We start from the raw sequence: 115,343 nt of genomic DNA on the forward strand, positions 1-115,343 counted from the left end.
AGCGGATCGTCACCCGACGGCATGGCAAGCCGCGCGGCAAGCGCATCGACAGTCTGTGCGAAGGCAACCTGATCCTTGCGCATGCCTTCGATGCGATGATCGAGATCGGCCTGACGCTGAATCAGTTTGTCGAGGTCCTGCAGGACAGCCAGAACCGGGACGATTTCCTGCGGCGACACCGCCGCTCCATCGCGCCCTGCCAGCCAGGTGTCGCCGACGGCCTCCTCCCAGCGCCGGGTCCAATCGGCGATATCGGCCGCGGCGGCGCTCCAAGCGGCTGTTCGGGCCCGCAATGCCTTTTCCGCCCGTTCCACCGCTTCGATCGCCGCGGCACGGGCGCGGTGGCTCGATTGCAAGTCCTCAACGATGCGGCCGGCAAAAGCGATTGCATCCTCCAGCCGCGCCGGAATGGCATCGGTCACGCCCCGCTCCATCAGCGCGCGGGTCAGGCGCTGCAGCGCCTTCTCCTCGTCCGCCACGGCAAGCCGCATCTCCTGTTGCACAGCCCGAAGCTGGGTGCGCGTTTCCAAGGCTGCGACACGCTTGGCAAGCCAGGCGACCAGTTGGTTGAGCTTTGTCTCCTGCGAAAGACCGCACCGCTCGGCCGCTGCCGAAATCTCGCTGCGCAGTTCAGCAATCTCGGCCATCGCCGCCTGATGCTGCCCGCGTAACGCGGAGAGCCGGCCGTTGCGCTCGGCGATGGAAAGCGACAGCCCCCGCGCCTGCGCGAGATCCTGTGACCGCGCCAGTCGCAAGGCCGTCGCCTCGTCGTCCATCTTCAGCGTCGTCTCGAAAGCCTGCGCGGTCTCGCCATCCAGTTTGCCGATATGGCTCTTCCAGGCGCGGTCGCGCTGCTGGCGAAGTGTCAGGGCGGCATCATCGGCGGCGAAACCGCCGGTGCGTGTCAGCTCTTCCAGCTTGGCCTCTTCCGCCGCGACCAGCGCGGCCTCGTCGGCAATTCGCTCGTCGAGCCGCTTGACCTGTTCCGTCAGGCTCGATCGCCGTGTCGTCCATTCTGAAATCTCGGATTCATCGGGAATGGCGAGCACGACCAGTCGATCCGCGTCCGCTGCAAACGGCGCCAGCGCCGCCAGCTTGTCGGCCAGCTGGTCGTTCAGCACGACAAGCTGCCGGTTCGCGGCCTGTTGGCGCAGCAGGCAATCATCCTGGCGCAGTTGCTGCAGCACATTGGCCAGCAGTGCCGGATCACCGACACCGCCAGCGGTTACCAAGGCGCCCTGCACCCGCGAAGCCTCAGCGCCCTCCTCCTCGGCGCGCGCCTTTTCCTGCGCGGCGGCCTGCAGCCGTTCCTTCAAGGCGGAATGGTGCTGCGCCATATCCTGCAGCCGGCCGGCCACGGCGGTCGGCAGAAGAAGCGTTGCGGCATCGGAAACATCGGCGCGATCGAGACGCCCCAGTCGGGCGGCGATATCGGCGGCGATCTTGGCGCGTTCATCCAGACGCGTCGGCATGTCGCGCGCCGCCGTCCTGTGGCGCGCCTCGAGTTCGGACCGTTCAAGATCGCGGACATCGCCAAGGATGCCGATCGCCGCGCTGTCGCGCTCGATGCCGGCGAGTTCGGTCGCTCGGCGCTCGATATCGGCCTCTAGCTGTCCTAGCCGGGCCGCAAGATCCGTTTCGTCGCGCATCAATTGCGGCAGGAGGGCATACCAGGCGGCCGGCGGCTCCGGCAGGTCGGCGAAGGCCGCAAGTTCGGCGCGCAGGCCCCGCAATCGTGCCAGCAGCGGCAGGCCCTCAATGCGGCTGCGTGCCTGATCGAAGGACACACGCAGCTCAGCGCGTGCCTTCCCGGCCGCGTCATGCCGCTCGGCGGCCGCATCCCGCGTCTTGCGCAAGCTGGCGAATTCGCGGGCGTTGACATCGATCGCCGCCTTTTCATCCTTCAACAGATCAAGCTCGGCCTTCAGCTCGGCCAGCCGATGTTTTCTGCCCTGCGGCTTGTAGAAGGCATCCGCCTTGGCCTTGAGACCCGACAGGATGGCGCTGCTGTCCGGCAGTCCCGAACTGGCGGAAAACAACAGGGAGCCGAGTTCGCCCTCGCTCTTCAGGATGCTTTCGCCACCCTTCTCGATGCTGTCGTCGTCGAGCGAGAACATCATCTGGTAAGTGGCGCGGTCGATCGATCCGAGGGCTGCGGAAAACAGATTGTCCGGCAACGGCTGGTCGTCGGCATCCAGCAGCGAATTCTGGTTGCGCTTCACGCGGGACACCGCATGCACCCTGCCGCCGGTCTCGATCACACCGCCGATACGCATCGTCGCGTAGGGATGGAGAAAACCGTAGCTGCTGAGTCGTTCGATGCCGAAGAGAAGATCGAGGAAGGCCGAAAACAGCGTCGACTTGCCCGCCTCGTTGGGCCCATAGACGAGATGAAAATCGGGGCTGCCGAGGCGTGCCTCGCCAAAATCCAGGCTGCGTTCGGTGAACTTGCCGTAACGAACGAGATCAAGGCGGTTGAGGCGCATCAGCGATCCGCCTCCGCGTCACCGCCATGCAGATAGGCCAGAACGTCGTCGCTTCCGGTGAGCGCCATCGATTCCGCCAGCGCGGCAGCGGCCTGTTCGTCGCGGGCGAGGCTATCGCGCAATTCGCGCGGCAACTGGAGCAGCAATTCGTCGAGGATGCCGGACACCTCCTGGCGAAAGGCATGGGACGACAGGACGTCGGAGCGGATGAGGCTCGCCAGTTCCTCGACGGGATCAGGTCCGGACAGGGAAGCGCTTGCCGCGATGCCACGGCAGTCGATCTCGATCTTCTCGATCCAGCACCCTTTCAAGCCGGCAGCGAGATTGCCGAGTTCGGCGAAAAGGAAATCCGGATCGCGCCGCAGCTTCCAGGCAAGTGATGTCGCGCCGCTCAGCGTCAGCCGTACGATGAGATGGTCCGCGGCCGTCCTGTCTCGCAGCGTGGACAAGCTGTGCCCGACAATATCGATCATCTGGCGCCAGTCCTCGACGCCGGCGAGATCGACGCTCATGCGCTCGAACACCGCTTGGCCGATCGCATGCTCGGCGTGGGTAAGCACGCCGTCATCACCAACCGTTACGAGCGTCACCGTCTTCGGGCCAGCCTCGTTGATGTCGCGCCCCTGCGGCATGCCCGGCATGACGATCAGCGGCGTCTGCGAATGCACCTGCCTCAAATGAACATGGCCGAGCGCCCAATAGTCGAAACCGTGCCCGACCAGATCGGTAACGCCGGTCGGCGCATAGGGATCGTGGCCGGGCGTGCCGGCGAGGCTCGTATGCAGCATGCCGATATTGATCGCATCAGTGACCGGCGCCTGGAACGACGGCAGCAGACTGTCTGGCGCGTGCGGATTGGCAAAGCTGATGCCATGGATATGCACCGCCCGACCGTCTGCCAGCGTCTTTGCCAGCACGGATTTTGCCCGGCCGGAAAAGACATGGACATTGTCCGGAAAGGTCAGCTCACGCGTCATCGTCGACTGGGAATCGTGGTTGCCGCGAATGAGAAAGACCCGGATGCCGGCTGCTTCCAGCCGGCGCATCTCGCCGGCGAGGTAAAGCGCGGTGTTCATCGAGGTCTGCGAACCGTCATAGAGATCGCCGGCGACCAGCAGCGCATCGACATTCTCCGTTATGCACAGGTCGACAATCCGTGTCAGCGCCGTCCGGGTCGCGCCGCGCACCAGTTCGGCAAGCTCGGGATTTTTCAACGCGAGACTGCGCAAGGGGGAATCGAGATGAAGATCGGCGGTGTGGACGAAGCGGAACGGCATGCCCGACCATGGCCCGCGCTCACCGTCCGCGTCAATGCCGGAGGGCTCCTACCCCCATGTCAATTCCGACATGTTTAGCCCAGCCTTTGCCGTGCAGAATTTCGGCATCTGGAATATTACATCAGAACAGATGCCGCCGGCACTTGACAATGGCAGCGCTAACAACGCCATTTGACAGCGAAGCCCGGAATATCCATATAAAACCCATGAAATCCACATTCGAAGTCTCGGACAAGCTTTTTGAGCTCTATCATCGCGTTCACCGCCTCATCAACGAGTCGATGACCGAGGAAGGCGTGTCCCTGGCGCGCAGCAAGTTTCTGTTTTTCCTGAGCAAACTCGGGCCCTGTCGGTCTACCGACATTGCCGGTGCGCTGAATTTCGCGCCGCGCACGGTGACCGAAGCCATCGACGGGCTGGAACGGGACAAACTCGTCGTGCGCAAACCCGATCCGGAAGACCGCCGCGCCAAGATCGTCTCCATCACCGATGTCGGCCGGGTCGTCCTCGAAGCCGCGGAACATCCCCGCAAACAGCTGATCGAGGAAATCTTCTCGGCGCTGGATGACCAGCAACTGGACCAGATGCACGAGATCGTCAGCCGGCTGGTGGCGAAGGCCGATGAAATCCGCAGGCGCAAGGAAGACGGTGCGGAAGACGCAGTCGCCGAATAGGCTCCAAAGTTTAAGAGTGCTCCAGAATAGAAAAGGCCGAGCGCATCATGCCCGGCCTTTTCCGTAACCGTTGTTGTCCCGCTTACATCGCGTTCATCGTACCGATCGAGAAGAACAGCGTTTCGCCGGAGGAATCATCGACGCCGTCATTGTCGATGACGACATAGCCGTTGCCGGCGGCATCGACCGTGAAGCCTTCGACCTTGTCGACGACATAGCCGCCGAGCGACTTGAGTTCCGGCAGCAGGTCGCGGACTTCTTCCTTCCTGACGACGGGCAGTTCGCCGCCGAGCTTGGCCGGCTTCAGGTCGGCGAGAGCGACGCGGTAGATCTTCTTCAGCTTGGCAGCCTGGCCGATCAGGTTGTCACGCTCGATGATATAGGCGTGGTCACCGTAAGCCGTGATTTCCGATAGACCGACCCAGCCGCTTTCCGTCTTTTCAAGCGGGTAACGCACCGCGCCCCATTCTTCGGAAGACGGCTTGTAGGAGACGAGCTTGACGAAGCCCTTCTCGTCGTCACCCCATTCGCGCTGAACGGCCATCCAGAGCACCTTGTCGTCACCTTCGCCGACGCTGGTGATGCCTTCGAAGCCGAAACGCTTGTCATAGGCGCGCAGTTCGGCGGGAATGGCGATCTCCTTTTCGATCTCACCCTTCTCGTTGACATGGACGATACCGTGACCGACGAGCTTGTCGGCATCGCCTTCATTGGCGAGCCAGTAACCGCCTTCGCCATCCGGCGTCACGCCTTCGCTGTCCAGCTTCTGGGCGGCAGCGCCGTTGCGGGTGATGCGCAGCGCATCGACGATTTTCGCCGGCTTCTGCGTGGCGTCGATCGTGAAGATCGTCGGCTGCGAAGCGTAGAAGCTGTCGTTGACGGCAAAGAGCATGCCCGGCTTGTCCTTGATCGGGGCAAGGCCGGAAAGAGCGCCAAAGCCAATCAGTTCGCCATCCTTCTCGGTGGAAACGATCTGCGGATAGGCCGGCGTACCTTCGGCACGCTCGTAAATCATGACATGCGAGCGGGCGCCGCCATCTTCGCCGAGATCAGCCTCGTTGGCCGTCGCGAGCAGATTGCGTCCAGGAATGGCAACTGCGCCTTCCGGCGAAATGCCCGACGGCAAAAGCTGGAGAAGCTGTGGCTCGGCGCCCGTGTCCTTGTAGACGCCGACGACAGAAGCGCGCTCTGCCAATACGAAGAACAGGTTGTCGTCGCCGAACTTGGCCGCTTCCAGACCTTCCGGCTCGATGCCCTTCTTGTTGCGCTTGTCGGGATAGTGACCGATCTTGGCGATCTCGCGCTCGAGGCTGGCACCGTTTTCATAAACGACCTTGCCGGTCTTGTCGAAGATGGTGAAGCCGCGGGCGCCGCCCTTCCAGTCGCCTTCGTTGGCGACGACGAGGCGGTTGTCGTCCAGCCACTTCACGGCGTCTGGCTCGCGCGGGACATCCTTCAGCTCGCCGGTGAACGTCAATGCGCCGTCCTTCCTGGTATCGATCCCTTCGAGATTGACGGTACCGGCGGAGAGATGGGACTTCACCGTGCCGGTCTTGCCGTCGATGATGACGATGGTGTTGTTTTCCTGCAGCGTCAGCGCAACTTCGTCGAGGCTGTTGAAGGATACGAATTCCGGTTCCGGATCGTCGCCGGCAACATCGGCAAGGCCCGTCAGCGTCACATGCTTGATCGAGCCGCAATCGACGACGCCATCCTTCAGCGACAGGAGCACGAGATCGCCGGCCGGCATCTGCGGGATATCGCCGTCATTGACCTCTTCGTCCCGCTCGTTCTCGATGGCGATCGCGGCGATTGTCTTGTCCTTGTTGAGCGCGATCGAATCCGGCTGGCCGCCGAGATCGCAGGTCGTATCGACGGTTTTCGAAACAAGATTAACCTGGGCGAGGATGCCCGACGGCTTGACGAAGCTTTCACGCGTGTTGACAGCGACCAGGGCCTTGCCTGCGGCAATCGCGACCGAGGTCGGCTCGCCGTCGAAGGAAACCGCGCCGCCGGCCTTTGGCGCCCTGGGATCGGTGATATCGATCAGGCCGATCGCCTTGTTCGGGCTGTCGGAATAGACGAGCATGTTGCCGTCTTCGGTGGCTGCGATGATTTCGGCCGATGTCGTGGTCTTCTTGTCCGCGCCAGCCGGCAGGTTGTCGGCAACGGCGAAGGATGCAACGCGGTTGAAGACCGGCTCGGCCAAGACGCTGGTGGCAGTGGACGCGGCGAGCACGGCTGCGAGAGCCGTGGTCAATGACAATGTTTTCATGGGAAACCCCTCCTGATGAACAGAATACGAGGGGGTTTTGACCACGCACTGTAACACCCGCATGACAGGCCCGGCATATTAGAAAAGGGCTGCAGCTTGGACATTTATCCGTGCCGTCGGAATGGCCAAACGAAAAGAGGCCCGGGACGGACCCGGGCCTCCAATTCAACCTGCTATCGAACCGACGGCATTTCGGCCACGGTGCTGCAGATGAAACATGAAACTTAGTTCACGGCGTCCTTCAGACCCTTGCCGGCCGAGAACTTCGGCACGTTGCGGGCCGGAATGTCGACTTCCGCACCGGTGGACGGGTTGCGGCCCTTGGATGCTTCGCGGCGGCTAACCGAGAAATTGCCGAAGCCGACGAGACGAATGTCGCCGCCGTTCTTCAGTTCTGCCTGGATGACGTCGAAGAGTGCATCAACTGCAGAAGATGCATCAGTCTTCGAGAGTCCGGCCTTTTCGGCAACTGCGGACACGAGCTCATTCTTGTTCATGTTTCCACCCCTTTCAATACTGGTTCGAAACGACTCAATTTTCAAGCCGGGGGCAGCATACGCAAGACCCTCGCCTTGGCAAACCCAATCGCTCCGAATCCCCGAGAATGCAAGGCTTTGAGGGGCGTTTTACATAAAAAAGACCGGCAAAAATGCCGGTCTTCCACTGTTTCCGTTGCAAATCAGGGCGCCGCTTGTGGGACGCACTCATTGGCAGTCGAGTCAAGCGCTTAATGCGCGATCGTCGCTCCAGCGTCGTCGGCGTCGACCGAAGTGACCGGAGCCGGCTGCTTGGACGGATCCCATTCGATCGCCACCGGCGCCCGCGTCAAGGCATGCTTGAGCACTTCACCGATATGCGAGACCGGAATGATCTCCATATTGTTCTTCACGTTGTCCGGAATATCCGCCAGATCCTTGGCGTTCTCTTCCGGGATCAGCACCTTCTTGATGCCGCCGCGAAGCGCTGCAAGCAGCTTTTCCTTCAGGCCGCCGATCGGCAAAACGCGGCCACGCAGCGTGATCTCGCCGGTCATCGCGACATTCCTGTCGACTTCGATGCCCGTCATGATCGACACGATTGCCGTCGCCATGGCAACGCCGGCCGACGGACCATCCTTTGGCGTTGCGCCTTCCGGCACGTGCACGTGGATGTCGCTCTTGTCGAACTGCGGCGGCTCGATGCCGAAGTCGATCGCCCGCGAGCGGACATAGGATGCCGCCGCCGAAATCGATTCCTTCATCACGTCGCGCAGGTTGCCGGTGACCGTCATGCGGCCCTTGCCCGGCATCATCACGCCTTCGATCGTCAGAAGCTCGCCGCCGACTTCCGTCCAGGCGAGACCGGTGACGACGCCAACCTGATCGGTGCGCTCGGCTTCGCCGTGGCGATAGCGCGGAACGCCCAGATAGTCGTTGACGTTTTCCGGCGTGACTTCGACCTTGTCGGTCTTGCCCTTGAGGATTTCGGTCACGGCCTTGCGGGCGAGTTTCATCAACTCGCGTTCGAGGCTACGCACGCCCGCCTCACGGGTGTAAGTCTGGATCACCGTGCGAAGCGCTTCGTCGGTTACCGAGAATTCCTTGGCCTGAAGCGCGTGATCGGCAACCGCCTTCGGCAGCAGGTGTCGCTTGGCGATCTCCAGCTTTTCCTCTTCGGTATAGCCGGCGATGCGGATCACCTCCATGCGGTCCATCAGCGGCGCCGGGATGTTCAGCGTGTTTGCCGTGGTGATGAACATCACGTTCGACAGGTCATATTCCACTTCGAGATAGTGGTCCATGAAGGTCGAGTTCTGTTCCGGATCCAGCACCTCGAGCAGAGCCGACGACGGGTCGCCACGGAAGTCCTGGCCCATCTTGTCGATCTCGTCGAGCAGGAAGAGCGGATTGGACTTCTTTGCCTTCTTCATCGACTGGATGACCTTGCCGGGCATCGAACCGATATAGGTGCGGCGGTGACCGCGGATTTCGGCTTCGTCACGAACGCCGCCGAGCGCCATGCGGATATACTCACGGCCGGTCGCCTTGGCGATCGACTTGGCAAGCGACGTCTTGCCGACACCTGGAGGACCGACGAGGCACAGGATTGGCCCCTTGATCTTCTGCGAACGCGCCTGCACGGCCAGATATTCGATGATCCGTTCCTTGACCTTGTCCAGGCCGAAGTGATCGAGCTCGAGCACCTTTTCAGCATGGTTGAGGTCGGTCTTGACCTTCGACTTCTTCGACCACGGGATGCCCAGCAGCCAATCCAGGTAGTTGCGCACGACGGTGGCTTCCGCCGACATCGGGCTCATCTGGCGCAGTTTCTTGACTTCAGCGTCCGCCTTTTCCCGGGCTTCCTTGGACAGCTTGGTCTTGGCGATGCGGTCTTCCAGTTCGGCCATCTCGTCGCGGCCTTCCTCGCCGTCGCCGAGCTCCTTCTGGATCGCCTTCATCTGCTCGTTCAGGTAATATTCGCGCTGGGTCTTTTCCATCTGGCGCTTGACGCGTGAGCGGATACGCTTTTCGACCTGCAGAACCGAGATCTCGCCTTCCATGAAGCCGAGCGCCTTTTCAAGACGCAGCTTGACGCTGGTCGTCTCCAGCATTTCCTGCTTTTCGACGATCTTGATGGAGAGATGCGAGGCAACCGTATCGGCGAGCTTCGAGTAATCCTCGATCTGGCTGGCGGCGCCGACGACCTCGGGAGAGATCTTCTTGTTGAGCTTCACATAGCTTTCGAACTCGGAGACGACCGAGCGGCTGAGCGCTTCGATCTCGACCGGATCTTCCGCGGGCTCGGCCAGCGGGTGAGCCATGGCTTCGTAGAATTCCTCACGGCGGGTGTAGCCGTCGATTTCAGCGCGCGAACGGCCTTCGACCAGAACCTTGACGGTGCCGTCGGGCAGCTTCAGCAGCTGGAGAACATTGGCGATCGTGCCGATCTGATAGATCGCGGAGGGTTCCGGATCGTCGTCGCTGGCATTGATCTGGGTCGCAAGCATAATCTGCTTGTCGGTGCCCATGACTTCTTCCAGCGCGCGGATCGATTTTTCACGGCCGACAAACAGCGGCACGATCATGTGCGGGAACACCACGATGTCGCGCAATGGCAGCACCGGATAGGTCGCACTTTCGATTGCCGGAGACGTTTTGCTCGTCATGTCATTTCCTTTCCGTCCCGTTTCCGGGCGCGTTACCCGAAGCGTTCAAGAGCGCTTCCGGTCTTCATTCTTTCCACTGTCAGGTGGAGTGTGTGGCGTCTGTTTTCAACCCTTTGCCGACTACCGAAAAAGGAGGAAGTCATAGTCGGATATTAAACGGCATCTGGCTGTCGCGGACCTTGCCGCCGAACTCAACAGGCACACTTCGTATCGGCATCAACCCATATAGAATCATAGCATAATCGCGTTGTTATCCTGCCTTGGCAATCGCGGAATCTAGGCATTTGCGATCCACCGGCAATCACGCGGCCCAGTCTGTAACGCATACCAGACATATCGAGGACGCATGGGCAGCCGGAACCCGTCGATGAGACCGGAAATCTGATTCATGCTTAAAGCCTGCGCCACAAAGTCATGACCTCCACCAAAGGTGGAGGTTTGAAACGCTGCGCTTGAACCACTAGAAGTGGTTTTGTTAGCGCTTAGTAGCTACGATTGAAGAGGTCGGCAAAGTCGGAAGCTTTGTCGGCCTTTTCCTGATTGCGGATATATTGTCTGACGACCTGCTCGTTGTAGCCCGTCGTCGAAACGAAATACCCGCGTGCCCAAAAGTGATATCCCTTATAGCGGCGCTTGCGCGCGTATTTGTTCGCAACATAAAGAGCCGTCTTGCCCTTCAGAAAGCCAACAATATACGCCACTGAGTATTTCGGCGGGATCGAGATCAGCACGTGGTCGGGCATCAAATGACCCTCCTCGATTTGGCAACCCTTTTGCTGCGCCAGACGACGCAAGAGTTCCCCCAATTCACGCCGTACGTCCCCGTAGAGTCTTTTCGTCCGGTATTTGCTGCCAAAAACAACGTGATACTTGCAGTCCCACGTCGCATGCGAGAGCGTCTTTTCATCCATATAACCTCCTTGTTCGAAATCTGGGCCATCCCAGTGGTTCAAGCAGGAGGTCTCTCAACTACAGTGTAGAACTCGTCCAGTCCTCCACCGTAGGTGGAGGTTTATTTATCGACATAAAAAGGCCCGCGCATGGCGGGCCTGTGTTTTGTAACCGTCGCGGCGATCAGGCCGAAACATTGGCCTTCTCTTCCGAGCGCTCGGAGTAGATGTAGAGCGGACGGGCCGACCCCTTGACCACCTCGTCGGAGATGACCACTTCGCGCACGCCTTCCAGCGTCGGCAGTTCGAACATGGTGTCGAGCAGGATTTTTTCCATGATCGAGCGCAGGCCGCGGGCGCCGGTCTTGCGGATGATCGCCTTCTTGGCGATTTCGCGTAGAGCGTCTTCGTGGAAGGTCAGCTCGACGTCTTCCATCTCGAACAGGCGCTGATACTGCTTGATCAGGGCGTTCTTCGGCTCCGACAGGATCTGGATCAGTGCAGGTTCATCGAGATCCTCGAGCGTCGCCAGGACCGGCAGACGGCCGATGAATTCCGGGATCAGGCCGAACTTGACCAGATCTTCCGGCTCAAGTTCGCGCAGGACTTCGCCGACGCGGCGATCTTCCGGCGACTTGACCGAAGCACCGAAGCCGATCGAGGTCTTCTCGCCACGGGCCGAGATGATCTTGTCGAGGCCGGCGAACGCGCCGCCGCAGATGAAGAGAATGTTGGTCGTGTCCACCTGCAGGAACTCCTGCTGCGGATGCTTGCGGCCGCCCTGCGGCGGGACCGATGCTACGGTGCCCTCCATGATCTTCAGAAGCGCCTGCTGCACGCCCTCGCCCGAAACGTCCCTGGTGATCGAAGGATTGTCCGACTTGCGCGAAATCTTGTCGACTTCATCGATATAGACGATGCCGCGTTGCGCGCGCTCGACATTGTAGTCGGCAGCCTGCAGGAGCTTCAGGATGATATTCTCGACGTCTTCACCGACATAACCGGCTTCGGTCAGCGTCGTGGCGTCGGCCATGGTGAACGGCACGTCGATAATCCGCGCCAGCGTCTGGGCCAGATAGGTCTTGCCGCAACCGGTCGGGCCAACGAGCATGATGTTGGACTTGGCCAACTCGACGTCGGTGCCCTTGGCGGCATGGGCCAGGCGCTTGTAATGGTTATGGACCGCGACCGACAGGATACGCTTGGCCTGCTGCTGGCCGATGACGTATTCGTCGAGAACCTTGATGATCTCCTGGGGCGTGGGAACGCCATCGCGGGACTTGACCATCGAGGTCTTGTTCTCTTCGCGGATGATGTCCATGCAGAGTTCGACGCATTCATCGCAGATGAACACCGTCGGTCCGGCTATCAGCTTGCGGACCTCGTGCTGGCTCTTTCCGCAGAAGGAGCAGTATAGGGTATTCTTGCTGTCACCGCCGTTGCTACCGCTGACCTTGCTCATATCACTTTCCTTCCAGCACGCCGAACACCCTCGACAAGGTGAAACGGACTACTCAACCCGCCCCGCGATCCTTTCCAGCGTCATGCGAAAAGATGCGGCGCTTTTGGGAGTACGAACCGGCCTCAAACACCCATGTTTGATGTCCGGCAGCAACGAATCCCCCACCGAATACCGAATGCTAGGACTTCAAACTTCAACATAGCATTAACGGTCGATATTAACGTCTTTAGTCTGCGGATAAAGCCCCATGACGATTACATTTGTGTCACAAATGCATCTATCCGCACACAAAAGCTTGAACCTTACGCGTCGGACGCGCTCTCCATCGCTTCGCGCGAGGTGATCACCTTGTCGACAACACCCCAGCTCAGGGCTTCGTCCGCAGTCATGAAGTGGTCACGATCGAGCGTCTGTTCAACCTCTTCATAGGTCCGGCCCGTATGCTTGACATAGACCTCGTTCAAGCGGCGCTTCATCTTCAGGATGTCGCGGGCGTGGCGCTCGATGTCCGATGCCTGGCCCTGGAAGCCGCCGGAAGGCTGGTGAACCATGATGCGGGCGTTGGGCGTGGCAAAGCGCATGTCTTTGTGGCCGGCAGCGAGCAGCAGCGAGCCCATGGAAGCAGCTTGGCCGATGCACAGCGTCGACACGGCCGGCTTGATGAACTGCATCGTATCGTAGATCGCCATGCCGGCGGTGACGACGCCGCCGGGCGAATTGATGTAGAGGGCGATTTCCTTCTTGGGGTTTTCCGCTTCGAGGAACAGCAACTGGGCGCAGATCAGCGTCGCCATGTGGTCTTCCACGGGACCCGTCAAGAAGATGATGCGCTCCTTCAGAAGACGCGAAAAGATATCGTAGGAGCGCTCGCCGCGATTGGTCTGTTCAACGACCATCGGCACCAGAGCCATAGCGGTATCAACGGGATTTCTCATGTCAAACCTTTGTCTTGCTGGTATGCAAACCCTGTTGCACACCGGGAATCATCGGGAATATCTCTTGTCCATACATAGAGTGTCCAAGTACCCCACTTCAAGTCGCGAACTCTGCATAACGTTAATACGACGCCCGGCGCGATTCGGTTGTCTTCTGGGCCGGATTTAGCGGTGACCTCTTAACGGGTTATAACGACGTTCGCTTGCCCGGAGCGCTCTTGCATGGCCGCCCACAGGCATTCGGGCGCGGAGGGTGAAGAATTGGTAAAGCCGTTCAGAGCTGGGATTCGATCGGCAGGATGCCGATGATGCCGGCGAGCAGCCGCCGCAGGAACCCCGCCTCCGGTTCATGCTGAAGAACGCGCGGCTTGTCGTCATCACGGTCGTGCCAGCGCAGCCTGTTCTTGTCGAGCGACAGGCGGAAGCTGTTGACCGGGCTGGTCTCCACTTCGAAGATCGCGTCGACCTCGGCGACCAGCGCCGGGTGTGTGAACAGCACGCCCATTTCCGTGTTAAGTGAAGCCGAGCGCGGATCGAAGTTCATCGAGCCGACGAAACCGGACGTGCCATCCACCGTAAAGGCCTTGGTATGCAGGCTGGCACCTCGCGAGCCGAAGAGCGACAAACGCTGCTGATCACCGGCGTCATGCATGGCCTTCAGTTCGAACAGCGCGGTGCCGTTTCTCAACAGCGCCTTGCGGTAATTGGCATAGGCACCGTGAACCGCCGCCACATCCGTCGCGGCGAGCGAATTGGTCAGCACGGCGACCTTGACCTCACGCTCCACCAACTTGCCGATTTCAGCCGTGCCGATGCTACCGGGAATAAAATAGGGCGAGATCACACGGACATCGCGGCGGGCGGAGGTCAAGACAGGCATGAGTTCGCGCATGATCGAATGGCTGCGCTTCTGCAGGAAGGCCTTTTCCGGCGGATCGGAAACCAGCCGTGCATCGCCCGTCCAGTGCGGAGTGACATCGGCCGGCAGCAGCCCGCCCGCGCTCATGACGCTATCGACATGGGCAAGATAAAACCGCCCGCCTTTCGTCGCAGCAATTTTCTCCAGCTTGGCACGGAAATTCGGCAGGTAATGCTTTCGCGGCGTGCGCAGCGATCCGATCGGGACGACGACCGGGCTGTTCCAGTAGCGGTCGAACACTGCCGCGGCATCGTCGGCGACGGGGCCGAGCATCCAGACATCGAGATCGCGGAAATTCGACTGCTCGTCGGCGTCGAAATAGGCGTCGCCGATATTGCGCCCGCCGGCGATTACCAGGCGGCCATCGGCGATCCATTGCTTGTTGTGCATACGGCGCGTGGCGCGAAACGGCCGCAGCATCATTTCCAGGCCGCGCTTGAAGCGGTCGGTACGCGCCCGGCTGGGATTGAACAGGCGCACCTCGATATGCTCGTGCGCATCGAGAGACAAGCACATGCGATCATGCAAGCCGGCATTGATGTCGTCGAGCAACAGGCGGACCCGCACGCCGCGATCGGCAGCAGCCAGAACTTCCCGCGCCAGCATGCGCCCTGTCAGGTCATTCTTCCAATAGTAATATTGCAGATCAAGGCTACGCCCTGCCTTGCGGGCTGCGGCAACGCGCAAGCCAAAGGCGTCCATATTGTCGGCGAGCAACGCAATTGCGTTCTGGCCCGGATGATCGCAAAGCAGCGGGCCTGCAAGCCGGTCGATCTCTGTCTGATCCGGCACCGGCTGAACGGCGCTGGAGGGAGGACCATGAAGCCGGCGACCGAAACGGCCGTAAACATACACGACAGCAAGCGCGAGCAGGCCGGACGCAAAAACATACAGGGCAACGAGGGAAGCGCGCATGTCGACCCGTCTGTCAGGTTTGGGCTGCGGAAACCGCTCCGGCCGCCTTGTCTTCACGTTCCGCCAGCGCCGCCCTCAGATCGACGAACGCCTTGATAGGCAGATGATCAGAAGCAACACGCGACAGGGGCGTGTTGTGAACCTCGACGGCGGTGACGAGATTGTGCGGGCTGCCCATCACCCGATCGAGTGCGAGGAGCGGAAAGCGCGAGGGAAAGCTCGGCACAGCCGTTGCGGCATGATCGAAGACCGGGCTGAGGAAGCTGAGGGCCGAGCGGCGCCCCATCCGCCATTCGTTGAGATCGCCGATCAACAGCGTCGGCCGCTTCTCCGCGCCCTGGATGGCAGCCAGGATTGCCGCCGCCTGCTGCGCCCGGGAATGGCGCAAAAGCCCGAAATGGGCGGCAACAATGCGCAGCGGACCCGCTTTCAGGTCCAGATCGACCACCAGCGCGCCGCGTGGCTCGACCCCGGGCAGCTTCAATTGATGAACCTTGGCGACGGCGCCCTCGCGCAACAGCAGCATATTGCCGTGCCAACCATGCCCCTTGGGCGAGAATGCCGAGACCGGCACCGCGATGAGATGACAGTCGCGGTGCAGCCGTTCGAGATCCAGCAGCCCCGCCCGCTCGCCAAACCGCTGGTCCGCCTCCTGCAGAGCAATGATATCGGCGCCAATTTCAGTGATCACCTCAGTGATACGACCCGGATCGAAGCGCTTGTCGGTGCCGACGCATTTGTGGATGTTGTAGGAAGCGATGACAGTATCGCCGCGTTCGCCGGCTGGATCCCTGCCTGCGAGCGAAACACGCTTTCCACGGAGGGCAGCAAGAATGCCGGATGACAGGCTGGTATGCGACGAAGCCATAGTCTCTCTCTGGTGAGTGCCTTTCGTTTATGAAATAGACTTGTCGCATCGCAAGGCAAGGCGGCATGTGAGATTGCAGCGGGGAAAACGCCGTTTTCACGTGGCGATATTTGGCCGGTATCAGACAAGCTTCTTGTCGGACCTGCCGTTACCATTCTAGATCAGGAAAGCACCCGAATTTTCTTCAGTGAGAATGCCCTTGATGTCCACCAACTCTGCCCTCTCCCTCGATCCGGCGACGCGCCGTGCCTCCATCGACATCCGCAACCCGGCCTTCTACCGCGATCCGCTTGCGGTCTATGCGACGCTGCATGCGGAGAGCCCGGCCTTCTTCTGGGAAGAGCAGCAGAAATGGTTCTTCGCGGGCTACGACCAGGTGAACGGCCTCTTGCGCGACCGCCGTTTCGGCCGGCAGATCCTGCATGTCGCCACCCGTGAGGAACTCGGCCTACCGGAGCCGAAGCCGCATCTTCAGGACTTCGACCGGCTCGAGGCCTATTCGCTGCTGGAACTGGAACCGCCGGCCCATACACGGCTGCGCACGCTGGTCAACCGCGCCTTCGTGTCGCGTCAGATCGAGCAGCTGAAACCGGAAATCGCCGTCCTTGCCCATTCCCTCATCGACGGTTTCGAGAAGGATGGCGAAGTCGAGCTGCTGAAGGCCTATGCCGAGATCATCCCGGTCACGGTCATCGCCCGCATGCTGGGCGTGCCGGTCGACATGGGGCCGAAACTGCTGGACTGGTCGCATCGCATGGTGCGGATGTACATGTTCAACCCCTCGCTCGAAACCGAACTCGACGCCAACCAGGCCTCCGCCGAGTTTTCCGATTATCTGAAAAGCATTATCGACTGGAAGCGGGACAATCCGTCCGATGACCTCCTCACCCACATGATCACCACGGAGAAGGATGGCGAGCGGCTGTCGGACGACGAACTGATCTCGACGGCGGTGCTGCTGCTCAATGCCGGCCATGAGGCGACGGTGCACCAACTCGGCAATGCCGTGCATGCTCTGCTGAAAAACGGAACGTCCATCGAGACAGCCTTCGCCAACGACATCGCGACCGAACGGACGATCGAGGAATGCATGCGCTATGCGGCGCCCCTGCACGTCTTCCAGCGCTATGCGCTCTCCGATCTCGAACTGGAGGATGGCATCACGCTGAAGAAGGGCGACAAGATCGGCCTGCTGCTTGGTGCCGCCAATGTCGATCCGCAGAAATTCTCCGATCCCCTCACCTTTCGGCCGGACCGCAACGAAGGCGCCCATGTGTCCTTCGGCGCCGGCCTGCATTTCTGCATCGGCGCGCCGCTGGCACGACTGGAGTTGAAACTCTCCCTGCCGATCCTCTTCGAACGCCTGCCCGGCCTGCGCTTCAAGAACGAACCGCAGATCAAGGACAGCTATCACTTTCATGGCCTGGACGAGCTTGAACTCACGTGGTGAGGCAATCTCGCGGTTAAAGCGGCATGGAAGGCGACGAATTCCGCCGGTCGCCTTCGCGTACATCACAGCCGGATCACATAATCCTTGCGAGTCGTTTCAATCACTTCCCAGGTTCCCTTGAAGCCGGGTCTCAGGATCATGCTGTCACCGGCCTTCAGATGGGTTTCAGCGCCGCCGTCTTCGGTGACGATGGAAACGCCGGAGAGGATGTGGAAATATTCCCATTCCTCATAGGCAATGCGCCATTTGCCCGGCGTCGACTCCCAGATGCCGGCATAAATGCCGCCGGCGGCTTCCTCGAAATTCCAGCTTCGAAAATGCGGATTGCCGGAGATCAGCCGCTCCTCCGGCGGCGCGGCGAGTTCCGGCTCGACGGAGGAGGGATCGAAGGTCAGGGAGTATTTCATGGGGATCTCCGAGAGGATGGGATGGCCGGCTAACCGGCCACCGGATGCATGTCAGGCCTTGGCCAGCGACTGCTCGATATCGGCGATGATGTCGCTCACATCCTCGATGCCGACAGACAAACGCACGACTTCCGGACCGGCGCCAGCCGCAGTCTGTTGCTCCGCCGTCAACTGGCGGTGGGTGGTGGACGCGGGATGGATAACCAGCGAGCGCGTGTCGCCGATATTGGCGAGATGCGAGAACATTTCCAGGCCCTCGACGAAGCGCTTTCCGGCCTCGTATCCATCCTTGAGGCCAAAGGTGAAGACGGCCCCGGCACCTTTCGGCGAATACGTCTGCTGCAGTTCATGATTGGCGTCGCTCGCAAGGCCGGCATAATTGACCCAAGCGACCTTGTCATGGGTGCTGAGCCAGGTCGCGACGGCAAGCGCGTTGTCGCAATGACGCTGCATCCGGAGCGGCAGCGTCTCGATGCCGGTCAGCAGCAGAAATGCATTGAAAGGCGAAATCGCCGGACCGAAATCGCGTAGGCCCAGCACGCGGCAGGCGATGGCGAAGGCGAAATTCCCGAAGGTCGCATGCAGGATCATGCCGGCATATTCCGGCCGTGGCTCCGACAGGACCGGATATTTGCCGGACTTTGACCAGTCGAACGTGCCGCCATCGACGATCACACCGCCCATGGAATTGCCGTGGCCGCCCATGAACTTGGTCAGCGAATGGACGACGATATCGGCACCGTGCTCGATCGGCCGGAGCAGGTAAGGCGTCGCCATGGTGTTATCGACGATCAGCGGCAGGCCGTGTTTCTTCGCCACGTCCGAGATTGCTGCAAGATCGACGAACGTTCCGCCGGGATTGGCGAGGCTTTCGACGAAAATCGCCTTGGTGCGGCTGTCGATCTGGCTTTCGAACGAGGCGATGTCGGCCGTATCGACCCAACGTACCTGCCAGTCGAAGGACTTGAAAGCATTGCCGAACTGGTTGACGGAACCGCCATAAAGCTGGCGTGCCGCGAGGAAGTTATCGCCGGGGCTCATGAGCGCGTGGAACACCAGCAGTTGCGCCGCATGGCCGGACGCGACGGCGAGCGCCGCTGTCCCGCCCTCCAAGGCCGCGACCCGCTCTTCAAGCACGGCCTGGGTCGGGTTCATGATCCGAGTGTAGATATTGCCGAAAGCCTGCAGGCCAAACAGCGAGGCGGCGTGATCGGCATCGTTGAAGACGAAGCTCGTCGTCTGATAGATCGGCGTCGCGCGTGCACCCGTCGTGGGATCGGGCTGGGCGCCCGCGTGGATCGCAAGCGTGTTGAAACCTGGATTGTTCTTCATCGGCATATCCTCCCGTGGCCAAGGTTGGCGCACTATTTCAGAGGGGACGCCCCGCGGTCAAAGACTGTTTTGCCAATTTGCCCGGCAGGCGAGCATGATATTTCAATTCCGCCGACCGACCGATCACTCAGCCGACCAGGCGCGGATATTCGATGGCCGGGCAGCGGTCCATGACCACTTGGATGCCGCTCGCCTCGGCCTTTTCGGCGGCCTTGTCGTCGCGAACCGACAATTGACCCCAGATCACCTTGGGGCGTGTTTTCAAGGCCAGGATTTCATCGACAAGGGCCGGCAGCGCGTTAGCAGCGCGGAAAACATCGACCATATCGATCGGTTCGGGAATATCGGCCAGCGTCGCATAGACCGTCTGGCCCTGGATCTCCTTGCTGGCCTGGCCGGGATTGACCGGAAACACCGTGTAGCCTCTGCGCAGCAGGAACGCCATGACCCGGTGGCTCGGCCGCTCCGCGTTCGGCGACGCCCCGACAAGCGCGATGGTCTTGGTCGATCGCAGAATGTCAGCGATGTAATAATCGGGGTACACGTCATGGTTCATTTTCAAGATCCGCGTTCTGCACTGGTCGCGGGTGATAATTGGGACAGCCATCGTTGCTGTCAACCGATCTCCGGCCGGCTTCAGAATCCTTAGGCAATACCACTTTTGGTAAATCGCTGTCGAAGGTCGCCAAATCTGGCCTTTTCGGCGATAGCGGATTGCTTTTCGCCCTGTCGAGGCTCAGAAAACAAAATCTACCAGCCTTGCCACGCCCGTCCGTTCCAGAAGGTTCACCGTGCCCCTAGACGTCATCGCTCTCGTCCTGTTCGGAGCGTTTTTGCACGCGACCTGGAACGCGCTGGTCAAAGCCGGTTCCGAGAAGTCGCTCGATGCGGCGATGATCGCGCTTGGTGCCGCCGTCGTCGCCCTGCCCTTGCTGCCCTTCATGCCGTTGCCGCATCCGGATGCCTGGCCGTTCATCCTTGTGTCGGCGCTGTTTCAATTCGCCTATTTCCAACTGGTGGCGGCGGCCTATCGCGCTGGCGATATCGGGCTCGTCTATCCGTTGATGCGCGGCGTTGCACCGCTCCTGGTCGCGGCGACGAGCGGCGCGATCATCGGCGAGAACTTGACGGGCGGCGCGATCGCCGGCGTGCTGACGATTTCGACCGGCGTGCTGACGTTGGCCTTCGAGGCGCGCAAGGGCGGCAAGCGTGCTATCCTGCTCGCGCTCGCCAATGCCGTGGTCATCGCCAGCTATACCTATGTCGATGGCATCGGCGCCAGAGTTGCACTCAATCCGATTTCCTACACGCTTTGGATGGCACTTCTGCCGCCGGTCCTGCTGTTTTCCTGGGCTTTTGCCAAACGCGGTTTCGCGCCAGTCCTGTTTCACGTCCGGCATCAATGGTGGCGCGGCCTGATCGGTGGCGGCGGTTCCATCGGCGCCTATGGGCTGGCGCTCTGGGCAATGACCAAGGCGCCGGTGGCAACCGTCGCGGCTTTGCGCGAAACATCGATCCTGTTTGCCATCGTGATTTCGGTGACGGTGCTGAAGGAACGCGTCAGTGTGTTCCGCATCGCTGCCGCCTGCCTCATCGCGCTTGGCGCGTTGATGTTAAAGCTGGCTTGAGAAATACGGCAAGATGGCGTATGTACAAAATTACGTACAAAGGATTTTGCTATGAACGTCATCAGCTTCTCCGAACTCCGCGCCAACATGGCCAAGCATTTCGACCGGGCCGAACAGGATCACGACGAACTGATCGTGACGCGGCAAAACCGCGAACCGATGGTGGTCATGTCTCTTAGCGATTTCGAGGGATGGAAGGAAACTATGTATCTTCTGGCCAATCCGGCTAACGCCAACATGCTCCGTGAGTCCATTGCGGAACTGGATGCGGGAAAAGCTGCCGAGCGCCAGTTGATCGACCTATGAAAATCCTGTTCACCAGCAAAGGCTGGGAACATTACCGGCATTGGGCGGAAACTGACAAAACAGTCTTGGCTCGTCTGAACACACTGATCGAAGAGTGCCGGCGCACACCCTTTTCAGGCCTTGGTAAACCAGAACCGTTGCGCGGTGAATTTCGCGGTTTCTGGTCCCGGCGTATAACGGAGGAGGATCGGCTGGTTTATCGTGTCTCCGGCGCAGCGGAGGCACAAGTGCTGGAAATAGTTGCCTGCCGTTATCACTACAGGTAGTCGTCCCCTATTCTTTCCACTCCGGCGTCCGCTTGCCCAACACCGCGCCAATCCCCTCCTTCGCATCCGCCTTCAGCAGGTTCTCCACCATCACGCCGGTCGCGAACGCATAGGCGTCCTCGATGCCCATCTGCGCCTGCCGGTAGAAGGCCTGCTTACCGATCTTCAGTGCCTGCGGTGATTTCGAGGCGATGACGGCGGCGTATTTGTTGACGACCTGCTGGAGGTATTGCTTCGGCACGATTCGGTTGACGAGGCCGAAATCCTTGGCGGTGGAGGCATCGATCGTCTCGCCGGTCAGGAGCATTTCCATCGCCTGCTTGGGGTGGGCGGCGCGCGACACAGCGACCATCGGCGTCGAGCAGAACAGGCCGATATTGACGCCCGGCGTGCAGAAGGTCGAGCTGTCGGTGCAGATCGCCAGATCGCAGCTTGCGACGAGCTGGCACCCGGCCGCCGTCGCAAGGCCGTCGATCTCAGCGAGAACCGGTTGCGGCAGGTGATTGATCTTCAGCATCAGGTCGGCGCAGAGCCGGATGGTCCTTTCGAAAAAGGCCCTGCCCTCGTCGACGTCAATGCGGTGCTGCGTCAGTTCCTTTAGGTCATGCCCGGCGGAAAAGAGTGCGCCCGAAGCGGCAAGGACGACGACGCGAATTTCGTCGGACTGGGCAACCGCATCCAACTCGGCCATCAGGACTTCCATCAGCGCGACGGACAGCGTGTTGGCTGGAGGATTGTTGAGCGTCAGGCGCAGCACGCCTCCGGAAATCTCGCGCAGCACGAGGCCACGGGGCTCTTCCTTGTGGAGGGGAACGATGTCCGCCATGTTTGTCTCCTCTTTCGCCTGTCTTCGGATCAGCGCTTCGTACGCCGCCACAACCGCTGTTTCAAGCGCGGGCGGTTGACTAGACTTTCTTCCAGCTTGCCTCGACGGTCTGATGGCATTCTAAACAGACAGCCATGCGGGAGAAAACAATGACTCTGGAACCGATCCTGACCGTCGCCGACCTCAACCGGTTCCTGGATACCGATTTTTCCGAGGTTCACACGGACGGCAAGGTTTTCGAGGTCATCGCCACCGGTCCCGGCTTTGCCACCATGCGGTTCGATCCGAACGAAAAGCATCTGCGCCCCGGTGGCACTGTCTCCGGACCGGCGCTGTTCGCGCTCGCCGATGTCACCGCGTATATCGCCCTGCTTGCCCATATCGGTCCGGTGGCGCTTGCCGTCACCACCAATCTCAACATTAATTTCCTCAGAAAGCCACGGCTCGGCGCGCTGGAATGCACCTGCAGTATCCTGAAGCTCGGCAAGCGGCTGGCGGTTCTCGATGCCGCCATCGTGGAGCAAGGCGGAAAGGAAATCGTGGCTCACGCCACCGCGACCTACTCGATTCCGCCGAGATAATTTGTGGTATCATTACACCACAATACCATCTAATTGTTTTTGCTTGGTAATTTTTCCAAGCCAACAAAACGGTGATCTTGACCGCATTTCATCGCTTGCGTATAAGCCGCACCAGATCGCGGTCCCTTGGGGCCGCTTTCATTTTTGGCCGGTGATACCGGTCAAATTCAAGCAACAAGAAACGCCCGGCGGCAACGCATCGGGTTCAAACGAAAGAGTTTTAACATGTCAACCTTCGTTCAGAAGCCTGCAGAGGTGGAGAAGAAGTGGATCCTCATCGACGCCGAAGGCCTCGTTGTCGGTCGCGTCGCTTCCATCATCGCCAACATCCTGCGCGGCAAGCACAAGGCAACCTTCACCCCTCACGTTGATGATGGCGACAACGTCATCGTTATCAACGCCGAGAAGGCTGTCCTGACCGGCAAGAAGTACACCGACAAGAAGTATTACTGGCACACCGGTTATCCGGGTGGCATCAAGGAGCGCACCGCGCGTCAGATCATCGAAGGCCGCTTCCCGGAGCGCGTTCTCGAGAAGGCTGTCGAGCGTATGGTTCCGCGTGGTCCGCTTGGCCGTCGCCAGATGAAGAACCTGCGCGTATACGCCGGCACCAACCATCCGCATGAAGCACAGCAGCCGACCGTCCTCGACGTCGCCAAGCTGAACAGCAAGAACGTAAGGAGCGCCTAATCGTGGCTGATCTCTCTTCTCTGAAAGACCTTGGCACGGCCACGGAAGCTCAGGCTCCGGCACGCGTCAAGAAGGTCGACGCCCAAGGCCGCTCCTACGCGACCGGCAAGCGCAAGAACGCCGTCGCCCGCGTCTGGGTCAAGCCGGGTTCCGGCAAGATCACCGTCAATGGCAAGGAGTTCGCTCACTACTTCGCCCGTCCGGTCCTGCAGATGATCCTGCGCCAGCCGATCGTCGCTGCTGCCCGTGATGGCCAGTTCGACATCGACGCCACGGTCGCCGGCGGCGGTCTTTCCGGCCAGGCCGGTGCCGTTCGTCACGGTATCTCCAAGGCCCTCACCTACTTCGAACCGGGCCTGCGCTCGGTCCTGAAGAAGGGTGGCTTCCTGACCCGCGACTCGCGCGTCGTCGAGCGTAAGAAGTACGGCAAGGCCAAGGCCCGCCGTTCGTTCCAGTTCTCGAAGCGTTAATCGTTTCAGGCTCTATGCATTCGGAAAAGGCGGGCTTTGGCTCGCCTTTTTCTTTTGTTGCCTCAAAGAGGCAGCTCCGTCGAAAATTTCAGCTCGCGCAACACGAAGCTCGACACCACCGTGCGCACATGCGGATTGCGCATCAAATAGCGGGTCATGAACGCCTCGTAGCTTTCGACATCGCTTGCCCTGATCTTCAGCATGTAATCGAAGGCGCCTGATAGCGCGTAGCACTCCATGATCTCCGGCCGTTCCAGCACCACCGACGCGAAGGACGCGACCGCCTCCTCGTGGTGATCCTCCAGCGTTACATGGGCGATGACACACAGCTTCAGATCGAGCTTGCCGGGGTCGAGCAGCGTCACGCGTTTGCGGATCACACCATCGGTTTCCAACTCCTGGATCTTCCGCCAGGCCGAGCTTTGCGACATGCCGGCTTTTTCCGCCAGTTCAGCCAGCGACAGGCTTCCATCGGCCTGAATCAGCTGCAAAAGTTTGCGCTGAAAATTCCCCGTTTCTTTCATTTTTTGTGCCTTCTCCGGAAAATTCTCCCAAGTCTATGACGATCGGCAGGATAAAAGGAAGAAAAATCCGGCGTTCCGGGAGTATAATTGCCGAATACGTGCAGCCTTGCGGAGGACAGGCATGACCAAGGAAAGCAGCTACGTCGCGAAACCGCCGGGCCCGGACGGGATTTATTCCTACACCTGCGAAGAGGATGCGATCTGGGGCGAACTCTACCGGCGTCAGATGGCCCTGCTCGCCGCCATGGCATGCCGCGAATATCTGGATGGCGTGAAGACCCTCGGCCTCACCGCCGACAAGGTGCCGCAGCTTCTCGATATCGATAGCCGCCTGCACGAAACAACCGGCTTCGGCGTCGAGGGCGTGCCGGCCCTCATTCCGCCCTCCCGCTTCTACGAACTGCTGAGCCAAGGCAAGTTTCCGCTCGCGACCTTCCTGCGGCGGCGTGAGCATATCGACTATATCGAGGAGCCGGACCTCTTCCATGAAGTGTTCGGCCATTGCCCGCTGCTCACCAACCAGTCTTACGCCAATTTCGTCCGCCATTTCGGCGAGACCGCCGCCCGTCTCGGCAAGGGCCATTCCTGGCACCTCTTTCGCATTTTCTGGTTCACGGTGGAATTCGGCCTGATCAACACGCCGCAAGGCCGGCGCTGCTTCGGCGCCGGGATCGTATCGTCGCCGAGCGAGGCGAAGGCCGCCATGGCCGGCACGGAATGCGAATTCCGCCCCTTCGACCTGCTTAGCGTGCTTCGAACGCCCTATCGCATCGATATCGTCCAGCCGATCTATTATGTCATCGACAGCTTTTCCGATCTCGAGGCGATCGTCGAACAGGACATCGAAGGCATGATCATGAAAGCGAAGACGCTCGGAGACTTTGCCCCGACATTCGAGGCCAAGGCGTCCTGACACGGATTATCGCGAACGCTTCGACAGGGCTCTTGCCTTCCGGCAAGCGATTGTCCAACGTCTGGTCATCCAACAGACGGGACAGGTCATGGCCAACAAGACGATAGACCACGCGATTACTGCAACGTCACTCAGGAGCGCGGCGACAGACCCGACCCATGCGGGTGTTCTCTCCTTCATGCGGCGGAAATATACCAAGAATCTTAAGGACGTCGATGCCGTCGTCTGGGGCATTCCCTTCGATGCCGCGACGTCGAACAGGCCGGGTGCACGCTTCGGGCCGCAGGCGATCCGCCGCGCATCCGCGATCTTCGACAACGATCCGCAATATCCTTTCGACCGGGACCTGTTCGCCCATATGGCGACGATCGATTACGGCGATTGCCTGCTCGACTACGGCAATCACGGCAAGACGCCAGCGACGATCGAGCGGGAAGCCGCTAAAATCCTGAAAAGCGGGGCCTTCCTCTTCACCCTCGGTGGCGATCATTTCGTCACCCTGCCCCTGCTGCGTGCCCATGCGGCAATCCACGGACCGCTTGCGCTTGTCCATTTCGATGCCCATCAGGACACCTGGGCGGATGAAAAAGGCCGGATCGACCATGGCTCCTTCGTCGGACGCGCTGCCCGAGAAGGCTTGATCGATACCGCCGGTTCGATCCAGATCGGTATCCGCACCCATGCGCCGGAGGATTGCGGCATCCGTATCCTATACGGCTATGACGTCGAAGAGATGAGCGCCGCCGAAATCGCCGATGTCATTCTTCATCACGTAGGCGATCGACCTGCCTATGTCACCTTCGACATCGACTGCCTCGATCCGGCCTATGCTCCCGGCACGGGCACTCCGGTCGCTGGAGGTCCGTCAAGCGCCAAGATCCTCTCCGTCCTGCGCAAGTTGGGCGCCCTTCGGATCAAGGGAGCGGATGTCGTCGAGGTCGCACCCGCCTACGATCATGCCGACATCACCGCCATCGCCGGGGCGACGGTGGCGATGTACATGCTGGGGCTACACGCTGAGGAACTGGCCGAACGGGAACCGGCGGGTGGTCAATAGAGCCTGAGCAGGCCGGCATCGGAACGCTGCTTCAGATGCGCATCGACCTTATCGCGGTCACGGCATTCATGGTAGCGGCCCCCGCAGGCATCGCGAAGCTCCGCCAGCGAGCGGAACATCGGCGAGGTCGGCAGTCCAGCCGCCTCGATCAAGCTGGCGGACAGGAAGCCCACATCCATCGGCAGGGAAAGTGGCTTCATGTCGATCGTCCTGCCGTAGCCGTGGACCGAGAAATAGGTGCGGTAGGCCAGGGAATGCAGGTCCGCGAAGATATTCAAGCCGTTCTCGCCCTGCGGCAGATAGGACTTCGTTGCCGTCGCCTGGTGGTCACCATATTCGAGGACAACGGAGCCCGATCCTCCCGGCACTGCCTCGCGTTCTTTCAGGAAGGCCTGAAAGTCCCGCTTCGAGACGGCGATACGGCGCAGATATTCGTTCGCCTCCGCATCGGCTGCGTATCGCGGCTCCGGCGGCAATTCCGCTTCATCCACAAGAGAACGGTCATATGGACCATGCGGAAACATCGTCTGAAGCGCCAGGAACAGCGGACGGCTGTCGGTTCGGCGGTGCTCCCGGATCAGCTTTTCCGCCACATCGAAATAGAACCGGTCTCGGACGAAGTGATCCTTCGGAGCCATGGCCTGGTAGTCAATAACGTCCAGGAAGCCGAGCGACTTCAGGAAAGCTCCTTCGTTCACGAAGGAAAAGTCCATAGGCATGATGGCAACCGTTCGATAGCCGCAACGCGCCAGAAGTTCCGGGAAGCTTGCGCGCACGCGGCTTTCCATCATCTGCGTCACATACGGGCTCTGCCAGCCGAAATCGGACCCCGAAAGACCGGTCATCACGGAAAAATTCGTCACCCAGGTTCCGCCGCCGAAAGTCTCGACATACATTGGATGAACCTTGCCGTCGTCGGATTGAAACACCTTGGACGTGGCATCGGGAATTGCGACCTGCGGAAAGTTCGCTGGGTCGGTATGGCTTTCGGAAAGCACGAAGAACACGTCCGGGCGCGCCGTCATGTCGCCACAGGCGACATCATTCGTCATCCTGCCCTTGGCAGGGGCGGCTTCGACCACGTCCACGAGGGTTATCTGACCGAAGGGCAGATGCAGGTCGCCGAGCGACACGAAGAACGAAGATGCGTTGTAGCCAGAAATGTAGTGCGTATAACTCGGCTCGCCGGGCCTATGGGGGTATGCGATGATCGCGGCGCCGACGGCAGCGCCCGTCACGCCGGTCTTCAGCCACCATGGCGACCGGATCACACGATCGCCTTTGAACAGGATGACGAAGAACACACTGACGGCCGCGAGTGCTGCCAGACCCGCGGCCAGCAGATGAAAATAGGATCCTGCCAGAAACTGCAGCGCCGACGCATCAAGCCCGGTAAAGGCGAGGTCGAACACATGCAGCGAAAAGCCCTTCAACTGAAACTTGGCTTCAGACATGGCGCCGATCAAGACGACGATCGTGACAGCCACATAGGCCGAAAAGACCAGCCGGCGTGACAGAAGAAACAGCACTGAGGTTAAAGCCGCCATGATCGTGACGAGGAACGGCACGAAGGCCCAGCGCGTATCGAAATGATGCAGGGCAAGGAGCGCGCCGACGAAAATCGGAGCCGCGATGACTGGATGTGCCAGCCAGGCCACCCCACGCCCCAAAATGCTTTTCATCCCACCACTCCTGATCATGAAACTTTCATGACAAAATCCCACCTGCTCCCCTCGAAAACAAGGCAGCGAGCCGGAAACCTTAAAGTGCCGTTAACGCGCATGGTTAAGAAGCGGTGACGGGCGCGGTAGCCGACGCACGGTCATTGCGATGACGGCAGCCAAAGTATATATGCTCTGGGCATTCGCCCTCGCCTCCGCGTGGGCCGGCGAAATGCAGTTGAGACATTGAATCAGGGCGATCCGAAACTGAGTCGGGAAATTTGCCCAAGCCTTTGAAAAAGCGGGATTACCCATGAAAGCGAAGATCTTCATCGATGGCGAGCACGGCACGACGGGACTGCAAATCCGGACCCGCATGGCTGGACGCTCGGATGTGGAACTTCTGTCCATTCCGGAAGCGGAACGCCGCAACGCCGCCATCCGCGAGGACCTGCTCAACAGCGCCGACATCGCCATCCTCTGCCTGCCGGACGACGCCTCGAAACAGGCGGTCGGAATGCTCGAAGGCAACAACAAGGTGCGCATCATCGACACCTCGACGGCCTATCGCATCGCGCCCGACTGGGCCTACGGTTTTGCGGAAATGGACACGGCGCAAGCCGCCAAGATTCGCGACGCACGGCTCGTGGCCAACCCCGGTTGTTATCCGACGGGCGCCATCGGCCTCATCCGTCCGCTCCGTCAGGCGGGCATCCTGCCTGAAAACTATCCGGTGACGGTCAATGCTGTCTCCGGCTATACAGGTGGCGGCAAGCAGATGATCGCGCAGATGGAAAACCCGCAGAATCCGGATGCGATCACCTCCCCGCATTTCCTCTACGGCTTGACGCTGAAGCACAAGCATGTGCCGGAAATGCATATCCACGGCCTCATCGACCGCGCGCCGATCTTCTCGCCGTCGGTCGGCCGCTTCCCGCAGGGCATGATCGTCCAGGTGCCGCTGTTCCTCGACCAGTTGAACGACGGCGCGACGCTGGAGAGTATCCATGCGGCCCTGACCAGCCACTATGCTGGCCAGTCGATCGTCACCGTCATGCATCTCGAAGAAAGTGCCAAAGCGCCCCGCATCGATGCCGTCGAACTCGCCGGCAAGGACACGATGAAACTGTTCGTGTTCGGGTCGCAGGGTGGCGAGCAGGTCAATCTGGTTGCCTTGCTCGACAATCTCGGAAAGGGCGCGTCCGGTGCCGCCGTGCAGAACATGGATCTCATGCTCTCGGCGTAACGCCGGCTCGCATCAGGACCGCTATTCGAACATGAAGTCCGAGGTGGTCAGCTTGGCGACCTTCAGGTCTTCGATGATCAGCTTGCCGTGACCGAAATCGATCAGCACGTCGTCTCCCGACTGGGTGATCTTCAGGTCGGCTTTCGAGTCGATATCGCCGTAATTCCGGAAGAAGATCTTGTCCTCGCCGTCGGTGAACGTCCTGACAGTATCGGTGCCGATATTCTTGCCGCCGCGATCGCGGAAAATGAAGAGATCGTCCGTACCTTTGGTGCCGTAGAGCGTGTCGTTTCCGAGCTGCCCCTCCAGCCGGTCGCTGGCGCCACCATTGCCCTTGATGACGTCATTGCCGGCGCCACCGCGAAGATAGTTGTTCTTGGAATTGCCGATGATCGTATCGTTGAATTGCCCACCGGAGACTTCCTCGATATTCTTGATCGTATCGCGGTCGCCGAATCCGTCTATGGCATAGCCTTTCGACAGATCGACCGTGACCTTGCCTTTCCCTCCCCTGCCGGCGTCGCCCCAATAGCTGACGGTATCGAAATTGCCGGCGCCACCGTCGATGATATCGGCACCGGCAAGCCCCTGAAAATCATCGTCGCGGCTGGAGCCGAGGAATGTATCGACGTAATTGGTGCCACGAACGCTCTCGATGCTGATCAGCGTGTCCTTGCCGCCCCAGGCGTCGGTGACGATGCCCGTTTGCATGTTGACCTTGATGCCCTTGTTCGGAAACCAGCCGCTGTAGAACCCTTGGGAGAAATCGACCTCATCCCAGCCGGCACCGCCGTCGTAGGTATCCGAGCCCATGAAGTCCTTGATGTAATCGTCGCCAGCACCGGCCTTGACCTTGTCGTTGCCAGCACCGGTGTCAATGTCGTTCGCCTTGGCGCTGCCGGTGATCGTATCGTTTCCCGACAGGACGAGCCCCTTGGCTTCGTACAGGTTGTCTGCCCGGAAAAGATAACCTCGAATGCTCAATCCATCGACTTGATAGATTGCTTTTCCGGAACTGTTGAATGCATCGATCCCGGTGATCGTTCCTCCGGTGATGGCACCGTTATCGATTTTCAACGACGTGCCGGAAAGAACGAGTTTTTTCGTTCCGCCTGCTTCGATGCCCGCGAAGGTAAATGTGATCGATTTTCCATCCTTGCTCGCCGCAAGCGTGAAATCGTGCCATTCAGAAAACAGGTCCCAAAAATATTCGGTGGAATATTTCGTGTAGGTCACGGTCGCCATAGTTACCCCCGGTTAATCACTGAATTAGAATTCCATCATAAAGCGGGTGGTGAAAAAATGATAGGGCGATGCTGCCCTATTGGGTGAAGATGACGGTATTGCGCGGATATTCGCCGATGAAGCCGCGCCAGTGGGCGATGGAAAAACCGAGCACGACCAGCGCCCCGCCCTGATGCGCCACGCCCCAACCGACCGGGACCTGCAAAATCAGGGTGGTAATCCCGATCAGGGCCTGAAGCGTCACCAGCACGAACAGGAGAACGGAGCGGCGCGCATGGGTCGTCTCCGGTGCGCTGCGCAGCGAGGCGATCATATGCATCAGGGCGAAGGCCCAGAGCACATAGGCGCCGATCCGGTGGACGAACTGCACGGTCTTCGGATTTTCGAACAGGTTGACCCAGAAAGGTTGCTGGATGAACAGGTCACCCGGCACCAGCGATCCGTCCATCAGCGGCCAGGTATTGTAGCTCAAGCCAGCATCAAGGCCGGCGACCAGCGCGCCGAGATAGATCTGGAACAGCGCCATGCAGGCGATGATCGCAGCCATTTTCCTTGAGCGGTCGGTTGGCGCGGCATCATCCGCGTGTGGTGCAAGGCCGCGTCCGATCCAGATGCAAGACATGAAGATGAGACAGGCGATAACAAGATGGGTCGCCAGCCGATACTGGCTGACCTCGGTGCGTTCCGACAGGCCCGAAGAGACCATCCACCAGCCGATGAAACCCTGGAAACCGCCCAGCGCCAGAATACCGATCAGCGGCAGTTTCAGGCGCGGCTCGATCTGGCCCCTGATCCAGAACCAGGCAAGCGGCAGCGCGAAGATGATCCCGATCGAACGGGCCAGCAGCCGATGCGCCCATTCCCACCAGAAAATCGCCTTGAAGCCTTCGACGGTCATGCCCTGGTTGATTTGCTCATATTGCGGAATCTGCTTGTAAAGCTCGAACTCTTCCTGCCATTCGGCGGCGTTGAGCGGCGGAATGACGCCATGGATAGGCTTCCATTGTGTGATCGACAGCCCGGATTCTGTGAGCCGCGTCGCGCCGCCCACCAGCACGAGCGCAAACAGGGCCAGCACGACGATGCCGAGCCAGATCCGGATATGGGTCCGGTTGCGGCTGATCATATCGATCTCGCCGTGAAGCTGCTGTTCCCGCGCCAAATCCGCACTCGCCATCACGGCCTCCGTGTTCTTCAAAAGCATGCTCTGCCCACCTTTGGGCGATTTGTCTCAAGACGCATGCGTCAAAAGCGTTGATTTGCACGAGAGCGCCATGCAAAACAAGACTTACCCCTTTGCGGCATGCCGTCGCGGCCAAACGGCAGGACGGCGAAACCCGCCAACGTGAAAGACCGAAATGCCCCTACGCCTCAGAAAACTGATCGGCACCGTCCTGATCGTCATCCTCGTTATCGTCTATGCGTTGGCGGCAACCACCTTTGCCTCGCTGCTGCTTGGCGCTTCGCCGTGGTGGGTGCATCTCCTCTATTTCTTCTTCACCGGCCTGCTATGGGTCCTGCCAGCCATGCTGATCATCAAGTGGATGGAAAAGCCCGTCAAACCGCGTTGAACAGGAGGCCCCGCATGAGAGTAGCAGTGATTGCCGATATCCACGGCAACGACTTGGCCCTTGAAGCGGTGCTTGCCGATATCGATGCGCAAGGGATCGACGACGTGGTCAATCTCGGCGATCACCTGAGTGGCCCACTCAATGCCGCGCGCACGGCAGACCTTCTGATCGCCCGGAATTTTCCCTCCATCCGCGGCAATCACGACCGTTGGCTTGTCACTCGCGATCCCGCCGAGATGGGCCGTTGGGACCGCGCCGCCCATGACGAATTGCAGCCCCGCCACCTCGACTGGCTGCGCACATTACCATCGACGCTTGTCCATCGCGGCGAACTCTTCCTTTGCCACGGCACGCCGCATGATGACCTGGTCTACTGGCTGGAAGATCTGACGCCGGAAGGTATCGTGCACATGTCGACGCGCGAACGTATCGAAACTTTCGCGACGGGAATCGATTATCCGGTCATCCTCTGCGGCCACACCCATATTCCGCGTGCTGTCCGGCTTGCGGATGGACGTCTGATCGTCAATCCCGGCAGCGTCGGCTGCCCCGGCTATGACGATGACGAACCGGTATTTCACAAGGTCGAAACCGGATCGCCGGATGCATCCTACGCCATCCTGACAAAAGCCGGCGACCGTTGGGACGTGACCTTCCGCCGCCTGTCCTACGATCACATGGTCATGTCTCGCCTCGCCTATACCCGAGGTGACCGGGAGTGGGCAAATGCGCTTGCCAGCGGATGGGTCACTGACTGAAATCCGGCTTTATTCTTTCGGTAACCGAATTTGCCGAAATCGCGCACAAGCACAAGCGGACCTGTCCAATTTAAATGAAAGTAAGGGCATGTTCGGGCTAGATGCGATGGTCAGCAGCATTCGGAAAACCAGGCGAACATGACGGACGTGGACTTCAACTTGATGCCCGTGAACGAGGCTCGCCGCCGCGTCTGGCATGCGCGCCGCGAAAAGACGCAGGACATCACGGTAACGCATGACCTCAAGCTGTCCATTCACGTCAGTATGGAAGCTCTCGAAGCCGACTGGCGCGTGCTGGAAACATCCGGCGCCACCTCGCTGCATCAGGGCTTCGACTGGTGCAGGGCTTGGGCCAGGACCCATGACAACCAGGTTCTGCTTGTGCGCGGCAGCATCGACCAGCGCACCGTCTTCATCCTGCCGCTGGAACTCGTCCGGGGCCGTTTCTTCTGCACCGCGCGCTTTCTCGGCTCGCCGCACAGCAACATGAACACCGGCATTTTCGCCGAGGATTTCGATCCGATTTCCTGCAAGAAGCTCGCTACCGCCCTGATCGCCGATCTATCGGCCAAGCTGTCACGCGTCGCCGATATCGTCACGCTGGAAAAAATGCCATTCGACTGGCGCGGCGTCCGCCATCCGCTGTCGTCCCTGCCCGCCGTACGCAACCAGAATTCCTCGTTCCAGCTGCCGCTCCTCGACAGTTTCGAAGCAACTCTTTCGCAGATCAACGCGAAGCGACGTCGCAAGAAATTCCGCGTTTCGGAAAAGCGTCTGGAGGCGCTCGGCGGCTACGAGCACATTGTAGCCACGACGCATGAGGAACGACGCCGGATCCTCGATCTGTTCTTCGAGCAGAAGGCCATCCGCTTCAAGGCGCTTGGCTTGCCCAACGTTTTCCAGGACAGAGAAACGCAAGCCTTCTTCCATGCGCTCGCGGCCCTCGGGCCGACGCAGAATGGACAGCCGCTGGAGTTGAACGCCATTCGCCTGAAGGGCGAGCATGCAGGACGCATCGTCGCGATCGCCGGCCTGTCGCGCAAGGGTGACCATGTGATCTGCCAGTTCGGCTCGATCGACGAAGACATTGCCGCCGACAGCAGCCCGGGCGAACTGCTATTCTACCTGATGATCCAGAAATGCAATGCCGACGGCGTCAAGGTCTTCGATTTCGGCATAGGCGACCAGGCCTATAAACGCTCCTGGTGCACCACGGAGACGATCCAGCGCGATATCGTGCTGCCGCTCACCTTGCGGGGACGACTGGCGGCGGGTGCCCATCGCGCCGTCGTTCGCGCCAAGGCCTCGATCAAGAAGAACAAACGTGCCTATGCCTTTCTGCAGCGTGTGCGCCAGCAACGGCAGGCGCCCGGAATGCAGCCATCGGCCGAGACCGACACGGATTGAGGCTCGGTATTTCTCAGGCCGCTCGGCGGCCTGAATTTCCCGACGTCGGATAGCCCGTCCCCGTCATCAGCACGATATCGCCGAAACCGGCCTCGCCGAAGCCCGTAATGAGTTCGACGATTTCCTCGTTCGTGACGGACGGCGCGGAGATGATGATTTCGGCATCCTTCGTCCGGTTTACCCGGCGAACCGCGTCGATATCGGCCGGTCCGCACTCGATCAGCACCGTATCATAGGCGTTGGTGAGCGCATCGATGATCATCTGCAACCGCTCGATGCCGCGCATGGCAAGCGCCGGATCGGCGTCGCCCTGCGGAATGACATGCGCGTCCGACAGACGGTCGGCATGGATCGTTTCGGTGAACGGCACTTCGCCGACAAGCAGATTGGTGATGCCCGCGAGACCCGGAGCCTGCGCCATCAGGCGGGTCGGATAGGCCGAGCCGGTGAGATCGATCAGGACGATCTTGCGCCCCTCCTCCGCCACCAACCGCGCCAGCATGACCGTGTGCATCGAGCCCTTGTCGCCGGCCGGAGATACGGAGATCGCCACGCGGATATCGTCGCCGCACAGATGTTCGGCAACGGATGCGATCGAGAAATCGTCCTCGGTTTGCTCAGAACTCTCAACGGGTGCGACCTGCGGCTCGATGGGCACCCGTTCGGTTGCGGGAGCAGGCTGCGCCTGAACGGATACCGCAACGGACTCGCGCTTTTCTCCTTCCACCAAGGGTCCTTGCGCCACACCGACCGGACGCAGCGCACGGCCGCTGAACAATTCGGACAGCATGATGACGACACAACTGACGAGGAAGCTCGCGAGGGCCGCGACGATGGTGATCGGCAGAACTTTCGGGAATTGCGCCTCGGTTGGCACGACGGCCTGTGAAATGACGCGGGCATCGGCGGGCGCCGCATCCGCTTCGCTACGGGACGTCGCCTCGCGATAGCGGGCAAGATAGGTTTCCAGGAGCTGGCGCTGGGCAACCGCCTCGCGCTCCAGAGCACGCAGGCCGACTTCGTCCTCGCCGGCCTTGGCCGAGCTTGCCTTCAGGGTGTTGAGCTGGGCGACCAGCTGGCGCTCGCGCAATTGCGAGACGCTCGCTTCATTTTCCAGGCTGCCGAGGATCTTCTTCGTCTCGCTGGTGATCTGCGCCCGGATACCCTGAAGCTGCGCCTTCAGCGCCTTCAGCCGAGGATGGCCGTCGAGCAACGTCGTCGACAGATCGGCGACCTGTCCCTGGACGTTCGATTCGGTTTCCTTGAGACGCTGGATCATTGGCGATGCGACAATGTCGTTCAGCGTATCGACGGCCCGCCCGTTGGCGAGTGCCGTACGCACGCCTTCCGCGCGCGCCTCGGCATTGGCGCGTTCGCCGCGCACGCGGGCAAGCTCGGTCGAAATGTCATTCAGCTGCTTGGTGACGAAGGTGCCGCCGCTCTCGCCGGTCAGAAGCAAATCCGACGATCCCCGGTATTCAGCCACCTTGGCTTCGGCGTCACGCACCTTTTCGCGCAGGTTGGCGATCTCCGGCTCCAGCCAGCGGCTGGCTTCCGAATTGGAATCAAGCTTGGCGCCACTCTGCAGCGACAGGAAGACCTTGGCCATTTCATTTGGAATCTCAGCAGCCAGCTTCGGGTCCTTGGATGTGAACTGAATGGCGATGACGCGCGATTTCTCGACCTGGTAGACCTGCAGCTTTTCTTGGAACTCCTTCAACACACGTTCTTCCGGCGGCAGGTCGAGCGGGTTCTTCTTGATCCCCAGCATCACCAGAATATCGGAGATCGCGGACGGGTTCGCCGTCGGATCGAATTCGGGAAGCTCGTACAGCTTCATTTCGCGGGCAACCTGCTTGATCAGGTCGATCGAGCGGAGGACTTGCACCTGGCTGGAAATACCGGATTCGTCGAACGGGCTGTCGGTGGTCTGAGGCGCGGCCTGATTGTTGCCGCTGAACGCGGGCTGACGTGATTCGATCAGCAGCCGGGTTTCCGACTGATACTGCGGAGACATCAGGCTGGCGCCGGTAAAAGCCAGGCCAGCAAAGACAACGGTCGCCATCAGCACCCTGCCCCGCCGACGCCAGATGGCGCGGAAAAGCCCGCCGAGATCGATATCTACATCCTGATGACCGCCGTTGACGCTCGACATGCGCTTACTCCGAACCTGCACAACTCATGCCACCGTAAACAAACATGGTAACGCAAGGGTTAATGGAGACGGTCGTCGAAAGCCGGTGCGCAAAGGAAAAAGTCGGGCCGAATGAGCCGGCGCGCGCGAAAATCTACGCCGCCTTTACCGCCTATTAACCCTAACGGATTGATAACATCAGGCCATGAACATGGTTTCCGGAGCGTGAGAGCCCAATGACGTCCGCACGATTGAAAACAGGTATTGTCCTGGCCGCACTGTGCCTCGCCCTGTCGGGCTGCAGCAGCTATCAGCCGGCGCCGAAGGCTTTCAGCGAAGCGACGATCCAGCCCTACCGTATCGACAGCGGCGACAAGCTGCGCATCAACGTCTTCGAGCAGGCGGGCCTCAGCGGCAGCTACACGGTCGACCAGGCCGGCTATGTCGCTTTCCCGCTGATTGGCGCCGTACCATCGCGTGGCCATACGCTGCCTGAAATGGAAACGATGATCGCCAGCAAGCTGCGTCAAGGCTATCTGCGCGATCCCGACGTGACGATCGAAGTCGATCGCTATCGTTCCGTTTTCATCATGGGTGAAGTCGGGCAGGCCGGCCAATATTCCTACGTGCCGGGCATGACCGTGCAGAACGCCATTGCTGTCGCTGGCGGTTACTCGCCGCGCGCCAACCAGGCCAATGTCGATGTCACGCGCAAGATCAACGGTCGTACCCTGACGGGCCGGGTCTCGATTTCCGATCCGATCATGGCAGGCGACACGATTTACGTCCGCGAACGACTGTTCTGACAGTTATGCCGGATCCCCGCCCGCTGCGCATCATTCACTGCTTCAGGTCGCCTGTTGGTGGAATTTTCCGCCACGTGCGCGATCTGGCGGAGGCGCAAGCCAAAGCGGGTCACGAGATCGGCATCCTGTGCGACAGCACGACGGGGGGAAAGTACGAAGACAAGCTTTTCGACGAGATCAGGCCGTTTCTGGCGCTTGGTCTCGTCCGACTGCCGATCCGCCGCTCCATCGGCATCGCGGATGTGGCGGCGTTATACAGGAGTTTTAAGGAAATCAGAAGTTTGCAGCCGGATATCCTGCATGGACACGGCGCCAAGGGTGGCGTCCTGTCCCGGATTATCGGCTCAGCCTTGCGGGTGAACAGGTATTGCGTTGCCCGCATCTATTCGCCGCATGGCGGCAGCCTGCACTATGACAGGAAAACCCTCTCCGGGAAGATGGTCTTCCTGCTGGAGCGGTTTCAGGAAATGTTCACCGACGCGATCGTCTTCGTCTGCGACTTCGAGCGCGATACCTATGTCGCCAAGGTCGGCAAACCGCGCACGCGCAGCGAGCGCATCTATAACGGCATCAACGACCGTGACTTCGAGACCGTCCATGCACGGCCGGACGCGGTCGACTTTCTCTATATCGGCATGCTGCGCGACCTGAAGGGGCCGGACCTCTTTATCGACGCCTTCGCCAGGACCGAGCGAATCGTCGGTCGGCCGCTATCGGCGATGATGATCGGCGACGGGCCGCAAAAGGCGGAATACGAACAGATGATGCTGGAGCGCGGTCTCGGCCGCCGCATCGAGATGCTGCCGGCAATGAAGGCGCGCGACGCCTTCGCCTTCACCCGCAATGTCGTGGTGCCCTCGCGGGCCGAATCCATGCCCTATATCGTGCTTGAAGCGCTGGCGGGCCGCAAACCGGTGATCGCCTCGCGTGTCGGCGGCATTCCGGAAGTGCTGGGTCCGGACAATGCCGCGCTCGTGGCGCCAGACGATGCAGAAGCGCTTGCCGCTGCCATGACCAGCGCTCTTACCGATTCCGACTGGGCCGCCCGGGTCATGCCCGAAGCGGAGGGTTTCAAGGCGAAATTCTCCACATCGACGATGGCTGACGGCGTCACCCGCCTCTACCACGATATTGTGCCGGAATCGTCCCGCGCAAACGAAGTTCCGGCCCCGCGCTCGTAAGCGTTTCTTAGTGCCTTTCTGTTATCCCGAAGGGACTCAATCGGCCGGGCGGATATCATGAACCAGATCGACAAACCGGAAACTTTCGACACCGAAGCGCTCAAGAGGAAAATTTCCGAGATCCGGACCTTCGCGCCGGGCGAGAAACCCGACACCGGGCCTGTCCGCGAACTCAATCCGCTCGCCCGGACGATCGCGTCGCAGTTCCGCACTGACACCTATTCGCCCAGCATGATCATCGGCCTGATGCGGCTGCTGGAATTCACCGCGCTGTTTGCAATCGGCTACGCCATCCACATGATCTACGTGGCGCCGAAGCTTGAAGATTGGCTGGGCTACTGCGCCCTGATCGCCGGCGGTTCCGTCATGACGGTCGCGTTCCTGCAATTGTGCGATGGTTATCAGGTTCCCACGCTGCGGTCTGCCGCGCGCGCCCTGCCCCGGTTGATCGGCTGCTGGACACTCGCCTTCGCCTCGATGGCACTCGTCCTGTTCCTGATGAAGATCGGCGGCACGTTCTCCCGCTTCTCGTTCACGCTGTGGTATGCCCTCGGCGCTGCTTTCCTGATCGCGGAACGCGCCTTCATTGCCTTTTCGATCCGCCGCTGGGCACGTAACGGCATCATGGAGCGCCGCGCCGTCATCGTCGGCGGTGGTCAGCCTGCCAAGGACCTGATCCGCTCGCTCGAACAGCAGAGCGACAACGATATTCGCATCTGCGGCATCTTCGATGATCGCGACGAGCGCCGCTCACCGGGCATCATTGCCGGCTATCCCAAGCTCGGCACCGTCGCGGAACTGGTGGATTTCGCGCGCCTGACCCGCATCGACATGCTCATCATCGCCCTGCCGCTCTCGGCGGAAAAACGTATCCTCGAGCTTCTGAAGAAACTCTGGATCCTACCGGCGGATATTCGCCTTGCCGCGCATGCCAACAATCTCAGGTTCCGCCCGCGCAGCTATTCTCATGTCGGCCAGGTGCCGATGCTCGATATCTTCGACAAGCCGATCGCCGACTGGGATTCGGTCGCCAAGCGCATCTTCGACATCTTCTTCAGCATCGTCGCGCTCGTCATGCTCTGGCCGGTCTTCATCGGTGCGGCTATAGCCGTTAAGGTCACCTCGCCCGGCCCGATCATCTTCAAGCAGAAGCGCCACGGCTTCAACAACGAGCAGATCGATGTCTACAAGTTCCGCTCCATGTACACCAACATGAGCGACCCGACGGCCCGAAACGCCGTCACCAAGGGTGATCCGCGCGTGACACCAGTTGGCCGCTTCCTGCGCAAGTCGTCGATCGACGAACTGCCGCAAATCTTCAACGTGCTGCGCGGACAACTCTCGCTCGTCGGCCCGCGCCCGCATGCCGTTCTTGCCCAGACCGCCGACCGCACCTATTCGGACGTCGTCGAAGGCTATTTCGCCCGTCACCGCGTCAAGCCCGGCGTTACTGGCTGGGCACAGATCAACGGCTGGCGCGGCGAGATCGACAATGACGAGAAGATCCGGTTCCGCACTGCCTTCGACCTCTATTACATCGAAAACTGGTCGCTTTGGCTGGATTTGAAAATCCTGTTCCTGACGCCGATCCGGCTTCTCAACACGGAAAATGCCTATTGAGCACGATCCCGGCCACGCCGGCGGCGGTTTTCCGGCCGCAGCTTGCCACTGTTGCCATCCTCGGCTCGGCCATGGTGACGTTCGGCGTTTTCCTGTCGGGCTTCGTCATCGCCGAACCGGCACCTTACGAACTCTTCATGGCGGGGCTGATCGGCATCTGGTTCATCTTCGGCCTGAAGATTTCGCGCACCGTCGCGCCACTGCTTGCCCTTCTGATCCTGTTCATGACTGGCGGCCTCCTGTCGCTGACCGTCATGCACGATCTGGCGACCGGTCCCATGTATATGGCCGTGTCAGGCTTCCTTTGCATGACCTCCGTTTTCTATGCTGCCATCATCGAGGCGCGGCATGAGCGGCTGAAACTGATCTTCAACGCCTGGGTCGGCGCCGGCGTCATCACCTCCTTGCTCGGCATTCTCGGCTATTTCGGCGCCATACCGGGCGGCGAGGCCTTCACGCTCTACGACCGGGCCAAGGGCGCCTTTCAGGATCCGAACGTGTTCGGGCCGTTCCTCGTCGCGCCGTCGCTCTATCTGATGTACCGGCTTCTGACCGAGCGCATCACCACCGCTCCGGTCAAGGCGGTGGCGATCCTGATCATGGCGCTCGGCCTGTTCCTGTCCTTCTCCCGCGCCGCCTGGGCGCTTTACCTGTTCTGCGCCTGCGCGCTTGTGCTCGTCATGCTGCTCAAGGAGCGGACCGGTGCGTTCCGGCTGAAGATACTAGTGATCGCCCTTGGCGGTGCGATCGGAATGGTCGTTGCTCTCGTCATCGCCCTGCAGATTCCTCAGGTCTCCGACCTCTTCTCCAACCGCACGCAGCTCGTGCAGGAATATGACGGCGGCCATCTCGGCCGCTTCGACCGCCACAAGATCGGCTTCCTGATGTCGATGGAAAAACCGCTCGGCATCGGGCCGATGGTGTTCAGCCAGATATTCCCCGAAGACGAGCACAATATCTGGCTGAAAAGCCTGACTTCCTACGGCTGGCTGGGTTTCGTATCCTATGTCACGCTGATCGTCTGGACGATCTCGATGGGCTTCCGGTTCCTGCTGTTGAACAGACCATGGCAGCCCTATCTGATGATTTCCTGGATCGTGCTGATCGGCCACACCGCCATCGGCAATGTCATCGACACCGATCACTGGCGACATTTCTTTCTGCTGCTCGGCATCGTCTGGGGCTGCGGGGCGCTGGAATATCGTTACCGGCGCGGTATCTCGGTCACTCGCTCGCAGAGTTCAACGCCATCGCCAACGCAGTGTTAAGGTCAACGTCGTAGAGATGGCACGGACCGACTTTCGATCGTAGCGGCGGATTTGACAGCATGAACATCGACCCTTCCATCCGTGGTATTCACCGTGGCCTGCGCATCCTTCAGGTGCTCGAGCCAAGCGGTGGCGGCTCCGGACGCCATTTTCTCGATCTCTGCTGCGGATTGAAGCAGAGGGGTCATCATGTCGAGGCGGTCTATTCACCAGTGAGAGCCGAAGACAGCTTCGTGCGTGAACTGAAATCGCTGGATCTGCCCGCGGTCCATTCGGTCGCCATGAAGCGCGCCCCCGGCCCTTCCGATATCGCCGCCTTCCGGGCACTACGCAGGATCATCAAGAGCGGTGAACCCTTCGATATCGTCCACGGGCACAGTTCCAAGGCAGGAGCTCTCGCCCGCCCTCACCTGCCCGGCCGCCATGCACAGCGCGTCTATACACCACACGCCTTCCGCACCATGGACCCGACGCTCGGCAAGGGCGGCCGGTTCGTCTATGGCCTGATCGAGGTGATCCTTGCCCGCCTGTTCACCGATCACCTGATCTGCGTGTCCGAGGATGAGCATATCCATGCGCTGTCGCTCGGCATGCCGGAGAACAAGCTCTCGGTTATCGTCAATGGCGTGACGCCGCCGCCGCTCGACATGGCGAGCACCGTACGCGCGAGCTTCGGAATTTCGTCGGATACCTTCGTCTTCGGCTTCGTCGGCCGCCTGTCGCACCAGAAGGCACCCGAACGCCTGATCGAAGCCTTCCGCAATGCCGCATCCCGCCTGCCCGACGCGCAGATGATCATGATCGGCTCGGGTGAACTGGAGCCGGAGGTCCGCGATGCGATTGCTGCAAGCGGCCTGCAGAACCGCATTCGCCTCACGTCGGCCTTCACCGGATCGCAGGCCGTCCCGGCCTTCGATCTCTTAGTCATGCCCAGTCGCTACGAAGCCATGTCCTACGTCATGCTGGAGGCGGCGGCCGCCGGAAAGCCGATGATCTCGACCGATGTCGGCGGCGCATCGACCGTGATCGGCCATGACAGCAACGGCCTCATCGTCGCCAATGACGGAGATACGGCCAGGCTCGCAAACGCCATGGTCGAAAGCGCCGATCCGGAGAGGTACCGCGCCCTGCGCATTGCGGCCGAGGAAAAGATGTCGAGCTTCTCGGTGGAGGCGATGATCGACAAGACCGAAGCCGTCTATTATCGGCTGGCAAAGAAGAGCTGACGGCCTTCGCTATATCGTGGCGATAGCCGGCAGTTCGTCCATCGATGCATTCCGATACCGTTCAGCCCTGCTGCGAGCACCAGCCTTGCTTGCCATCCGCCTTCGACAAGGCCAGTCCTTCCGACACCAGGACTGCGCCGACCGACTGTCCGTTGGCGGCCATAACGCGAACCCCAGCCCCATCACCGGCCGCGAGATGAACGTCGCTGGCATTGAGGATTTCCCAGAGGCGACGCTTGGCCAGCGAGCCGAGCTTGCGCTCGTTGTCGCATTTGGCCTGCTTGATGCGTGGCGCGCGAATATCGGCGATCTCCACCTTCCGCCTGCCATACCAGAACGAGCCGCCATCGACGACGCAGTTTTCGAAGGTTTCGGTGCAGAAAACGAAGCTTCCCGGCTTGCGGGGCGTTTGAACCAACGCCGCCTGCTCGACAGGCCGGGTGTCTGGAGTCGGCAATGCAAGCGCCGGCACTGGATGATCGACGCGCGCTTCAATCACCTTCCGAGCCGGCTTTTCAGCCTTTCGTTCAGCGCGATGTTCGACTGTTTTCTCGCGCTTTTCCGTAGGCCTGTTCGTTGCGATCGATGCCGTGTAGAAAGGCTTTGCCATCGGCAATATCTCGGCGCGGTGATCATAGGCGACGACCGCGCTTACCGATAGAATACCGGCCAGATACCAGGGCCACATGCCGCCCTTGGTCTGCTTGCTGCTTGCGCGCCGCTTCCGGGGTTTCCTCGCTGCTGTCTTCGCCATCGTCTTCGTCCTCGATTTGCAAGCGCATTATCGGGCCAAGGAATTGCCGAAAACTTTAAACATCCGGAAAATCTGCTTTGTGGATCGGCTTGTGGCGTCAAACGCGGCCAGCCGGATTTTTCAACGGAATTATCGCCTTTTCTGAAAACAGGGCTTGCGTGCCAAGTCCTGTTTATATACGGCTTTCCACGGTTCGGAGTGTAGCGCAGCCCGGTAGCGCACTTGACTGGGGGTCAAGGGGTCGTGGGTTCGAATCCCGCCACTCCGACCATTTAATTCAATCACTTAGCCCCAGATAAAGTGATTGGCTATAAAATTTGTAGCCATTATGTAGCCAGCGGTGGGCGTGTCCCACTTGCATGAGTGCAGGTTGGAAGGCCCGCCATCCTCGTTCCAAAGCCGGGCTGCGTCAGTTGGCGGCCCCTCTGGATTTTGCAATCGAGTGGCCGAGAGAGTAGTCACGAAGTGCGCCACCGACCCGATCCATGAAGGAGACGTCTGTCGCGAGTTGCCCGATCTTGTTGAAGTTCTCGCTTCTTTCGCGCCGAAAGCAGTCGTTCTTAGGAACGCACGATTATGGCCGTCCCTGACCGACCCAATCCCGCAATTCTGCGGTAGAATATGGGGTCATTCGCCCCTTTCGGTGCGCCCGTCGATGGCATGTCGGGCACAATACGGCCAAATGTTCAGGGAAAGTGTGCCGTTTACCCGCCGCAAGCGGAGTGAGGTGATGGGTGTCGAACATCGCCGCGTCGCTGTGGAAGAAGTCACAGGCCTCGCATTTGAAGATACCGTTTTTGACGAAATTTAGCCTCTTCGCCTCGGAGGCCAACTTGCTGTCACGCTCTAAAGCCAGTTGAGTTTTCCAAACCCTTTCTCCCTCCTCCGCACCTTTTGTCGCTGGAATACCTGGAAGCTTGCTGTGGACGAGTGTTGGCGAACCATCGTCGTAAAAGTTTATCGGGAACGGCAGTGCAATAGATTCCACTGGCCACTCACGTAGTGCTTCCCAGAGCTTTTCGATAGGAGCGGCAGGCCGTATGATACCATCCTGCGAACCAGCCAGAATTGTGCGATCTGGAAAACCAAGGTCTTCAATAAGATTTGGCATTCCGACGAAGCGCCAAGCATCATGAAGTGCGATTGATACCGGCCACTGCGAGAGCCGCTGAGCCTCGTTTAGGTCGCTCACCAGAGTTCTCGTTGGGCCATAAACGAGCGCACACCGGGCGAGGTTAATGACGCGCCCCTCGAAGCCGCCTCTAACTTCTTTACCACCCCCAATCGTTATGATAAAAGGCTGCTTTACGGCCCGTCGTGCCGCTCCTGCGGCTACGGAGAAGTAGCTTTTGTCGTTGATGGTCCCCCTAGCACCAAAGCAAAGAACGTGTGAACCCAAAGGACCGAACACCGCCTTTACGCCCATGAGCGCGTCCTGATCACCAACAACACTTTTTAGCAACTCGGGGTGCGGAATTTTAACGGCCTGAAATTCTTCTGCTTCCTTGATCATGCTAGCAAGTCGAGCGTCATTAGCTTGCCCAACATTCTTTGCTGGCTTATAACCCGCAATCCACCGCTTGCCTCGGCTCTGTAGCACGGCAGAAATGTTTTGCATCCTGTACTCAATGGCACTGTCACTTCGGCCTGAAAGCGCTGTCGCTTTCAGTTTCCTCCTGAACTCTGTCTTCGAGTAAGGGATTTGAGATCGCTCCATACGAAGCATTTCGATGTAGCTTGAAACGGCAGCTTGTAGTTCTTCGTCGGCCCACTCCAAATCAACAATCATTGTAGTTTCTCTCGATCGGGCGATAAGATGCCATGCGATTTGCTTTAAGCTGGGCTGAAAAAATGAAACTAAAGCTCAACATTACAGATCGGGCATCACGGTAAAAATAAGCAGGGTAAGCCCAACGCCTCAGCCACATCATTCCTGCCGAGAGAAGTCGGAGCTGCCGATACGTTCACGTTTAGCAAGTCTAGTAGCGCCCCTGCGGGCTCACTTCCTGCAGCCCGTAATTGTTTCGCAAGTTGAAAGGCAAAGTCCTGCCGAAGTCTATCGGCTGGCTCCCTTGCTTTAAGTAGACGCGCGGCTTCAACGGATGCGCCACCTTCAACTAAGTCACTAGAAGCTTGTTCGAGATCAATACCGTCCAGCTTGGAAAAGCGGAGGCGTAGTAAAATCACGCCTGCTCGTACGCCAACCGTATCATCGTCTCTGATTATGAACGCTTCCTCGTTCGGCTCCATGCTCCTACGAGACTGAGTTGTACTATTTAAGGGTGCCCTGACATGTGCTAGCAGCCCCCTCATTCGGGGGTGCGTATCAAAAGCTGTGAGCAGATCTACGAGGCCCATCCGGATTCTTTTTCCTTCAAGGCCATATCTGTGAGCCAGTTCCACCACGCGTTCGTCGCTCCAAATGGTTTCACCCAAAGCAAAAATGGGCGCTCGATTTGCACTAATCGGCCGGAGATGAAGATCTTCAACAAACGTGCCATCCTTTGAGGCCTAGAGCGTTCTTAAACTCCTCAAATAAATCTTCAACTTGCTGCTTACCACCGACTAAAGGAACGGCTGACAACTGAATGTTGGTGCAAAGCAGATAGTACTCCGGTCGCTCCAATTCGTCATTGTCTGCAAATTTTTGCAACTCTCCGCGAAGCTGAGTGCACAACCACGAGGCATCGCGACTGTCGCCAGAAGGCCTCTCTTTACATTTGGCCTGTACTACTGTGTAACCATCCCATCCCTTTGCCCCAAAAGTTGGCAGTTCACCTCGAAAAGTCGCTTCTCGGCCACCGTCGCGCCCAGGCCCAAATATCGTTATTCCAGGACCAAACAGATGAGCAGCAAGTGCTTGGATGAGCTGTTCGAACGACTGAGCAGAAAATTGATCGAATTGCATGAAAGAACCTCAAAAAGTACGACTATACCTAAGGGATACAACTGCCGAGCATTAGAACGAAATGGTTATCAGAGGTTGTGGCGACGTGCGAGGAACTGTTTGCATTTTCAACATTTATCATGGCGGGGCGGCGGCGTCTTGAAAAGTAGCCTCTTCAAGCCGAGTAGCGCATACAACCCGCTATTTCGTCTCAAATGCTGTGTAGGTAGCCGCCATTTTCACAACGTGGGCTGTGACACATCCGTGTAATACGCTTCAGCAGTGGCCTCGAGGATTGATTATAAAGGTCTCGCTGGGTATACACTCACGAAGAGGCGTACGACCTCTTCAAATCGATCCATGACGGTTTTCAACGGGAGCACGGTCAGCCCGGCAAAGCGAACACCGAAAGAGCTGTCGACGAAGCCGACGCCAGCGCCCCGGCCAAGCTTCGAGTGATATGCCGCCGAGGAATTTGTTTGGAAGGACGCAGATCGTTGCAGCGTGATTGGTGTTCGCTGCCCCCTGAGAGATGTTCAAAATAGTCGTGGGAAATGTGGCGATGCCCACGGGTGTCGCATCAAGCATGGCGCCGCCGACGGGGAAGTCAAGCTGAGACTGTTGGTTCAGAAATCCCTGTCGCCTTCGTAAAGCAGTATTCGACAAATACGGTTTGCCGGAAAAAACTTACATCTTTTTGTTTCGCACCAAGGTCTGAAGAGTATCAAGGGTTTTCGCAGTGTCTCGTAGATCAAGTTGAACGTCGTAAATTCTTTCGACTGCGGAAAGGGCCTTATATGTTTTCGCGCCCACTAGTCCATCGATTGCACCGACGTTGAGCCCTACCGAATTGAGAAGTCTCTGAATCTCGCGGATCTTATCGTCACCGAGTTCATTCGAGGATTCCTTCTGAACTTTCAGCGAGTAGTACGAGATGAAATTGGTGTTTTCAGAAAGTATATATGCCGTTTCTCCATCGGGACTAATCTCTATCCGCCGCGGACGGAAGGCCAGTGGAATACTTCTGATCCTCTCTAACGTAAGAAAGGTCGGATTCAACGAGTATTGAATCATCTCGTTCGAATATATGCTTGAGAGCATGATTGTGCTCATGTCGCAGGAATTTGTAACAATCATCGCGGGGCGCACCAAGTTGGTGCCGGGAAGCAATTCTCCCCGTAAAGAGCCGAACTTAAGTGATACGTCAATACTCGCCAATATGTCGAGGCTTCGTGCCAACTCGTTATACACGCTAAATTCCAACGTTTGCTTTCTGGCATTTGCTACCAGAAAACGCGTCTGATCAGCGCCCGCGCATGTCGGATCGACTAAAGCAGCTGAGACGGAGAAAGAGTTCGAGATGAAAAGAGAATCTGAAACATTTGTAATACTGCTAACGGCTAACTCACCCGGAAGTTTGACTGCCTGAAGCAATTCTGTGTCCGCAGAGTTGAGGAATAAAACTCCTTCTTCGGAGCTGAGCCACAAACCGTTCAAGTTAAGATTCGCAAGCGACAGACGTACAGCATTCGTAAGATATGCCCTTGCCGGCTTCGAGACATCCAAACTGACGTAAGCTCCTTCCGAGGTGTCCGTTCGCTGCCCTACTACAAGGAGTTGATGATTGGAGCTTAGAAATAAAGTAGGGTAGGCAAATTGGCGTTGAAAAGGGATCGTATTAATTACGTTCAAATCAAGATCCAAAATCAATGCCATGCTTTTTAGAATACTTGATCCGTTCCTAAACTTTCCTTCACGATCTCCTACTAAAATTATATAATCTTGATCAGGCGACAATAGTATTCTTCTTGGAATAAATTCCAACTCCGTTCTAGACTTTTCTTCCAGGTTCAGGCGATCAAGCTTAATTAATGTTCCCCGATCTTTCATCGCCCCTATTACGAAAACAAAGTCGTCCGACAGCACGAGGTCTGTTGGAATCCTGTCAATTACACGGGTCTGATTTGGGTTGAAAACCAATCCGGCCTCACTTAGGCTGGAAGACAACCACAGGAAAATAAACGCTGCCAAGGCAAGCTTCATATAATTTACCGAAAAAGTCAGCATGGCGCCCCTCAGTTCCACGGATAGTCTGCCGCGATGGACAAGCTAATAGGCTCTCCAACTTTCTCTCCAAAGTAGGGTACCACGATCACCTCTAGACTTTTGAAGAATTCGCTTTTCGACGGCACGTCCGCGGCCCCCTCCATCACGGTCATCAGTTTGCTTTGCACGCCAGCAATCTTGAACCCACCTGATCTTTTTTCGGTATCCAGAAATGTTCTCTCGAAAATCGGAGGATTGTCCCGCAACTTGACTGATATACCCTGCTTTACCTCGATCTGGCCAGCGCGACTTTCTCTGATGTACGGTGTTAATGTGAGAGAAACCCTGTCGATTTGTATGCCTCCCGGTAGCAATTTATCGTACCGTATTTCCAAGCTGCCATCCTTCAGCGTGGAAGCATGCCACGAGAATTTTTTGCCCAGTTCCGCAATCTGTTTCTCAACAGTTGGTAGTCTTTGTCTGGAAATTGATGCAACAGAATTTGACAACTCATTTATTTTTTTCTCCAGCGCATCGAGTTTTAAATATCCTATGAGCGCCTGAGAGTATTCTATAGGGATCATTAACGTTTGCGACGCCAGTGCTGGGGAGCTCCCCTTGATAAGCCCTATGACAGTACCATCGCTAGTATATATAGGGCTCCCACTTTGCCCATTCATCGTTGTGACATTAACAACCCACGCATAGAATATATCTGGGCTATCTTTCTCGATGACTGAAACCGGTAGTTTTGTGTAATTTTTGTCAAAGAATCCAGAGGTGAATAGCGGAATTTCATCCGAATTTGGAATATTAACAGTAGATCCGACATTTAATGCTTTTGGATATTCTGTGCCAAACGGTACCTTCATCTTAAGTACCGCAAGGTCCAAGCCTTCCAACTGCGAAATGAACTGAGCTGGAAAGTCCTTAGCATCTGCCCCGCCGACCTTTGCAGCTATTCGCACGTTTACCGCTTCGACTTTCCTGAGTTCGTCAAAGAGATGAAGGGTTGTAAGAATGTAACCATCGTCAGTAAAAAAGAAGCCCGTTCCCTGAGCTTGTGCTGCATCCGGTACCGAAGCCAACGCTCCCGTTTTTGGGGTCCCTGAAACGGTCAGATGGACCAAGCTCTTGCGAACGCGGTCATGAACATCAGCTTTGGCCTCTGCATGAAAAAACATACAGATTAAGAAAATTAGAAACGCCCTCAGCCGGACTAGACGGTACATTAACGCGCTCCATAAATATATCGAACCGCCAGAATATCAAATTTGCTAAGCTTTCCCTCGTTTGCGTATTTCTCATTGCAATAATTCATGACGGATTCAGCATCCCATGGTGTCAAGCTCACGTCGTCGCCATTATTGCCTTGGCGATCATTGCACTCTCCTGGCGTATCTGGTCGGTTTTGTTCATGCGCAAACCCGAGCGCGTGACCAAATTCGTGAACGGCAATTACGCGGTTGCAATAGTCTTTCTTTGCTCTGCAGGAGGGGCTCCAATTTTCATATGTGAAATTCAGAATCATCCCCTTGGGTTTGCCCGCTAGATATTTTCCCAAGAATTTGACCGATGGACCATTGTTGTGATCGTCAACAATGGTTATCCGGATTCCTCCTGAATTGTCGTTGCACTTGTCCCAGCCTAGGAATTCAAGTGCGGAGTGGGCTTGCCACGTTTCCTCTATTGCTTCGCGCACCGCCCTTCGTTGTTTCGCGTACTGCTCGTCCCACTCTTCCCAACAGACAAAAATTTTGTTGAATGGCCATTTGGCAGTCAGCAAAGGATAGGCTTTGTTGACAATATTCGCTTCCTGCGACCTGGTAAGAGACTGAAAGAACTTTTCGCTATTTCCCCCTATCTCCATACCTCCATTGCCGCTGACTTCGGGTGGAATGGCTATTTTCACCGACGTTTTAGATTGCGCTTCCACTACGGCTTTTGTCGCGATGCTTTCTTGCGCATAGGCAGCGCGTCCTGCAAACACCACAAAAATAAGGGCAATAGGCAACCAAACTGACTTTTTCACATCCAGTCCCTTCGTGAGAAAAATGCCGCAAATAGCGCCGACGCATTGATATATTTGATCTGTGAAAGGTTTTCGGGAGCCAAGCGGTTAAGTCGCGATCAGATTACGTTCCCTGCTGGTACGCGCGGACAAGCGACGTGTAGGGGGGAACATGCCGATATCCCTTGCCGGACACGTTCTGCAACATCTCAAAATGAAGGTGAACGGGGGTCGGAGTGCCACCAAAATCGTTGGATACTAGACCGATTTTCTGCCCTTGCCTTACTGTGTCGCCCTGTTTGACAGCAAGGCGTGACATTTTCATGTGAAGGTAGCGATATTGCGTTCCTGACTTTCCCATCAGAGTAACTGAGTAAATTCCCACATTCGTTATTTTCCCATCTTCAGTCGCGACGGTCCAATACGTTTGATCTTTTGGGTCCGCAGGGCGAATGTCGACCCCTTGATGGCCGCTACCGCTGGGACAAGCAGGCGTAGACCGAGAGCGGGCCTCGCAGAAGTTGTCTCTCCATTTATATTGATAGTTTCTTTTGTCTTTCCAGCTTCCGGCGGGGCCGCGGTTGCCCCCAATATTCCATACCTGCGAATTCAAATAGGCCGGACCTTTTTCCAGTGGGAAGCGGATCCAAGGTGCATAGATAAAGTCGCTTTTCAGACCCGAACCGCTCCCCGCTAATAGTGCGCCAGGAGGTTCAAACGCAAATTTTGTGTCAAAAGGCACCAACGTACCAATAGGCTGAGCTTGCTCCACGATGTCTTTGGGCTTGCCTCTTCCGCCGCCAAAGAACGCAAGGTCTTCGACCAAGCTCAATACATAGCGATCAGTATTACACTTTGGGTTGTCGGCCTTAACACATTCGACCGTGATTTCGTAAGCCGCACCATTTTTACTCAAGGCAGCGGTGATAGAACGCTCGCCGTAGTTAATCGAAGTGATATCGTCTTTCTGTTGTGGAAGAGCCATTTGCGGCGCTGCCTCTATGGCTGCGCGTGTGCCACTTACTGAGATCTTTGCATCGTTGGTTCTTGCGGATGCCGTGTAACTCAACTCATCGCCGACAAACCGCAATGTCTCAAATTTTAAGAAAGAGCCGGGAATCAATATAGGAAGCAGTGTATTTGTGAGACCTTGAAGACGAGTGTCGCCAACAGTAGGTGCCTGGTCTGTAGTTTCTGACGGAAACTGTACTTCACGTAGACCAACCCGCGCCGAACTTTCCTGCGCTATAGCAAAGCCGTTTAGAGTCGGTGCCGAAGACGCCATTATAAAAAAAACAATATATTTCAATTTTCGCATGATCGCCCGCCTCCCAAGTCTCCACGGCATCATAGAGTTTTAAATTTGCCACGAACACTTTATGAGTGCAAGTTTCATTTTCAAGTTCGAATTTCTCGATAATAATGCACATTTGCGATAAGGAAGAAAATCAGGAAGACTTCACTCGTTGCACCCTGGCAGACCATCGTGAAAGACAGCCCCAATCTATGATTGCGGTAGCGCGGTGAGGGGTGGTACCGGCCGGACTACAGCTAGTCCATAGCAGTAAAAATTATCTTTGTTTTGATATGCTCCATCCAGATCACCGGATACCGCAAATGGAAGGTTTTAACCTTACCTCGCTTCCAAAAGCACTAGCAGCGGCAAACACATAAAACCTATATCTCTGATTTTGCAGGAATGCGCGATCTGCAGTCCCGCCGGTCCGTTGCGAGAGAACCAATTTGAAAGCTCAGGCACCGCCCCCCCCCTTTAGCACGGCTGATATGCCCGCTTTGGCCCCTCGCAGCCCCGCACGCTCGCATGGCCCCTTGATGACCGTCATCTTCAAACAACAAAGCGCGCCCCGCAGCCAGCCAGCCACGAGACGCGCCATGTTTAACCCCCCTGCGCGCGGCTCTGCGCTCACCTTAATCCCTCGTTTCCGGAATGGTCGGGAAGCAGCAAGCCGAAGGCGCGTAGAAGAAAATGCCCGGCGTAGGGCACGGCTATCAGCTAGCCTTTTCGCGCATCTTGACGACGGGGGTTTTCTTCCCTTTTGCCCTGTTCCGGGCGTGAGATTCCCGCATCAGCTTTGACAACCGCGCATTCTTTTCACGCTCCCTCTCGGCCTTGATCTTGGCCAGCGTTTCCAGGCGCCTCTCATGTTTGATACGCTCGACTACCTCCATGCGCGCGTCGTGTTCCGCCTGCTTTTTGATGCGCTCCATCTCCGCAGCTACATTCTTCTGCGCCTCCAGTGCGTCAACTCTGACAACTAAGTCCTCCGTATCCCTCTCAACGATGATAGAAATAAGCTTGATAAGGTGTTGGCCGTCTTCTTCCGAAAGCATCATAAGATTTTTCCTTTTCTCTGTTGTGGCTAGCCGCTTCTTTAGGTTGCGCCGCCTTTTCTTTTTGTAGTCTATTCCGTTAGCTCAAGATGCGGTTCACGCTTGCATACACGCCGCTTGACTTGCCTGCTCGCTTTTGAGAGCCTTCTCCATGGCGATAGAGGCCATTGCGCGAAGCTCCTCAATCGACACGTTGCTCGGCCCTACGTTCACACCCCGGTCGCCCGCCGGGGGTTGCGCCCCGTCAACCACCGCCGCATTCGCCGCCGTTCCTCCGAAATTTTTCGCAAGGTAATGCTTCTTTTTCGGGGAAGGCCGGTTCCATGTCTTCCCGTTTTCCTCCAGCTGCTCTCGCAGGACCTCAGCATGTGCCTTTTCCGCAATGACCGGGGCTTTGTAGGGCTGGCCGTATCGCTTGCCGGAAGACATCGGCATACCCTCCAACATGACTTTCCAGAGCTCTAGGCGGTCTTCAGCGGGCATTTCACGCAAGAGTCTGTCAACCTCCCGTTGAGTCTTGAACGCCAGCGCAAGGGCCTCACAATGGCAGCGAATGGCCTTTACGAAGTCGGCGTTACCGCCGGGCTCATTATGCAAGTCAAGTGCAAGGACTTCTGTCACCCTGGCTTCCCGCATGATCTGGAATGCTCGGTCTGTTTTCTTTGGTCTTGCCACGTTTCGGTTCTCCTATTTTGATGTTTGCTAAAATGCTTGATTGGTGAGCGTTTCCGCCCTGTTGTATTCCTTATGCATCACGGCCAATGTTATTTCCGAATGCGAAAGGCCGCCCTCCCTATCGGAGAGGGCAGCCTAGAGATTTTCAGGGATGGGGTGATTAAGTGCGCGGGAATGCCGCGGATGTATCAGTGTTGCTGTGTGAGACAAGCCGCTATAGCGGCTAGCGTCCTGTCCAATCGCCATCCTTAAGAAGGTAGGCGGTATCAGGCTTTCCACCGTCATAAGTGTAGATGGCTGCAACGTTCGGGTCGATTGATTTGTACAGATTTATTGCACCGCTCATGTCAGCAGCACCATTGAGATACAGATAGCCGGTCTTTGTTACAGCGTTGTACCTGACCATATGAAGGCCAGCCTTGACCCCAGAATGATATGGCGCCTCGAGAGCTTCGGCCGTATTGTACGGTTCACTAGTCATAATTCATATTCTCCTTATAGTTGCATTTGTGGATATCGAGCAGCTGCGGATGCATCAAGCATCTGCAAGCATGCGCAGACATGCGTGGGGGTTATAGGGGGAAGTGTGACAGCATAGTTGCTAGGTCATTTCGGGGTAGTCGCATGGTACCTTGTCAGGGTTCATGCAACTATGCTCCAGCATAGCTTGCAGATGCTTGCACGTCTCATTTTGCAGTATTGGCCGTGTCGGTAATCCCCATAACGGGACGCGCGACCGTGCCATGATTGATTTCAGTTATCCGGCCAGCGCGCCGTAGGCTTTCCATTGCCTTTTCAAGCTGGCGGACATTCAAGCCATCGGTCTCAGGCATTTTTGCGAATACCTTCGGCGCATAATACTGCGGTGAAGTTCTGGCGAACGTCACCCTTCCCATGGCAATATCAGTTGCATTCAGGCAGTCCAAGAACACCCGTTCGGCCCTTGCCTCCATTGCCATTGATGAGCGGGCGTTTTCGTTGAGGACGAATGCGCCTCTCTCCCACCGTAGTTTGATCTCGCCGCCGATCTTACCGTAGTTTGCCTTCATTGTTCGCAGAATACGCACGTCGGGGTCGTCATCGTCTTTTGGATCAGGCCGGGTTAGGTACAGCCTAGACCGGGCAGAATTGCTCCATCCGGTTGAACCCGAAGTGCCTGTCCCCGACATCATGCCAGCGACAGACGGGTGAGCCAGCAGGATGACAGCGCACCGGCCACGGATAGCCAGTCCGCGCAACATGCCGACGAACTGCCGAACCTGCCCGCGATCCACCTCGTTGCCGCCGAAAAGGTCTGCCGCCGTGTCGAGGATGATGCACCGTGGGCGCATGACGTTAACAAACGCTTCAACGCGGCGGAAAACCTCAGTCGGCACCATGCGCTTGCTTGCGTCCTGCACGGCCATCACTGCGTCTTCACCGGCCATGACCATAAGACGGAAGTCGTGAAGCTCGGTGAGGTACAAGTCCAGAGACCGGCAGATATCCACCTGACGACGCTTGAATTCATCCTCTTCGTCTTCGGCACCAAGATAGAACACACTGCCGCGTTCTGGCGATAAACCAATCGTGTTCACATCCGCAGCCCCAGCTATCCCCAGTTGAAGCGCCAGCAGCGATTTGCCTACGCCGCCGTCACCGTAAAGAAGCGTGACCTGACCAATCGGGACTAGGCCATCTACCCACCATTCGCGCTCTGGCACGCTTTCATCGGCATAATCAGCTGGGCAGACAATGCCGTATTCCTCCGCCAGATCGTCTAGTGTCTTGCCATCGGTCGAAAGCGCCGGGGCTGGCTCTGTTGCGACGTAGCGTCGCGCTTCCCGCCCATCCTCGCTGTACTGGGGACCATGCTCGTAAAAATGGTGCTCTGCCTCTGCCTCCATTTCTGCAAATTCTTCTGGTGAATATAGATCGGACATGGATCATGCCGCGAGCGCTGGGCGGGCAGTCACGCGCTTAGACGAAATCCACGCGTCCAAATCTGCGGCCGAATAGATGACGCTGGAGCCAAGCTTGGCGTAAATAGGGCCGCCACCGTAGCATCGTAGTTTGTCCAGAAGGGACTTCGAAACGCCAAGGTAGGCGGCAGCTTGTGGTGTTCTAAAATTTTTCATTTTCGGTCTCCATGTGTTGGTTTGCATGGAGGAAGATGCGTCTTCAGTTTTCCCGAGAATAGGAGGTCATTGTTGGGACAGTTTGTCGGCGGCGGCCTGTATCGCTCTGAAGGCCTTCCATTGGTAACCTCTTCGACGCAGGAAGTCAGGTGGTTGAGACGCCCGAGTTAGGGCGTTTTGAGCCGTCTTGACGGCAATTTTGCCCCCAGATTCCTTGTTGATCGTCCGCGCCGCCTCCGCTGGGGATTTCCCTTGGCGAATCTCATCCTTCATCCGAGACCGCAAAATAAAGTTGTCCAAGCCGACTGGCCGACCGCCGAGTCCACTCGGCCCAGTTCTATCGACAGGAGTTTCAATTTTGAATGCTGGTACGTATTCCAGTGCCAATTCTAAGGCCAACTGCCGCCAGCCCTTGGGCGTCGGCTCTAGCCCGTTGTGATCTTGCAAGAGAGCGCTTAAACGCTCTGCCATCTCGGCCGCCAGTTCATCCTCGGTCGTATCTTGGGTGACTGCAATCGGCGGGCGGCCTAAGGGTTCTCTCCATGCATTGGAATCTTGTTCTTTCTCAACAGTCATTATTTACATCCTATCGCGGCGGAAATCTGCCCAGCGATGGCGTCCGCAGCTCGGCGCGACGAATCCACATCGACATGGGCATAGCGTTGAGTTGTTTTTGCGTCCGCGTGACCTAGCAGCTTGCCGATGACGGGCAGCCCCAATCCCGACCATGCGCCGACGCTGGCAAAACTGTGCCGTAAGTCATGAATCCGCAAGCCTTCTAAACTTGCGCGCTTCGTGATTTGCGCCCACGGGCGTTTCAGATCAGCACGCGGCTTCTCGTCATTGAACCCGGCACGTTCGCCCGCAATGACATAGATGCCGACAGGGGGCAGATCTTTCAGAATTTCGACTGCAGGCGCTGACAGGACAACTGTTTTGCGACCAGTTTTCGAGTCCGGGAGAAACAGCAATCCGCGCTCTAGGTCGGTTTCAGTCCAACGCAGGTTTAAGACTTCCCGCAGGCGCATACCGGTCAACATCAGAAGCCGGATAGCGCCGGTCACGCTAGGGTGCATTTTGATCCGCTGGCCTTTAGGCGCGTGCTTCGATTCCCCGGCATTGACTTCAAAGCCAGTGGTCTCCGCTTCGATCATGGCCTCGCCGAGCCGCTGCATCTCGTCTGTAGAAAGAAAGCGCTGTCGGCTTTCCTCCTTATTCAGATCGACGCCACGGACTGGGTTCATGCCTTCTGGCACGTAGCCATTCTTTGAGCCCCAACCGTAAGCCGCGCTCAGCAGCTTCATCGCCCGGTTTGCCGAAATCTTGGCTTCTTTGCTCATCTGCGCGTGGGCGCGCTGCACGTCGATTCTGGTCAACGTCACTGCCTTGTTAGAGCCGATGCGAGGCTCAATGTGCTTCTTATTAATCGTACGATAGAACTCGGCCGACGACGCCTTTTTGTTCACCGCCACGAATTCCTCAATGTAGGTGGATATGAGCATTCGTACGTTAACGCTCGCGCGTTGGTCGCTGCGATCCTTGGCAAGGTCCTTACCAAGGCCAGCATGAGCAATTGCTTTGCGGGCAGCCTCACGCGCTTCGCTTGGCTTCAGTGTGCCAACGCGGCCTAGCTTCATGCGCTTTTTCACACCGCCAGCGACAGGCCGGAACTCAGCGAACCACGTCCCAGTGCCCGTCGTCGTGCGGTAAAGGCCAAAACCGGCAAGGTCCTCATCGAAGTAAAATTTTGTCTTATTGGGAAGCCCTGACTTCACAATCTCCTCGACGGCAGCAGCGGTAAGCTTCACGGTCTCCTCCATTTTTATAGCCAGCATGTAGCCAGGCTTTAAGAAGGATCGAGTATTAAGTCAAGCGGGCACCAGTTGCACATCCTTTCATTCTCAGGCCTTCCGTCAGCATAATGCAACGCTGTGAACGGCTATAAAACCCAGACATTAAGACTGGGGGTCAAGGGGTCGTGGGTTCGAATCCCGCCACTCCGACCATTTTCCTTTGAAGCCCTGCTCATCGTTTGACGACAAAAGTCCAGCCTCGCAATCTGCGAGGCGGCTTTGCCATGTCGATCAATGCACCGAGACGTCCGCCTCCGGCTCTTCCAGGAACGAGCGAATACCATCGCGCTCGACGGTGGCGAGGAATTCCTCGAAGGCTTCCTTGTCGGTTGGGAACGGCTCTTCCCAGACGGTCAGCCCCTCTTCCTGATCGATCACTTCCAGCATCCAGCCATCGGTGCTGCCCGCCTTGCGGAAGATGTCGACCAGCACGGTGACGCCGTCATCGGTGAATTCTCCGGCGAAATCGGAATGTTCGAGCTTTGATTTTTTCATCATGTCATCAGGCCTGTCTTGTGTGAGTGGCAGTCTGGGTCAGCCGGCCGCGCGAGCGTTCGCGTGTTGCGCTTGCCTCGAGGCGTTTGGCCGCTTCCTTGATTTCGAGCGGCGTGAAGAGCGTGCGGTATTCCGCCTTGATCATTGCGGCTTCCATCGACAGGTCGATCTTGCGCGCATCGACCAGACGTTCCAAGCCGGTCGTGCCGGGCTTGAAGACCAGTTCTCTGGCGGCTTCAACGCCGCCCTTCAGGATCACCTGACGGCGAAACAGGACGGGACGGAAGCCGATGGCGGCACAATGGTCGTAGAGCGCCAGCATCTCGTCGTGGAATTTCGCCGCAAGGGATTTGTTCATCTCGACCTTTTCTTCGTTCGCGCAGCGGACATATGGCGACGCCCATCACGGCCGCCAAGTCCCTCTTGCTAAAACACCAATGTGAATCTGCAAAGTCGCGGCTTGTGGAAACAATCTATTGATCCAGAACCTCGATCTCCGCCTCGGCGGCGGCCGCGAGGAAAGCACGGCGCGCATCTTCCGACGGCCGCTTGCCCTCAACCACTTGCGCGCAGATGTCCAACGCCCGATCGAGCGCCGGCGCATCGTCGAGCGGCCAGTCCTCGATCATCGCCCAGGATGCCTCTGTCGTGTTGGAAATCGTCACGTATTTGCCCGGCCCTTCCAGGGCAAGCGTCACGCTTCTCGTCCAGGGCTGGTCCATGGATTCTGCCTCGCTCGATGATCAATGCGGGTTGGTATCATGGACAGTTCGCCGGCACGAGCAGAAAGCGCCCGCCGAAGGTGACGGACAAGGCGACTCAGCGGACCTGATCGAGCAAACGCTTGCATTCCAGGAGATCGTAGAGCGCTTCCTGCAGCAGCGCGCGGTCTTCCTTGCCGACCGACGTCTTGCCGACCGAGATTTCGGGTGCCTCGTCGCTGCCGCCGACAAAGGAGAAGAATCGGCGGCTGGCCGGCGCCTTGGCGCGGCCGACGATCTGGTCTTCTTCCGGATTGCCGAGCTTCGGCTGCGCAGGTTCCTCGATATTGGCGGCGGCAAGCGCTTCGACGGTCGCAAGGTCGCCGCTGGCGATGGCCGCGACGAATTTATTGCCATTCATCTTCAGGAGCTTCTGGACACCCTTGATGGTATAGCCGTGATCGTAGAGCAGATGCCGGATGCCCTTGAGCAGATCGACATCTTCCGGACGATAATAGCGCCGGCCTCCGCCGCGCTTCATCGGCTTGATCTGCAGGAAGCGGGTTTCCCAAAATCTCAAGACATGCTGCGGCAGGTCGAGGTCGTCGGCCACTTCACTGATGGTGCGAAACGCATCCGGGCTCTTGTCCATATCTTCCCCAATTTCGCATTAAACACAGCGTGCCGAAGGCATCACAGCCAAGGCCGCGAGCGCCAGGAGCCTTTGAAAAAACGATGATTACACGAATCATGCACATTTCAACGGCTTATGGACGTGTTTTCAACCACTTTAATGATGGGAAGGGTGTCAGGCGGCCGGCGACTGCGGCTTCTGCTTGGCCTTACGCGACAGATGCGCCTTGAGAACGCGCTGCTTGAGTACGTTGGACGCCTTGAAGGTCATGACCCGGCGCGGCGAAATCGGCACTTCCTCGCCAGTTTTCGGATTGCGGCCGATTCGTTCGTTCTTGTCGCGTACCTGGAAGGTCGCGAAGGAAGAGAGCTTGACGCTCTCGCCGCGCACGATAGCGTTGCAAATCTCATCGATCACGGTTTCGACCAGTTCAGCCGACTCCGTTCGGGAAAGACCGACCTTACGGAAAACCGATTCGGCCAAGTCTGCTCGTGTCACCGTTTTTCCGCTCATCTTCCCCCACCGATTTTCTTGAAATATCGATTAGCCCTGAAAGACTATTGCCCTTGTCCATCCCGGTCAAGCGTCTGCGACATATCACGATTTTTTACCAGCGGAGCAGAACCGAGCCCCAGGTAAAGCCGCCGCCCATGGCTTCCAGGAGGACGAGGTCGCCCTTCTTGATACGCCCGTCGGATGCGGCGACGTTGAGTGCCAGTGGAATGGATGCAGCCGACGTATTGCCGTGGAGGTCGACGGTCACCACAACCTTTTCGAGCGGAATCCCGAGCTTCCTGGCTGACCCGTCGATGATGCGGCGGTTGGCCTGGTGTGGCACCAGCCAGTCGAGATCGTCGGCCGTCGTGCCGGTTGCCTCGAAAGCAGCCTCGATGACGTCGGTGATCATGCCGACCGCATGCTTGAAGACCTCGCGACCCTCCATGCGCAGGTGGCCGACCGTGCCGGTTGTCGACGGGCCGCCGTCGACATAGAGCTTTTCGCGGTGGGCGCCGTCGGAGCGGAGTTGCGCGGTCAGCACGCCGCGATCCGCCGTCGTCCCCTCACCTTCCTGCGCTTCCAGGATGATCGCGCCGGCACCGTCGCCGAACAGCACGCAGGTCGTGCGGTCGTTCCAGTCGAGAATGCGCGAAAAGGTTTCAGCACCGATCACCAGCACGCGCTTGGCAAGGCCACCGCGAATATAGGCGTCGGCGGTCGTCACCGCATAGATAAAGCCGGAACAGACCGCCTGAACGTCGAAGGCCGCGCCGTGATGCATGCCGAGCCGGTTCTGGATGTTGACGGCGGTGGCGGGAAAGGTGTTGTCCGGCGTCGAGGTCGCCAAGATGATCACGTCAAGATCAGCCGGCGTCAGCCCAGCATTGGCAAGTGCCGCGCGCGCGGCCGCTTCGCCGAGCGATGCCGTGGTTTCACCCTCGCCGGCGATGTGGCGCTGACGGATGCCGGTGCGCTGCACGATCCATTCGTCGGACGTGTCGACCTTTTCTTCCATCTCGCTATTGGTCATCACCCGTTTCGGAAGCGATGCCCCGAAACCGCGAACCACAGAACGGATCATGATGCTCAAACCTCGTCAGTCGTGCCGGTCGCCGCACCTTCGGGAGGGCGCGAGGCATGGTATTTTTGCAAATCGTTTTCGATCTTGGTCTTCAGGCCATTGCGGACCATGTCATAACCGACATCGATCGCCGCTGCGAAACCTTCGGCGTCGGTTCCTCCATGGCTCTTGATCACGACACCATTAAGGCCGAGGAAGACACCACCATTGACTTTGCGTGGATCCATCTTCTCGCGCAGCCGGTCGAAGGCGCCCTTGGCGAGAATATAGCCAATCTTGGCAAGCAGCGTACGCGACATCGCGGCGCGCAGATATTCGGCGATCTGCCGGGCGGTTCCCTCGGCGGCCTTCAACGCGATATTGCCGGAGAAGCCTTCCGTGACCACGACGTCGACGGTGCCCCGGCCGATATCGTCGCCCTCGACGAAGCCGAAATAATCGATGCTGTCGATGCCGGCCTCGCGCAGAAGCCGACCCGCTTCCTTGACCTGTTCCTGGCCCTTGATCTCCTCGACGCCGACATTCAGCAGGCCGAGCGTCGGGCGTTCGATCTCGAACAGCGCGCGCGCCATGGCACCGCCCATCAGCGCGAAATCCATCAATTGCTGCGCATCCGCACCGATCGTCGCGCCAACATCCAAGACGATGCTCTCGCCCTTTACCGTCGGCCAGATGGCCGCGATCGCCGGACGCTGGATCCCCTGCATCATCCTCAGGCAGAAGACCGACATCGCCATCAGCGCGCCGGTATTGCCGGCAGAGACGATCACGTCAGCCTCGTTCTTGTTGACCGCGTCGATGGCCTGCCACATGCTGGCCTTGCCGCGCCCGCGCCGCAGCGCCTGGCTCGGTTTTTCATCCATGGCAATCGCCAGCTCGCAGGCATGAAAGCTGCTGGCGGCTTTCAGCTTCGGGTATTTGTCAAGGATCGGGGCACACTGATCTTGAATGCCGTAGAGCGAAAAACGGATGTCGGGATGCCGTTCCAGCGCCTTTGCGGCACCCGGGATGACGACCTGCGGACCGAAGTCGCCGCCCATCACATCAAGAGAAATTCTGACCACGCGTGCCTTATCCTTTATTCCTGCCACACTGCATGTTTCGTCCCGGCGCAATCAGTCTGGCGATGAGACACACGTGTTTTCATGACGTTTGAGGCGTAGCAGTCCCGCTTCCGGGACAAAACGGCCCAACGGGCTGGATTTCGGCCAAAATACCGTTTTTCGCTGACGTGACAACCGAATTGTGTCCCGCGGGTTTTCGGATTCAGTCCTTTTTCCAATCCTTGAGCACCGCGAAGGGATTCGGGCGGACATCATCCTTCTGGCTGCTTTCGACGCGCTCCTCAAAGGTCGCACCCGCCTTGCGCGGATAGGGATCGATCGCAAGCGCCGCATATTCCGTGACGGTCAGACCGACGTCGATCGTATCGCCGGTGAACGTATCGGGCAGATCAGGACCTTCCGGATCGAGAATCATCTCGCCGCTATCCGTGGCGGCAATCCGCGCCAGCCGAGAGTTTTCCGGCACGAAGATCGCCTCGACCGGTTCGTCGATCTCAGCCTCGACCGGGTCGAGCGTCACGACACAGGCCTGGACGATCTTCGCCTTCACATGCCCCTTGATCTTGACGCCGTCCTTCTTCCAGCGGGCGATCTGCAGATCGGACGTCAGTGACAAAACCTCGGACACGTTCCACTGGTCGCGCAGCAAAACGCGCTCCGCCTCGTTCGCCTCGAGGTGGACGGTCACCGCATTGGCCGAGATATTTGCGACCTTGACCGGATAGGAGAATGCGGGTTTTTCGTCGTGGTTCATCGTCTGATCCTTTCGGGCGGAGAACCGCCCAAGATAGTGCTGCCGGTCTTGATCGCGGCCTTGCATGTCGCGCCGTTGGCGACAGTCAGGCCGCCTCCGGCAGGTCAATCCGGCCGGTTTCTACGATATCCTCGCCTTTCAGCGCAAGTTGCGCCTCGGCCGCCAGCAGATAGTCGGCAAGACCGAGCATGGACAATGACGCATTCTCGGTCTGCGGATGAAAATTGCGCTTCAAGGCCGCGGCCAGTTCATCGCGATCCTTGTTTTCCAATGCGGCCGAATAGCTTTCGAGGCGTCCGTAGAACATCGCCGCCAGCTTCTTCATCCGCTTGGGCACACCGACATCGCCGACACCGAGTTCGCGGATCGAATGATCGACATCCTCGAAAAAGGCATCGATGATCTCCTGGGCAATTTCCTGGCCGGCGCGCGGCGAGATGCGCGTGCGGCGGAAATACAGGATCAGCGACGCCGACAGCATCTCGAACCGTCCCATCACCGTGTCCGGCACATCCAGGTCGGTATAGAGATAGGGACGGCGTGCGGCATCGGTCAGAAGCTCATACTGGCGTGCGACAATCGCCGTGTTGCCGTTTTTTTTGCCGAACAATCCAAATATCATCATAAAGCCCAAGTTTGACCGCTTCAAAATGCGGGAGCCCACGCATCCTGTTATTGCATGATCGCCGAAGCTGGTTTACCGAAGCAGGCACGAAATGCAATGGCGCATCTGCCAGCGTTACCTTGAGGGAGATGTCGTTGACGAAACGGTATTTCAAGTCAGACATGAAATTTCTGAGCAACGTCGTTTTCACATTGGCAATTTGCGCAACCACGCTTTCGGCCTGCAAGACCTCCGACGTTCTGAATACCCGCGAAACCATCAATCAGGGTTACGTCGTCGACCAGGAGACGCTCGCCCTGGCGCCGGTCGGCTCGAGCCGCGAACAGGTTCTCCTGTCGCTCGGTACGCCATCGACCACCGCGACCTTCGACAATGAGGTGTTTTACTACATCTCCCAGAAACGCACCCGACCCGTTGCCTTCATGAAACCGAAGATCGTCGATCAGAGCGTGCTCGCCGTCTATTTCGACAAGGACGGCGTCGTTTCGCAGCTCGCGCATTACACGCTGCAGGACGGCAAGGTCTTCGACATGATTTCCCGCACGACGCCGACGGGCGGCAAGGAAATGACCTTCCTCGGACAGTTACTCTCCGGCAATGGAGTCGGCAAGAGCATGGCGAAATCCCTCTTCGGCGGCAACTGATCCAGTTCATCGCCTGCCCGTTAAAAACCCGCCGGAGCTTGCAAGCGCCGGCGGGTTTTTCTTTGTTCATCGACCCCGCAACACCGATTCTCGTGTTGCGGGAGATTTGTTCGGATCAGCCGGCGAGAACAGCCAAGAGCAGAAGCGCCACGATGTTGGTGATCTTGATCGCCGGGTTGACGGCGGGACCGGCGGTATCCTTGTAGGGATCGCCGACCGTGTCGCCGGTCACGGATGCCTTGTGTGCGTCCGAGCCCTTGACGTGACGGGTCCCGTCCTTATCGACGAAACCGTCCTCGAAGCTCTTCTTGGCATTGTCCCAGGCACCACCGCCCGATGTCATCGAGATGGCGACGAAGATGCCGTTGACGATGACGCCGAGAAGCGATGCGCCGAGTGCGGCGAAAGCCGAAGCCTTGGAGCCGGAGATCAGCAGCACGCCGAAATAAACGACGATCGGCGCCAGGACCGGCAGCAGCGACGGCACGATCATTTCGCGGATCGCGGCCTTGGTCAGCATGTCGACCGCGCGACCGTAGTCCGGCCGATCCTTGCCTTCCATGATGCCTGGCTTCTCCCGGAACTGGCGGCGGACTTCCTCCACCACGGCGCCGGCCGCCCGCCCAACGGCCGTCATGGCGATCCCGCCGAAAAGGTAGGGGATCAGGCCGCCGAAGATCAGACCGGCAACGACGTATGGGTTGGACAGATCGAACGAAATCGACCCGACATCGGCGAAATACGGATATTTGTCGCCGTTGGCGGCGAAGTATTTCAGGTCGTTCGAATAGGCGGCAAACAGGACGAGGGCGCCGAGACCGGCCGAACCGATCGCATAGCCCTTGGTCACCGCCTTGGTGGTGTTGCCGACCGCGTCGAGCGCGTCGGTCGCTTTGCGCACATCCGGCGACAGATGCGACATTTCAGCGATGCCGCCGGCATTGTCCGTCACCGGACCGAAAGCATCGAGCGCCACGATCATACCGGCAATGCCGAGCATGGCGGTGACGGCGATGCCGGTGCCGAACAGTCCTGCCAGCTGATAGGTCGAGATGATGCCGCCGACGATGACAATCGCCGGCAGTGCCGTCGATTCCAGCGAGACGGCAAGGCCCTGGATGACGTTGGTGCCGTGGCCACTGACGGATGCCTGGGCGATCGAATTGACCGGGCGCTTGTTGGTGCCGGTATAATACTCGGTGATGACAACGATCAGAGCGGTGACAATCAGACCAACGATACCGCAGATGAACAGGTTTGTGCCGGTGATATCCTTGCCATCCGCCATGCCGATCGAGCCCCAGCCGATCGTCAGCGAAGTCGCCGCGCCAAGACCGACAATGGAGAGCACGCCGGTGACGATCAGGCCCTTGTAGAGCGCGCCCATGATCGAGCCGTTCGAACCGAGCTTGACGAAGAAGGCGCCGATGATCGAGGTGATGATGCAGGCGCCGCAGATGGCCAGCGGATAAGCCATGATGAGCGCGAGGTTCGCACCGCCGGCAAAGAAGATGGCGGCCAGAACCATGGTGGCGACGATCGAGACCGCATAGGTTTCGAAAAGGTCGGCGGCCATGCCGGCGCAGTCGCCGACATTGTCGCCGACATTGTCGGCGATCGTGGCCGGATTGCGTGGATCATCTTCGGGAATACCGGCTTCGACCTTGCCGACGAGATCGCCGCCAACGTCGGCGCCCTTGGTGAAGATGCCGCCGCCGAGACGGGCGAAGATCGAGATCAGCGAGGCGCCGAAACCAAGCGATACGAGTGCATCGATGACTTCACGCGAGCCCTCCGCCAGACCAAGACCGGCCGTCAGCACGAGGTAATAGATCGACACGCCGAGCAGCGCCAGGCCGGCGACGAGCATGCCGGTGATAGCACCGGATTTGAAGGCGATGTCGAGACCGGCAGCAAGGCTGACCGAGGAAGCCTGCGCCGTGCGCACATTGGCGCGCACCGACACATGCATGCCGATAAAGCCGGCCACACCCGAAAGAACTGCGCCGATCAGAAAGCCGATGGCGGCGGTGGCGGAGAGAAGGACCCAGGCACCGATGAAAACGACGGCGCCGACGATGGCAATGGTCTTGTATTGACGTGTGAGATAGGCCTGCGCCCCCTCGCGTATGAAGCCTGCAATCTCTTGCATGCGGGCATTGCCCTGATCGGCCGACATGACCGATTGCGTTGCCCAGATGGCATAAACCACCGAAAGCAACCCGCATGCGATAACGCCCAGTAATATGGTCATTTCGCTCTTTCCTCCGTTTAAACCTGCAGGCTCACTCCGTTCCGCAGACCCCTCAACAACGCCGCAGCCCTCGCCTCCTCTTCAAGCGAGAGCCGCATCCGTGGGGGCCAGAGTGCGGTGGCGAATCGGTATCGTCAAGCCAGCGCATCCGGAAAAACCCACGTTTTCCGGTATGTTGGCCATGACTTACGTCGCAGGAAGATGACTTTGGGAGATAAAGCTCAGGCTGCACGCCGTTTTTCGGCGACAAACAGCGAAACAAGCAGAACGAGGCAGAAAATCGTCACCGGCCAGACGGCGGCGCTCAGCATGTCCCAGCCATAGGCCGTCAGAACCTTGCCCGATCCGAAGGATGCGAGTGCCACTGCGGTGAACAGGATGATGTCGTGAAAACCCTGCACCTTGTCGGCCTCCTGCGGCCGGTAGCTGGCGGCGACGATCGCGGTCGAGCCAATGAAACCGAAGTTCCAGCCCAGCCCGAGCAGCACCAGCGCGCCCCAGAAATTCCACAGCGCGATGCCGGCATGGGCGACCAGCGCGCAAAGCATCAGGATGACCAGACCACAGGCCACGACCTTTTCGGCGCCGTAGCGGCTCACCAGCATGCCGGTGAAGAAGCTCGGCGCGAACATGGCCAGCACGTGCCACTGGATGCCGAGCGTCGCCATATCCTGCGAGAAGCCGCAGCCGACGACCATGGCGATCGGCGCGCCGGTCATCATGAAGGTCATCAGCGCATAGGTCGAGATGCCGCAGACCATGCCAGTCAGGAAGCGCTGGGTGAGCACGATCTCCCGCAAAGGCCGCACCGGCCCGGCCGGCATCGCCCCCGTCGCCGGACGCAGATCGGGCAGCCGCAGGAAGGCGAGGATGGCGATCGCGGCAAGACAGGTGGGAACCAGCGCGATAAAGGCACCGGCAAAGAATACAGGGGCCAGCATATCCTTGGTGAGGATGACGAGTTGCGGCCCGAGCACGGCCGAAACCATGCCGCCCGCCAATATCCAGGAAATAGCGCGCGGCTTGTAGAAGCTCGGCGAGGCGTCGGCGGCGGCAAAGCGCAGCTTCTGGGTAAAACCACCGGCGACGCCGGAGATGCAAAGGCCGAGCGCGAACATCCAGAAGTCGTTCTGGAACAATGCATAGGCCGCCAGCACGCCGCCACCGGCCCCCAGAAGCGCGCCGACCATGAAGGCCATCTTGCGGCCGAGCATTCTGGACATGGCCGCCACGAAGACGGCGCCGAGCGCCACGCCGACATTGAAGCCGGTCAGGGGGGCCGTCGCCAGCGACTTGTCGTCGCCGAGCAACTGGTAACCGGCAACGCCGCCAACGGAGAAGACGATGGGGCCGATCGTGCCAAGAACCGCCTGGGCCGCGGTCAGCAGATAGACATTGTAGCGGGCGCCGCGCAGTTCATGGTCCATGCCCTGCCCCTTGCCCTGCCACACGGTCATGCGATGCCCTTACTTCTTGACGTCGGTTCTGATCGTGCGGGCGATGCGGTCGAGCACGGCATTGACGAGCTTCGGCTCGTCTTCCTCGAAGAAGGCCTTGGCGATCTCGACATATTCGGTGACGATGACGGCCACGGGAACGTCCTTGCGCTCCTTGAGTTCGAACGTACCGGCGCGCAGGATGGCGCGGACGGTCGAATCGAGACGCGACAGCGCCCAGTCGTCCTGTAGCGCCGTGCCGATCAGCGGGTCGAGCAAACGCTGGTCGCGAACGACGCCGGCGACGATAGAGCGGAACCAGGAGGCATCCGCTTTCAGGTATGTGTCGCCGTCGAGTTCCTGGCCAAGGCGATGCGCCTCGTATTCGGCGACGATTTCGAGCACGCCGGTGCCGCCGACATCCATTTGGTAGAGGGCCTGGACGGCGGCGAGACGCGCGGCGCCGCGCTGATTGGCCTGCTTGATCTGCGGCTGGTCGACGGGTGGATTGGTCGGGATATCGCTCACTGGTCGCCGCCCAGCTTGATCTTGAGGTCGATCATGGTGAGGGCTGCGCGGGCGGCAAAGCCTCCCTTGTCGCCTTCGGATTTCTTCGCACGGGCCCAAGCCTGCGCATCGTTCTCTACGGTCAGGATGCCATTGCCGATGGCAAGGCTTTCGCTGACGGTCAGGTCCATGATGGCGCGGCAGGATTCGTTCGCGACGATATCGAAATGATAGGTCTCGCCGCGGATGACCATGCCAAGCGCGACGAAACCGTCATATTCGGTGCCGCCATTGTCGATGCCGTCGAGCGCCATGGCGATCGCTGCCGGAATTTCCAGCGCGCCGGGAACCGTGACGATGTCATAGGTCGCGCCGGCATCCTTCAATGCCGATGTCGCGCCATCGAGCAAAGCGTCGGCCATGTCGTCATAGAAGCGCGCTTCCACAATGAGGATATGTGGTTTGGATGTTTCGGCCATATTTCACCCGTTTGATTTTTTCGGCCGGACATCTCCGGCGCAGGCGGCGGTCAAACCATGCCGGAGCCCCGTTGGCAAGCATTTTTCGTCTAAACCGCCGATTTGCGGGCCGCCCGAGACCAATTGCCCGGCCAAAAGCGAAAATTGACCTTGGCTTTTCAATCCCGTGACGTCCCGGTACAAGTTTGCTCCGAAGTGGAGGAAAGTATGGCAGAAATACAGAAACCGATCGTCAACCCGGCAGAGCTTGAACTGGAGCACTGGCAGGAAGGCGCATTCTTCGAATCCCGCGATGCCTCTTTTGGCGCGAAACTTGGGCTGAAGAACCTCGGCATCGGCTATGGCGAAGTGCCGCCGGGCAAATCCGGCTGTCCGTTTCACAACCACCATATCGAGGAGGAACTGTTCGTCGTCCTCAGCGGACAGGGCGAATACCGCTTCGGCCCCAATCGCTATCCGGTAAGGGCCGGCGACGTGCTGGGCGCCCCGGCCGGCGGCCCGGAAACCGCCCACCACCTGATCAACACTGGAACCGAGCCGCTTAAATACCTATCGATCTCGACCAATGCGAAAGCCGAAATCGTCGAATATCCGGATTCCGGCAAATTCCTCGCCAAGTCGCAAGAGGTTTCAGGCAGCAAGCCCGTGTTCCGGTTCGTCGGCCGAAAAGGCACCGAAGTCGATTATTGGGACGGCGAGCCGGGAATCTGATCGAATAGCGAAATCGTATTTTCAACCGAACCGAACGGACCCCATGCACAGCGTACCGACCATCGAAACCGAACGCCTGATCCTGCGCCCCTACCGCCGCGACGACTTTGGCCCCTATAGCGCACTGTTTGCTGACGCCGGTGTCACACGTTTCATCGGCGGGGTGCCGTTCTCCCGCGAACAGGCCTGGACGCGTTTCCTGCGGCAGGTCGGGATGTGGCACTATTTCGGCTTCGGCTTTTTCGCGCTGCAGGAAAAGGAAACCGGTCATTTCATCGGCGAGGCCGGCTTCCACGATCTCCACCGCGTTATCAGCCCGTCGCTCGAAGGCACGATGGAAACCGGCTGGGCGCTGTCGCCGCTGTCGCACGGCCGTGGCTTGGCGACCGAGGCTGTCCGTGCGGCGCTGACCTGGGGCGACCAGCAATTCCCGGCGCTGCGCAAGACCTGCATCATCGACACCGCAAACCTCGCTTCACTGCGCGTCGCATCGAAACTGCAGTTCAAGGAAGCGAAGCGGACGACCTATCATGGCGCGCAGGTGATCCTGCTGGAACGGTAGGCCCGCAGTTCTACAGGTGCGCTAGAATATCGAATATCGTATCTCGACTTGTCCCTCGACCAGGTCTCCGTCGTTAAAAGGCTTGGCAACGACCTTGAAGAGCTGTTTTCCGATCGACAGCCGGAAGGGCTCGTCCAGTTCCATGTCCTCGCCGGGCCGCCCGCTGCCGGACAGGATGACAGTCCCGTTATGCGTAATCTCGAATTCCTTGCCTGCCAGTTTCGCCGGATCATCCGCCATCAGCTTCAGCGATTTGATGCGCACCGGAAACGGCACGACCGGACCCGTCGAATAGCGGATTTGGCCGTTTTTGGCGGTCAGCGAAAAAGTCCGCGTCAGTTTCATGGCGTTTCCCTTTCTCGCGGCGGCGAACCCGTGCCACATGCCATGCCGTCGGTATCGAAGCTGCCACCAGCGATCCGGTTTAAGCGCCTTTCGGCGCCGGAAATTCCGCCAGTCTTGCCGCATAGCGTGCCATCGTATCGACTTCGAAATTGACGAAATCGCCGGCCTTGCGCTGTCCCCACGTCGTGACGTCCAGCGAATGCCGGATCAGCAGAACGTCGAAATCCGTGCCGTCGACGGCGTTGACCGTGAGCGAGGTGCCATCGAGCGCGACGGAGCCCTTCGGCGCAACGAATTTGGCCAGATGCTCCGGCGCGCGCAGGCGAAAACGTGTCGCCTCGCCTTCGGATTCAACAGACAGGATTTCCGCCTTGCCGTCGACATGGCCAGAAACGAGATGTCCGCCAAGCTCATCGCCGATCTTCAGCGAGCGCTCAAGGTTGATCTTCTGGTTTACTGTCCACGCCGAGATCGTCGTCAGCCGCAGCGCTTCCTCCCAGGCCTCGACCTCGAACCATCGCTGGTTCGAGCCCTCTTCCGGCAGCGTCGTCACGGTCAGGCAGACGCCGGAGCAGGCGATCGAGGCGCCGATGTCGATGCCTTTCGGGTCATAGGCGGTGGCGATGCGCAGCTTGACGCCCTCGTCCAGCGGCGTGAGCGTTTCGACGGTGCCGATATCGGTGATAATGCCGGTGAACATTAGGGGATTCTTTCGTATTCGTAGGTATCGAGGAGATCGTCGCCGAGTGTGGTGGTCTGCCGATGGGTAAAGCCCACCGGGATCAGATGGCGATCAAGTGGAGATGGCACCCCCTCCTCGCCAAGGGTGGCAGGGCCTGTAAACAACAAAATCCGGTCGACAAGGCCGGCATTGAGAAACTGCTGCGCGGTGCGCGCGCCGCCTTCGATGAGAAGCGACGAGACGCCACGCGTGGCAAGCGCGCCAAGCAGGTCGGCGGGCTCGATCGGATTGCAGAGGACGACTTCGACGCCGAGGTCTTGCAGCGCCTGTCGGCGCGCGGCATAGGCATCGGAACCATCTTCCCGACCACTCACTGCGATGACGGGGACAAGGCGCGCCGTTTGCGCCAGCTTTGACGTCGTGGGCATGTCGAGTTCCCCGTCGATCACCACGCGCAAAGGCGAGCGCGCCTCAAGTCCGGGAATGCGGCAGGTCAGTTCGGGATTATCAGCGATCGCCGTACCAATGCCGACGAGGATGGCGTCGGTCTCCGCCCGCAGGCGCTGGACGTAGTCACGGGCAGCGGTGCCGGTGATGCGGATCTGCCCCTGCCCCTTGATGCCGATCATGCCGTCGGCGGAAACGGCAAGTTTCAGAGTCACATAGGGCCGATTGTTGCGCTTGCGCATGAGGTAGCCCTCAAGCTCGCGCTCACCTTTTTCTTCCAGCACGCCGGTATCGACCACAATGCCGGCATCGCGCAAGATATCAAGACCACGCCCGGACACCCGCTCATCCGGATCAGTCACCGCGATGACGACGCGGGCAACACCGGCCGCTACCAGCGCATCGGCGCAAGGCGGCGTCTTGCCGTGGTGGGAACAGGGTTCGAGCGTGACATAGGCGGTCGCGCCACGCGCTGCGTCTCCAGCCAGCGCCAGCGCCTGTGTCTCCGCATGCGGCCGACCGCCAACGGCGGTCACCGCGCTGCCGACGATGTGGGGACCGTCGCCATCATCGCGAACGATGACGCAACCGACGGACGGATTGGAACCCGTGGCGCCACGATTGCGGTGCGCGACAGTGAGCGCCTCCGCCATGAACCGATCGTCTTCAGCCCTGTCAGCCATCTCGTCCCGCGTCATGTCATCGATTGCGAAAAGGCAGAACGCCGCCTGTTCGGCGGCGTCCTTCGAAGCAGAAATCAGGCGCCGGGATCCCGCGCGATCTTCGCGCTGATCTCGGCGATCACCTTTTCGAAATCCTCCGCATGGGAGAAATCGCGGTAGACCGAGGCATAGCGGACGAAGGCGACGTCATCGAGGCTCTTCAACGCCTCCAGCACCTGCAGACCGATCTCTTCGGAGGCGATTTCGGTCTCGCCGGAGCTTTCCAGCCGCCGGACGATGCCGGAGACCGCCCGCTCGATGCGGTCGCGATCGACCGGCCGCTTGCGCAAGGCGATCTCGAACGACCGCAACAGCTTGTCGCGGTCGAACGGCGCCTTGCGACCGGTCTTTTTCAGGATCATCAGTTCCCGCAGCTGCACCCGCTCGAAGGTCGTGAAACGTCCGCCGCAATCCGGGCAGATGCGCCGCCGGCGAATGGCCGCACCGTCCTCTGCAGGACGGCTATCCTTCACCTGGCTGTCTTCCGATCCGCAATAGGGGCAGCGCATCCGGGTTCCTTGATTACAGGTAGGGATACATCGGGAAACGGTCGGTCAGCTTGACGACCTTCTCGCGGACACTGACTTCGACGGCGGCATTGCCTTCGTCCGAATTCGCAGCCTTCAGGCCGTCGAGGACTTCGACGATCAGGTTGCCGATTTCGCGGAATTCCGCTTCCTTGAAGCCGCGCGTCGTGCCGGCCGGCGTGCCGAGACGGACACCCGAGGTGACGAACGGCTTTTCCGGGTCGAACGGGATGCCGTTCTTGTTGCAGGTGACGTAGGCGCGGCCGAGAGCGGCTTCCGCCCGCTTGCCGGTTGCGTTCTTCTTGCGAAGATCGACCAGCATCAGATGGTTGTCGGTGCCGCCTGAAACGATGTCGAGACCGCCGGCAATCAGCGTTTCGGCAAGCGCCTTGGCGTTCTTCACGATCTGCGCGGCATAGTCCTGGAATTCCGGCTGCAGCGCCTCGCCGAAGGCGACGGCCTTGGCGGCGATGATGTGCATCAGCGGACCGCCCTGGAGACCCGGGAAGACGGCCGAATTGATCTTCTTGGCGATATCCTCGTCGTTCGTCAGCACGACGCCGCCGCGCGGGCCGCGGAGCGACTTGTGCGTGGTGGTGGTTGCAACGTGGCAATGCGGGAACGGCGACGGATGCTGGCCGCCGGCGACGAGACCGGCGATATGGGCCATATCGACCATCAGATAAGCCCCGACTTCATCGGCGATTTCGCGGAAGCGCTTCCAGTCCCAGATGCGGGAGTAAGCGGTGCCGCCGGCGATGATGAGCTTCGGCTTGGTCTTGCGGGCCTTCTCGGCGACGTCGTCCATATCGAGCAGATGGTCGCCTTCGCGCACGCCGTAGGACACGACATTGAACCACTTGCCGGACATGTTAACCGGCGAGCCATGCGTCAGGTGACCGCCCGAGTTGAGGTCGAGACCCATGAACGTGTCGCCCGGCTGCAGCAGCGCCAGAAACACCGCCTGGTTCATTTGCGAACCAGAATTCGGCTGGACGTTGGCGAAGTTGACGCCGAACAGCTTCTTGGCGCGCTCAATGGCCAGTTCCTCGGCGATGTCGACGAACTGGCAGCCGCCGTAATAGCGCTTGCCGGGGTAGCCCTCGGCGTACTTGTTGGTCATGATCGAGCCCTGCGCTTCCAGAACGGCGCGCGAGACGATGTTTTCAGACGCGATCAGTTCGATCTCGTGACGCTGGCGGCCCAGCTCCTTCTCGATCGCGCCAAAAATATCCGGATCGGTATCGGCGAGCGAACGGCTGAAGAAAACGTCGGTGGAGGCGGAAACGCTCATTCTCAAAGCTCCTGTGAGACTGTGGCACGGTGTTTAACGTCCTCGCATGGCAAGGGCAATACGGGCTGTGCGATTTGCGCCATTTCCCACACATGCGACGCCGGAAATGCGACAGGAAAACGAATGCAAAAGGCCGCGCATCCCGACGGATGCGCGGCCCTGAGAACCCTATTGGTGAAATGTCTTATTGCGGCAGGTTTTCGCGCTCGATCGAACCGGCGGCCTGCTCGATGCCGGTAGTCGTCTGCAGTGCCAGTTCCTGCTCGCCGTCCATCTCGTAAATGTCGTCGCGGAACTGCACGATGCCGTCGGTCGCCGCCCAGGCGGTGACATATTTGAAATAGACCGGAATTTCGACCGCCAGCTTGATCGGTGAATTCTGGCCCGCACGAATAGTAGCCTCGATCTGCTGGCGCGACCAGCCAGGCGTGTCGCGCAGAAGCCAGGTCGTCAGGTCGCGAACGTTCTGAACGCGCACGCAGCCCGAGGATTCGAAGCGGGCAAGCTTGTTGAACAGACCCTGCGACGGTGTGTCGTGCATGTACTCGTTGTTCGGATTGTGGAAGTTGATCTTGGTCGATGCCATGGCGTTGATCTTGCCCGGGTCCTGGCGAAACATCAGGTTCGGCGCCTTCTCGGCATTCCAGTCGATGGTTTCCGGCGCGACCTCGTTGCCCTGCCCGTCGAGCAGACGAATGGCATTCTTCTTCAGGTATTCCGGGTCCTTTCGCATCAGCGGCACGATGTCCTTCTCGACGATCGAGCGCGGCGCCGTCCAGTACGGATTGAGGATGACCTCGTAGATCTTCGAATTGATGATGTGGGTCGGGCGGCTGAGGCGGCCGACAACGGCCTTGTGGCGGGTCGCGACACGGCCATTCTCAACGGCCTCGATATAGGCAGCCGGGATATTGACCATCACGTAGCGGCCGCCGAGATCACCGGACATCGACTGCAGGCGGACGATATTGGTGTTGAGTTGGCCAAGGCGGACATCGGCAGCGATGTTTATCGCCTTGACGGAATATTCGCCGAGCACCCCATCCGCCGGCAGGCCGTGACGGGCCTGGAAGCGCTTGACGGCGCCATCGACATAACTGTCGAAGGAATTGGAAATGCCGGCCGAGCGGGGAAGGTCGCCGGAAATGATCAGGCGCTGGCGCAGAGCCTGCACGGAGGGATCGGAAACGCCCATTTCCAGACGCACCGGCGAATTGACCTGCGGCCAGCCGCCAGCCGAAACTATCTGCTGGTATTGGGCAACGGCATTCTGAGTGTTGAACAACGTATCCGTGCCGAAGATCGGATTGTTGGACACGACCGCGGTTGCGCTACGCGACGCCTTGGCGTCGAACTGATCATCCCAGACGCCACGCCGCGGCGCATTGATGATCTCGTCGAGCGCGTCCTGCGCCATCGCGCCGCCGGCCCATGTCGCCGCACCGAAAGCTGCGGCTGAACGCAGAAAGCTGCGGCGTGAGAAAGCATCGGTTCCGTTTTTCTTCGACATAGTCCCTACCAATCATGCTGCGGTGCAAGGCGCAGCGCTATCACAAACACGGTTAACAAACGCCAACTCAATCTTCAAAGGCAGACACAGGCCGTTCAATTTCCCGAGAGCGTCAAACGCTGGAGCCCATCGCTCGCCCATCGGCAACAGAAGCCGCGCGCAGAGTCCAAAGCTCGCATTTTTCATCCCTGTGGCTGTCATAGTAATATGGCCAATTCGTGTCGCTGCAGCACCCACCGCATCGCAACATTCCGGTGCAATCGAAGTGCGGAATTTCCGTCACAGCGATGGGTTGGGCCATACACATTTTTCTTAGACCTAAAGCCGGGCGTAGTCCTCATTTTTCCGGCACAACCAGGCACACCAACAAATAGCAACTTTTGCGATAAAAATTTTCGATAAGTACTTTACGTTGTATATTTAATATGAGTTAATGAACCCTCAACGTGAGCGGCCTGACGTCCGGGGGGGCTTGCAAGATGGTTCTGGCTTTTCGTCTCTATGGTAATTTTCATTGGCCGCCGCGCCCGGATATCGAGGATCTGGCAAAGGACGCGCGCCCCGGCGTTGTCGAGATCCACTACCGGAAAAAAGGGGTGGCGGGCGATTTCCGCCCTATCCTGCGATGGACCCCGCAAGACAAATATCGATCGGACCAACCGCTTCCCGATATTCACCCCAGCCTGTTCGATTTCACAGTCACGGAAGCCATCGCTTGGTTCGAAGACAATGCTTCAAATGATTGCGCCATCTGGATCGACGCCGGAGCGCATAACATCGATACCGACTGGGTCGCCTTCCGCGGTGCCTTCCTACTTGAGCAGCACCGGGCCGCAACTTCTTTGCAGAAGGAGGTTCTCGACCTCCGCTGGCCGCTCGTCCGGTCATGCCAGTATGCCCCTGGGATGACCGTCCTGTCCGGGCTGGATGTCGGCCGTCGGGGCGGTCCGCGTTTCTGCCTCAACCTGCACCTGCCCTTGCCCGCCCGCAGGGCGACGCTCCTCTCCGGCCCGCCGGTCGATCCCGGCGCCTTTCCGTTCACCGCCGTCTATGAACCCGGCACCGGCGCCTTCGACAAGATCCTGCAATTCACCACCCTCGTGGGCGGCTGGATCGAGGGGGATGCGGTCGACACCTCCCCGACACCGTTATCGCTGACCTCGTTCGTTTTCGGCGGCGGCAAGTATCCATCCGACGCCACGCTCGGAACCTTCGGATTTTCGGCACGTGGCGAGCGCTCGCAAGGAAACTTCGCCGTCTATAACGGCAAGCAGAAATACAAGACGATCGACGCCAGGAAATTCTGGCCGGACAATTCACGTCCGTTTACCCAGGACATGCTCGGCCGCTACGGTTTTTCGATCGATCCCAAATCGGCCGAGTGGCCCCGACTGAAGGCGGGCGACACGACCGCTGACCTCAGCCTGCGCTTTACGAGGGAAGACTTGGAAGCCGAAAAGCCGGCCTTCATCTATCGCATCGCGGTGTCGGCCAGCGGCGACGATCCGAAGGCAGCCGACGATATCAAGAAGGGCGGCAATGGCCTCAGCCTGCGACTGCAGAAGGAAACCGGCGGGTGGGTCAATACCGCCGAAAACCTCTATGTCGATTGCAAGCTGTCATGGCACATCCCGGACGACGATATCTGGAGCACGGACGAACGGCGCTGGTCGCCGAAAGTAGATGTTGCCTTGCACTGGAAGAACGATATCCCGACCGGCGACAATCTCGGTGGCAGCCCGGCAAAGGGCGCGGACCTCGATTTCGGCCTGTTGCGCCATGCCGCGCATTCGTTCCGCGATGCCCGGGAAGCACTCAAACCGGTCGAGGCCGGACAGGCGCGCTCCATCCTGCCCGAACTTCAGGCCGACGGCAAACAGGCGATCCGGCTGGCGCTCACCGGGCCATCGCTGGAGGCTCGTTTCCTCGATGACGGCGCCAAGGATGCCAGGTCCTCCGGGCTTCTGGTCTGGGGGCGCCCGGCGGCCACCGGGCCGACGCAAATGCTTTTCGTCCGCCCGCGCCTGCGGCTGACGCTGGCCAAGCTGGGCGATCTCATTCAAAACTCCGAAGACACCGCCGGATTGACGGCCAACGCGCTGAAGCTGATCGCTAGCGGACTGACCTTCTTCTACGACCGGAAGGTGCCGACGCGGGTCAACCTGCTGCTCTCGCGCGACGATGGCTGGGCTAAGGCGCAGAGCGAGGCCGTTGCCGACGGCGAGCCCTTCTTCGCCTCCTATATTCTGGAGGTCATGTCGCCAACCGATGCCTGGTCGGGCCGGCTTTCGTCGCTGCGGTTCGACTTGAAACCGGTGGAAGGCCCGTTGCCGCCACGTCCGGAAGACCTCACCAGGACCTATTTGCGCCTGGGTGGCCCGGGCACCCGCGACGGCATGGGGGACGGTGGCCCGCCGCTTCCCCTTGCGCCGAACCGTATCGCCGCCTCGATCCATGCCGTCCTGGCCGTCAGCGACGTCATTCCGGTCGGTGTCGACGTCGCCCGCATGGACCGTTCGGGCCGTCCCGCGCCTCTCCTCATCCGCCCCGACGGAGACGGATCGACCAGCGCTGCATCCGGTTACCGCTACTGGCTCAGCATCCGCGAAAGCATCGCGCCGACACAGGACCGCCTGATCGAGGCCGATATCTACGAGAGCGCACCGGTAGCCGGCGCGCAAAACTATGTCGTCCTTTCCGAGGAGCCGTTTTCGCTGTACCGCTACAGCCACAAGCCGCTCGGCGATCGCGGCGATGTTGGCTCGGCATCGGTCGCCACCTATTCGGGCGACGACCGCGTCTGGCAATACCGCAAGGTGGCGAACCACTATCACTATATCCTGCCGCCGCAAGCGGTCGGCGAGAGTGCCGACAAGCCTCGAAGACTGGAAATCCACGACCTCTGCCACGACGTGGCTGATGGCTCGCAGGATGCCATCCGCCCTTTCGTGACCGAAGGCGATAATGCCAGGACCAGCCGTTTGCGGCGCCGGGTGGTGGAATTCCGGCTGATGCCATCGACCGAATTCTGGATTCGTCCGAGCGATGTCGAGCGTGGCTATTTCATGCCGGAATCGACCAGCTACGAGATTTTCCGCCAGCGTGGAGAATATGGCCTGGGCGCTGCGCTTGCCTATCTGCGCGGCGAATTTCTCTATGGTCTTTCCGTCGGCATCGACGTCTCGCGGGAGGGCGCGGTGGCCCGCCAGGCGCGTGTCGCCGAAATCGAGGCACTGACCGGCAGGATTACCGGTCCCGCCCGTGACGCCGACGCGGAAGCAAACCTTTCGGCCCGCTGGAACACCCTTGCCCGCGCCGTCGCCCGTCGCCCGGAGCGGCTCGAGGTCTGGGCGCGCGATCCGGATTCGGCCGTCGATTTCACCCCTGCCCGCTTTGCTGACGGCGTCAGTTTCGCCCTGCGGAGCACGGCCCTGCACCGGCCGCCGCTCGCGAGGCTCGAACAGCCCGGTGATCACGATGCCTGGCCCAATGTCGGCGGTCTCAAGCCGAATTTCGACGCCGGTCCGCAGCGACTGGATCGGAGCAAACCGCGTACGCATCCGCAGGGATTGAGCGGCGGCGCGCTCTGGCCCGTCGAATCCAGCAATCTGTTCAATGAACTGCTGCAGCGGCCGGAATCGAGCGGCGGAACAATCGAATCCATCGCACTTTCGCCGACCGGCGGCGACGCGACACAGAAGGCAAGCCTGCTCGGCGGCATCGTGACGATCATCAGCGAGACCCGCAACGGTCATGTGGAGCGGCAGAAGGTGGAGGTGCTCGGTCGTATCGGCGCCCTCTGGCATCGCGCCAAGCACGTCGTCGTCTACGAACGCACAGTCAATCCGTCAGCGCAGTTCGCCCCCAAACGTGCCGGGGACTCGCAACGCACCCGTTCGCGCCGCCCGATCCTGCGCAAGGTGCGCGAATATGTCGAGTTGCTGGAGCCCGAGCGCCGCTACCCTGATTTTACAGCCGCGACGCCCCGCAGCACCGGCTTTCTCGAATGCGTGCGCTTCAACTCCAAGGTCATCAATGTCGACAGCGCCTGGAGCACGGAGATCAGTGACTATGGCTGGAAAATCCCGCTGTGGAATCTCCTGAGCGCCCGCGAGCGGCCTCAGGTCTATCCGATGCCGGACATTGCCTTCGTCACAACGGCGGAGGGCGATGGCAACAATCCCGTCGTGGCGCAGGAATGCATCGACACCGACAACCTGTTCTTCTTCTCCGAGTTCAAGGCAAACACGAGCGACACCAATCAATGGCAGCCGCGCCTCGGCATCGACTATGCCGGCATGCCCCCGGCGCAATCGATTGCCAAACTGACCGACAAGCCTTCGTCCGGCGGCCCGGAAAAGCGCCGCCCGGCCGTCACCCGCATCCTGCCTGGAACGCGCCGCTTCACCTGGCGCCTGGCGCCCGCCGCACAGAAGACGGCCATCAATGCCGGTCGCTCCGGCAAGCCGGTCTATGTCGGCCTCGACAGCGTCAGCTTCATGCGCGTGGAGAATGGGAAACGGACCTTGAAGCCGCTACTATCGAGTATGCTTGGCGGTGTCGCGAGCCTTCCGGCATCAGGTCAGGAACCAGCAGAAATTTGTAATCTGCCCTACTGGAACGCGACGGGGAAAGGCACGGATATTCCGGGCGCGGACGGATTTTCATCGGCGATTTCAACCTTGTCCGGTGCACTTGGCACCAACCCGCCCGGCGATATCACCGCCGCATTGACCGCTCTCGATCAGCTCTGGACGACCGACAAATTCAGCGATGTGATCAAAAGCAAGCTAACCGATGCTGCGGCAGCCGCCCAGCCCGGCATCGCGAAACTGATCGGGATCGCCGATTCATTTCAATCCGGCGGCGGGGCTTGCGACGAGCTGAAATCCAATGTCATCGGCATGATCCAGCGCAAGGAAATGCTGCTTCGAACGACGCTGAACGACTGGGCTGCGGATGCGGAAAACATCCTCAATGAGCTTGAGCACGAACCCACGCTGCAAAAGGACGCGGTGATCGCGACACTGTGCGGCGAGATCGAGGCCTGCCTCGCGCCCGTCTTCGCCGATGCGAGCCAAGACGTCGGCAAGCTGGGAGAAAGCATCGAAAAAACGCGGTCTATACTTGTTCAGCTCGATGCCGATATCGAAGCCATCATCCATCGGGCGCGGCTGCGCGTCGAACAATTTTCCGCCGGTTACGATCGGGACAAGCCATGGTCCGACGAGCGGCGCAACGGATTCCGCACCGGGCTGCAGGCATGTGTCAGCAACATCTTCGACGACGTCGCCGGTGCCATCGCCGAGACACGCCAGCGTTTCGCCACCGAACTCGACGATGTCAGCCAGCGCGTGGGTGGGCATCTGGCCAAAAGCCTCAGTACGATCGCCGCCATGCACAGCATGGTGCCCGACACTGTCGTTTCGCTCACGCGGTCTGTCGATAAGCTATGGGAGCCGATCCTCGCAAAGCTTGACGAACTCGCACCCTCGGGTGGCGGCGATGGCACACTGGCAGCGTTCAACGCCAAGGTCCAGACCTCCACGGCAAGCAACGACCTGAAGACCACGGTGGCTGGTGTCATCGCCGCTGCGACGCTGTCGATCGCCGAAATCAGGGCCGCTGCTGCGACGTCGCGAGCAGCAGCGACAACACTGGATGATATCGCCGCCACCGGCATGGGTGACCTGCAGTCCGCGGCCGATGCATTGTCCGCGGCGCTGGTGACAGCGATCACCGAGCTCGGAAAAACAGCCAAGGCGCTGTTCGATCTTGCCAGCAAATTTACCGACACAACAGGCATTGCCCTCGGTACGGAATGCAGGATGTTGGCGGCGCAGTTTGCAGAAGGCGCCGATCTCATTGCGGATCAGATGAACAATGGCCTCGCCCGCATCGGCCACACGGTGGACCCCATGGTTCGGGCCGTGACCGGCTGGCTGCGAACATCACTCGTCGCACTGTTGAAACAACTGCACGGCGTCAAAGGTGAGATCGCCCCCTATTTCGATGACGTGAAAGGGGCGTTCGATGCCGTTCAGAACGCTCTTGCACCGGAAGCCCTTCTTCGGAGCGTCGTGATCGCGCAGATCACCAAGCCGGTTCTTGCCAAGCTGCTATCGCCCCTGCCGGACAGCGTCGCGGGCACTGGTGTACCGATCTTCCTTTCCCACATCCGCAAACTGATGGTGGAACTCAGCGAAGCAGCGGGAACGGCAATCCAGGCTCTGAAAACCGATGCCCTTGGCGGGCTGGACTTCATCTCCAACATTTGTGGCGCGGTTTTCGAAGGGGCGGACACAGTCAAAAATTACATCAACGGGCTCGGCAAGGACGTCGAAGCATTTTTCGACCAACAGATCGGAGCAGTGAACCAGACATATGGCGCACTCAAAAAGCAGATCGAGGACGCGCTGAAGTCCGGTGGGGACATCGCGGCCAAGGCCGAAAGCCTTATCGGCACCGTCAAGGCCTTCGACCATTCCGTGCGCGGCTTGCAGAACGATCTCTCCCGTTCGTTCGAGACGGCGCGCATATATGGCGACCGGGTGCTCGATGCAGTCGGGCGGCTTGACGATCCCGATCCGATGGCGGCGCCGTCCAACATCCTGAAACTCTATTCGGCGGTCAGTTCGGCACCGGAGCTTGCGGCGCTGAAGGCGGACATCGACCGGATTCGCTCCGGCTTCGACGATCTCACCGACATCATCGACACGACCGAGGCAAGCGCCCTGTTCAACCGGCTGGGCGACGAATTGAAGGCACTCGGCCTGACGCTGCCCTTCAACCAGATCAGCGACCGACTGGTCGCGCCCGATCTCTCCAATTTCAACATCGGCGACATCTTCGGCAATTTCGGCGGGCTCAATTTGAAAAGCCTGTTTGACGGCTACAAGATGCCGTCCGGCATCCAGGAAGCCATTCGCGTCACCCACGATTTCGACAAGGCGCAGGCGAGAGCCTGGGTGCAGGTCGATATCGACGCGCCGATGCCGGGCCGGCGCACTCTGTTTTCGCTCGGCGTCTTCCAGATCGATTTCGTCGACATACACCTGACCGGACAGGTCCGACTGGAAGCCTCCAAGGATCAGGACCGGGTGACGCAGACCGGATTTGGCCGCATCGACACGACGATCGACGTCATCGCCGCCGGCCAATCGATGGTGCGGTTCGAAAAATTCGCGCTGAATTTCACCCGGGAAAAAGGTCTCGAGATTGAGTTCGACCCGAAGAACATCCACCTCAATCCGTCCTTCAAATTCATCCAGGATTTTCTTTCCACCCTGTTTCCGGATGAGGCGGGTGGACTGAAGATCGTCAAACAGGACAATATTCCCGTCGGCGTCGAACACGATTTTGTCATCCCGCCGATGACGCTGAATTTCGGCACCAGCGGCGTCTCCAACATTTCCATCGAGAACCACTTCAAGCTCGTCGCCTTTCCGGATTTCATGATCGCCAACCGGTTCAATCTGTCGACGATCGAGCGTCCGTTCATCTTCTCGATCTTCATCATCGGCGGCACCGGCTATATCCAGATCGACGCGGAATACAGGCCCTTCGACAGCCAGCTGATGGTCTCCGTCGAGGCCGGCGCCGGCGGGTCGGCGGCACTTGCCTTCGCAGTCGGCCCCTTCGTCGGCCAGGTCTTCATCACCCTGTCCGGGGTCATGACCTATCGCAAGATGATCGGCAAACCCGGCGGCGGGCTGTCGCTGGCGGTCGTCGTTGTCATCGCCGGCCAGGTCGAGGTCTGCGGCATGGTGACGGTCGGCATCAATCTGATGTTGCGGCTGAGCTACCGCGACAACGGTCAGATCGACGGTCAGGGATCCTTGACGGTCAAGATCCGCATCTCCCGCTTCTTCACGCTGAGCGCCCGCGCCAACGTCAACTACAAGCTGCGCGGCGGTAAATCGGAGACCTCCGTGACCAGCAGCGTCAGCGGCCAGGTCGAGGATGAAAAGCTCAGGAAGAGGATCGAGCAGGCCGAACAGGCGGTCAAGAAACTCCAGAAGGCGAGCAACTAGTCATGGCCCTGAAAACCTCCATCATCCACTGCCTTCTCGATGCCGAGCCGCAAAGTTATCACACCGTCCAATCGCTCGCCGTCAATCTCGGATTCGAATGCCCGACCGATATCGCCCGTAGCGAAGTGATCGGCGACGATGCGGCTGCCGAGGCAAGGCGAGATGAACTCGAACACGACGAAGCCCTCGCCAAAACCCGGTTCACCGCATTCCTTACCGATGCCGGGCCGGTGCAATTTCACCTGTTCGCGGCACAACTGGACAGCCCCATCGATCCCACGTCCTGCGAGCTTGTCCATATTGGCCCGGTCGAAACCATATCCGAGCCACCAGCGGCCGGCATGCCGGACCAGGTCATAACCTGGCTCGGCAAGGCAGACCCGAACATTCCCGAAGACCCCGAAGAGCCCAAAAATCCAAGGACACATTACTGGACCACATTCACCGCCGCGGCGGAACCGAATGCGGCGATCAACGCGGAAGCGGCGGCAGCGACCTATCGGCTGCGAGCCGCGCATTCCTGGAACGCGCCGGTCGCGCATCGCCTGGGTCTCACGCACATCCTGCGCCCGACCGGCATGACCGAGCCGAATTACGTCATCCTGCCTTTCTTCTCGGACCCGACCGTACCTGTTCCCGATATTATCGGCAGTCCAGTGCCGCAGGACATGGACGGATCGGAGCGGCAATGGGATTTCGCCTATGACGCGGGCGGTGCGCAAGGGGAGATCACCTGCCGTACGGAGGTGCTGGATACCGCCACCCTCTTCACCGCCACGTCCGATCTGGCCCACGAACTCCTCACGCCGGACGGATATCTGAGGGTCGATCCGGAAGCGGAAAATCTCTGGCGCATCACAACCTGGTTCGAGGCACGCGCGGCGTCGCTGACGTCGACGACCGAAATCCTTGCCGGCCCCGACACGGATGCCGAAAGCGTCGATGAATTCGACAAGATTTTTCCGTGGACCTACGATGAGACCGGCGAAAAACCAAAACTCATTGCCCCAGCCGCCGCCTGGCTGGCGACGACGAGCCTCATCACGGCGCTCGACGCCATCGTCCTGTCCATCCTCAAGCCGGTCTCGGGCGATGGAAGCTCCGGTGAAATCCTGGCGCCGCTGGTAATTTCCCTGCTCGACCGGATCGAGAATGAAATTGCCGATTCATTTGATTTGAAAGCGAGCGCGCTCGACCCGGCAAAGGTAACTGGCGCCCTGCGCAAGGCGCTGAAGGCCGACAATCCTCTGTTCATGCAGGCCAATGTGCCGCCATCGCCGCCGGATCGCACCGCGATCGCCAAAGGCCTGCGCAGGGCTCATGGGATCGATGCGAATGTAGAGGATGCCAGTATTGAAATACGCCTTTTGGACTCGCTGCTGACCTGTTTCGCAGACGATGCGCCGACAGAGATCACACCAGAATTGAAGGCCGCGCTCAAAGACAAGAAGCCAGCATTTCTTCGAAGGGCACTGACGGAGACGCTCAAGAAGCTGCAGGATGAGGCAGGCATCGAATATGCCGCCATCCAGTTGATGGAGCACACCAAACGCGGCGAAGCGGGCCTTCCGACGCTTTTCGCCGAGGCCTATCTGGCAGAGATCAAGCGGCCCGGTGAGCTTGCTCTGACCGAAATTCTGACAAAAGCGTTTGTCGAGGCCTGGGCCGATTACCGGACCCTGCTGGAAAATTCCTTCAATGGCGCCGAGGCCGTTCGGCGTGGTTCGGCCAGCGAGTTCAGCAAGGCTCTTCTCAGCTTTGCAAAGGCAAATCCTCCGGTCTCGATACCTGGAATGCCTGTGTCGAAGCCGCAACATCTGATCGCTATCGCCGGTGCGGCGGATTATTATCTCATCCGCCTACTGGTGCCCTCGGAAGAGCCCGATCCGTCAAACGCGGTCCGCTGTTTCCGGACGATCGCGGACAACCTCCTCAGAACCCCATCGTTTACCGGCTTCGATCCATCCGGCATCGATGACTTGAAAGCCCTGTTCCAGAATGCCTATACGGCTGCCATGGCGCCAATGAGCGGCATCATCGAACAGTCCGCCCGCTTCATTCCCGATACCGCACCGGCGCCCTTGCCGATCCAGATCGCCTCCAATATCGACGGCGCCGATATCGACACATTCTCAAATCACTTCAACGGCATAGGCATTGCCATCCGGCGCATCGAAACGGCTGACACCACCGACAAATGGGCGCATGCCAGCCTTGCCGACCTCACCTGGCCCGCGCTTCCCGAAGCCGCCTTGGGGGAAGCCCCGCCAACCGTCTCAGCGGCCATCCATCCCATGCTTCCGGCCGTCAGCGATGGGCGCGGGCCGATGTTCATCACCTACGAAGGCCTTCCGCTTGCCGCAACGACCTTCGGCCGCACCGCCGCGGACCCGGTCCCGGTCCCGGTCCCGAACGTGTCGGACAAGAACGCCCCCTTCTACAGCCACGAAGCGCCTGATCTCGATACTGTCACGGATTTTGCCAAGGTGCCGCGTCTCGCCTATGGGCGGACCTTCGAGGCTTTCAGCTTCGCGACGACCAATGCCGGAACATTGCCGCTCGCCCTGCAACGACAAGCCGCGCCGCTGGCCGGTGCTCTGGGTGCCAGCCCCTGGATGCCGGACAAGGAGATCAAGGCCCCGCAAAAGGATGACAAACTCGATCCGGATGTCGTATCGACGACCGCATATCAACGGCGCACCGCCATCGGCCAGATCTCACTCAACGAGGTTCCGGAGGTCAATCGGCCCCGCCGTATCGGCGCGCCGATCGAAGATGTCGTTCCGGTTTCCGACGATTATCCCCGCACGGTCATTGCTTCGGAGGGTTTTCCCGGCGTGCGCGACATTTTCCGGGATCGGGACGGTACGGGAACGCTGAGCATTCCAGCCGTTTCGGCAAAGAAGACCGAATGGCGTGTCAGCGAAACCGTATTTCGCGGCACGCCGGCGAAGCTCACCGTGCGATTGTTCGACAAGGTGCCCCAAAGTGCGACCGACCCCGGCATTGCCAGCCTCGAGCTCGACTTTACCGAGGACTTCGATTTCGACGCGGTGACAGACCTCGTCTTCGGCGTCGAGCCTGTCGAAACCGAAGCCGGCGATGCTGCCCGCGTTTTCTACACCACCTGCGGCGGCATGACGAAGCAAACAGATCTTGAAACAGAAGCGGCCATCGATACGGGCTGGATACGGCTGTCGCTGGCATCGGCCGCCTCCGCTTCCCTCAGCTTCGCCGTCACCGACGACCTCAAGCCCTATGATGTCGCCGCACCGCTGCTGCTGTTGGCTCCGGCCGACAGGGCTTGGAAAGATATCGTCAATTCCTCCGTCACAGCGGAAATCACGGCGCCGCGCGTCGGTTATCTCGATTTCGACCGCTGGTTCTCCAATGCCGATCTGCGCGACGCGGCCTTTCCCAATTCGAAACCGGGTGGTGTCAATGAAGAGGCAACTGACAACCTGCGCCGGGCACTGCTGACGGCATATGTGTTGCGTGATACCCATCTGGGACTTGCAGGGGCGCTCGACCGCCTGCCGGATCCCGCCGTGGACGGGCTGCGCGTCGAACTGGCGATTCAGGACCAGTTGGCGCCGTCGGCCCCATCCTCATCGTTTGTCCATGCCGATATCTTCTTCGGGCAAAAGATTCTCACCATCGCGAAAACGATCAAGCCCAACCAGCTCTGGACACCACAGCTGCTGATGAGCGTCGTCTTTCAACCGATCGAAAAGGCGTTCACATTCACGATGTCGCTGACATCAGGTGATTTCGGCCTGTCCGCCAACGGGTTACGCGCAGGCGTTCCGGCCGGCATCACGGCGCGGCTGTCGATCGACGCGCTGGTTGCTGACCGGCATTTCGATCCATCAGGCCCTCATCCTGCAGTCTTTCACAAGGGCCTGCGCCAGCATGCGTCGCGCACCGTCGCCCAGCCCGGCACGAAGATCGTCTTCCTTGCCTTCCCGTCGGTCGCCCTGCGCATCGAGACCATGCTGAACGGCATGCCCGAAATCGACCTCACCGACAAAATGAAACCTGCCGACAAGCCAGCCATCGGGCTTGCGGTCGACATGGTCGCCGTACGCCCGATCGAGCACGCCCGGCGCTACGATCTTGAAACGCGGCCCGAACTTCCGGCCCCCGACAAGGCAAAGCGGACCCGCCAATGGCGCCTCCTGGGAGAAATCGACGTGACGACCCAGCGCTGGAGGCCAAGCGGTCGGCCAATCTATCATCATATCGATCCCCTGCACTTCCGCGATGAAAACGCCCTGTCCGACAAAACAGCCCTGGCGTCGCATGCAGTCATGCCACTGAAGGAACAGCCGATCGACGATGGTCATTCGCTGTCAACGTTCGAACTGGAGGCCTTTTTCGACCGGCCGAATGTCGATTCACAGACCATCACCCAACGGCTGCTGCCGCTCCCCTCCAGAAACGTGTTGGAACAGCACTTCTGGGAAGCGCCATCGGCAAGCGTCTTCCGTCATCGTTTCACCCTACGTTCCCGCTATGCCGGCGCGCTGAAGGCGGTTTCAGATCGCGAGGTCAAGGCCTGGAACACCAGCCGTGAAACGCGCCGAACGCCAGCGGAGGCCTGGACCTTGCGCATCGCCATGCTGGCGGACCTCTCGCGCATGCTGCTCACCCGGCCGCAACAGCGCGCGCTGATCCCGCTGACGACGGCGCCACGCGACGACGGAGGTATTCCGAGCGCGCCGCCGGTGTTGGCCATTCTGCAGGAACCGCCCTTTTCGCGCGGCGGCCTCGCCGACCGGATCGCCGCCGAGATCAAGACCGGCTTCGGATATGGTTTCGAGGATATGACCGACTCGACGGTCGAGATTCTCGATTCGCGCAAGGAGATCGGCCCCGATCCCCGCCTCTCCTACCGGCCCACCGAAGCCAATGCGGCGTTCGGCATGGCGCTGAACGCGGAGGGGCCGATCGGGCTGACCTTCGACCAGATCAACGCACCCGCACCCGCCTTTCCCAACTCGATGATCTCGCTTTCGCCGGTGCAGTTGAGTGGCGAGGAACAGAATCTCGAAGAGCATTTCCTCGGCATCTCGATGCGTCGCTATATCGATCCGAACTGGACGATCGACAATCGTCTGTCCGATCCGCCGAGCCTGGATGCGGAACGCTGCTGGTGGATCGATCCCGATCCCGTCCTGGCACCATCCACAAACCTTCTGGACTACACCGCCGACGGCGTCGATGCGCCATTGTTGACATTGACCTTCGATGGGACAGTCTTTGTTGTCTACACGATGAAGGCGGTCGTCGATGGCGTCGCGGGCGCGTTGGACAAGGTCGTTGCCATTGCTCGTTGGGAGAGGCGTTTCGCGGAAAACCTGAGCATCCTGCACCAACCCGTGGCACCCGGCCGCTACTCCACGTCCGTGTTCGTCAGCCCCAAGGAAAACCAGGGCAATGTCAGGCGCGGTCGCAGCAACACGCCGCTGCTGATCTGCAACTTCGAGTGGGGACCGCCGGAACGGAAATCCGATCCGAAGGACGCGGGCGAACCAGGCGCGGCGAAGAGACCGGGCACGGTTACGCTCAAGACCTCCGGCGCCAAGGCTCGGCCGACGATGGCGAGTGCCCCGACCTTCCTTGCCTGGACGCGCATGGGGCGCAATTTCGACACCACCTACTCCCCGGACTTTGCCTTCTCCGCTCCCATGTTACGCGAACTGCCGACGCGCGATCTGCTCAGCAATATCGATTCCTCGGATTCGACGCTGACATTGGCGCGAAGCGGCATTGGCGAAACCTGGCTGTGCTCTTCGACTCTTCTCAAGCCCTACCCCTTGCATGTCCAGAGGCATCTGGCGGTGCTGACGACCGGATATCTCCGTGAACCCGGGCGGCCCGTCGAGGAATACAGCCGTTCAGCCCTGCTCCTCGGGCGCCGATCAGCGCAGCTTTCCGGCATTGGAGGCCAGGAGGATTGCCTGCGCATCGTCGAGTTCGAAACGCCGGCGGCGATCCTTTGCAGTTCCGACGTTCCGGCGCCGGAGACCTATCTCAAGGCTTATTTCGATCTTGTCGCAACCGGTTTCGCGACGGAGAGCGGCCCTGCATCCGCACGACTCTTCTTTCGTTTTGCTGGCCAGCCTGAGCATTTGCGAAAGTTCACCACGCTTCGGATCACCCTCGCCTATGGCAACGGAGGTACCGACGGCGGTCTTGTGCGGCACGCCATTGCCGCGCCGTTGGGAAATTCCGACAAGGCGTTCGCCATCGGCATGGAACTTTTTATCGAGCGCAGCGAATCCGCTGCCAAGCTGGTCTACCGGTCGGCAGTGCTCATGTCGGACAGCAAGACCGCGCCAGCCACATATCCGGCGCCTGACGATGAACATGGCTTGCTCGGCGCCGACAATCACAATCCCGGCTTTTTCGTCAGCCTGACGGCGGAGGGGGAAGCGGGCGCCGGTGAATTCTGGACCGATGTTTCGCTTTTGCATTCACCGCGCCCGACCTTCGATGGCCGCTTCGATTTCGACTGGCTGTTTTCCAAAACCGGCGGAGAAGAGCCCGCGCTGGATGTCGCTCCGGCCGGCCTTAACACCATGGTCGAGGCCCAGGCGCGCATCATCGCGGTCTCACCGCCTGTACCGATCCAACCGAAACCGGCGGACTAACGAAGACTGGTCCCCCCGTTCACTACCCGAACAGAAGGAGAAAAGGCCTATGGCATTCGTCATCTACGTCAAGAACAACGGGGATACCGGCACCGTTTCCGTGTCGCAGTGGATCAACCTCAACGAGTTAAAGGAGATCCACAACGGCATCATCGAAGCAGACGGTCAGGTCGCTGTGCAGGCGCTGAAGACCGAGGAAAACGACAATGATCGCGGCGATTTCGAGTGGCGGCACAGCGGATCCGGACTAACCGGGCGCGAGGACGTCCGAGCCGAGGACGTGTTGCGGGTGGAGTAGTCGGCCTCCAGATGCGCGAACGGGTGCGCTCCTCGCGCACCCGTCAGCAATCCATCACGATCTGCCCTGCGCTTGACCGCGCTTAGAGCTTGTAGAGCATGGTGTCGTTCCAGAAGCGGTCGAGGCGCTGCAGGAGCTTGTTCATCTGGCCGAACTCGTCGGTGCCGATGCCGCCGACCTTCTGGATCGAGCCGATATGGCGTTCGTAGAGCTTGGCGACCGTCTCGGCGATCTCCTGGCCTTCTTCCGTCAGGCTGATACGGACCGAGCGGCGGTCGATGCGCGAGCGCTGGTGGTTGATGAAGCCGAGGTCAACCAGCTTTTTAACATTATAGGATACGTTGGAGCCGAGATAGTAACCGCGCGAGCGCAGTTCACCCGCCGTCAGTTCCGAGTTGCCGATGTTGAAGAGGAGAAGGGCCTGGACGGCGTTGACGTCGGAGCGGCCCGAGCGGTCGAATTCGTCCTTGACGACGTCGAGCAGGCGACGATGGAGACGTTCGACGAGGTGGAGGGATTCCATGTAGAGCGAGCGGATCGCATCTTCGTGGGGGTCTTTGACTGCAACGGCCTGCGGCTTCATTTTCGTGTTCATGATGACTGCCTCACTGTTTTGTTTGGCGGTGTATGTTTCTCTTCCCGCCTTGAGGTAGACACTATCGAATACGTATAAAATTCGACTTAAACTACAGCCTTAACAGCGCCTTACCATCCACAGCCCTTGTCTCAGGGTAAATCAATTCTTGCAGCCTTGGCCTGTTTGGCCCGGTGATACAGGATCGCCGCACGGAAAAGAACGAAGGTGAGAGCCACGGCTGAATGCAGAAGCAGCAGCAGCGGCTTGGTCCCGAAGATCTGCGGATAGACCGCGAACATCACCACTTCGGTGGCTGCCGCCACGACCCAGAGAACGGGGCCCCAGGAGACGAGCAGCCAAAGTCCGAGCGCGGCCACGGGATAGACGACGGCAAGCGATGTAGCCGCCACCCGCCAGGGCAATGGCAGCAAATCAAACCGCCCGGCGCCGGCGGACGAAAAGCCGATCAGCATCGCCCAGTAGTTCAGGCCGAACCAGAAGCAGGACACCGCGACCAGACGCAGGAAGAGGCCGAAGATCGTTTCGGTCAGCGAGAGCTTGGGTACCTGGACAGAATCAAGTGTCATGGCGCGGAGAATAGGTCGCGAGCATCGGCTTTGCCAAGCCGGGCTGTCAGGGCGAGGATGGTTCGCCAAAGTCCAAACGTTTTGAATCACTTCATAATCATAAAGGGGCCTTCGCGATCGGGAGACCCCTTTATGAGTTCAGGGTCACTTCAAATATACGATCTTGCCGCCATTGGCCGCCGTCTGGATGCCGATGACGTTTTCGAGGATCACGTTCTTGGCCTGGAGTGTTGCCATCAAAGCTGGATCGTTCTGGATCTCGGCCTGCGCCTTGGTGATCGATTCAGGCGACGGATTGCGATAGGTCGCGGGGATCGACGACGTATCCGTGGCTGCGTTGGTTTCTTCGCCGACATTGACGATTGTAACCATGTCGTCGGCCATTGGCGTGACGGAACCTGTCGTCTGGGCATAGGCATAACCGCCAAGGGACGTTGCCGAAAGTGCCGCGGCGAGAGCAATCTTGACTGCGATATTCATTGTCTTCTCCTCTGTGCGGAGGCCTCCGATCACCGCTCATCGGTGACGTTGTTGGGCGCTCCATAAGACGAGACCAAAACCTGAGACGACGGAAATGGTTCCCACAGACTGACTTTTCGCAAGTGGCGGCGGCGCCGATCGTCGCCAAAAATATCGACCGTTTTTCTCGAAATGATAATGAAACGCCGCACCTGAAGCGTTTTCCTTTGCTGGCCGCCCATGATAAACCGCGACCACACGCCAAGCTGATCGAAAGACGATGACATGACCGACAAGACCAATGCCGTTGACCTCATCACCGGCCATCGCCGCATGCGCCGCAACCGTAAGGCCGACTGGACGCGCCGGATGGTTCAGGAAAACCGGCTGACGGTCGACGATCTGATCTGGCCGATCTTCGTGGTTCCCGGCACCGGCATCATCGAGCCGATCGACGCAATGCCGGGCGTCAACCGCATGAGCATCGACAAGGCGGTCGAGGCGGCGAAGGAAGCGGCCGATCTCGGCATACCGGCTCTTGCGACCTTCCCCAATATCGACATGTCGTTGCGCGACGAAACCGGCTCCAACAGCCTTGTCGCCAACAATCTGATCAACGAGACGACGCGGGCGATCAAGAAGGCCGTGCCGAATATCGGTGTCATCACCGACGTGGCGCTCGATCCGTTCACCAGCCACGGCCATGACGGCATCCTGCGCGACGGCGAAATCGTCAATGACGAGACGGTTGCCCAGATCGCCGGGGCCGCCGTCCTGCAGGCCGATGCCGGCGCTGACATCATCGCCCCATCCGACATGATGGACGGCCGCATCGGCGCGATCCGCCAGGCGCTGGATGCGAACGGCCACCAGAATGTCGGCATTATGTCCTACGCCACCAAATTCGCCTCCGCCTTCTACGGTCCCTACCGCGAGGCGATCGGCACCGGCGGCCTCTTGAAGAGCGACAAGAAGACCTATTACATCGATCCCTCCAACGGCACCGAGGCCATCCGCGACGCAGCGCTCGACGTCGAGGAAGGCGCCGACATGCTGATGGTCAAGCCCGGCCTGCCCTATCTCGACGTCTGCTGGCGGATGAAGGAAGCCTTCGGCCTGCCGGTCTTCGCCTACCAGGTCTCCGGCGAATATGCGCAGATCAAGGCCGCCGCCGCCAATGGCTGGATCGACGGCGAGCGCGTCATGCTCGAAACCCTGCTCGCCTTCAAGCGCGCCGGCTGCGACGGAATCCTGAGCTATTTCGCGGTGGACGTGGCGCGGATTTTGGCCAGGCGGTCGTGAACAGCCGCGATCCGGTCACGCTTGATTTCTACGCGAAGGAAGCGGAAACCTATGCGTCCAGGTCCAGCGGGTCGAAAGCCGGGCGGCTGGATGACTTTCTTGCCTTGCTGCCGCAACGCGCGAAAATTCTCGAACTCGGATGTGGCGGTGGTCATGATAGCTATAGGATGCTGTCGCGCGGCTACGATGTCACGACAACAGACGGATCGCCCGAAATGGCGCGACAGGCGGAAACCCTTTTGCAGCGTCCCGTCGCTGTTCTGGCTTTCGATCAACTCTGCGAAACCAGGATGTACGATGGCGTCTGGGCCAATGCCTGCTTGTTGCATACACCGAGACCAGAACTTTCTGGCGTCATATCCCGAATCCATGATGCATTGAAGCCCGGCGGGATTTTCTATGCGAGCTTCAAGGCCGGAACGGCGGAAGGCCGCGACGGCCTCCACCGTTACTACAATTATCCCTCACCGGATTGGTTATTGGCCCAATATGCACCTTGCGGATGGGAGCGTGTCGACCTCGAAGAAGCGTCGGGCGGAGGTTATGATGAGCTTGAAACGGCATGGCTGCATCTGACCGCAATGCGGTGAACGCCAGCGATAGACGTAATTTTCACGCATCCATTTGATTTCCAGCCCCGTGCTTCCCATATGCGATCCATCGAATATGGAGACGTGCAATGACCTTTCGTGACGAAAACCTTCGTATCCCCAGCAGCGACTGGCGTGCCTATCAGGGCGTGCTCAGCCGGCGGGTGATTGCGTTCGTCATCGACTATGCGATCGTCGCCCTTCTCTGGATTCCGGCGGCCGTCGTCGTTTTCTTCCTCGGCATCCTGACGCTGGGGCTGGGTTTCTTTCTTTATCCCATCCTGTTTGCAGGTCTCGCCATGTTCTATTTCGGCCTGACCGTCGGCGGTGGCAGTCAGGCTTCGCCCGGCATGCGCATGATGGGTCTGGCGATCGCCCGGACCGATGGGCGGCCGATGGATTTCCTGACCGCGATTGTACATCTGGTGATCTTCTGGATCGCGAACGCCCTGCTGACGCCGCTGGTTCTGCTCATCGGCCTGTTCACCGATCGTGGCCGCCTGCTGCATGACCTGCTGATCGGCACGGTGACGGTTCGCCGCGACACCTACTGATTCGACAAACCATGGGTGCCCGTGTGTCGCCCATGTGAAAAAGCCTTCAAAAACATCACGGAAAACCGGTTGATCGCATTGCAACACGACCGTTCAAAAAGTCGCGATTGACCTTTTTCATTCTTGCGCCATGCTGATGTTTTCGAAGCGGCCATGAAGAGCGATTTCCGCACCTGATGAACACACAAACTGCACCGTCTCCACAATTCTACCTGACCGCACCGGCCAGTTGTCCATATCTGCCGCAGGAAATGGAGCGGAAAGTCTTTACCCATATGGTGGGTGAGCGCGCTCCCGAACTCAATGACTTGCTGACACAAGGCGGCTTCCGCCGCTCGCAGAACATCGCCTATCGCCCAGCCTGCGAAAGCTGCCGCGCCTGTGTCTCCGTGCGGATCGTCGCCAGTGAATTCGTTCCGACGCGCTCCATGCGCCGCATTCTCGCGCTCAATCGCGATATTGTATCGACGGAATACCCGGCCGAACCTTCCAGCGAGCAATACAGCCTGTTCCGCCGTTATCTCGATCATCGTCACCAGAAGGGCGGCATGTCGGACATGTCGGTGCTCGATTATGCGATGATGGTCGAGGATACGCACGTCAACACCCGGATCATCGAATATCGGCTGAAGGTGGAAGGCGACGGCATCGGTGGCGAAAAAGGGCCGCTGATTTGCGCGGCACTGACCGACAAGATGGGTGACGGCCTGTCGATGGTCTATTCCTATTTCGACCCGAGCATGTCGGACCGTTCGCTCGGCACGTTCATGATCCTCGATCATATCCGCAAGGTGAAGGAACGCGGCCTGCCGCATGTCTATCTCGGCTATTGGGTCAAGGGCTCGCGCAAGATGGACTATAAAACAAAGTTTTTGCCGCAAGAGCACCTTATGGCCCAGGGCTGGGAGCGCTATACAGAGGAAAGCGCAGCCACTGAATCGGACTGAGACTTGAGCCATAAAATCGACGCTGCCCACCACCGCCGTGGGCTTCTAATCACCGGACTTGGCGGCCTTGCCCTCTCGTTCGACATTCCGCTGATCCGCTCTGCCGACGGGGAAGTCTGGTCACTTCTCGCCCTTCGCAGCCTCTGCACCTTCTGCGTCGCGCTGGTGGCCTGGGTTGTTCTCAACAAATTGCTCGACCGCAAGATCGCGCTGGTCCCCGGCAAGGCCGGATTGCTTGCCGGGTTGTTCTATGGTCTAGGAAGCTTCACCTTCCTGCTCGCCGTCTTCAATACTGCCACCGCCAACGTCGTCTTCATCGTCGCCTTCACCTCAATGTTCGCAGCCGTCCTGTCGTGGATTTTCCTCAAGGAACGCCCCTCCAACGCCACGCTGCTGACCATGGCGATTATGGTCTTCGGCGTCAGCCTAATCGTCCATGACGGCTTGAAAAGCGGCAATTTCTTCGGCGACGCCATGGCGGTCTCATCCGCCCTGATGCTCGCCTGCGCCATCACCGTCAGCCGGGCGAGCGGCAAGGACATGGGACTGGTTCCGCTCACCACGGCCATCGTCCCCTGCGTCGTCGGCTACATCCTGTCTCCGGCCGAGGGCCTGCAGATCGCCCATCCCGGCTGGATCATGTTCGACGGCATCGTGATGATACCGCTCGCCTTCTTCTGCCTCGCAACCGGCCCGCGTTACCTGTCGGCGCCGGAAGTCGGCATGTTCTATCTGCTTGAGACCATCCTCGCCCCGATCTGGGTGTGGATCGTGTTTTCGGAAAGCCCGACGAGCCAGACGCTTATCGGCGGTGCCATCCTCATCCTCGCATTGGTGGGGCATTCGCTCTGGCAGATGCGACAGAAATCCGGCGGCGACGGGGACGTGTCGAACGAGTTTCCGTTTACAGGGTGAACCATCGACAGATGAAATTGATCATTCATTGCAGCGCAAGAGAACCAATGTTATAACGCGATTATAACATTGGAGGCTTCCTATGAACGTCACAATTCGCAAGATCGGCAACTCCGAGGGTATCATTATCCCGAAGGAAGTCCTTGACCGTATGGGATTGAAGGCCGGCGACGAGTTTCAGCTGACGGAAACCGCCAATACGCTCGAGCTCGCTCCCCAGAAGGGTGATCTTGCAGAACAATTGCGCGCGGCGAGAATGGGCATGAAAAAATACCACGTCGCGCTGCGTGAATTGGCCAAATGACCGTCATCAAATGGCTGTCGCTCGAAGCAATTGAAATCATACACCACGAGCAGATTCTGGAGCACGGTGGTTTACCGGGTTTAAAGGATGCCAATGCGCTCGAATCCGCTTTGGCGCGCCCAATGAACAAGGCCGTCTATGGCGAAAACGATGTCCACGTGCTCGCAGCCGCCTACCTTTACGGCATTGTTCGAAATCACGGATTTTCCGACGGCAACAAGAGGACGGGCTGGCTTGCCGCCTTCACCTTTCTGCTCATCAACGGTCTTTGGATAGAGGCGGAACAAGCGGACGTTATCGCCTTTGTTCTATCGGTTGCCGCTGGAGAGATCGATGAGGACGGAACGGCGCAATTTCTGCGAGATCACACCGTTCAGCATGTTTTGTGACAGCAGCCGGCTTTCAAGCCACTTGCCCTGATTACCCCGTAAACTTCCCGCTCCTCGGGAAGCCCTTGGGCACCGCCCTGCCCGCCGATGCGCGGTCGCCGAGCCATTCCAGCAGTTCGTCCTTGTTCTTGGCAAAGCTGCGGCCGGCACTGTCGGCCCAGGTAAGGCTGTCGGCGATGGCGAAGCAGCGAATGTCGGAGACGCCGCCATCCTTGTAGCGCTGCAGACGCACGCCCTTGCCGCGTCCCATTTCCGGGATCTGCGCGAGCGGGAAGACCAACATCTTGCGGTTTTCGCCGACGATGGCGACGTGATCGCCCTTGACCGGGATCACCAGCTTGGCCTCATCCGGCATCGCCACGTTCATGATCTGCTTGCCCTTGCGGGTGTTGGCGACCATGTCGGCTTCCGGCACGACAAAGCCGTTACCGGCGGCGGACGACATCAACAGCTTGCGCGCGGGGTCGTGGACAAAGGCTGTCAGCACGTCTTGGTCGTTTTCCATATCGACGATGATGCGCAAAGGCTCGCCGTGGCCGCGTCCGCCCGGCAGTTTGTCGCCACCCAGCGTATAGGCCTTGCCGCCTGTCGTAACCACGAGGATACGGTCGGTGGTCGAGGCCGTGAACGACAGCTTCAGGCCGTCGCCTTCCTTGAATTGCAGCGTCGAGACATCGGAAATATGGCCCTTTAGCGCACGGATCCAGCCCTTCTCCGAGATGACGACCGTGATTGGTTCCTTCTCGATCATCGCCTGCTGGATGGCTTCCAGATCGGCTACCGGGGCGTTGGAGAACAGCGTGCGGCGCTTGCCGATCTCCGTCGCCTTGGCGAATTTCTTCTTCACCTCGCCGATTTCCCAGGCAACTGTCTGCCATTGCTTGTCGTCGGATGCCAGCAGCGACTCGATCTCCGCCTTCTCCTTGGAAAGCGCGTCGAACTCGGTGCGGATCTCGAACTCTTCGAGCTTGCGCAAAGAGCGCAGCCGCATGTTGAGGATCGATTCCGCCTGCAGGTCGGTGAGCGTGAAACGCTCCATCAGCGCAGGCTTGGGCTCGTCCTCCTCGCGGATAATGCGAATGACTTCATCGAGATTGAGATAGGCGATCAGATAACCGCCGAGGATTTCCAGGCGGCGGTCGATGGCGGCGAGCCGAAAGCGCGAACGGCGCTGCAGCACCTCACGGCGATGATCCAGCCATTCCAGCAGAACCTCGTTCAGCGCCATCACCTTGGGTACGCGTCCCATGGATAGCACGTTCATGTTGAGCGGAATGCGGTTTTCCAGTTCCGATAGCTTGAACAGCGATTCCATCAGGATGGTCGGATCGACCGAGCGGCTCTTCGGCACCAGCACGAGCCGGACGTCCTCGGCGGATTCGTCGCGCACATCCTCCAGCAGAGGCAGCTTGCGGGCGAGCAGCAGTTCGGCGATCTTTTCGATCAGGCGCGACTTCTGCACCTGAAACGGAATTTCGGTGACGATGATCTGGTAACCGCCACGGCCGGTATCCTCGACTTCCCACTTGGCGCGAACGCGAAAACCACCGCGGCCGGTCTTGTAGGCCTCGATAATGCTTTCGCGGCTGTCGATGATGATCCCGCCGGTCGGAAGATCGGGGCCTTCGATGCCGCCACGCTCGGGATTGTTCGGATCGAACATCAGGTCTTCGATCGTCGCCTGCGGCTTCTTGATCAGATGCAGGGCCGCGTCGCAGAGTTCGTGGGCGTTGTGCGGCGGGATGGATGTCGCCATGCCGACGGCAATACCGGATGCGCCGTTGGCAAGCAGGTTCGGGAAGGCCCCGGGCATGACGACCGGTTCCTGGTCTTCCTCGTTATAGGTCGGCCGGAAATCCACCGCGTCCTGGTCGATGCCTTCGAGCAAAAGGCTGGCGACATCGGTCATGCGCGCTTCGGTGTATCGATAGGCGGCAGCACTATCGCCGTCGATATTGCCGAAGTTCCCCTGGCCATCGACGATCGGGTAGCGCTGCGAGAAATCCTGAGCGAGACGCACCAGCGCATCATAGACCGACTGGTCGCCATGCGGGTGGAACTTGCCGATGACGTCACCGACGATACGGGCGCATTTCTTGAACGAGGAATTGGAGCGCAGCCCCATTTCGCTCATTGCATGGACGATGCGGCGATGAACCGGCTTCAGGCCGTCGCGGACATCCGGAAGCGCGCGGTGCATGATGGTCGACAGCGCATAGGCAAGGTAGCGCTCTTCCAGCGCCGCCTTGAGGTCGACCGGTTGGATATTATCGTCTCCGCCAGACGGCGGCAAAAGGCTCTGTCCCATGCCTTCTTGCTACCCCAAGATGCCCGCAACAGCAAGGATTGCAGGGCATTGCGCTGTGGAGAACCGAGGTAACGGATGGGCGGGAACGATTAACCGTAAGTCGTGGAAAATTCCAAGCAACACTACTCCTCATAGTTGAGCCCATGATAGCGGTACGGCGCCGCAACTTCTTTCAAGAGATTCCTTACATGCGCATTTCAACGACCATTGCTGCAAGTGCCCTGCTCGCCCTCGTCTCCATCGTTCCCGCCCATGCCGAAGAAAGAGTCGTCCCAGCCAATCGCGAATCGACCATCACCTTCCTCGCCGGCGTCACGGCCAGCTGCCGAACCAGTGCCAAGCCAAAGATGAAGATCGTGGAAGCTCCCGCCCATGGCAGCGTCCGGTTCCAGTGGACGAAGGGCAAGATCACCAACATTTCGAAACTCTGCAACGGTCGGCCCGCCTGGGGCATGGCGATCCTCTTCAAGCCGACGGCCGGCTATCGCGGCAAGGACAGCTTCACCGTCGGCATCGTTTCGCAGAAATACGAAAACCACTCCGACACCCGTTACGAACAGGGTACGATCGACGTCGTCGTCAAATAACTGGAAGCCTCGACGATTCGCATTTTCGACAACGGACCGATCACCGATGCAAAGTGGCGTCAGTGATCGGATTCGAATATATTTCGGCCATAATCCGTATTAGAAATGCCTTCGAAATTAAACCTTTACAACAAAGGAACCGCTCCATGATGCCTACCCGCAACCTCCGTTTGATGCTGGCAAGCGCCGCCTTTATCGGCCTCTCCGGCCCGGCCTTCGCACTCGACGGCGCCGACCTCGTTACCAAGCTGAATGCCGCTTCCGGCTCGAGCGGCGCGACGATCGCCTATGAAGGCGTCAATGTCGACGGCACGACGGTCACGTTAACCGGCGTCAGCGTCAAGTCCGCAGCGGCTCCGGATAAGGACCTGAAGGTGGGCGAAGTGACGCTGGAAGGCGTCGAGGAAAACGATGACGGCGGCTATTATGTCGAAACCGTCAGCCTGCCGGATGTCGATACCAAGGAAGACGATGTCACCTTCACCGCCAAGGACATTTCACTCGGCGGCCTGACCATTCCGGGCAATCCGAGCGGCGGAACCGTCAACGACATCCTCCTGTATGAAACCGCATCGACCGGCGCCGTCACCGTGACCGCCAAGGGCAAGCAGGTCTTCTCGATGGAAGAGTCGGAAGCCAACCTGACGAAGCAGGAAAGCGATGCGGGCTTTGATTTCGATGCGACGCTCTCGGGCATCAAGGCCGATCTCTCCGACGTCGAGGACGCCAAGGCCAAGGACGCCATCGAAAAGCTGGGACTGAAGACACTCGCCGGCGAAATGACGGTCAAGGGAAGCTGGGAAATCGCCACCGGCAATGTTTCGCTCGAGGAATATGCGTTCGACTTTGCCAATGTCGGCCGCCTCGCGCTTGCCTTCGATTTCTCCGGCTACACACTGGAATTCATGAAATCGATCCAGGAAGCCATGAAGTCGCAGGAAGCCAATCCGAACAAGGAAGAGGCCAACCAGGCGCTCGGCCTTGCTATGATGGGGCTGGTCCAGCAACTGACCTTCAACAGCGCCTCCGTCCGTTTCGACGATGCCACCATCACCAAGCGCGTGCTGGACTATATTGGTGGGCAGCAGGGCGTCAGCGGCGACCAGCTCGCCCAGTCGCTGAAAGGCATGGTGCCGTTGATGATGGCGCAGCTCAACGTGCCGGAACTCCAGAATCAGGTCTCGACCGCCGTCAATGCCTATCTCGACACGCCGAAGAGCCTGACGATCGCGGCAGAGCCGGAAAAGCCCGTTCCCTTCCCGATGATCATCGGTGCGGCCATGGGCGCGCCGAACACGGTTCCGGGCGTGCTCGGCGTGAAGGTCACCGCGAACGACTGATCTCAGTCACGTAAGACAGCAAATGCCCGGGTCTCTCTTGGAGGCCCGGGCATTTTCTTGAGATCGGCTTATTCCAGAACCTGGATAACCGAGCGCGTCTGCGGATTGACGATTACCCGGCGCTCGTTGACCACCGTATAGGCATAGCCATCATATCCCTGCACCACGTGCAGTTCGACGGCATCGGGCAAGGCTGTGCCTACGACGACATCCCCGTCATAGACGACGGACGGTGTAGTCTGGTCCAATACATAGGTGCGGACTTCGCCCGGCACTTCCACGACAGTTGAATTTGTCACGCCCGGATCGACCAAGACGGGATCGTCAACGATGACGGCGGTCTGGGCAAAGGCAGTTGACGACAGCGCCATCAAGGCAACGGATGCCAGCATCAGTGTCTTGCGCATATTCTTTCTCCTTGCTTCTGATGCCCTAACAACAGGCCCGTCCCAAGAAAGTTCCCGATTTCGGTCGTGACGCTCCTGCGCAAAGTGGGTAAGCCCCATGGAAAAACCGGGCGAACGGCGCTGGGTTTCCTCGTTTGTCATGGATGTATGGAACTGATCAGGCTGCCTCGACGAGCCCGATCAGCTCATCTTGCGGGTGGGAAACATCGTCGCGGCGATGGTTATGAAGAAGATGAGCGCCTGCAAGCCGCGCATATTCGCCTTCGCTCAGGATCAAGCACATGTTCGGATAGGCTGTCCTCCGCCGGCTCCCTATCGTTGCTCGTCCATCAAGGCCGATTACGCGAGGAATATCGCCGCTTTGAAGGCGCTCACGCAATTCAGATAGGAAAAGCCGGAATCGATCATCCCAAGCTTAACCGCCGTACAGTCTTGAAACCTCTCGACTCGTTAACTGCTGCCGTGCCATCTTTCCATGCTGCGCTGGGGCCGCCGCAATCGTTGATCGCAGAAAAAACCTGATATGACCGACTATGCAATGATTGATGCGCCGCGATCGATCCTTCATGAGAAAATACCCACCGGAGGGGACCGTTGCGCAGACTTTTCGACTGGCTTAACCCGAGCAATGAATCGATCGAACGGCTGAATAGCGACAGGCGCCAGTTCGAGCCCGCCCATCCTGCCTATTACAACAGTCCCGGTAACCAGCAGATCAAGCTCCTGCTGCAGGCGCGATCCAACCTGCTCGCGATCTTTCGTAAGAAGCATTACGATGTCGGCATCGGGACGATGCGGATTTTCAACCGGCGGATCACCGTCGTCAACGCGCCCGATGCCATCAAATATGTCGTGGCGACGCGTCATGACAATTTCGAGCGCAAGAGCCCGCAGATGCGGCGTGCCCTGGAAAAACTGCTCGGCGACGGCCTGTTCATTTCCGATGGGGAAACCTGGAAGCAGCGCCGCGCGCTGGTCGCGGATATCGTCCACAAGAACCGCGTGCCGGCCTTTGGTGGCATCATGACCAATACGGCGGTGGAATTGACCGAACGCTGGCGCTCCCTTGGCGAAGGCGCCAGCGTCAACATGCTTCACGAAATGGCGGGGCTGACCGCTGAAATCATCGCCCGCAGCGTCTTCGGCAACGATTTGGGACCGGACGCTGCAAATGACGTGACCGAGGGTTTCACCAGCTATCAGGCGCTGGTCGATTCCGTGAACCTTGGCTATTTTCTCGGCTTCGACGAGGGCTTGCCGCTTCTGAGTACGCCCTCCATGAAACGCTCGATTGGCCGGATTCACCGCGTCATCGACAAGGTCGTGGAAGACCATCTTGCCGGCAAGGGCGACCATCGGTCGATGCTGGACCTGCTGGTGCGCCGCCAGCAACGCAATCCCGAACTCAAGCTCGACGTCGTCGCCTTGCGCAACGAGGCGGCGACCATCTTCATGGCCGGCCATGAGACCACCGCCGCGACGCTAACATGGATCTGGTACCTCCTGTCGCGCGCGCCTTGGGTAGAAACCGCCGTCCATGAGGAAATCGCGCGCGTCTGTGGCGACAACGTGCCGACGATCGAGCATGTGCCGCAACTCGACTGGTGCCGTGCCGTGGTCGAGGAAGCCCTGCGCCTGTACCCGCCCGTGCCCATCCTCGCGCGGCAAGCAAAAGGGCCTGACCAGATCGGGGACTTCGAGATCAAGCCGGCCTCGCTGATCCTCATCGTTCCCTGGCTGCTGCACCGAACCGAAGCGCTCTTTCCAAAGGCCCATCAGTTTCGCCCGGATCGTTTTCTGGAGGGACGCCGCCCGGCGCCCTACAGCTACATTCCGTTTGCCAGCGGGCCGCGGCTCTGCCCGGGGCTGCAATTCGGCCTGACCGAAGCCATTCTCTGCCTCGCCGTCATCGCCCAGCGTTTTCACGTCCGTGTGCAGGAAGGGCACAAGGTCGAGGCCGTATATCAGTTGACTTTACGGCCACGTGGGGGAATGCCGGTAACGCTGCATCGTCGTTAGGAGGAATCGTTTGGTGGCGAAAGCAAGTGTCGAACAGCGCAAGGTCTGGGTCTACGAGGGACATACACCCCGGCCTGGCTTGACCGCGCTCTTCCGTGGACGGGAGGGTAGGCAGGATTTCTATCGCTACTGGTTCCAGGAAGGACCGAGCAACGCGCTGGATATCTGCGTCTATTTCGCGCTCATGATCTTGCCGATCGATAGGTGCTCGGACCTCGGCGGCCGCTACAGCCGCTATGCCATTCCACGCCAGTTCAAGCAGCAGGAAAAGCGTGCGCGCGCCAATCTGGCACGGCTCCGTCCCGATCTCAGCGATGCCGAACGCGATGCCATGTTTATCGCCAATTGCGATGCTCAGGGGCGGTTCGTGGCGGAATATTCGGTGCTGATGCGCATTGCCACCGCCAAGCCCCGGCGTGTTCAGCGCGTCGGAACGGACGAGATGCTCGAAGCCGTCCGGCAGGGCCCGGTCATCCTTGCCGCCATGCATCTGGGCAACTGGGAAATCATGGCGCCGGAACTGGTCGACATGGGCGTGGTGCCCAATGTCAATTTCGCTCCGCCACCGCAACGGGGCCGCAACTGGATCACAAGGCGGGTCAGAAGCAAGGCCGGGCTACGCTTGATGCCATCCGGGTATGCCAGCATTCGCCCGGCCCTCAAGGAACTGAAATCCGGCGGCGTCATGGTACAATTTTGCGACGAGGGATTTCGCGGCGTCGTACGTGGCCCGCTGTTCGGCCGCAAGCCGAACACGGAGTGCAACATGGCGGTGATCGCGCGACTTGCCCGCATGACCGGCGCAAAGATCGCACCGATCTATTGTGTGCGCACTCACCAGGCACGGTTTATCTTCCACTGCGTCGAGCCCTTCAGCCTGCCGACTGCCGACGGCAAGAGCGATACACTGATGGATGACATCGTCTTCATCAATGCGGTGGTCGAGCCGATTATCCGTGCCCATCTCGAACAGTGGTATTTCCTCGACAACCGCCTTCCCGCGGGCGCTGCCTGAACGCGTTGCGGCCGCACAAGGGCGGCCGCAAACATTTTCGATTGGGGTGACGAAGTTCGTCAGTCCTTCTTCATCGGCGGGATGACGCGCAGCGACAGTTCCATCAACTGCTTCGGCATGGCCGGTGCCGGAGCGTTCATCAGAAGGTCCTGTGCCTGCTGGTTCATCGGGAACAGGGTGATTTCGCGCAGATTCTTGGCACCGAGCAGCAGCATGACGACGCGGTCGATACCAAAGGCGCAGCCACCATGCGGAGGCGCACCGTACTGGAAGGCGCGGTACATGCCGCCGAAGCGTTCCTCGACATCCGTCTGCGACAGGCCGACCAGCTCGAACGCCTTGACCATCAGTTCCGGCGACTGGTTGCGGATCGAGCCCGAGGCGATTTCGAAGCCGTTGCAGACGGCATCATACTGATAGGCCTTGATGCCAAGCGGATCCTGCGTCTGCAGGGCTTCGAGCCCACCCTGCGGCATCGAGAACGGGTTGTGGGCGAAATCGACCTTCTTGTCTTCCTCGCTCCATTCGTAGAACGGGAAGTCGATGATCCAGCACAGTTCGAACCGCTCGCGATCCACAAGGTTCAGGTCTTCGCCGGCCTTGGTGCGGGCTTCGCCTGCAAACTTGTAGAACTTTGCGGGCTCGCCGGCCACGAAGAAGCAGGCGTCGCCGAATTCGAGGCCAAGCTGCTCGGCAATCGCGGCCGTGCGATCGGGACCGATATTCTTGGCGAGCGGACCGGAACCGGCCGTGGCGCCATCCTCTTCCTTGCGCCAGAAGATATAGCCGAGACCCGGCTGGCCGGTCGACTGCGCCCAGGCATTCATGCGGTCGCAGAAGGCGCGGCCGATCGGTTCATCGGTATTGGACTTGCGCTTGACCGGGATCGCCCAGACTTCAACCTTCGGGTTGGCGGCGATCATGCCGGCAAACACCTTGAAGCCGGAGCCAGCGAAATGGTCTGTGACAGCCTGCATCTCGATCGGGTTGCGCAGGTCCGGCTTGTCGGAGCCGTATTTGCGGATGGCCTCGTCATACGGAATGCGCGGCCATTCCTTTGTAACGGGCTTGCCTTCGGCGAATTGCTCGAACACGCCGGTCATGATCGGCGCCATCGTGTCCCAGACGTCTTCCTGGGTGACGAAGCTCATTTCCAGGTCAAGCTGGTAGAATTCGCCCGGCAGGCGGTCGGCGCGCGGGTCTTCGTCGCGGAAGCACGGGGCGATCTGGAAGTAGCGGTCGAAACCGGCCACCATCAAAAGCTGCTTGTACTGCTGCGGCGCCTGCGGCAGCGCGAAGAACGTGCCGGGATGGATACGGCTCGGCACGAGGAAGTCGCGCGCGCCTTCCGGCGACGAGGCCGTCAGGATCGGTGTTGAATATTCGGCGAAACCGGCCGAGTTCATGCGCGAGCGCATGTCGGAAATGATCTGACTGCGCTTGACTATGTTCTTGTGCAGCGTTTCGCGGCGCAGGTCGAGGAAGCGGTACTTGAGGCGGATGTCTTCCGGATAGTCCGGCTCGCCGAAGACCGGCAGCGGCAGTTCCTTGGCGGCGGAGAGCACTTCGATCTCCTGAGCGTAAAGTTCGATCTCGCCGGTCGCCATCTGCTTGTTGACGGTCTCGTCGGAACGCGCCTTCACCGTGCCGTCGATGCGGATGACCCATTCGCCGCGCACGGTCTCGGCGGCCTTGAAGGCCGGCGAGTCGGGATCGACGACGATCTGCGTCATGCCGTAGTGATCGCGAAGGTCGATGAACAGCAGGCCCCCATGGTCGCGGACACGGTGGACCCAGCCGGAAATCCTAACGGTCTGGCCGACATCGGCTTTGCGGAGAGCGGCACAAGTGTGGCTGCGGTAACGATGCATGATAGTATCCTGGAACCGAGGGGCCGCGCGGCCACGCCAAAGCGCGCTGCGGCAGCGTCAAAATCGGGCGGAAAAGCGCATGATGAGGCCGATTTGTCAAGGCCGCGCGTATCGGCGCGGGGTTCCCATCAGCCACGAAACACCGCCACCGGGCCGAACTCGCCTCCGGCGATCCATGCTTGGATAGAATGGACCATCAATTTTCGTGGCTGTTTTTGCCGGTCGGCTGCGGCTAACAATGGGGCTCGGCACGCAGGCATGGAGTCGCGTCCGTCTGGATACCCGATCTACATGTCCCAGATTCGCCCACTCATTCCCCTTCTCGTCACCGCAGGCATTCTCATTGGCGGCAACGGGCTTCAGGGAACGTATATTTCGCTGCGTGCCCTGCAGGAAGGCTTCTCCACCTCGGTCATCGGGCTTGTCGGCACCGGCTACAATATCGGCTTCGCCATCGGCTGCATCTATGTGACCCGCATCCTGCGTTCGATCGGGCATATCCGCACTTTCTCTGCGATGGCCGCGATCGCATCGGCGGCGTCGATCGCCATGGTCCTGCTGATCGATCCCTGGTTCTGGTTTGTCATGCGTCTCGTTGCCGGCATCTGTTTCGCCAGCCTGTTCGCCACCGTCGAAAGCTGGCTGAATGCGCGGGTAACCAACGCCAACCGCGCCCGGACGCTCTCGATCTACCGTCTCGTCGATCTCGGCTCGGTGACGGCGGCGCAATATCTGATCCCAACGGTCGGCATCGAGGGATTCCAGCTTTTTGCCATTGTCGCGATGGCGCTCACTTTGTCGCTGGTGCCGATCTCGCTCGCCGACCGCTCCAGCCCCGGTGTACCCGAGGCCATCAAGTTCGACGTCAAGGCGCTCTGGAACATTTCGCCGCTGGCGACCATCGGCTGCATCGTCGTCGGCCTAACCAACTCGACATTCCGCTCACTGGGGCCGATCTATGCCGATGGCATCGGCCTGTCGATTACCGCCATCGCCACGTTCATGAGCGTCGGCATTATCGGCGGCGTGGTGCTGCAATATCCGCTCGGCATCTATTCCGATCGGCTTGACCGCCGGCTGATCATTCTCATCGCCACCTTCGGCTCGCTGCTTGCCGGCCTGTTCCTCGCCTTTGCCGCCGGCAACAGCGAATGGCTGAATTTCGTCGGCATCTTCGTCTTCGGCGCCTTCGCCATGCCGCTCTATTCGCTCTGCTCGGCCCATGCCAACGACCATGCCGCCGAGGGGCAGCATGCGCTCGTCTCGGCCGGCATGCTGTTCTTCTGGTCGCTCGGCGCCATTATCGGCCCGCTCTTCGCTTCCGTCCTGCTGGATCATTTTGGGCCACAGGCGCTGTTCATCTATACAGCCGCCGTGCTTGCCACCTTCATGCTCTATACGCTGCAGCGCATGACGGCGCGCGGTGCCGTACCGACCGGACAGCGCACCATGCGCTTTCGCAACCTGCTGCGAACCTCCGCCTTCTTCAACAAGCTCGCGGCCGCGCCCGGCGAGAAGAAGGATGTCTGATGGCTGCGGCAAGATGCCGGTCCTGAATGGCCCCCTTGTCAATTGCTGAATGCGTCCATCAAGTTTAAGAACACAACACAGTTACATCACCCAGGACCAGACCATGCCGATCATCAGCCGCCGCACGCTTCTGAAGGGATCGGCCGCCGCTGCCACGTCGTTCGCGCTCGGCGCGGGCCTGGCCGCCCGCAACGGGATCGCCGCTCCCACCCCGGTTCTCCTGAAGGCGCAGTTCACCGAGGCGAGGCTCGCGGCCGACGGCGTCACGCCAAAAATCATGACCTACGGTCTGGGGGACGGCACGGCAACCGGCGTGCCGCCGGTCCTCAGGATGAAGAAGGGGGAACCCTTTGCCGCCCGACTTCTCAATGCGTTGGACGAGCCGACGACCGTACACTGGCATGGCATGAGGATCGTCAACAGCATGGACGGCGTGCCGGAAATGACGCAGCCCTATGTCTATCCCGGCGACGGTTTCGACTATGCCTTCACGCCGCCGGACGCCGGCACCTTCTGGTATCATCCCCACTGCAACACGCTGACGCAGATGGGCCATGGGCTGACCGGCGTTATCGTCGTCGAAAATCCCGCCGATCCTATTTTCGATGCCGAGATCGTGCTCAACCTGCGCGACTGGCGGCTGGGCAGGGGCGGAGAATTCTTGCCCCCCTTCAAGCCGCGCGATGCCGCCCGCGGCGGCACCTATGGCACCGTGCGAACCGCCAACTGGCAGCAGGAACCTATGCATCAAGCGCCGGCCGGCGGGCTTTTGCGCGTCCGTCTTGCTGCAACGGATGTGACGCGGATTTACATACTCGGTATTGAGGGTGCGACGGCAATGGTCGTGGCGCTCGACGGCAATCCGGTCGATGCGCCCTTCCCGCTCGATCGGCTGGATTTTGGGCCGGGCCAACGTGTCGAACTGATCGTGCGTATGCCGGACGACGAGGGCGCCGTCGTCAAGCTCGGTAACTTCCGTGGTTCGAGCCCCTTCACCATCGCCTCGATCACAGCGACCGGTCAATCGCTGAAGCGGGACATCCGCGACGTCAGGCCACTGCCGGCCAACCCGATCGCCGAGGCCGACCTGTCGACAGCCGAGAAGATCCCGCTGGACTTCACCGCCACCGCCGAGCATGCGCCATCACCCAGCATTTGCGGCACGATCGGTTACACGTTCTGGGCCATCAACAAGGTGCCGTGGCCGGGCGACACGCCCGATCCTGTCGCGCCGCTGTCCGACCTGAAACTCGGCAAGAGCTATGTCCTTCAAGTGCGCAATCGCACACCGCACGCCCATCCGATCCATCTGCACGGGATGACCTTCCGCATCCTGAAGTCCAACACCCGCAAGATACTGCCACCACCCACCGACACGATCCTGCTCCAGCCGGACGAACAGGCAGAACTGGGGCTCGTGGCGGATAATCCCGGCGACTGGCTGCTCCATTGCCACATCATCGAGCATCAGAAGACCGGAATGACCGGATATTTCCGGGTCGCCTGAGCTTTTTCGATTGTGACACCGGGCATGAAGGGATACATCGGGTGAGTTTTAACGCCGCATTTCCGCCACAGTGATTGAAGTTTGATGATCGAGACAACCGCTGAGCTTGCCGCCGCCTGCAAAACGCTGGCCGAGGGGCAATACCTGACAATCGACACGGAATTCCTCCGCGAAACCACCTTCTGGCCGCAACTGTGCCTGATCCAGATGGCCGGACCGGATATCGCCGTCATCGTCGATCCGCTGGCAAAGGATATCGACCTTGCGCCCTTCTTCGAACTGATGGCCGATACCAGCGTCGTCAAGGTGTTCCATGCGGCGCGACAGGACATCGAAATCATTTATAATCTCGGAAAGCTGATCCCGCACCCGATCTTCGACACGCAGGTCGCCGCCATGGTCTGCGGCTTCGGCGACAGCGTCTCCTATGATCAACTCGTCAGCCGCATCAAGGGCGTCCATATCGACAAGTCCTCGCGCTTCACCGACTGGAGCCGCCGGCCGCTGTCGGACAAGCAGCTGGACTATGCGCTGGCCGACGTCACCCATCTGCGCGACGTCTACCTGCACCTGAAGACCGAACTCGAGCGCGAAGGCCGCTCGTTGTGGCTGACCGAGGAAATGGCGATCCTGGAGGCCACGGAAACCTACGATATCCATCCGGACGACGCCTGGCAGCGCCTGAAGATGCGGCTGAAGAAGCCGGTGGAACTGGCCGTGCTGCAGAAGGTCGCCGCCTGGCGCGAGCGCGAGGCGCGCAACCGCAACGTTCCCCGTGGTCGTATCCTGAAAGACGACGGTCTCTACGAGATCGCCCAGCAACAGCCCAAGGATGCCGAAGCCCTGTCGCGGCTACGCACCATCCCGAAGGGCTGGGAACGGTCGGCCGCCGGCACGGCGATCCTCGAAGCGGTCAATGCCGCGGTCGAGATGCCCAAGGCCGACATGCCGAAGATCCCGCGCCAGAGCCAGTCTCCGGAAGGCGCCCAGGCCGCCGGCGAAATGCTCAAGGTCCTGCTCAAGCTGATCGCCGAAAAACAGGGCGTCGCCGCCAAGATCATCGCCAACAGCGAAGATCTTGAGCGCATCGCCTCGGAGGGCTCGAACGCCGATGTCGGCGCTCTCAAGGGTTGGCGGCGCGAACTGTTCGGCGAAACCGCCCTGAAGCTCATCAACGGCGAAGTCGCCCTGCGCTTCGTTAATCGCAAGATCGAGGCCGTCGAGGTCTGATAACAGACGATATCAGGGGTGCATCCTGGCGCCCTTGGTGATCTTGTCGATCAGCTTCTTGTCCGCATGAATGGCAATGCCGACGACCTTGGCATCGGCTGGACCGAACTGCGCAAACACGGCCCGGTTCGCCGCATCATGGCCGGTCGAAAACATTTCCTCGATATAGAGCGATGACGTGATCTCGCGCTCCAGCGTACGGCGATGGATCTTGCCAAGCGTTTCCTGATCGGAAGACAGGACGATGATTGGCTGGATGCTCAACGGATTGTAGACGTTGCCATCGGCATCGCGGTAAGCTTCGCCGATAATGCCGGGCTTTTGCGCGGTGATGCCGCTGGTCAGGAATGCCGTCACGTTCAGCTTCTGCCAGGTGGCCAGGTCGTCGCGCAACACGATTGCAAATTTGGTCTCGAACATGAATGCCAACTCCACTCTTGGAAACAGGATGCTTGTAACGTCGGCAGGCTCCATAGCCTGCGCCGGCCAGAGCAATCTTGAACGTTCGTGCACGACCAACGACAGCATCCGCATCGCGCCCGCCTCCGGCGGCATTGCCCGGATCGAGGCGCAATTCCACGGCGACGCCTTCGAGCCGCACCGTCACGACACCTATGCGCTCGGCCTGACACTGCGCGGCGTGCAGACCTTCAGCTATCGAGGCATCGTGCGCTACAGCCAGCCCGGCAATGTCATCGTGCTGCACCCGGATGAGGTGCACGACGGCGGTGCCGCGACTGAAGAAGGCCTGCGCTACCGGATGATGTACCTGCCGCCGGAAATGCTGATCGATGCGCTGGGTGACCGTCGCGGCGGCCTGCCCTTCGTCGGCTCCCCGGTCGTCGCCGATCGCGCCTTTGCCGAAAGCCTTGCCGATGCCATGCGGGATCTGAATGGTGAAATCGGCGATCTGCATATGAATGATATTGTTTCCCGGATTGCCGACGGCCTGTTGCGTCATGCCGACAGCGCCGTTGGAAAGGTTGGAGGCAAGACGGATGCAAACGCCATCCGACGCACCTGCGAGCATCTGCAGGCCCATTCGCAACGGCAGGTGACGTCAGGTGAACTGGAGAAGGTGAGCGGCCTCGACCGCTTCACGCTGGCACGGCATTTTCGCGCGAGCCTTGGCACCAGCCCGCACCGCTACCTCATCATGCGGCGGCTGGAGCGGGCGCGCGACATGATCGGCAGCGGCCGGAGCCTGGTCGAAATCGCGCTCGAAACCGGCTTTGCCGACCAGGCGCATTTTACCCGTCACTTCAAGAAGACCCATGGAATGACGCCCGGACGCTGGGCAACCCTCTCGAGCCAGTCATAAACAGTTACATGAAATCGCTTGACGCACCCTGTCCAAATGGAACAATGCCTGTAAGCACCGGGGGAGCGGAGCTGGAATCATGAGAGAAATATCCCCGACAGAGAACTGGTTGCTGATCACGCTCGGTATGGCGCTCAGCGGCGTTCTCTACAGCCTGGCGGTCTTCCCGGAAGAACCCTTGATCATCGGAGCGATCTTCGCGGTCTCCATGGGCTTGCCCATGATCGCCTTCGAGCGGCGCGTTCTACTTCGTTCACTCTATCGGCGGATCGAAAAGCTCCCGACTGTCGCCTTCATCGCAGCCGCGTTGATCATCTATGAGATCCTGATGAGCGCCGGTTATGCCGTTGCCGCCACGTTTCTCTCCTGGCTAGGCTTCCTGAAACCACGCGCGGCAATCGATCTGCTGATCATGCCGTTCGACGTCTTTCTCTATGCTCTCGCCGTCTGCGCGCTGATCGTCTTCATCCTGCGGGTCCGCGACCTTCTGGGCCGAGATATTTTCACCAGCATGCTGATCAGCCGCTACCGCGCGCCGGTCAAGGAAGAGCGGATTTTCCTGTTCATCGACCTCGCTGATTCCACCTCCTATGCCGAAAAACATGGCGACCTGCGCGCCCAGCAGTTCCTGAAAGCCCTTTTTGCCGCCTTTGCAGAACCTGTCCGCCGCTACAATGGCGCGATCGACGATTATGTCGGCGACGCCGCGATCGTCACCTGGCCGCTGAAACGTGGTGTCAAACATGCCCGCTGTATCCGTTGCGTCTTCGACATCCTCGACGATATCCAAGCCAATGCAGAGGCCTGGCAGAAGAAGTTCGGCCAGGTGCCGCGCCTGCGGGCGGCCATTCACGGCGGCCCCATCATAACCGCCGAAATCGGTATCGACCGGCACAAGATCGCCTATTTCGGCGATACGGTGAACACGACCTCAAGGCTGGAAGCGCTGTGCAAGTCCCTGAACCAGCAGGTGCTGATTTCCACCGATCTCGCCCAGCGCATCAAGGTGCCGGACGCATTCTCGCTTCAGGATCTCGGCACGCATGCCGTCAAGGGACGCGGGCAGACGGTCGGGGTGATGTCGCTTGCCGGGCGCAAACTAGCGCCGGTCATCGCGCCCTTCGAGTTGCGGATACCGGCCGAGTAAAAGGCGCCGCCCCTTTCGTCCGAACAAAAAGCCGATGAAACACAAAATGACAAACCTGCCGAAAAATCGGCAGGTTTGTCAGCAGTCTGAGACCTCGCAACTCGCCTTGCGAAGCCTGTCAATTGTTTCGCGCGAGGCCATAGCGGTCAGAGAAGAAAATAACCCTTGAAAAGCGCCACCGCGTCATCGAGATGGATGGTAAAATCCGCTTTCTTGTCTCCGTTGACATCGCCGTAGATATAGGTGTCCGAGGCCTTCTTCTCATAACGCAGTTCACCCGCCTTGCCGTGGAATGCAGCGGTGCCGATGAAGGTAAAAGCGTCGTTCGCCTTGGTCTTGCTGTTGGCATCCATGTAGGACAAGTCGATCTTGTCGCCGCCGGCGCCGGAAAAGTCGAAGATCGTATCCCGTCCGAATGAAGCGACGGTCGATTCCGACTTGTCGCCGAACCGGAACACATCCTTGCCTGCACCGCCATAAAGATCGTCGGCGCCCTTGTCACCGTAGAGGATGTCATTGCCGCCGGCACCGCTGATGACGTCGTTACCGTAATTTCCGGACAGGAAATTTCCTTTGTCATTGCCGTAGAGCTTGTCGGCGAATTCCGATCCGAAGAAATTCTCGACGGAGGAATAGGTGTCGCCCTTGGCCTCGTTCGTGTTGATGGACGCCTTCGCGAGACTCGCCGTAACGCCTTTTGTCGCAAACATGTAATATGCCGTGTCGGAGCCCGATCCACCGACAATTTTGTCGGCGCCAGCGCCACCCAGGAAATCGTCATTCCCGGCATTGCCGTTCAGCGTATCGTTGCCGTCGCCACCGATCAGCCCATCACTGTATTTGGTACCGTTGATGGTATCGTTTCCGGAAAGGACCATCGACACGAACGCGGCATCATTTCCGGCAAAGACGGCGTCACCAAGCTTTGCCGCGGACAGTTTCAGGCCGGTAATGGATATCGCCGCTTTTCCACCGATAACAACGTTGATGCCCGTTACGGTGCCGGCCGTGACATCGGTGACGGTTCCCGACGTGATCTTGACCTTCAATCCTGTACCGGAAAAAGAGGTGTAATTTTTTGAATCATCAAAGAATTTGACAATTGTTGATGAAGCCGACGTCTTGTCGTAGTAAAACAACTCTTCCACAGTCGTTTGCAGCATATCGACGCCGCGCCCAAGGTCTCCATATGTGATTTTCGCCATAATAACCCCCTCAAATCATTAAATTCAGCTAATCTTATATAGTATTATTGGGACAGGGAATGGCCGTCAAGACGCAGGGGGCAGGCTCTAACCTCGACCATATGATCTATAAAATTTATTGCGCGAACCGGAATGCGATCCGCTTGCCCGTCAGCTTCGCCAATTGCTGCAGCCGTCCGTCCAGCCTTTCCCCCTCGAATTCCGAATAGGCGGCCGGAATGATGAATTCCAGGTCGAGGTCGGCTGATTTGGACGGGCGAATATCGAGATTGCGCACGACGCCCGGCATGGATGCCGACAGCAGGTAGACGACGCGCAGGAGTCCGCCGAGCAGCTTTGCCAGTTCGAGCAGGCGCGGCGTCGCGATGGCAGCCAGCGGTTCGGTGGCGCCGTCATCGTTCAGGCCTTCGAAGCGATAGTAGTTGGCAAGCGCGATATAGGCGCGGCCGGCATGGGTGATGCCGGAAAACGTGCTGTGGGCGATGATGTTCAGGGCCTGCAGACCACGATAATCGGGATGGGCGCGCCAGCTGATATCGGCGAGCAGACAGGCCGCCTGACGGTAGCGCCCCTCTTCCTCTGTCTCGTTGATGCCGAAATGCGGCACCATCTTGCCGCTCCAGTCGGCAAGCTCGCGCGCGTGCTCGGGCGAACGGGCTCGCAGGATGGCGATTTCGCGCGCCGCCGTTAGGAGCGGATCGTGGGCGCGGACCGTATCCGACAGGAGCGATAGCAGATAGCCTTCGCGAACGCCGAGAGCCGAGAACGAGATGCGCGCCGGCTTCATCTGGGCGATTACCTCCTGCATGGCGATGGCGCCGAACGGCAGAAGGTTGCGGCGGCTCTTGGAAATATGGGCGTAGGCTGGAGCTTTGAGGTCCTTCGGCTCGATGACCTCCGGCAGGAAAGCCATGGCCTCGTCAAAGGAGATTTCGTAGCCCTGCATCATGTGCAGCGGATAGTTGCGCAGTTCCATGTGCAGCTTGGCGATCGAGCGCCAGGTGCCGCCGACCGCATAGAAGGTGCGCCCTGCCCCCTTTTCGAGAACGCTGGCGCCCTTCATGTGGCGGCGCACATGGCTGCGCGCCTTGACGATCGAACCTTCCGCATGCTCTGAAAGCCGGATACCGCCGAGCGGCAGGGTAATGCCCTTGCCGAT

103 protein-coding genes and 1 tRNA gene (2 of these 104 cut by a window edge) are annotated in these 115,343 nt (G+C 59.5%); 42 read left to right on the plus strand and 62 right to left on the minus strand.

Translation table 11 applies throughout. The annotated features are described in order from the left end of the window. Positions 1-2,486: the 5' portion of an AAA family ATPase gene (locus ACST81_RS15890; RefSeq protein ID WP_438749115.1), read on the minus strand. It extends 985 nt beyond the left edge of the window; only the first 2,486 of its 3,471 coding nucleotides appear in the window; it begins with the start codon at positions 2,484-2,486; the stop codon falls past the left edge of the window. Next, positions 2,486-3,763 carry a metallophosphoesterase family protein gene (locus ACST81_RS15895; protein WP_438749117.1) on the minus strand — a complete coding sequence of 426 codons (1,278 nt, stop codon included), beginning with the start codon at positions 3,761-3,763 and terminating at the stop codon, positions 2,486-2,488. The genes ACST81_RS15890 and ACST81_RS15895 overlap by 1 nt, the downstream gene beginning before the upstream one ends. Positions 3,764-3,969: 206 nt before the next feature. Here ACST81_RS15895 and ACST81_RS15900 point away from each other — a divergent pair, with 206 nt between their 5' ends. Beyond that, positions 3,970-4,437 carry a MarR family winged helix-turn-helix transcriptional regulator gene (locus ACST81_RS15900; protein ID WP_438749119.1) on the plus strand — a complete coding sequence of 156 codons (468 nt, stop codon included), beginning with the start codon at positions 3,970-3,972 and terminating at the stop codon, positions 4,435-4,437. Between the two features lie 82 nt (positions 4,438-4,519). Here ACST81_RS15900 and ACST81_RS15905 read toward each other — a convergent pair whose 3' ends face one another. From ACST81_RS15905 to ACST81_RS15940, 8 genes are all read right to left on the minus strand, one after another. Further along, positions 4,520-6,712 carry an esterase-like activity of phytase family protein gene (locus tag ACST81_RS15905; RefSeq protein WP_438749121.1) on the minus strand — a complete coding sequence of 731 codons (2,193 nt, stop codon included), beginning with the start codon at positions 6,710-6,712 and terminating at the stop codon, positions 4,520-4,522. Positions 6,713-6,936: 224 nt separating this feature from the next. Next, complete coding sequence (hupB, locus tag ACST81_RS15910; protein WP_307229150.1) at positions 6,937-7,209, minus strand: DNA-binding protein HupB; 273 nt, start codon at positions 7,207-7,209, stop codon at positions 6,937-6,939. Between the two features lie 230 nt (positions 7,210-7,439). Beyond that, positions 7,440-9,857 (minus strand): endopeptidase La, encoded by a 2,418-nt coding sequence (gene lon / locus ACST81_RS15915; RefSeq protein WP_438749123.1) that lies wholly within the window; start codon positions 9,855-9,857, stop codon positions 7,440-7,442. 482 nt (positions 9,858-10,339) lie between these two features. Beyond that, positions 10,340-10,768, minus strand: a complete 429-nt coding sequence (gene tnpA, locus ACST81_RS15920; protein WP_438748904.1) for an IS200/IS605 family transposase — start codon at positions 10,766-10,768, stop codon at positions 10,340-10,342. Between the two features lie 163 nt (positions 10,769-10,931). Continuing rightward, entirely contained in the window at positions 10,932-12,209 is a 1,278-nt protein-coding gene (clpX, locus tag ACST81_RS15925; RefSeq protein ID WP_062576370.1) for an ATP-dependent Clp protease ATP-binding subunit ClpX, read from the minus strand. A gap of 302 nt (positions 12,210-12,511) precedes the next feature. After that, the gene (gene clpP, locus ACST81_RS15930; RefSeq protein ID WP_062576369.1) at positions 12,512-13,144 is read right to left on the minus strand and encodes an ATP-dependent Clp endopeptidase proteolytic subunit ClpP; all 633 of its coding nucleotides are present in this window, start codon (positions 13,142-13,144) and stop codon (positions 12,512-12,514) included. 274 nt (positions 13,145-13,418) lie between these two features. After that, the gene (locus tag ACST81_RS15935; RefSeq protein WP_438749125.1) at positions 13,419-14,978 is read right to left on the minus strand and encodes a phospholipase D family protein; all 1,560 of its coding nucleotides are present in this window, start codon (positions 14,976-14,978) and stop codon (positions 13,419-13,421) included. 13 nt (positions 14,979-14,991) lie between these two features. Then, complete coding sequence (locus tag ACST81_RS15940) at positions 14,992-15,846, minus strand: endonuclease/exonuclease/phosphatase family protein (RefSeq protein ID WP_438749127.1); 855 nt, start codon at positions 15,844-15,846, stop codon at positions 14,992-14,994. 193 nt (positions 15,847-16,039) lie between these two features. Here ACST81_RS15940 and ACST81_RS15945 point away from each other — a divergent pair, with 193 nt between their 5' ends. After that, a complete protein-coding gene (locus tag ACST81_RS15945; protein ID WP_438749129.1) occupies positions 16,040-17,296 on the plus strand; it encodes a cytochrome P450 in 1,257 nt (418 codons plus the stop codon). 62 nt (positions 17,297-17,358) lie between these two features. Here ACST81_RS15945 and ACST81_RS15950 read toward each other — a convergent pair whose 3' ends face one another. From ACST81_RS15950 to ACST81_RS15960, 3 genes are all read right to left on the minus strand, one after another. Further along, positions 17,359-17,703, minus strand: coding sequence for a cupin domain-containing protein (locus ACST81_RS15950; protein ID WP_438749131.1), 345 nt, complete (start codon positions 17,701-17,703; stop codon positions 17,359-17,361). Between the two features lie 51 nt (positions 17,704-17,754). Beyond that, on the minus strand, positions 17,755-19,035 hold the full coding sequence (locus ACST81_RS15955; RefSeq protein ID WP_438749133.1) for an O-acetylhomoserine aminocarboxypropyltransferase: 1,281 nt from the start codon (positions 19,033-19,035) through the stop codon (positions 17,755-17,757). A 127-nt stretch (positions 19,036-19,162) separates the two neighbouring features. Beyond that, complete coding sequence (locus ACST81_RS15960; protein ID WP_438749135.1) at positions 19,163-19,591, minus strand: CoA-binding protein; 429 nt, start codon at positions 19,589-19,591, stop codon at positions 19,163-19,165. Between the two features lie 235 nt (positions 19,592-19,826). On the opposite strand from ACST81_RS15960, the gene ACST81_RS15965 reads away from it, so the two are divergent. From ACST81_RS15965 to ACST81_RS15975, 3 genes are read left to right on the plus strand one after another with little or no spacing between them, the layout of a single operon-like run. After that, positions 19,827-20,663 carry an EamA family transporter gene (locus tag ACST81_RS15965; RefSeq protein ID WP_438749136.1) on the plus strand — a complete coding sequence of 279 codons (837 nt, stop codon included), beginning with the start codon at positions 19,827-19,829 and terminating at the stop codon, positions 20,661-20,663. Positions 20,664-20,714: 51 nt separating this feature from the next. Further along, positions 20,715-20,969: a type II toxin-antitoxin system Phd/YefM family antitoxin gene (locus tag ACST81_RS15970; protein WP_438749138.1), complete on the plus strand. Its 255-nt coding sequence runs from the start codon at positions 20,715-20,717 to the stop codon at positions 20,967-20,969. Further along, positions 20,966-21,235, plus strand: coding sequence for a Txe/YoeB family addiction module toxin (locus tag ACST81_RS15975; protein WP_438749139.1), 270 nt, complete (start codon positions 20,966-20,968; stop codon positions 21,233-21,235). The genes ACST81_RS15970 and ACST81_RS15975 overlap by 4 nt, the downstream gene beginning before the upstream one ends. A 7-nt stretch (positions 21,236-21,242) precedes the next feature. Here ACST81_RS15975 and ACST81_RS15980 read toward each other — a convergent pair whose 3' ends face one another. After that, positions 21,243-22,061, minus strand: a complete 819-nt coding sequence (locus tag ACST81_RS15980; protein WP_438749141.1) for an enoyl-CoA hydratase — start codon at positions 22,059-22,061, stop codon at positions 21,243-21,245. A 149-nt stretch (positions 22,062-22,210) separates the two neighbouring features. Here ACST81_RS15980 and ACST81_RS15985 point away from each other — a divergent pair, with 149 nt between their 5' ends. The 3 genes from ACST81_RS15985 (at position 22,211) to rpsI (ending at position 23,802) form a co-directional block, all read left to right on the plus strand. Then, entirely contained in the window at positions 22,211-22,642 is a 432-nt protein-coding gene (locus ACST81_RS15985; RefSeq protein WP_438749143.1) for a PaaI family thioesterase, read from the plus strand. A 225-nt stretch (positions 22,643-22,867) separates the two neighbouring features. Then, a complete protein-coding gene (gene rplM, locus ACST81_RS15990; RefSeq protein ID WP_062576359.1) occupies positions 22,868-23,332 on the plus strand; it encodes a 50S ribosomal protein L13 in 465 nt (154 codons plus the stop codon). A gap of 2 nt (positions 23,333-23,334) precedes the next feature. Continuing rightward, entirely contained in the window at positions 23,335-23,802 is a 468-nt protein-coding gene (gene rpsI, locus ACST81_RS15995; protein ID WP_438749145.1) for a 30S ribosomal protein S9, read from the plus strand. A 62-nt stretch (positions 23,803-23,864) separates the two neighbouring features. On the opposite strand, the gene ACST81_RS16000 is transcribed toward rpsI, so the two are convergent. Then, positions 23,865-24,326, minus strand: coding sequence for an Lrp/AsnC family transcriptional regulator (locus ACST81_RS16000; RefSeq protein ID WP_438749147.1), 462 nt, complete (start codon positions 24,324-24,326; stop codon positions 23,865-23,867). 121 nt (positions 24,327-24,447) lie between these two features. Between ACST81_RS16000 and ACST81_RS16005 the strand changes: the two genes are divergently transcribed. Then, positions 24,448-25,239, plus strand: coding sequence for a phenylalanine 4-monooxygenase (locus ACST81_RS16005; protein ID WP_438749148.1), 792 nt, complete (start codon positions 24,448-24,450; stop codon positions 25,237-25,239). An 88-nt stretch (positions 25,240-25,327) separates the two neighbouring features. Next, complete coding sequence (gene speB, locus ACST81_RS16010) at positions 25,328-26,296, plus strand: agmatinase (protein WP_438749149.1); 969 nt, start codon at positions 25,328-25,330, stop codon at positions 26,294-26,296. Here the strand turns inward: speB and ACST81_RS16015 are convergent. Continuing rightward, the gene (locus tag ACST81_RS16015) at positions 26,290-27,978 is read right to left on the minus strand and encodes a sulfatase-like hydrolase/transferase (protein ID WP_438749150.1); all 1,689 of its coding nucleotides are present in this window, start codon (positions 27,976-27,978) and stop codon (positions 26,290-26,292) included. The genes speB and ACST81_RS16015 overlap by 7 nt on opposite strands. Positions 27,979-28,270: 292 nt before the next feature. On the opposite strand from ACST81_RS16015, the gene argC reads away from it, so the two are divergent. Then, positions 28,271-29,203 carry an N-acetyl-gamma-glutamyl-phosphate reductase gene (gene argC, locus ACST81_RS16020; RefSeq protein WP_438749151.1) on the plus strand — a complete coding sequence of 311 codons (933 nt, stop codon included), beginning with the start codon at positions 28,271-28,273 and terminating at the stop codon, positions 29,201-29,203. Positions 29,204-29,224: 21 nt separating this feature from the next. On the opposite strand, the gene ACST81_RS16025 is transcribed toward argC, so the two are convergent. Further along, positions 29,225-30,448: a calcium-binding protein gene (locus tag ACST81_RS16025; RefSeq protein ID WP_438749152.1), complete on the minus strand. Its 1,224-nt coding sequence runs from the start codon at positions 30,446-30,448 to the stop codon at positions 29,225-29,227. 76 nt (positions 30,449-30,524) lie between these two features. Then, entirely contained in the window at positions 30,525-31,625 is a 1,101-nt protein-coding gene (locus ACST81_RS16030) for a COX15/CtaA family protein (RefSeq protein ID WP_438753607.1), read from the minus strand. 181 nt (positions 31,626-31,806) lie between these two features. Here ACST81_RS16030 and ACST81_RS16035 point away from each other — a divergent pair, with 181 nt between their 5' ends. From ACST81_RS16035 to ACST81_RS16045, 3 genes are all read left to right on the plus strand, one after another. After that, positions 31,807-32,019 (plus strand): DUF2842 domain-containing protein, encoded by a 213-nt coding sequence (locus ACST81_RS16035; protein ID WP_438749153.1) that lies wholly within the window; start codon positions 31,807-31,809, stop codon positions 32,017-32,019. Between the two features lie 14 nt (positions 32,020-32,033). After that, entirely contained in the window at positions 32,034-32,777 is a 744-nt protein-coding gene (locus tag ACST81_RS16040; protein WP_438749154.1) for a metallophosphoesterase family protein, read from the plus strand. A 138-nt stretch (positions 32,778-32,915) separates the two neighbouring features. Further along, entirely contained in the window at positions 32,916-34,184 is a 1,269-nt protein-coding gene (locus tag ACST81_RS16045; RefSeq protein WP_438749155.1) for a GNAT family N-acetyltransferase, read from the plus strand. A 13-nt stretch (positions 34,185-34,197) separates the two neighbouring features. Here ACST81_RS16045 and ACST81_RS16050 read toward each other — a convergent pair whose 3' ends face one another. Then, positions 34,198-36,339: a GumC family protein gene (locus ACST81_RS16050; RefSeq protein WP_438749156.1), complete on the minus strand. Its 2,142-nt coding sequence runs from the start codon at positions 36,337-36,339 to the stop codon at positions 34,198-34,200. Positions 36,340-36,554: 215 nt separating this feature from the next. Between ACST81_RS16050 and ACST81_RS16055 the strand changes: the two genes are divergently transcribed. Genes ACST81_RS16055 through ACST81_RS16075 form a run of 5 tightly spaced genes read left to right on the plus strand, consistent with a single transcriptional unit; the run spans position 36,555 to position 42,419 of the window. Then, complete coding sequence (locus tag ACST81_RS16055; protein WP_438749157.1) at positions 36,555-37,124, plus strand: polysaccharide biosynthesis/export family protein; 570 nt, start codon at positions 36,555-36,557, stop codon at positions 37,122-37,124. Between the two features lie 5 nt (positions 37,125-37,129). After that, positions 37,130-38,305, plus strand: a complete 1,176-nt coding sequence (locus ACST81_RS16060) for a glycosyltransferase family 4 protein (RefSeq protein WP_438749158.1) — start codon at positions 37,130-37,132, stop codon at positions 38,303-38,305. 57 nt (positions 38,306-38,362) lie between these two features. Beyond that, positions 38,363-39,925: an undecaprenyl-phosphate glucose phosphotransferase gene (locus ACST81_RS16065; protein WP_438749159.1), complete on the plus strand. Its 1,563-nt coding sequence runs from the start codon at positions 38,363-38,365 to the stop codon at positions 39,923-39,925. Then, on the plus strand, positions 39,922-41,193 hold the full coding sequence (locus tag ACST81_RS16070) for an O-antigen ligase family protein (protein WP_438749160.1): 1,272 nt from the start codon (positions 39,922-39,924) through the stop codon (positions 41,191-41,193). Before ACST81_RS16065 ends, ACST81_RS16070 begins: the two co-directional genes overlap by 4 nt. Positions 41,194-41,252: 59 nt before the next feature. Further along, positions 41,253-42,419, plus strand: coding sequence for a glycosyltransferase (locus ACST81_RS16075; RefSeq protein WP_438749161.1), 1,167 nt, complete (start codon positions 41,253-41,255; stop codon positions 42,417-42,419). Positions 42,420-42,480: 61 nt separating this feature from the next. Here the strand turns inward: ACST81_RS16075 and ACST81_RS16080 are convergent, their stop codons facing one another. Then, positions 42,481-43,173: a hypothetical protein gene (locus ACST81_RS16080; protein ID WP_438749162.1), complete on the minus strand. Its 693-nt coding sequence runs from the start codon at positions 43,171-43,173 to the stop codon at positions 42,481-42,483. A 194-nt stretch (positions 43,174-43,367) separates the two neighbouring features. On the opposite strand from ACST81_RS16080, the gene ACST81_RS16085 reads away from it, so the two are divergent. Next, positions 43,368-43,444, plus strand: a tRNA-Pro gene (locus tag ACST81_RS16085). Between the two features lie 303 nt (positions 43,445-43,747). Here ACST81_RS16085 and ACST81_RS16090 read toward each other — a convergent pair. The 23 genes from ACST81_RS16090 to ACST81_RS16200 form a co-directional block, all read right to left on the minus strand. Next, positions 43,748-44,962 carry an HNH endonuclease gene (locus ACST81_RS16090; protein ID WP_438749163.1) on the minus strand — a complete coding sequence of 405 codons (1,215 nt, stop codon included), beginning with the start codon at positions 44,960-44,962 and terminating at the stop codon, positions 43,748-43,750. A 95-nt stretch (positions 44,963-45,057) separates the two neighbouring features. Continuing rightward, entirely contained in the window at positions 45,058-45,423 is a 366-nt protein-coding gene (locus ACST81_RS16095) for a hypothetical protein (RefSeq protein WP_438749164.1), read from the minus strand. Positions 45,424-45,658: 235 nt separating this feature from the next. Continuing rightward, a complete protein-coding gene (locus tag ACST81_RS16100; protein WP_438749165.1) occupies positions 45,659-46,081 on the minus strand; it encodes a hypothetical protein in 423 nt (140 codons plus the stop codon). A gap of 666 nt (positions 46,082-46,747) precedes the next feature. After that, positions 46,748-48,127: a hypothetical protein gene (locus ACST81_RS16105; protein WP_438749166.1), complete on the minus strand. Its 1,380-nt coding sequence runs from the start codon at positions 48,125-48,127 to the stop codon at positions 46,748-46,750. A gap of 8 nt (positions 48,128-48,135) precedes the next feature. After that, positions 48,136-49,338, minus strand: coding sequence for a S1 family peptidase (locus ACST81_RS16110; RefSeq protein ID WP_438749167.1), 1,203 nt, complete (start codon positions 49,336-49,338; stop codon positions 48,136-48,138). After that, positions 49,338-50,138, minus strand: coding sequence for a matrixin family metalloprotease (locus tag ACST81_RS16115; RefSeq protein WP_438749168.1), 801 nt, complete (start codon positions 50,136-50,138; stop codon positions 49,338-49,340). Before ACST81_RS16115 ends, ACST81_RS16110 begins: the two co-directional genes overlap by 1 nt. A 103-nt stretch (positions 50,139-50,241) precedes the next feature. After that, positions 50,242-51,435: a M23 family metallopeptidase gene (locus tag ACST81_RS16120; protein WP_438749169.1), complete on the minus strand. Its 1,194-nt coding sequence runs from the start codon at positions 51,433-51,435 to the stop codon at positions 50,242-50,244. A 692-nt stretch (positions 51,436-52,127) separates the two neighbouring features. Next, positions 52,128-52,472 carry a hypothetical protein gene (locus tag ACST81_RS16125; RefSeq protein ID WP_438749170.1) on the minus strand — a complete coding sequence of 115 codons (345 nt, stop codon included), beginning with the start codon at positions 52,470-52,472 and terminating at the stop codon, positions 52,128-52,130. 93 nt (positions 52,473-52,565) lie between these two features. Next, positions 52,566-53,144, minus strand: coding sequence for a hypothetical protein (locus tag ACST81_RS16130; protein WP_438749171.1), 579 nt, complete (start codon positions 53,142-53,144; stop codon positions 52,566-52,568). Positions 53,145-53,367: 223 nt separating this feature from the next. Next, a complete protein-coding gene (locus tag ACST81_RS16135; protein WP_438749172.1) occupies positions 53,368-53,625 on the minus strand; it encodes a hypothetical protein in 258 nt (85 codons plus the stop codon). A 205-nt stretch (positions 53,626-53,830) separates the two neighbouring features. Beyond that, the gene (locus ACST81_RS16140) at positions 53,831-55,066 is read right to left on the minus strand and encodes an AAA family ATPase (protein WP_438749173.1); all 1,236 of its coding nucleotides are present in this window, start codon (positions 55,064-55,066) and stop codon (positions 53,831-53,833) included. 3 nt (positions 55,067-55,069) lie between these two features. Beyond that, a complete protein-coding gene (locus tag ACST81_RS16145; RefSeq protein ID WP_438749174.1) occupies positions 55,070-55,288 on the minus strand; it encodes a helix-turn-helix transcriptional regulator in 219 nt (72 codons plus the stop codon). Between the two features lie 39 nt (positions 55,289-55,327). Continuing rightward, on the minus strand, positions 55,328-55,837 hold the full coding sequence (locus ACST81_RS16150) for a hypothetical protein (RefSeq protein WP_438749175.1): 510 nt from the start codon (positions 55,835-55,837) through the stop codon (positions 55,328-55,330). Beyond that, positions 55,837-57,081 (minus strand): tyrosine-type recombinase/integrase, encoded by a 1,245-nt coding sequence (locus ACST81_RS16155; RefSeq protein WP_438749176.1) that lies wholly within the window; start codon positions 57,079-57,081, stop codon positions 55,837-55,839. Before ACST81_RS16155 ends, ACST81_RS16150 begins: the two co-directional genes overlap by 1 nt. Positions 57,082-57,345: 264 nt before the next feature. Next, positions 57,346-57,612 (minus strand): hypothetical protein, encoded by a 267-nt coding sequence (locus tag ACST81_RS16160; protein ID WP_438749177.1) that lies wholly within the window; start codon positions 57,610-57,612, stop codon positions 57,346-57,348. 4 nt (positions 57,613-57,616) lie between these two features. Next, on the minus strand, positions 57,617-57,967 hold the full coding sequence (locus ACST81_RS16165) for a hypothetical protein (RefSeq protein WP_438749178.1): 351 nt from the start codon (positions 57,965-57,967) through the stop codon (positions 57,617-57,619). 115 nt (positions 57,968-58,082) lie between these two features. After that, positions 58,083-58,331 (minus strand): DUF982 domain-containing protein, encoded by a 249-nt coding sequence (locus ACST81_RS16170; protein WP_438749179.1) that lies wholly within the window; start codon positions 58,329-58,331, stop codon positions 58,083-58,085. Positions 58,332-58,428: 97 nt separating this feature from the next. Beyond that, positions 58,429-58,962, minus strand: a complete 534-nt coding sequence (locus ACST81_RS16175; RefSeq protein ID WP_438749180.1) for a MerR family transcriptional regulator — start codon at positions 58,960-58,962, stop codon at positions 58,429-58,431. A 156-nt stretch (positions 58,963-59,118) separates the two neighbouring features. Then, positions 59,119-59,457 carry an integration host factor subunit alpha gene (locus tag ACST81_RS16180; RefSeq protein ID WP_062576339.1) on the minus strand — a complete coding sequence of 113 codons (339 nt, stop codon included), beginning with the start codon at positions 59,455-59,457 and terminating at the stop codon, positions 59,119-59,121. A 94-nt stretch (positions 59,458-59,551) separates the two neighbouring features. Beyond that, positions 59,552-60,523 (minus strand): beta-ketoacyl-ACP synthase III, encoded by a 972-nt coding sequence (locus tag ACST81_RS16185; RefSeq protein ID WP_438749181.1) that lies wholly within the window; start codon positions 60,521-60,523, stop codon positions 59,552-59,554. A gap of 5 nt (positions 60,524-60,528) precedes the next feature. After that, the gene (gene plsX / locus ACST81_RS16190) at positions 60,529-61,587 is read right to left on the minus strand and encodes a phosphate acyltransferase PlsX (protein ID WP_438749182.1); all 1,059 of its coding nucleotides are present in this window, start codon (positions 61,585-61,587) and stop codon (positions 60,529-60,531) included. 202 nt (positions 61,588-61,789) lie between these two features. Then, a complete protein-coding gene (locus ACST81_RS16195; RefSeq protein WP_438749183.1) occupies positions 61,790-62,341 on the minus strand; it encodes a YceD family protein in 552 nt (183 codons plus the stop codon). 85 nt (positions 62,342-62,426) lie between these two features. Further along, positions 62,427-62,963 (minus strand): ubiquinol-cytochrome C chaperone family protein, encoded by a 537-nt coding sequence (locus ACST81_RS16200; protein WP_438753609.1) that lies wholly within the window; start codon positions 62,961-62,963, stop codon positions 62,427-62,429. 131 nt (positions 62,964-63,094) lie between these two features. Here ACST81_RS16200 and ACST81_RS16205 point away from each other — a divergent pair, with 131 nt between their 5' ends. Beyond that, a complete protein-coding gene (locus ACST81_RS16205; RefSeq protein ID WP_438749184.1) occupies positions 63,095-63,610 on the plus strand; it encodes an outer membrane protein assembly factor BamE in 516 nt (171 codons plus the stop codon). Positions 63,611-63,725: 115 nt separating this feature from the next. Here ACST81_RS16205 and ACST81_RS16210 read toward each other — a convergent pair whose 3' ends face one another. The 4 genes from ACST81_RS16210 to ribH all read right to left on the minus strand — a co-directional run bounded on the left by ACST81_RS16210 (position 63,726) and on the right by ribH (position 68,286). Further along, positions 63,726-65,864 carry a sodium-translocating pyrophosphatase gene (locus ACST81_RS16210; RefSeq protein WP_438749185.1) on the minus strand — a complete coding sequence of 713 codons (2,139 nt, stop codon included), beginning with the start codon at positions 65,862-65,864 and terminating at the stop codon, positions 63,726-63,728. 221 nt (positions 65,865-66,085) lie between these two features. Beyond that, positions 66,086-67,321, minus strand: coding sequence for an MFS transporter (locus tag ACST81_RS16215; RefSeq protein WP_438749186.1), 1,236 nt, complete (start codon positions 67,319-67,321; stop codon positions 66,086-66,088). A 9-nt stretch (positions 67,322-67,330) separates the two neighbouring features. Beyond that, on the minus strand, positions 67,331-67,819 hold the full coding sequence (gene nusB, locus ACST81_RS16220) for a transcription antitermination factor NusB (RefSeq protein ID WP_438753611.1): 489 nt from the start codon (positions 67,817-67,819) through the stop codon (positions 67,331-67,333). Between the two features lie 5 nt (positions 67,820-67,824). After that, on the minus strand, positions 67,825-68,286 hold the full coding sequence (gene ribH / locus ACST81_RS16225; protein WP_438749187.1) for a 6,7-dimethyl-8-ribityllumazine synthase: 462 nt from the start codon (positions 68,284-68,286) through the stop codon (positions 67,825-67,827). A gap of 207 nt (positions 68,287-68,493) precedes the next feature. Between ribH and ACST81_RS16230 the strand changes: the two genes are divergently transcribed. Both ACST81_RS16230 and ACST81_RS16235 read left to right on the plus strand, forming a co-directional pair. Further along, complete coding sequence (locus ACST81_RS16230) at positions 68,494-68,997, plus strand: cupin domain-containing protein (protein ID WP_438749188.1); 504 nt, start codon at positions 68,494-68,496, stop codon at positions 68,995-68,997. Positions 68,998-69,040: 43 nt separating this feature from the next. Further along, entirely contained in the window at positions 69,041-69,559 is a 519-nt protein-coding gene (locus tag ACST81_RS16235) for a GNAT family N-acetyltransferase (RefSeq protein WP_438749189.1), read from the plus strand. Between the two features lie 21 nt (positions 69,560-69,580). On the opposite strand, the gene ACST81_RS16240 is transcribed toward ACST81_RS16235, so the two are convergent. The 6 genes from ACST81_RS16240 to ACST81_RS16265 form a co-directional block, all read right to left on the minus strand. Next, positions 69,581-69,904, minus strand: coding sequence for a hypothetical protein (locus tag ACST81_RS16240; protein WP_438749190.1), 324 nt, complete (start codon positions 69,902-69,904; stop codon positions 69,581-69,583). A 79-nt stretch (positions 69,905-69,983) separates the two neighbouring features. Next, positions 69,984-70,604 (minus strand): riboflavin synthase, encoded by a 621-nt coding sequence (locus tag ACST81_RS16245; protein WP_438749191.1) that lies wholly within the window; start codon positions 70,602-70,604, stop codon positions 69,984-69,986. Then, positions 70,604-71,716, minus strand: coding sequence for a bifunctional diaminohydroxyphosphoribosylaminopyrimidine deaminase/5-amino-6-(5-phosphoribosylamino)uracil reductase RibD (gene ribD / locus ACST81_RS16250; protein ID WP_438753613.1), 1,113 nt, complete (start codon positions 71,714-71,716; stop codon positions 70,604-70,606). Before ribD ends, ACST81_RS16245 begins: the two co-directional genes overlap by 1 nt. A gap of 74 nt (positions 71,717-71,790) precedes the next feature. Then, positions 71,791-72,264 carry a transcriptional regulator NrdR gene (gene nrdR, locus ACST81_RS16255; RefSeq protein ID WP_062576326.1) on the minus strand — a complete coding sequence of 158 codons (474 nt, stop codon included), beginning with the start codon at positions 72,262-72,264 and terminating at the stop codon, positions 71,791-71,793. A gap of 13 nt (positions 72,265-72,277) precedes the next feature. Continuing rightward, a complete protein-coding gene (gene glyA, locus ACST81_RS16260; protein WP_438749192.1) occupies positions 72,278-73,576 on the minus strand; it encodes a serine hydroxymethyltransferase in 1,299 nt (432 codons plus the stop codon). 184 nt (positions 73,577-73,760) lie between these two features. Next, positions 73,761-75,086, minus strand: coding sequence for a L,D-transpeptidase family protein (locus ACST81_RS16265; RefSeq protein WP_438749193.1), 1,326 nt, complete (start codon positions 75,084-75,086; stop codon positions 73,761-73,763). A 479-nt stretch (positions 75,087-75,565) separates the two neighbouring features. Here ACST81_RS16265 and ACST81_RS16270 point away from each other — a divergent pair, with 479 nt between their 5' ends. Genes ACST81_RS16270 through ACST81_RS16280 form a run of 3 tightly spaced genes read left to right on the plus strand, consistent with a single transcriptional unit; the run spans position 75,566 to position 90,073 of the window. Continuing rightward, on the plus strand, positions 75,566-83,119 hold the full coding sequence (locus ACST81_RS16270; protein WP_438749194.1) for a hypothetical protein: 7,554 nt from the start codon (positions 75,566-75,568) through the stop codon (positions 83,117-83,119). A 2-nt stretch (positions 83,120-83,121) separates the two neighbouring features. Then, positions 83,122-89,775, plus strand: a complete 6,654-nt coding sequence (locus ACST81_RS16275; protein ID WP_438749195.1) for a hypothetical protein — start codon at positions 83,122-83,124, stop codon at positions 89,773-89,775. A 49-nt stretch (positions 89,776-89,824) separates the two neighbouring features. Next, positions 89,825-90,073: a hypothetical protein gene (locus tag ACST81_RS16280; RefSeq protein WP_438749196.1), complete on the plus strand. Its 249-nt coding sequence runs from the start codon at positions 89,825-89,827 to the stop codon at positions 90,071-90,073. An 82-nt stretch (positions 90,074-90,155) separates the two neighbouring features. Here ACST81_RS16280 and ldtR read toward each other — a convergent pair whose 3' ends face one another. The 3 genes from ldtR to ACST81_RS16295 form a co-directional block, all read right to left on the minus strand. Continuing rightward, on the minus strand, positions 90,156-90,668 hold the full coding sequence (gene ldtR, locus ACST81_RS16285; RefSeq protein WP_438749197.1) for a transcriptional regulator LdtR: 513 nt from the start codon (positions 90,666-90,668) through the stop codon (positions 90,156-90,158). A gap of 131 nt (positions 90,669-90,799) precedes the next feature. Next, positions 90,800-91,237, minus strand: a complete 438-nt coding sequence (locus ACST81_RS16290; RefSeq protein WP_438749198.1) for a DUF6163 family protein — start codon at positions 91,235-91,237, stop codon at positions 90,800-90,802. A gap of 144 nt (positions 91,238-91,381) precedes the next feature. After that, a complete protein-coding gene (locus tag ACST81_RS16295; protein ID WP_438749199.1) occupies positions 91,382-91,717 on the minus strand; it encodes a hypothetical protein in 336 nt (111 codons plus the stop codon). A 264-nt stretch (positions 91,718-91,981) separates the two neighbouring features. On the opposite strand from ACST81_RS16295, the gene hemB reads away from it, so the two are divergent. From hemB to ACST81_RS16330, 7 genes are all read left to right on the plus strand, one after another. After that, the gene (gene hemB, locus ACST81_RS16300; protein WP_438749200.1) at positions 91,982-92,998 is read left to right on the plus strand and encodes a porphobilinogen synthase; all 1,017 of its coding nucleotides are present in this window, start codon (positions 91,982-91,984) and stop codon (positions 92,996-92,998) included. Further along, positions 92,995-93,588 carry a class I SAM-dependent methyltransferase gene (locus tag ACST81_RS16305; protein ID WP_438749201.1) on the plus strand — a complete coding sequence of 198 codons (594 nt, stop codon included), beginning with the start codon at positions 92,995-92,997 and terminating at the stop codon, positions 93,586-93,588. Before hemB ends, ACST81_RS16305 begins: the two co-directional genes overlap by 4 nt. An 89-nt stretch (positions 93,589-93,677) precedes the next feature. Continuing rightward, on the plus strand, positions 93,678-94,142 hold the full coding sequence (locus ACST81_RS16310) for an RDD family protein (RefSeq protein ID WP_438749202.1): 465 nt from the start codon (positions 93,678-93,680) through the stop codon (positions 94,140-94,142). A 176-nt stretch (positions 94,143-94,318) separates the two neighbouring features. Then, positions 94,319-95,089: an arginyltransferase gene (locus ACST81_RS16315; protein ID WP_438749203.1), complete on the plus strand. Its 771-nt coding sequence runs from the start codon at positions 94,319-94,321 to the stop codon at positions 95,087-95,089. Between the two features lie 3 nt (positions 95,090-95,092). Then, on the plus strand, positions 95,093-96,004 hold the full coding sequence (locus ACST81_RS16320) for a DMT family transporter (RefSeq protein ID WP_438749204.1): 912 nt from the start codon (positions 95,093-95,095) through the stop codon (positions 96,002-96,004). Positions 96,005-96,086: 82 nt separating this feature from the next. Continuing rightward, positions 96,087-96,308 carry an AbrB/MazE/SpoVT family DNA-binding domain-containing protein gene (locus ACST81_RS16325; RefSeq protein WP_438749205.1) on the plus strand — a complete coding sequence of 74 codons (222 nt, stop codon included), beginning with the start codon at positions 96,087-96,089 and terminating at the stop codon, positions 96,306-96,308. After that, positions 96,305-96,697, plus strand: a complete 393-nt coding sequence (locus ACST81_RS16330; RefSeq protein WP_438749206.1) for a type II toxin-antitoxin system death-on-curing family toxin — start codon at positions 96,305-96,307, stop codon at positions 96,695-96,697. Before ACST81_RS16325 ends, ACST81_RS16330 begins: the two co-directional genes overlap by 4 nt. A 31-nt stretch (positions 96,698-96,728) precedes the next feature. Here ACST81_RS16330 and parC read toward each other — a convergent pair whose 3' ends face one another. Next, a complete protein-coding gene (gene parC / locus ACST81_RS16335) occupies positions 96,729-99,005 on the minus strand; it encodes a DNA topoisomerase IV subunit A (RefSeq protein WP_438749207.1) in 2,277 nt (758 codons plus the stop codon). A gap of 188 nt (positions 99,006-99,193) precedes the next feature. Between parC and ACST81_RS16340 the strand changes: the two genes are divergently transcribed. Continuing rightward, a complete protein-coding gene (locus ACST81_RS16340; RefSeq protein WP_438749208.1) occupies positions 99,194-99,592 on the plus strand; it encodes a hypothetical protein in 399 nt (132 codons plus the stop codon). A gap of 146 nt (positions 99,593-99,738) precedes the next feature. Next, positions 99,739-100,932, plus strand: a complete 1,194-nt coding sequence (locus tag ACST81_RS16345) for a hypothetical protein (RefSeq protein ID WP_438749209.1) — start codon at positions 99,739-99,741, stop codon at positions 100,930-100,932. A gap of 68 nt (positions 100,933-101,000) precedes the next feature. Here ACST81_RS16345 and ACST81_RS16350 read toward each other — a convergent pair whose 3' ends face one another. Beyond that, the gene (locus ACST81_RS16350) at positions 101,001-101,339 is read right to left on the minus strand and encodes a DUF1236 domain-containing protein (protein WP_438749210.1); all 339 of its coding nucleotides are present in this window, start codon (positions 101,337-101,339) and stop codon (positions 101,001-101,003) included. 594 nt (positions 101,340-101,933) lie between these two features. Here ACST81_RS16350 and ACST81_RS16355 point away from each other — a divergent pair. Both ACST81_RS16355 and ACST81_RS16360 read left to right on the plus strand, forming a co-directional pair. Beyond that, a complete protein-coding gene (locus tag ACST81_RS16355; protein WP_438749211.1) occupies positions 101,934-103,358 on the plus strand; it encodes a cytochrome P450 in 1,425 nt (474 codons plus the stop codon). Between the two features lie 13 nt (positions 103,359-103,371). Beyond that, a complete protein-coding gene (locus ACST81_RS16360) occupies positions 103,372-104,373 on the plus strand; it encodes a lysophospholipid acyltransferase family protein (RefSeq protein ID WP_438749212.1) in 1,002 nt (333 codons plus the stop codon). A 59-nt stretch (positions 104,374-104,432) separates the two neighbouring features. On the opposite strand, the gene aspS is transcribed toward ACST81_RS16360, so the two are convergent. Further along, entirely contained in the window at positions 104,433-106,244 is a 1,812-nt protein-coding gene (aspS, locus tag ACST81_RS16365) for an aspartate--tRNA ligase (RefSeq protein WP_438749213.1), read from the minus strand. A 291-nt stretch (positions 106,245-106,535) separates the two neighbouring features. Here aspS and ACST81_RS16370 point away from each other — a divergent pair, with 291 nt between their 5' ends. From ACST81_RS16370 to rnd, 3 genes are all read left to right on the plus strand, one after another. Next, on the plus strand, positions 106,536-107,774 hold the full coding sequence (locus ACST81_RS16370; RefSeq protein ID WP_438749214.1) for an MFS transporter: 1,239 nt from the start codon (positions 106,536-106,538) through the stop codon (positions 107,772-107,774). 103 nt (positions 107,775-107,877) lie between these two features. After that, the gene (locus ACST81_RS16375; RefSeq protein ID WP_438749215.1) at positions 107,878-109,281 is read left to right on the plus strand and encodes a multicopper oxidase domain-containing protein; all 1,404 of its coding nucleotides are present in this window, start codon (positions 107,878-107,880) and stop codon (positions 109,279-109,281) included. Between the two features lie 84 nt (positions 109,282-109,365). Then, entirely contained in the window at positions 109,366-110,511 is a 1,146-nt protein-coding gene (gene rnd / locus ACST81_RS16380) for a ribonuclease D (protein ID WP_438749216.1), read from the plus strand. A 12-nt stretch (positions 110,512-110,523) separates the two neighbouring features. On the opposite strand, the gene ACST81_RS16385 is transcribed toward rnd, so the two are convergent. Next, complete coding sequence (locus ACST81_RS16385) at positions 110,524-110,931, minus strand: DUF2000 family protein (protein ID WP_438749217.1); 408 nt, start codon at positions 110,929-110,931, stop codon at positions 110,524-110,526. A gap of 28 nt (positions 110,932-110,959) precedes the next feature. Here ACST81_RS16385 and ACST81_RS16390 point away from each other — a divergent pair, with 28 nt between their 5' ends. Both ACST81_RS16390 and ACST81_RS16395 read left to right on the plus strand, forming a co-directional pair. Further along, positions 110,960-111,832: an AraC family transcriptional regulator gene (locus ACST81_RS16390; RefSeq protein WP_438749218.1), complete on the plus strand. Its 873-nt coding sequence runs from the start codon at positions 110,960-110,962 to the stop codon at positions 111,830-111,832. Positions 111,833-111,911: 79 nt separating this feature from the next. Next, positions 111,912-112,979 (plus strand): adenylate/guanylate cyclase domain-containing protein, encoded by a 1,068-nt coding sequence (locus ACST81_RS16395; RefSeq protein WP_438749219.1) that lies wholly within the window; start codon positions 111,912-111,914, stop codon positions 112,977-112,979. A 146-nt stretch (positions 112,980-113,125) separates the two neighbouring features. Here the strand turns inward: ACST81_RS16395 and ACST81_RS16400 are convergent, their stop codons facing one another. Together ACST81_RS16400 and ppx are read right to left on the minus strand one after the other, a co-directional pair. Then, positions 113,126-114,184, minus strand: a complete 1,059-nt coding sequence (locus tag ACST81_RS16400; RefSeq protein ID WP_438749220.1) for a calcium-binding protein — start codon at positions 114,182-114,184, stop codon at positions 113,126-113,128. A gap of 115 nt (positions 114,185-114,299) precedes the next feature. Next, positions 114,300-115,343 carry the 3' portion of an exopolyphosphatase gene (gene ppx / locus ACST81_RS16405; RefSeq protein ID WP_438749221.1) on the minus strand. The gene runs 480 nt beyond the window's last position, so 1,044 of the gene's 1,524 nt are visible here — the last part of the coding sequence; its start codon lies off the right edge, out of view — the gene reads right to left on this strand; it ends in the stop codon at positions 114,300-114,302.

Source organism: Pararhizobium sp. O133 (assembly GCF_051669845.1).
Taxonomy (GTDB): domain Bacteria; phylum Pseudomonadota; class Alphaproteobacteria; order Rhizobiales; family Rhizobiaceae; genus Pararhizobium.

Excerpts from the sequence above, each read along its gene's own strand:
- ACST81_RS16040 (WP_438749154.1), top strand. The coding sequence starts at position 32,034 with ATGAGAGTAGCAGTGATTGCCGATATCCACGGCAACGACTTGGCCCTT.
- argC (WP_438749151.1), top strand. The coding sequence starts at position 28,271 with ATGAAAGCGAAGATCTTCATCGATGGCGAGCACGGCACGACGGGACTG.
- ACST81_RS16075 (WP_438749161.1), top strand. The coding sequence starts at position 41,253 with ATGAACATCGACCCTTCCATCCGTGGTATTCACCGTGGCCTGCGCATC.
- ACST81_RS16135 (WP_438749172.1), bottom strand. The coding sequence starts at position 53,625 with ATGACTAGTGAACCGTACAATACGGCCGAAGCTCTCGAGGCGCCATAT.
- parC (WP_438749207.1), bottom strand. The coding sequence starts at position 99,005 with ATGGGACAGAGCCTTTTGCCGCCGTCTGGCGGAGACGATAATATCCAA.
- ACST81_RS16265 (WP_438749193.1), bottom strand. The coding sequence starts at position 75,086 with ATGTCGAAGAAAAACGGAACCGATGCTTTCTCACGCCGCAGCTTTCTG.
- ACST81_RS16140 (WP_438749173.1), bottom strand. The coding sequence starts at position 55,066 with ATGTCCGATCTATATTCACCAGAAGAATTTGCAGAAATGGAGGCAGAG.
- ACST81_RS16230 (WP_438749188.1), top strand. The coding sequence starts at position 68,494 with ATGGCAGAAATACAGAAACCGATCGTCAACCCGGCAGAGCTTGAACTG.
- ACST81_RS16215 (WP_438749186.1), bottom strand. The coding sequence starts at position 67,321 with ATGACCGTGTGGCAGGGCAAGGGGCAGGGCATGGACCATGAACTGCGC.
- ACST81_RS16375 (WP_438749215.1), top strand. The coding sequence starts at position 107,878 with ATGCCGATCATCAGCCGCCGCACGCTTCTGAAGGGATCGGCCGCCGCT.
- ACST81_RS15945 (WP_438749129.1), top strand. The coding sequence starts at position 16,040 with ATGCCCTTGATGTCCACCAACTCTGCCCTCTCCCTCGATCCGGCGACG.
- ACST81_RS15975 (WP_438749139.1), top strand. The coding sequence starts at position 20,966 with ATGAAAATCCTGTTCACCAGCAAAGGCTGGGAACATTACCGGCATTGG.
- ACST81_RS15950 (WP_438749131.1), bottom strand. The coding sequence starts at position 17,703 with ATGAAATACTCCCTGACCTTCGATCCCTCCTCCGTCGAGCCGGAACTC.
- ACST81_RS16110 (WP_438749167.1), bottom strand. The coding sequence starts at position 49,338 with ATGTACCGTCTAGTCCGGCTGAGGGCGTTTCTAATTTTCTTAATCTGT.
- ACST81_RS16000 (WP_438749147.1), bottom strand. The coding sequence starts at position 24,326 with ATGAAAGAAACGGGGAATTTTCAGCGCAAACTTTTGCAGCTGATTCAG.
- ACST81_RS16240 (WP_438749190.1), bottom strand. The coding sequence starts at position 69,904 with ATGAAACTGACGCGGACTTTTTCGCTGACCGCCAAAAACGGCCAAATC.
- ACST81_RS15970 (WP_438749138.1), top strand. The coding sequence starts at position 20,715 with ATGAACGTCATCAGCTTCTCCGAACTCCGCGCCAACATGGCCAAGCAT.
- ACST81_RS16345 (WP_438749209.1), top strand. The coding sequence starts at position 99,739 with ATGATGCCTACCCGCAACCTCCGTTTGATGCTGGCAAGCGCCGCCTTT.
- ACST81_RS16275 (WP_438749195.1), top strand. The coding sequence starts at position 83,122 with ATGGCCCTGAAAACCTCCATCATCCACTGCCTTCTCGATGCCGAGCCG.
- ACST81_RS16290 (WP_438749198.1), bottom strand. The coding sequence starts at position 91,237 with ATGACACTTGATTCTGTCCAGGTACCCAAGCTCTCGCTGACCGAAACG.
- ACST81_RS16210 (WP_438749185.1), bottom strand. The coding sequence starts at position 65,864 with ATGACCATATTACTGGGCGTTATCGCATGCGGGTTGCTTTCGGTGGTT.
- ACST81_RS16385 (WP_438749217.1), bottom strand. The coding sequence starts at position 110,931 with ATGTTCGAGACCAAATTTGCAATCGTGTTGCGCGACGACCTGGCCACC.
- ACST81_RS15960 (WP_438749135.1), bottom strand. The coding sequence starts at position 19,591 with ATGAACCATGACGTGTACCCCGATTATTACATCGCTGACATTCTGCGA.
- ACST81_RS16180 (WP_062576339.1), bottom strand. The coding sequence starts at position 59,457 with ATGAGCGGAAAAACGGTGACACGAGCAGACTTGGCCGAATCGGTTTTC.
- ACST81_RS16025 (WP_438749152.1), bottom strand. The coding sequence starts at position 30,448 with ATGGCGACCGTGACCTACACGAAATATTCCACCGAATATTTTTGGGAC.
- ACST81_RS16310 (WP_438749202.1), top strand. The coding sequence starts at position 93,678 with ATGACCTTTCGTGACGAAAACCTTCGTATCCCCAGCAGCGACTGGCGT.
- nrdR (WP_062576326.1), bottom strand. The coding sequence starts at position 72,264 with ATGCGCTGCCCCTATTGCGGATCGGAAGACAGCCAGGTGAAGGATAGC.
- aspS (WP_438749213.1), bottom strand. The coding sequence starts at position 106,244 with ATGCATCGTTACCGCAGCCACACTTGTGCCGCTCTCCGCAAAGCCGAT.
- ACST81_RS16065 (WP_438749159.1), top strand. The coding sequence starts at position 38,363 with ATGAACCAGATCGACAAACCGGAAACTTTCGACACCGAAGCGCTCAAG.
- clpP (WP_062576369.1), bottom strand. The coding sequence starts at position 13,144 with ATGAGAAATCCCGTTGATACCGCTATGGCTCTGGTGCCGATGGTCGTT.
- ACST81_RS16350 (WP_438749210.1), bottom strand. The coding sequence starts at position 101,339 with ATGCGCAAGACACTGATGCTGGCATCCGTTGCCTTGATGGCGCTGTCG.
- ACST81_RS16155 (WP_438749176.1), bottom strand. The coding sequence starts at position 57,081 with ATGGAGGAGACCGTGAAGCTTACCGCTGCTGCCGTCGAGGAGATTGTG.
- ACST81_RS16100 (WP_438749165.1), bottom strand. The coding sequence starts at position 46,081 with ATGCAATTCGATCAATTTTCTGCTCAGTCGTTCGAACAGCTCATCCAA.
- ACST81_RS16120 (WP_438749169.1), bottom strand. The coding sequence starts at position 51,435 with ATGCGAAAATTGAAATATATTGTTTTTTTTATAATGGCGTCTTCGGCA.
- ACST81_RS16395 (WP_438749219.1), top strand. The coding sequence starts at position 111,912 with ATGAGAGAAATATCCCCGACAGAGAACTGGTTGCTGATCACGCTCGGT.
- ACST81_RS16030 (WP_438753607.1), bottom strand. The coding sequence starts at position 31,625 with ATGGCGAGTGCGGATTTGGCGCGGGAACAGCAGCTTCACGGCGAGATC.
- ACST81_RS16280 (WP_438749196.1), top strand. The coding sequence starts at position 89,825 with ATGGCATTCGTCATCTACGTCAAGAACAACGGGGATACCGGCACCGTT.
- ACST81_RS15985 (WP_438749143.1), top strand. The coding sequence starts at position 22,211 with ATGACTCTGGAACCGATCCTGACCGTCGCCGACCTCAACCGGTTCCTG.
- ACST81_RS16390 (WP_438749218.1), top strand. The coding sequence starts at position 110,960 with ATGCTTGTAACGTCGGCAGGCTCCATAGCCTGCGCCGGCCAGAGCAAT.
- ACST81_RS16315 (WP_438749203.1), top strand. The coding sequence starts at position 94,319 with ATGAACACACAAACTGCACCGTCTCCACAATTCTACCTGACCGCACCG.
- ACST81_RS16325 (WP_438749205.1), top strand. The coding sequence starts at position 96,087 with ATGAACGTCACAATTCGCAAGATCGGCAACTCCGAGGGTATCATTATC.
- speB (WP_438749149.1), top strand. The coding sequence starts at position 25,328 with ATGGCCAACAAGACGATAGACCACGCGATTACTGCAACGTCACTCAGG.
- ACST81_RS16055 (WP_438749157.1), top strand. The coding sequence starts at position 36,555 with ATGACGTCCGCACGATTGAAAACAGGTATTGTCCTGGCCGCACTGTGC.
- ACST81_RS16105 (WP_438749166.1), bottom strand. The coding sequence starts at position 48,127 with ATGCTGACTTTTTCGGTAAATTATATGAAGCTTGCCTTGGCAGCGTTT.
- ACST81_RS16340 (WP_438749208.1), top strand. The coding sequence starts at position 99,194 with ATGCGCATTTCAACGACCATTGCTGCAAGTGCCCTGCTCGCCCTCGTC.
- ACST81_RS16045 (WP_438749155.1), top strand. The coding sequence starts at position 32,916 with ATGACGGACGTGGACTTCAACTTGATGCCCGTGAACGAGGCTCGCCGC.
- glyA (WP_438749192.1), bottom strand. The coding sequence starts at position 73,576 with ATGAGCGTTTCCGCCTCCACCGACGTTTTCTTCAGCCGTTCGCTCGCC.
- ribH (WP_438749187.1), bottom strand. The coding sequence starts at position 68,286 with ATGGCCGAAACATCCAAACCACATATCCTCATTGTGGAAGCGCGCTTC.
- hemB (WP_438749200.1), top strand. The coding sequence starts at position 91,982 with ATGACCGACAAGACCAATGCCGTTGACCTCATCACCGGCCATCGCCGC.
- ACST81_RS16295 (WP_438749199.1), bottom strand. The coding sequence starts at position 91,717 with ATGAATATCGCAGTCAAGATTGCTCTCGCCGCGGCACTTTCGGCAACG.
- tnpA (WP_438748904.1), bottom strand. The coding sequence starts at position 10,768 with ATGGATGAAAAGACGCTCTCGCATGCGACGTGGGACTGCAAGTATCAC.
- ACST81_RS16125 (WP_438749170.1), bottom strand. The coding sequence starts at position 52,472 with ATGATGCTTTCGGAAGAAGACGGCCAACACCTTATCAAGCTTATTTCT.
- ACST81_RS16160 (WP_438749177.1), bottom strand. The coding sequence starts at position 57,612 with ATGATGAAAAAATCAAAGCTCGAACATTCCGATTTCGCCGGAGAATTC.
- rplM (WP_062576359.1), top strand. The coding sequence starts at position 22,868 with ATGTCAACCTTCGTTCAGAAGCCTGCAGAGGTGGAGAAGAAGTGGATC.
- ACST81_RS15935 (WP_438749125.1), bottom strand. The coding sequence starts at position 14,978 with ATGCGCGCTTCCCTCGTTGCCCTGTATGTTTTTGCGTCCGGCCTGCTC.
- ACST81_RS16165 (WP_438749178.1), bottom strand. The coding sequence starts at position 57,967 with ATGAACAAATCCCTTGCGGCGAAATTCCACGACGAGATGCTGGCGCTC.
- ACST81_RS16170 (WP_438749179.1), bottom strand. The coding sequence starts at position 58,331 with ATGGACCAGCCCTGGACGAGAAGCGTGACGCTTGCCCTGGAAGGGCCG.
- ribD (WP_438753613.1), bottom strand. The coding sequence starts at position 71,716 with ATGGCTGACAGGGCTGAAGACGATCGGTTCATGGCGGAGGCGCTCACT.
- ldtR (WP_438749197.1), bottom strand. The coding sequence starts at position 90,668 with ATGAACACGAAAATGAAGCCGCAGGCCGTTGCAGTCAAAGACCCCCAC.
- ACST81_RS16245 (WP_438749191.1), bottom strand. The coding sequence starts at position 70,604 with ATGTTCACCGGCATTATCACCGATATCGGCACCGTCGAAACGCTCACG.
- ACST81_RS16035 (WP_438749153.1), top strand. The coding sequence starts at position 31,807 with ATGCCCCTACGCCTCAGAAAACTGATCGGCACCGTCCTGATCGTCATC.
- ACST81_RS16270 (WP_438749194.1), top strand. The coding sequence starts at position 75,566 with ATGGTTCTGGCTTTTCGTCTCTATGGTAATTTTCATTGGCCGCCGCGC.
- ACST81_RS15940 (WP_438749127.1), bottom strand. The coding sequence starts at position 15,846 with ATGGCTTCGTCGCATACCAGCCTGTCATCCGGCATTCTTGCTGCCCTC.
- ACST81_RS16080 (WP_438749162.1), bottom strand. The coding sequence starts at position 43,173 with ATGGCGAAGACAGCAGCGAGGAAACCCCGGAAGCGGCGCGCAAGCAGC.
- ACST81_RS15895 (WP_438749117.1), bottom strand. The coding sequence starts at position 3,763 with ATGCCGTTCCGCTTCGTCCACACCGCCGATCTTCATCTCGATTCCCCC.
- clpX (WP_062576370.1), bottom strand. The coding sequence starts at position 12,209 with ATGAGCAAGGTCAGCGGTAGCAACGGCGGTGACAGCAAGAATACCCTA.
- ACST81_RS16095 (WP_438749164.1), bottom strand. The coding sequence starts at position 45,423 with ATGGAGCCGAACGAGGAAGCGTTCATAATCAGAGACGATGATACGGTT.
- ACST81_RS15900 (WP_438749119.1), top strand. The coding sequence starts at position 3,970 with ATGAAATCCACATTCGAAGTCTCGGACAAGCTTTTTGAGCTCTATCAT.
- rnd (WP_438749216.1), top strand. The coding sequence starts at position 109,366 with ATGATCGAGACAACCGCTGAGCTTGCCGCCGCCTGCAAAACGCTGGCC.
- ACST81_RS16195 (WP_438749183.1), bottom strand. The coding sequence starts at position 62,341 with ATGAACCACGACGAAAAACCCGCATTCTCCTATCCGGTCAAGGTCGCA.
- ACST81_RS16090 (WP_438749163.1), bottom strand. The coding sequence starts at position 44,962 with ATGATTGTTGATTTGGAGTGGGCCGACGAAGAACTACAAGCTGCCGTT.
- ACST81_RS16060 (WP_438749158.1), top strand. The coding sequence starts at position 37,130 with ATGCCGGATCCCCGCCCGCTGCGCATCATTCACTGCTTCAGGTCGCCT.
- ACST81_RS16330 (WP_438749206.1), top strand. The coding sequence starts at position 96,305 with ATGACCGTCATCAAATGGCTGTCGCTCGAAGCAATTGAAATCATACAC.
- ACST81_RS16145 (WP_438749174.1), bottom strand. The coding sequence starts at position 55,288 with ATGCAAACCAACACATGGAGACCGAAAATGAAAAATTTTAGAACACCA.
- ACST81_RS16175 (WP_438749180.1), bottom strand. The coding sequence starts at position 58,962 with ATGGACAAGAGCCCGGATGCGTTTCGCACCATCAGTGAAGTGGCCGAC.
- ACST81_RS15980 (WP_438749141.1), bottom strand. The coding sequence starts at position 22,061 with ATGGCGGACATCGTTCCCCTCCACAAGGAAGAGCCCCGTGGCCTCGTG.
- ACST81_RS16150 (WP_438749175.1), bottom strand. The coding sequence starts at position 55,837 with ATGACTGTTGAGAAAGAACAAGATTCCAATGCATGGAGAGAACCCTTA.
- lon (WP_438749123.1), bottom strand. The coding sequence starts at position 9,857 with ATGACGAGCAAAACGTCTCCGGCAATCGAAAGTGCGACCTATCCGGTG.
- ACST81_RS15905 (WP_438749121.1), bottom strand. The coding sequence starts at position 6,712 with ATGAAAACATTGTCATTGACCACGGCTCTCGCAGCCGTGCTCGCCGCG.
- ACST81_RS16370 (WP_438749214.1), top strand. The coding sequence starts at position 106,536 with ATGTCCCAGATTCGCCCACTCATTCCCCTTCTCGTCACCGCAGGCATT.
- ACST81_RS16400 (WP_438749220.1), bottom strand. The coding sequence starts at position 114,184 with ATGGCGAAAATCACATATGGAGACCTTGGGCGCGGCGTCGATATGCTG.
- ACST81_RS16185 (WP_438749181.1), bottom strand. The coding sequence starts at position 60,523 with ATGATCCGTTCTGTGGTTCGCGGTTTCGGGGCATCGCTTCCGAAACGG.
- ACST81_RS15955 (WP_438749133.1), bottom strand. The coding sequence starts at position 19,035 with ATGAAGAACAATCCAGGTTTCAACACGCTTGCGATCCACGCGGGCGCC.
- ACST81_RS16050 (WP_438749156.1), bottom strand. The coding sequence starts at position 36,339 with ATGTCGAGCGTCAACGGCGGTCATCAGGATGTAGATATCGATCTCGGC.
- hupB (WP_307229150.1), bottom strand. The coding sequence starts at position 7,209 with ATGAACAAGAATGAGCTCGTGTCCGCAGTTGCCGAAAAGGCCGGACTC.
- ACST81_RS16015 (WP_438749150.1), bottom strand. The coding sequence starts at position 27,978 with ATGAAAAGCATTTTGGGGCGTGGGGTGGCCTGGCTGGCACATCCAGTC.
- ACST81_RS16205 (WP_438749184.1), top strand. The coding sequence starts at position 63,095 with ATGTCGTTGACGAAACGGTATTTCAAGTCAGACATGAAATTTCTGAGC.
- ACST81_RS16235 (WP_438749189.1), top strand. The coding sequence starts at position 69,041 with ATGCACAGCGTACCGACCATCGAAACCGAACGCCTGATCCTGCGCCCC.
- ACST81_RS16005 (WP_438749148.1), top strand. The coding sequence starts at position 24,448 with ATGACCAAGGAAAGCAGCTACGTCGCGAAACCGCCGGGCCCGGACGGG.
- ACST81_RS16200 (WP_438753609.1), bottom strand. The coding sequence starts at position 62,963 with ATGATATTTGGATTGTTCGGCAAAAAAAACGGCAACACGGCGATTGTC.